This window comes from Nocardia sp. CA-129566 (assembly GCF_050956075.1).
Lineage (GTDB): Bacteria > Actinomycetota > Actinomycetes > Mycobacteriales > Mycobacteriaceae > Nocardia.
This window is the reverse complement of the sequence record NZ_CP192085.1, coordinates 8,601,449-8,716,108: the sequence shown is the minus strand read 5'-3', so window position 1 is coordinate 8,716,108 and position 114,660 is coordinate 8,601,449. Positions and strand designations below refer to the sequence as shown.

99 protein-coding genes, 4 tRNA genes and 1 pseudogene (2 of these 104 only partly in view) are annotated in these 114,660 nt (G+C 66.8%); 55 read left to right on the top strand and 49 right to left on the bottom strand.

All coding sequences use genetic code 11. The annotated features are described in order from the left end of the window. From ACQP0C_RS38730 to ACQP0C_RS38720, 3 genes are all read left to right on the top strand, one after another. Positions 1-1,675: the 3' portion of an ATP-binding cassette domain-containing protein gene (locus tag ACQP0C_RS38730; RefSeq protein WP_433734777.1), read on the top strand. 194 nt of this gene lie to the left of the window's left edge; the window shows 1,675 of its 1,869 coding nt (coding positions 195-1,869); the start codon falls outside the window, past its left edge; it ends in the stop codon at positions 1,673-1,675. Positions 1,676-2,020: 345 nt separating this feature from the next. Continuing rightward, the gene (locus ACQP0C_RS38725; RefSeq protein WP_433728355.1) at positions 2,021-2,401 is read left to right on the top strand and encodes a hypothetical protein; all 381 of its coding nucleotides are present in this window, start codon (positions 2,021-2,023) and stop codon (positions 2,399-2,401) included. Positions 2,402-2,618: 217 nt separating this feature from the next. Further along, on the top strand, positions 2,619-2,792 hold the full coding sequence (locus ACQP0C_RS38720; protein ID WP_433728352.1) for a hypothetical protein: 174 nt from the start codon (positions 2,619-2,621) through the stop codon (positions 2,790-2,792). On the opposite strand, the gene ACQP0C_RS38715 is transcribed toward ACQP0C_RS38720, so the two are convergent. From ACQP0C_RS38715 to ACQP0C_RS38690, 6 genes are all read right to left on the bottom strand, one after another. Continuing rightward, on the bottom strand, positions 2,789-3,496 hold the full coding sequence (locus tag ACQP0C_RS38715; RefSeq protein WP_433728350.1) for an FABP family protein: 708 nt from the start codon (positions 3,494-3,496) through the stop codon (positions 2,789-2,791). The two genes, ACQP0C_RS38720 and ACQP0C_RS38715, sit on opposite strands and share 4 nt — an antisense overlap. 184 nt (positions 3,497-3,680) lie before the next feature. Then, a complete protein-coding gene (locus ACQP0C_RS38710) occupies positions 3,681-3,986 on the bottom strand; it encodes a DUF1416 domain-containing protein (RefSeq protein ID WP_354959398.1) in 306 nt (101 codons plus the stop codon). A 4-nt stretch (positions 3,987-3,990) separates the two neighbouring features. Next, positions 3,991-4,824: a sulfurtransferase gene (locus tag ACQP0C_RS38705; protein WP_433728346.1), complete on the bottom strand. Its 834-nt coding sequence runs from the start codon at positions 4,822-4,824 to the stop codon at positions 3,991-3,993. 30 nt (positions 4,825-4,854) lie between these two features. Then, positions 4,855-5,415, bottom strand: coding sequence for a DUF4395 domain-containing protein (locus tag ACQP0C_RS38700; RefSeq protein ID WP_433728343.1), 561 nt, complete (start codon positions 5,413-5,415; stop codon positions 4,855-4,857). A gap of 320 nt (positions 5,416-5,735) precedes the next feature. Further along, on the bottom strand, positions 5,736-6,176 hold the full coding sequence (locus tag ACQP0C_RS38695) for a thioredoxin family protein (RefSeq protein WP_433728341.1): 441 nt from the start codon (positions 6,174-6,176) through the stop codon (positions 5,736-5,738). Beyond that, entirely contained in the window at positions 6,173-6,979 is an 807-nt protein-coding gene (locus ACQP0C_RS38690; protein ID WP_433728339.1) for an LmeA family phospholipid-binding protein, read from the bottom strand. Before ACQP0C_RS38690 ends, ACQP0C_RS38695 begins: the two co-directional genes overlap by 4 nt. Before the next feature lie 241 nt (positions 6,980-7,220). Here ACQP0C_RS38690 and ACQP0C_RS38685 point away from each other — a divergent pair, with 241 nt between their 5' ends. The 6 genes from ACQP0C_RS38685 (at position 7,221) to pstB (ending at position 13,125) form a co-directional block, all read left to right on the top strand. Further along, positions 7,221-7,988, top strand: a complete 768-nt coding sequence (locus ACQP0C_RS38685; RefSeq protein WP_433681227.1) for a winged helix-turn-helix transcriptional regulator — start codon at positions 7,221-7,223, stop codon at positions 7,986-7,988. 77 nt (positions 7,989-8,065) lie between these two features. After that, positions 8,066-8,977 (top strand): mycothiol synthase, encoded by a 912-nt coding sequence (gene mshD / locus ACQP0C_RS38680; protein ID WP_433728337.1) that lies wholly within the window; start codon positions 8,066-8,068, stop codon positions 8,975-8,977. Between the two features lie 247 nt (positions 8,978-9,224). Then, entirely contained in the window at positions 9,225-10,340 is a 1,116-nt protein-coding gene (gene pstS, locus ACQP0C_RS38675) for a phosphate ABC transporter substrate-binding protein PstS (protein WP_433728334.1), read from the top strand. Between the two features lie 91 nt (positions 10,341-10,431). Further along, complete coding sequence (pstC, locus tag ACQP0C_RS38670; RefSeq protein WP_433728331.1) at positions 10,432-11,424, top strand: phosphate ABC transporter permease subunit PstC; 993 nt, start codon at positions 10,432-10,434, stop codon at positions 11,422-11,424. Further along, the gene (pstA, locus tag ACQP0C_RS38665) at positions 11,424-12,329 is read left to right on the top strand and encodes a phosphate ABC transporter permease PstA (protein ID WP_433728329.1); all 906 of its coding nucleotides are present in this window, start codon (positions 11,424-11,426) and stop codon (positions 12,327-12,329) included. The genes pstC and pstA overlap by 1 nt, the downstream gene beginning before the upstream one ends. 19 nt (positions 12,330-12,348) lie before the next feature. Beyond that, the gene (gene pstB, locus ACQP0C_RS38660; protein ID WP_355181844.1) at positions 12,349-13,125 is read left to right on the top strand and encodes a phosphate ABC transporter ATP-binding protein PstB; all 777 of its coding nucleotides are present in this window, start codon (positions 12,349-12,351) and stop codon (positions 13,123-13,125) included. A gap of 349 nt (positions 13,126-13,474) precedes the next feature. Here the strand turns inward: pstB and phoU are convergent, their stop codons facing one another. Further along, entirely contained in the window at positions 13,475-14,137 is a 663-nt protein-coding gene (phoU, locus tag ACQP0C_RS38655; protein ID WP_433728326.1) for a phosphate signaling complex protein PhoU, read from the bottom strand. 101 nt (positions 14,138-14,238) lie between these two features. Then, on the bottom strand, positions 14,239-15,873 hold the full coding sequence (locus ACQP0C_RS38650; RefSeq protein WP_433728324.1) for an LCP family protein: 1,635 nt from the start codon (positions 15,871-15,873) through the stop codon (positions 14,239-14,241). Positions 15,874-15,877: 4 nt separating this feature from the next. On the opposite strand from ACQP0C_RS38650, the gene ACQP0C_RS38645 reads away from it, so the two are divergent. Beyond that, the gene (locus tag ACQP0C_RS38645; RefSeq protein ID WP_433728322.1) at positions 15,878-16,123 is read left to right on the top strand and encodes a hypothetical protein; all 246 of its coding nucleotides are present in this window, start codon (positions 15,878-15,880) and stop codon (positions 16,121-16,123) included. Positions 16,124-16,851: 728 nt separating this feature from the next. Here ACQP0C_RS38645 and dusB read toward each other — a convergent pair. Further along, positions 16,852-17,973: a tRNA dihydrouridine synthase DusB gene (dusB, locus tag ACQP0C_RS38640; RefSeq protein WP_433734776.1), complete on the bottom strand. Its 1,122-nt coding sequence runs from the start codon at positions 17,971-17,973 to the stop codon at positions 16,852-16,854. Between the two features lie 303 nt (positions 17,974-18,276). Then, the gene (locus tag ACQP0C_RS38635; RefSeq protein ID WP_433728320.1) at positions 18,277-19,143 is read right to left on the bottom strand and encodes an SDR family oxidoreductase; all 867 of its coding nucleotides are present in this window, start codon (positions 19,141-19,143) and stop codon (positions 18,277-18,279) included. 232 nt (positions 19,144-19,375) lie between these two features. Here ACQP0C_RS38635 and ACQP0C_RS38630 point away from each other — a divergent pair, with 232 nt between their 5' ends. Further along, a complete protein-coding gene (locus ACQP0C_RS38630) occupies positions 19,376-20,029 on the top strand; it encodes a hypothetical protein (protein WP_433728318.1) in 654 nt (217 codons plus the stop codon). Between the two features lie 123 nt (positions 20,030-20,152). On the opposite strand, the gene ACQP0C_RS38625 is transcribed toward ACQP0C_RS38630, so the two are convergent. The 4 genes and pseudogenes from ACQP0C_RS38625 to ACQP0C_RS38610 all read right to left on the bottom strand — a co-directional run bounded on the left by ACQP0C_RS38625 (position 20,153) and on the right by ACQP0C_RS38610 (position 22,204). Continuing rightward, entirely contained in the window at positions 20,153-21,115 is a 963-nt protein-coding gene (locus tag ACQP0C_RS38625; RefSeq protein ID WP_433728316.1) for an acyl-ACP desaturase, read from the bottom strand. A gap of 452 nt (positions 21,116-21,567) precedes the next feature. After that, positions 21,568-21,744 (bottom strand): hypothetical protein, encoded by a 177-nt coding sequence (locus ACQP0C_RS38620; protein ID WP_433734837.1) that lies wholly within the window; start codon positions 21,742-21,744, stop codon positions 21,568-21,570. Between the two features lie 40 nt (positions 21,745-21,784). Continuing rightward, positions 21,785-21,961: pseudogene (locus ACQP0C_RS38615) on the bottom strand (DUF937 domain-containing protein); the annotation flags it as partial. 167 nt (positions 21,962-22,128) lie between these two features. Beyond that, positions 22,129-22,204, bottom strand: a tRNA-Lys gene (locus tag ACQP0C_RS38610). An 850-nt stretch (positions 22,205-23,054) separates the two neighbouring features. On the opposite strand from ACQP0C_RS38610, the gene ACQP0C_RS38605 reads away from it, so the two are divergent. The 7 genes from ACQP0C_RS38605 (at position 23,055) to ACQP0C_RS38575 (ending at position 25,806) form a co-directional block, all read left to right on the top strand. Next, complete coding sequence (locus ACQP0C_RS38605) at positions 23,055-23,720, top strand: TetR family transcriptional regulator (protein WP_433728314.1); 666 nt, start codon at positions 23,055-23,057, stop codon at positions 23,718-23,720. Between the two features lie 93 nt (positions 23,721-23,813). Further along, positions 23,814-23,886: transfer RNA gene (locus ACQP0C_RS38600), tRNA-Glu, on the top strand. Between the two features lie 29 nt (positions 23,887-23,915). Further along, positions 23,916-23,989, top strand: a tRNA-Asp gene (locus ACQP0C_RS38595). Between the two features lie 58 nt (positions 23,990-24,047). Then, positions 24,048-24,121: transfer RNA gene (locus ACQP0C_RS38590), tRNA-Phe, on the top strand. Positions 24,122-24,383: 262 nt separating this feature from the next. After that, positions 24,384-24,566, top strand: coding sequence for a DUF6374 family protein (locus tag ACQP0C_RS38585; protein WP_433728312.1), 183 nt, complete (start codon positions 24,384-24,386; stop codon positions 24,564-24,566). An 84-nt stretch (positions 24,567-24,650) separates the two neighbouring features. Further along, on the top strand, positions 24,651-24,836 hold the full coding sequence (locus ACQP0C_RS38580) for a hypothetical protein (protein ID WP_433681195.1): 186 nt from the start codon (positions 24,651-24,653) through the stop codon (positions 24,834-24,836). Positions 24,837-25,086: 250 nt separating this feature from the next. Then, positions 25,087-25,806 carry a polyprenol monophosphomannose synthase gene (locus ACQP0C_RS38575; RefSeq protein ID WP_433728310.1) on the top strand — a complete coding sequence of 240 codons (720 nt, stop codon included), beginning with the start codon at positions 25,087-25,089 and terminating at the stop codon, positions 25,804-25,806. Here the strand turns inward: ACQP0C_RS38575 and ACQP0C_RS38570 are convergent. Beyond that, positions 25,803-27,269, bottom strand: coding sequence for an HAD-IB family hydrolase (locus ACQP0C_RS38570; RefSeq protein ID WP_433728308.1), 1,467 nt, complete (start codon positions 27,267-27,269; stop codon positions 25,803-25,805). The genes ACQP0C_RS38575 and ACQP0C_RS38570 overlap by 4 nt on opposite strands. Beyond that, positions 27,269-29,722 (bottom strand): glycerol-3-phosphate 1-O-acyltransferase, encoded by a 2,454-nt coding sequence (locus ACQP0C_RS38565; protein ID WP_433728306.1) that lies wholly within the window; start codon positions 29,720-29,722, stop codon positions 27,269-27,271. The genes ACQP0C_RS38570 and ACQP0C_RS38565 overlap by 1 nt, the downstream gene beginning before the upstream one ends. Before the next feature lie 155 nt (positions 29,723-29,877). Between ACQP0C_RS38565 and ACQP0C_RS38560 the strand changes: the two genes are divergently transcribed. Together ACQP0C_RS38560 and ACQP0C_RS38555 are read left to right on the top strand one after the other, a co-directional pair. After that, a complete protein-coding gene (locus ACQP0C_RS38560; RefSeq protein WP_433728303.1) occupies positions 29,878-30,642 on the top strand; it encodes a DUF2127 domain-containing protein in 765 nt (254 codons plus the stop codon). Positions 30,643-30,746: 104 nt separating this feature from the next. Beyond that, positions 30,747-32,060 (top strand): salicylate synthase, encoded by a 1,314-nt coding sequence (locus tag ACQP0C_RS38555; protein ID WP_433728301.1) that lies wholly within the window; start codon positions 30,747-30,749, stop codon positions 32,058-32,060. Between the two features lie 118 nt (positions 32,061-32,178). On the opposite strand, the gene ACQP0C_RS38550 is transcribed toward ACQP0C_RS38555, so the two are convergent. Then, complete coding sequence (locus ACQP0C_RS38550; RefSeq protein WP_433728298.1) at positions 32,179-33,798, bottom strand: (2,3-dihydroxybenzoyl)adenylate synthase; 1,620 nt, start codon at positions 33,796-33,798, stop codon at positions 32,179-32,181. A gap of 153 nt (positions 33,799-33,951) precedes the next feature. On the opposite strand from ACQP0C_RS38550, the gene ACQP0C_RS38545 reads away from it, so the two are divergent. The 4 genes from ACQP0C_RS38545 (at position 33,952) to ACQP0C_RS38530 (ending at position 40,401) form a co-directional block, all read left to right on the top strand. Then, on the top strand, positions 33,952-37,485 hold the full coding sequence (locus ACQP0C_RS38545) for an amino acid adenylation domain-containing protein (RefSeq protein WP_433728296.1): 3,534 nt from the start codon (positions 33,952-33,954) through the stop codon (positions 37,483-37,485). Between the two features lie 73 nt (positions 37,486-37,558). Beyond that, entirely contained in the window at positions 37,559-38,437 is an 879-nt protein-coding gene (locus ACQP0C_RS38540) for an oxidoreductase (RefSeq protein ID WP_433728294.1), read from the top strand. 123 nt (positions 38,438-38,560) lie between these two features. Then, positions 38,561-39,031 (top strand): carboxymuconolactone decarboxylase family protein, encoded by a 471-nt coding sequence (locus ACQP0C_RS38535; RefSeq protein ID WP_433728292.1) that lies wholly within the window; start codon positions 38,561-38,563, stop codon positions 39,029-39,031. A 278-nt stretch (positions 39,032-39,309) separates the two neighbouring features. After that, the gene (locus tag ACQP0C_RS38530) at positions 39,310-40,401 is read left to right on the top strand and encodes a 3-deoxy-7-phosphoheptulonate synthase (RefSeq protein WP_433728290.1); all 1,092 of its coding nucleotides are present in this window, start codon (positions 39,310-39,312) and stop codon (positions 40,399-40,401) included. 35 nt (positions 40,402-40,436) lie between these two features. Here the strand turns inward: ACQP0C_RS38530 and ACQP0C_RS38525 are convergent, their stop codons facing one another. Further along, positions 40,437-40,991: a class I SAM-dependent methyltransferase gene (locus ACQP0C_RS38525; RefSeq protein ID WP_433728287.1), complete on the bottom strand. Its 555-nt coding sequence runs from the start codon at positions 40,989-40,991 to the stop codon at positions 40,437-40,439. 44 nt (positions 40,992-41,035) lie between these two features. Next, positions 41,036-41,605: a GNAT family N-acetyltransferase gene (locus tag ACQP0C_RS38520; RefSeq protein ID WP_433728285.1), complete on the bottom strand. Its 570-nt coding sequence runs from the start codon at positions 41,603-41,605 to the stop codon at positions 41,036-41,038. 106 nt (positions 41,606-41,711) lie between these two features. On the opposite strand from ACQP0C_RS38520, the gene ACQP0C_RS38515 reads away from it, so the two are divergent. Next, entirely contained in the window at positions 41,712-42,632 is a 921-nt protein-coding gene (locus tag ACQP0C_RS38515) for a sigma-70 family RNA polymerase sigma factor (protein WP_433728282.1), read from the top strand. Between the two features lie 50 nt (positions 42,633-42,682). On the opposite strand, the gene ACQP0C_RS38510 is transcribed toward ACQP0C_RS38515, so the two are convergent. Beyond that, complete coding sequence (locus tag ACQP0C_RS38510; protein ID WP_433728280.1) at positions 42,683-42,886, bottom strand: hypothetical protein; 204 nt, start codon at positions 42,884-42,886, stop codon at positions 42,683-42,685. Positions 42,887-43,060: 174 nt separating this feature from the next. Here ACQP0C_RS38510 and ACQP0C_RS38505 point away from each other — a divergent pair, with 174 nt between their 5' ends. After that, positions 43,061-44,239: a pyridoxal phosphate-dependent aminotransferase gene (locus ACQP0C_RS38505; RefSeq protein ID WP_433728277.1), complete on the top strand. Its 1,179-nt coding sequence runs from the start codon at positions 43,061-43,063 to the stop codon at positions 44,237-44,239. Positions 44,240-44,245: 6 nt separating this feature from the next. On the opposite strand, the gene ACQP0C_RS38500 is transcribed toward ACQP0C_RS38505, so the two are convergent. Together ACQP0C_RS38500 and ACQP0C_RS38495 are read right to left on the bottom strand one after the other, a co-directional pair. Further along, positions 44,246-44,932, bottom strand: coding sequence for a trimeric intracellular cation channel family protein (locus ACQP0C_RS38500; protein ID WP_433728275.1), 687 nt, complete (start codon positions 44,930-44,932; stop codon positions 44,246-44,248). A gap of 111 nt (positions 44,933-45,043) precedes the next feature. After that, complete coding sequence (locus ACQP0C_RS38495) at positions 45,044-45,688, bottom strand: LysE family translocator (RefSeq protein WP_433728273.1); 645 nt, start codon at positions 45,686-45,688, stop codon at positions 45,044-45,046. A 391-nt stretch (positions 45,689-46,079) separates the two neighbouring features. Here ACQP0C_RS38495 and ACQP0C_RS38490 point away from each other — a divergent pair, with 391 nt between their 5' ends. The 4 genes from ACQP0C_RS38490 (at position 46,080) to ACQP0C_RS38475 (ending at position 50,653) form a co-directional block, all read left to right on the top strand. After that, the gene (locus tag ACQP0C_RS38490) at positions 46,080-47,738 is read left to right on the top strand and encodes a DNA repair helicase XPB (protein ID WP_433728271.1); all 1,659 of its coding nucleotides are present in this window, start codon (positions 46,080-46,082) and stop codon (positions 47,736-47,738) included. 107 nt (positions 47,739-47,845) lie between these two features. After that, positions 47,846-48,514, top strand: a complete 669-nt coding sequence (locus tag ACQP0C_RS38485) for a DUF3239 domain-containing protein (protein ID WP_433728269.1) — start codon at positions 47,846-47,848, stop codon at positions 48,512-48,514. A gap of 39 nt (positions 48,515-48,553) precedes the next feature. Then, the gene (locus ACQP0C_RS38480) at positions 48,554-49,189 is read left to right on the top strand and encodes a LysE family translocator (protein ID WP_433728267.1); all 636 of its coding nucleotides are present in this window, start codon (positions 48,554-48,556) and stop codon (positions 49,187-49,189) included. A gap of 51 nt (positions 49,190-49,240) precedes the next feature. Continuing rightward, positions 49,241-50,653 carry a M1 family metallopeptidase gene (locus ACQP0C_RS38475; protein ID WP_433728265.1) on the top strand — a complete coding sequence of 471 codons (1,413 nt, stop codon included), beginning with the start codon at positions 49,241-49,243 and terminating at the stop codon, positions 50,651-50,653. Positions 50,654-50,656: 3 nt separating this feature from the next. On the opposite strand, the gene ACQP0C_RS38470 is transcribed toward ACQP0C_RS38475, so the two are convergent. Next, the gene (locus ACQP0C_RS38470) at positions 50,657-51,478 is read right to left on the bottom strand and encodes a hypothetical protein (protein WP_433728263.1); all 822 of its coding nucleotides are present in this window, start codon (positions 51,476-51,478) and stop codon (positions 50,657-50,659) included. Positions 51,479-51,782: 304 nt separating this feature from the next. Here ACQP0C_RS38470 and ACQP0C_RS38465 point away from each other — a divergent pair, with 304 nt between their 5' ends. After that, on the top strand, positions 51,783-52,310 hold the full coding sequence (locus ACQP0C_RS38465; protein WP_433728261.1) for an LppU/SCO3897 family protein: 528 nt from the start codon (positions 51,783-51,785) through the stop codon (positions 52,308-52,310). 9 nt (positions 52,311-52,319) lie between these two features. Here the strand turns inward: ACQP0C_RS38465 and ACQP0C_RS38460 are convergent, their stop codons facing one another. Next, positions 52,320-54,593 (bottom strand): helicase-associated domain-containing protein, encoded by a 2,274-nt coding sequence (locus ACQP0C_RS38460; protein ID WP_433734775.1) that lies wholly within the window; start codon positions 54,591-54,593, stop codon positions 52,320-52,322. Positions 54,594-54,855: 262 nt separating this feature from the next. Here ACQP0C_RS38460 and ACQP0C_RS38455 point away from each other — a divergent pair, with 262 nt between their 5' ends. Further along, entirely contained in the window at positions 54,856-55,044 is a 189-nt protein-coding gene (locus ACQP0C_RS38455; RefSeq protein ID WP_433728258.1) for a hypothetical protein, read from the top strand. A 91-nt stretch (positions 55,045-55,135) separates the two neighbouring features. On the opposite strand, the gene ACQP0C_RS38450 is transcribed toward ACQP0C_RS38455, so the two are convergent. Together ACQP0C_RS38450 and ACQP0C_RS38445 are read right to left on the bottom strand one after the other, a co-directional pair. Continuing rightward, positions 55,136-55,756 carry a transglycosylase family protein gene (locus tag ACQP0C_RS38450; RefSeq protein ID WP_433728256.1) on the bottom strand — a complete coding sequence of 207 codons (621 nt, stop codon included), beginning with the start codon at positions 55,754-55,756 and terminating at the stop codon, positions 55,136-55,138. A gap of 366 nt (positions 55,757-56,122) precedes the next feature. Beyond that, on the bottom strand, positions 56,123-56,365 hold the full coding sequence (locus tag ACQP0C_RS38445; protein ID WP_433728254.1) for a hypothetical protein: 243 nt from the start codon (positions 56,363-56,365) through the stop codon (positions 56,123-56,125). A 197-nt stretch (positions 56,366-56,562) separates the two neighbouring features. On the opposite strand from ACQP0C_RS38445, the gene ACQP0C_RS38440 reads away from it, so the two are divergent. After that, on the top strand, positions 56,563-56,988 hold the full coding sequence (locus ACQP0C_RS38440; protein WP_433685912.1) for a cold-shock protein: 426 nt from the start codon (positions 56,563-56,565) through the stop codon (positions 56,986-56,988). Positions 56,989-57,081: 93 nt separating this feature from the next. Here ACQP0C_RS38440 and ACQP0C_RS38435 read toward each other — a convergent pair whose 3' ends face one another. The 3 genes from ACQP0C_RS38435 to ACQP0C_RS38425 all read right to left on the bottom strand — a co-directional run bounded on the left by ACQP0C_RS38435 (position 57,082) and on the right by ACQP0C_RS38425 (position 60,181). Further along, on the bottom strand, positions 57,082-57,591 hold the full coding sequence (locus tag ACQP0C_RS38435; RefSeq protein ID WP_433728252.1) for a DUF2771 domain-containing protein: 510 nt from the start codon (positions 57,589-57,591) through the stop codon (positions 57,082-57,084). Beyond that, positions 57,588-59,330 (bottom strand): MFS transporter, encoded by a 1,743-nt coding sequence (locus ACQP0C_RS38430; RefSeq protein WP_433728250.1) that lies wholly within the window; start codon positions 59,328-59,330, stop codon positions 57,588-57,590. Before ACQP0C_RS38430 ends, ACQP0C_RS38435 begins: the two co-directional genes overlap by 4 nt. A 77-nt stretch (positions 59,331-59,407) precedes the next feature. Continuing rightward, entirely contained in the window at positions 59,408-60,181 is a 774-nt protein-coding gene (locus tag ACQP0C_RS38425; protein WP_433728248.1) for a glutaminyl-peptide cyclotransferase, read from the bottom strand. 17 nt (positions 60,182-60,198) lie between these two features. Between ACQP0C_RS38425 and ACQP0C_RS38420 the strand changes: the two genes are divergently transcribed. Both ACQP0C_RS38420 and ACQP0C_RS38415 read left to right on the top strand, forming a co-directional pair. Then, a complete protein-coding gene (locus ACQP0C_RS38420) occupies positions 60,199-63,732 on the top strand; it encodes a DUF3027 domain-containing protein (RefSeq protein WP_433728246.1) in 3,534 nt (1,177 codons plus the stop codon). Next, positions 63,699-67,244 (top strand): sacsin N-terminal ATP-binding-like domain-containing protein, encoded by a 3,546-nt coding sequence (locus ACQP0C_RS38415; RefSeq protein WP_433728244.1) that lies wholly within the window; start codon positions 63,699-63,701, stop codon positions 67,242-67,244. The genes ACQP0C_RS38420 and ACQP0C_RS38415 overlap by 34 nt, the downstream gene beginning before the upstream one ends. A 33-nt stretch (positions 67,245-67,277) precedes the next feature. Here ACQP0C_RS38415 and ACQP0C_RS38410 read toward each other — a convergent pair whose 3' ends face one another. Continuing rightward, positions 67,278-67,892 carry a TetR/AcrR family transcriptional regulator gene (locus ACQP0C_RS38410; RefSeq protein ID WP_433728242.1) on the bottom strand — a complete coding sequence of 205 codons (615 nt, stop codon included), beginning with the start codon at positions 67,890-67,892 and terminating at the stop codon, positions 67,278-67,280. Between the two features lie 126 nt (positions 67,893-68,018). Between ACQP0C_RS38410 and ACQP0C_RS38405 the strand changes: the two genes are divergently transcribed. Continuing rightward, on the top strand, positions 68,019-70,076 hold the full coding sequence (locus ACQP0C_RS38405; RefSeq protein ID WP_433728240.1) for a neutral/alkaline ceramidase: 2,058 nt from the start codon (positions 68,019-68,021) through the stop codon (positions 70,074-70,076). Between the two features lie 16 nt (positions 70,077-70,092). On the opposite strand, the gene ACQP0C_RS38400 is transcribed toward ACQP0C_RS38405, so the two are convergent. After that, complete coding sequence (locus tag ACQP0C_RS38400; RefSeq protein WP_433728238.1) at positions 70,093-70,329, bottom strand: DUF2530 domain-containing protein; 237 nt, start codon at positions 70,327-70,329, stop codon at positions 70,093-70,095. Between the two features lie 63 nt (positions 70,330-70,392). Between ACQP0C_RS38400 and ACQP0C_RS38395 the strand changes: the two genes are divergently transcribed. Continuing rightward, positions 70,393-70,830 (top strand): MarR family winged helix-turn-helix transcriptional regulator, encoded by a 438-nt coding sequence (locus ACQP0C_RS38395; RefSeq protein WP_433728236.1) that lies wholly within the window; start codon positions 70,393-70,395, stop codon positions 70,828-70,830. Positions 70,831-70,872: 42 nt separating this feature from the next. Here the strand turns inward: ACQP0C_RS38395 and ACQP0C_RS38390 are convergent, their stop codons facing one another. Beyond that, positions 70,873-71,301: a YccF domain-containing protein gene (locus ACQP0C_RS38390; RefSeq protein ID WP_433728234.1), complete on the bottom strand. Its 429-nt coding sequence runs from the start codon at positions 71,299-71,301 to the stop codon at positions 70,873-70,875. Positions 71,302-72,024: 723 nt separating this feature from the next. Further along, on the bottom strand, positions 72,025-73,230 hold the full coding sequence (locus ACQP0C_RS38385) for a GNAT family N-acetyltransferase (protein WP_433728232.1): 1,206 nt from the start codon (positions 73,228-73,230) through the stop codon (positions 72,025-72,027). A gap of 394 nt (positions 73,231-73,624) precedes the next feature. On the opposite strand from ACQP0C_RS38385, the gene ACQP0C_RS38380 reads away from it, so the two are divergent. Beyond that, positions 73,625-74,428: a TrmH family RNA methyltransferase gene (locus tag ACQP0C_RS38380; protein WP_433734774.1), complete on the top strand. Its 804-nt coding sequence runs from the start codon at positions 73,625-73,627 to the stop codon at positions 74,426-74,428. A 90-nt stretch (positions 74,429-74,518) separates the two neighbouring features. Further along, positions 74,519-74,830, top strand: a complete 312-nt coding sequence (locus ACQP0C_RS38375) for a DUF2537 domain-containing protein (RefSeq protein WP_433728230.1) — start codon at positions 74,519-74,521, stop codon at positions 74,828-74,830. 3 nt (positions 74,831-74,833) lie between these two features. On the opposite strand, the gene ACQP0C_RS38370 is transcribed toward ACQP0C_RS38375, so the two are convergent. From ACQP0C_RS38370 to serC, 3 genes are all read right to left on the bottom strand, one after another. Further along, on the bottom strand, positions 74,834-75,580 hold the full coding sequence (locus ACQP0C_RS38370) for a DUF6928 family protein (protein ID WP_433728228.1): 747 nt from the start codon (positions 75,578-75,580) through the stop codon (positions 74,834-74,836). 369 nt (positions 75,581-75,949) lie between these two features. Beyond that, complete coding sequence (sepH, locus tag ACQP0C_RS38365; protein WP_433728226.1) at positions 75,950-77,086, bottom strand: septation protein SepH; 1,137 nt, start codon at positions 77,084-77,086, stop codon at positions 75,950-75,952. Positions 77,087-77,285: 199 nt separating this feature from the next. Further along, a complete protein-coding gene (gene serC / locus ACQP0C_RS38360) occupies positions 77,286-78,410 on the bottom strand; it encodes a phosphoserine transaminase (RefSeq protein ID WP_433728224.1) in 1,125 nt (374 codons plus the stop codon). Between the two features lie 142 nt (positions 78,411-78,552). On the opposite strand from serC, the gene ACQP0C_RS38355 reads away from it, so the two are divergent. Continuing rightward, a complete protein-coding gene (locus tag ACQP0C_RS38355) occupies positions 78,553-79,119 on the top strand; it encodes a hypothetical protein (protein ID WP_433728222.1) in 567 nt (188 codons plus the stop codon). A 47-nt stretch (positions 79,120-79,166) separates the two neighbouring features. Here the strand turns inward: ACQP0C_RS38355 and ACQP0C_RS38350 are convergent, their stop codons facing one another. The 4 genes from ACQP0C_RS38350 to ACQP0C_RS38335 all read right to left on the bottom strand — a co-directional run bounded on the left by ACQP0C_RS38350 (position 79,167) and on the right by ACQP0C_RS38335 (position 84,937). Further along, positions 79,167-79,754: a GTP-binding protein gene (locus tag ACQP0C_RS38350; protein WP_433681153.1), complete on the bottom strand. Its 588-nt coding sequence runs from the start codon at positions 79,752-79,754 to the stop codon at positions 79,167-79,169. Further along, on the bottom strand, positions 79,751-82,540 hold the full coding sequence (locus tag ACQP0C_RS38345; RefSeq protein WP_433728220.1) for a sensor histidine kinase: 2,790 nt from the start codon (positions 82,538-82,540) through the stop codon (positions 79,751-79,753). The genes ACQP0C_RS38350 and ACQP0C_RS38345 overlap by 4 nt, the downstream gene beginning before the upstream one ends. A gap of 258 nt (positions 82,541-82,798) precedes the next feature. Continuing rightward, positions 82,799-83,656 (bottom strand): polysaccharide deacetylase family protein, encoded by an 858-nt coding sequence (locus tag ACQP0C_RS38340; protein WP_433728218.1) that lies wholly within the window; start codon positions 83,654-83,656, stop codon positions 82,799-82,801. 132 nt (positions 83,657-83,788) lie between these two features. Then, a complete protein-coding gene (locus ACQP0C_RS38335) occupies positions 83,789-84,937 on the bottom strand; it encodes a citrate synthase 2 (RefSeq protein ID WP_433728216.1) in 1,149 nt (382 codons plus the stop codon). 190 nt (positions 84,938-85,127) lie between these two features. Between ACQP0C_RS38335 and pdxH the strand changes: the two genes are divergently transcribed. The 4 genes from pdxH (at position 85,128) to ACQP0C_RS38315 (ending at position 89,179) form a co-directional block, all read left to right on the top strand. Beyond that, positions 85,128-85,868: a pyridoxamine 5'-phosphate oxidase gene (pdxH, locus tag ACQP0C_RS38330; protein WP_433728214.1), complete on the top strand. Its 741-nt coding sequence runs from the start codon at positions 85,128-85,130 to the stop codon at positions 85,866-85,868. Between the two features lie 160 nt (positions 85,869-86,028). After that, positions 86,029-87,312 (top strand): MFS transporter, encoded by a 1,284-nt coding sequence (locus tag ACQP0C_RS38325; RefSeq protein ID WP_433728212.1) that lies wholly within the window; start codon positions 86,029-86,031, stop codon positions 87,310-87,312. A gap of 157 nt (positions 87,313-87,469) precedes the next feature. Beyond that, on the top strand, positions 87,470-88,774 hold the full coding sequence (locus ACQP0C_RS38320; RefSeq protein WP_433728210.1) for a citrate synthase: 1,305 nt from the start codon (positions 87,470-87,472) through the stop codon (positions 88,772-88,774). A 45-nt stretch (positions 88,775-88,819) separates the two neighbouring features. Then, positions 88,820-89,179, top strand: a complete 360-nt coding sequence (locus ACQP0C_RS38315; protein WP_433728208.1) for an FKBP-type peptidyl-prolyl cis-trans isomerase — start codon at positions 88,820-88,822, stop codon at positions 89,177-89,179. Positions 89,180-89,408: 229 nt separating this feature from the next. Here ACQP0C_RS38315 and ACQP0C_RS38310 read toward each other — a convergent pair whose 3' ends face one another. The 4 genes from ACQP0C_RS38310 to ACQP0C_RS38295 all read right to left on the bottom strand — a co-directional run bounded on the left by ACQP0C_RS38310 (position 89,409) and on the right by ACQP0C_RS38295 (position 95,387). Next, positions 89,409-90,581 carry a hypothetical protein gene (locus ACQP0C_RS38310; RefSeq protein ID WP_433728206.1) on the bottom strand — a complete coding sequence of 391 codons (1,173 nt, stop codon included), beginning with the start codon at positions 90,579-90,581 and terminating at the stop codon, positions 89,409-89,411. Between the two features lie 159 nt (positions 90,582-90,740). Beyond that, positions 90,741-92,618, bottom strand: a complete 1,878-nt coding sequence (locus tag ACQP0C_RS38305) for an ATP-binding cassette domain-containing protein (protein WP_433728204.1) — start codon at positions 92,616-92,618, stop codon at positions 90,741-90,743. 26 nt (positions 92,619-92,644) lie between these two features. Beyond that, entirely contained in the window at positions 92,645-93,754 is a 1,110-nt protein-coding gene (locus ACQP0C_RS38300) for a type III polyketide synthase (RefSeq protein ID WP_433734773.1), read from the bottom strand. A gap of 163 nt (positions 93,755-93,917) precedes the next feature. Continuing rightward, on the bottom strand, positions 93,918-95,387 hold the full coding sequence (locus tag ACQP0C_RS38295; RefSeq protein ID WP_433728202.1) for a cytochrome b5 domain-containing protein: 1,470 nt from the start codon (positions 95,385-95,387) through the stop codon (positions 93,918-93,920). A gap of 431 nt (positions 95,388-95,818) precedes the next feature. On the opposite strand from ACQP0C_RS38295, the gene ACQP0C_RS38290 reads away from it, so the two are divergent. Further along, positions 95,819-96,652, top strand: a complete 834-nt coding sequence (locus ACQP0C_RS38290) for an LppX_LprAFG lipoprotein (RefSeq protein WP_433728200.1) — start codon at positions 95,819-95,821, stop codon at positions 96,650-96,652. An 88-nt stretch (positions 96,653-96,740) separates the two neighbouring features. On the opposite strand, the gene ACQP0C_RS38285 is transcribed toward ACQP0C_RS38290, so the two are convergent. The 4 genes from ACQP0C_RS38285 to ACQP0C_RS38270 form a co-directional block, all read right to left on the bottom strand. Beyond that, the gene (locus ACQP0C_RS38285; protein WP_433728198.1) at positions 96,741-98,135 is read right to left on the bottom strand and encodes a sensor histidine kinase; all 1,395 of its coding nucleotides are present in this window, start codon (positions 98,133-98,135) and stop codon (positions 96,741-96,743) included. Between the two features lie 7 nt (positions 98,136-98,142). After that, entirely contained in the window at positions 98,143-98,853 is a 711-nt protein-coding gene (locus ACQP0C_RS38280; RefSeq protein WP_433728196.1) for a response regulator transcription factor, read from the bottom strand. A gap of 220 nt (positions 98,854-99,073) precedes the next feature. Next, positions 99,074-99,460: a hemophore-related protein gene (locus ACQP0C_RS38275; RefSeq protein WP_433728194.1), complete on the bottom strand. Its 387-nt coding sequence runs from the start codon at positions 99,458-99,460 to the stop codon at positions 99,074-99,076. Between the two features lie 139 nt (positions 99,461-99,599). Continuing rightward, positions 99,600-101,612, bottom strand: coding sequence for an AMP-binding protein (locus tag ACQP0C_RS38270; RefSeq protein ID WP_433734772.1), 2,013 nt, complete (start codon positions 101,610-101,612; stop codon positions 99,600-99,602). A gap of 445 nt (positions 101,613-102,057) precedes the next feature. Here ACQP0C_RS38270 and ACQP0C_RS38265 point away from each other — a divergent pair, with 445 nt between their 5' ends. From ACQP0C_RS38265 to ACQP0C_RS38240, 6 genes are all read left to right on the top strand, one after another. Further along, complete coding sequence (locus ACQP0C_RS38265) at positions 102,058-105,978, top strand: ATP-binding protein (RefSeq protein ID WP_433728192.1); 3,921 nt, start codon at positions 102,058-102,060, stop codon at positions 105,976-105,978. Then, a complete protein-coding gene (locus ACQP0C_RS38260) occupies positions 105,975-106,388 on the top strand; it encodes a roadblock/LC7 domain-containing protein (RefSeq protein ID WP_011207200.1) in 414 nt (137 codons plus the stop codon). Before ACQP0C_RS38265 ends, ACQP0C_RS38260 begins: the two co-directional genes overlap by 4 nt. A 7-nt stretch (positions 106,389-106,395) precedes the next feature. Next, on the top strand, positions 106,396-106,770 hold the full coding sequence (locus ACQP0C_RS38255; RefSeq protein WP_040686485.1) for a DUF742 domain-containing protein: 375 nt from the start codon (positions 106,396-106,398) through the stop codon (positions 106,768-106,770). After that, positions 106,751-107,353 (top strand): GTP-binding protein, encoded by a 603-nt coding sequence (locus ACQP0C_RS38250; protein WP_174414979.1) that lies wholly within the window; start codon positions 106,751-106,753, stop codon positions 107,351-107,353. The genes ACQP0C_RS38255 and ACQP0C_RS38250 overlap by 20 nt, the downstream gene beginning before the upstream one ends. A 31-nt stretch (positions 107,354-107,384) precedes the next feature. Further along, complete coding sequence (locus ACQP0C_RS38245) at positions 107,385-108,929, top strand: carboxyl transferase domain-containing protein (RefSeq protein ID WP_433728190.1); 1,545 nt, start codon at positions 107,385-107,387, stop codon at positions 108,927-108,929. 105 nt (positions 108,930-109,034) lie between these two features. Then, positions 109,035-109,886: an aldo/keto reductase gene (locus ACQP0C_RS38240; protein WP_433728188.1), complete on the top strand. Its 852-nt coding sequence runs from the start codon at positions 109,035-109,037 to the stop codon at positions 109,884-109,886. Positions 109,887-109,894: 8 nt separating this feature from the next. Here ACQP0C_RS38240 and ACQP0C_RS38235 read toward each other — a convergent pair whose 3' ends face one another. Next, entirely contained in the window at positions 109,895-111,022 is a 1,128-nt protein-coding gene (locus ACQP0C_RS38235; RefSeq protein ID WP_433728186.1) for an NAD(P)-binding domain-containing protein, read from the bottom strand. 90 nt (positions 111,023-111,112) lie between these two features. Between ACQP0C_RS38235 and ACQP0C_RS38230 the strand changes: the two genes are divergently transcribed. The 4 genes in view from ACQP0C_RS38230 to ACQP0C_RS38215 are tightly spaced (at most 49 nt apart) and all read left to right on the top strand, a layout consistent with a single transcriptional unit that may run on beyond the window. After that, positions 111,113-111,838: an enoyl-CoA hydratase gene (locus ACQP0C_RS38230; protein ID WP_433728184.1), complete on the top strand. Its 726-nt coding sequence runs from the start codon at positions 111,113-111,115 to the stop codon at positions 111,836-111,838. Beyond that, positions 111,838-112,980: an MBL fold metallo-hydrolase gene (locus ACQP0C_RS38225; RefSeq protein ID WP_433728182.1), complete on the top strand. Its 1,143-nt coding sequence runs from the start codon at positions 111,838-111,840 to the stop codon at positions 112,978-112,980. The genes ACQP0C_RS38230 and ACQP0C_RS38225 overlap by 1 nt, the downstream gene beginning before the upstream one ends. A gap of 37 nt (positions 112,981-113,017) precedes the next feature. Beyond that, positions 113,018-113,377 (top strand): antitoxin, encoded by a 360-nt coding sequence (locus ACQP0C_RS38220; protein ID WP_433728180.1) that lies wholly within the window; start codon positions 113,018-113,020, stop codon positions 113,375-113,377. Between the two features lie 49 nt (positions 113,378-113,426). Then, positions 113,427-114,660, top strand: partial view of an ATP-dependent DNA ligase gene (locus ACQP0C_RS38215; protein ID WP_433728178.1) — the 5' portion only. Its footprint extends 1,076 nt past the window's final position; only the first 1,234 of its 2,310 coding nucleotides appear in the window; its start codon is at positions 113,427-113,429; the stop codon falls past the right edge of the window.

The window sequence follows — 114,660 nt, the reverse complement described above, 5'->3', positions numbered from 1 at the left end:
GAGCGTTGCCGTCGTCGCCGTACGCGCACTCGGCATTTCCCGCGGTCTGTGCCGCTATCTGGAACGCCTCGCCACCCATGACGTCGCCCTCCGTGCGATGACAATGGCACGGACCACCGTCTACCGCACCCTCGCGCACTCCGACGTCTGGATGCGACGCGCCATGCTCGATGCGCGTTCGGACGGGCGGCGGGATCCGGAGGCGGACTCGGCGGGCGCCACCGCGTTGCGGCGTGGGGACCTCCTGGTTCGAATCGGTAGTGATATCGACGATCTCGGCGCGGTCGTGGTGCGCGTCTTCGTACCGATCGCGGTTGCGATCGTATTGTCATCGGCGGCAATCGGGCTGTTGGCCACCATTTCCATTGGTGCGGCGGCGATTCTGGCCGTATCGCTGGCTATTGCCGGGATCGTCGCGCCGTGGTTGTCGGGGTGGGCCGCACGCGCGGCCGAGCGTGCGGTGCGCGCCGACCGTGCCGAATTCACCGCCCAGGCCCTCACCGTCCTCGACCATGCGGCCGAACTCCGCGTCGCCGGCAAATTGGACGGCGCGCTGGCGGCCGCACAGCGGGCCGGGCAACGTGCGGTCGCCGCGGAAGATGCCGCGGCCGCACGCAGCGCTTGGGCCGCCGCCGCGACACCACTGTCGATCGGCGCGAGCGTCCTCGGTGCCCTGCTGATCGGCATCGCCATATACGGCCCGCACGGCGGCGATCCGGGCGCAATGACACCGATGGCACTCACCATCCTCGTGCTGCTCCCGCTCTCGGCCTTCGAAGCCGTCGCTGCGCTCCCGGCCGCGGCCCAATCCCTCACCACCGCCCGCGCCGCCCTGCACCGCCTCTCCGCCCTCACCCCCCGCATGTCGCATCCGTCCGGCGACGCCAGCCCCGATGACGAGGCGCGAGATCCCCTGTCGGGCGATCCGACCCGCGGTGTCATCGGCGGCGCGAGCGGAGACGGCGGCGGCGGTTCGAATGGACTGCCGGATCCATCCGATGGCGACGGTGCTCGCGCGGACCTCGGCAGTGCGCGAGAGGTGTTGCCGGAGAATCTGCCCGTACGTCCTGATGGGCGGCGGATAGCCGTTGTCGGGCCCAGCGGTGCCGGAAAGACGACATTGCTGATGGCTTGGGCCGGGTTGTTCGGTGTGCCAGAACCGGAGGTGACGTTCTTTGCCGAGGACGCACATATTTTCGGCACCACGGTGCTCGAGAACCTGCGGGTCGCGCGCGGGGATCTGACCGCGACGGAGGCCGAAAAGGCTTTGGGCGCGGTCGGTCTCGGGGAGTGGGTGGCTGCGCTGCCCGATGGTGTGCACACCGATCTCGTGGGCGGTGCGGCGGCGGTATCGGGCGGGCAGCGTCGTCGAATCCTGCTGGCGCGTGCGCTCATTTCGCCCGCGCGGGTGCTGCTGCTCGACGAGCCGACCGAACATCTCGAGGCGGCGGCGGGTGCTCGGCTGCTGTGCGATCTGCTCGATATCGATAGCGGGCTGGTCGAACCCGACCGAATCGTGATTGTCGTCACCCATCAGCTGCCGCCGGACCACCACGCCGACGCGGTGCTGCACGTCGACGCATCGGGCCAGGTCACGGCCGATTTTCCGGGCGCGGGACCGCGGCGGGCGGCCAGCGATTGCGCCACCCGAGAAATTCCGTTGCCGACCCACTGACTCGTGGCTAGATTCGTTCGTACACAAGGAAGGAGGTGGTTCGAAGAATGTATGTTCATAGGACTCGTGAGGTGGCTGTCCGCTAGCGCCACCGCTGCAACGGATCTCCGTTCGCGCGAGCGCTGAGCGAATCCCAGGCAGCCACCCGGCCCCCGAGCTACCGGTCTTGTCCGACCGGGACCCACGCAGGCTTCACCGCCAGCGGGGTATGGCTCGGGGGCCGTTCCTTTTTCGGGACGATCGCGCCAGGCGGTAGAGTCCGGCGACGGTTCGATACGAGGGGAGCCAATGCTATCGGAGGGACTCGCAGCAGTGGTCGGTCGCCGTATCAGTGCGATCCGCCGCATGTTCTACGTACACGGCACTGATATCGACCGCACCGAAGGCCCCATCGAATTGACCTTCGACGACGGTACGGTTCTACTGCTCGACGCCGGAACCGACGGCGAAGAGCTCCGCGTCGCATCGACCCCATGGCGCGACCCCTTCGCAGGCCTGACCGAACCCGAATACATCGACTACGTTGCCGAATCCGGCAAATACACCGCCTTCGACGTCGGCACGGAACCCCCGTACTCGGACCTGCTCGGCTGCCGAATCGCCGACGTCGCCGAATCCCGCCTGCACGACGACCGCCTACGCGCCGCCGTCCTCGAAGTGAACGGCTCGAAACTCGCCGTCGAAACCCTCGCCGACGAACTCCTGGTCACCTGGCACCCAAGCTGATTCGCCCGCATAGTTGTTGTCCCGGCTGTCCCTTTTTACGGTCAGGTTCCAGTCCGAACGGACACTACGCTGGGGCAATGACCGTTGAGCCGTTGCCCGACTGGGTGATCCCACCTGCTGGTGGATTCACGGTCGAGGATTTCTTGGAGCTACGCGGTCTGCCGAAGCGCACCGAGTTGATCGATGGGGGTCTGGTCTTCGTTGGTCCGCAGGAAAAGTGGCGCATTACTGGCGAATCGAGCGGCGGGATGCGGACGCTGTCGTCTATGCCTACGAACTCGACCCCGCCTCGCGGGCTTACGGCTTGGTCGGCATCTTCCACGACCGCCTGAAGATCAGCGTCCCGTTCCCGATCGATATCGACCTGACATCGATCGGGCAGCGCGGCTAACCGATGTAGCGGCGTAAACGGGCCGACAGGCGGGGCTCCAAGGGACCGTCGGCGACTACGCGCTCCTCGACGTAAGCCAGGTCACCACCCTCGACAATGCCGTACAGGCGCTTGGCGCCGCCGACGACAATGCCGGACTGGCTGCGGATGACGACATCGGTGGCCAATTCCCAGGAGGACTGGGTCAGTGCGGTGCCGTAGAAGAGTTCGACGATGCCCGTGCTGTGGGTCAGCAGCAGTTCGATGACTTCGTCATCGCCGTCGATGCCGACGCGCCAGAAGCCACTCTCGCGCAGATCCGGACCGCCGTAGGAACCGTCGGATTCGATGACCCACGAACGCGAGTCCCAGGACAGATAGTCACCACCGTCGTGGGAGACGATGATCTGCTGGCCGAAGCGGTAGTCGCCGCGATCGGGATCGTTGCCCTCGCCCTCACCGCGCCATACGCCGACCATGGGCAGCAGAGCGAGCATCGACGAACTCAGATCCGGGCCGAGTCGCAGATTCGCGGTGTCCTCGGGTAGCGGCAGATCCGGAAGCACCGGAATATTGCGCACACCGGTCGACTTCGCTCGTTCGGCCGCCTCGGCCACGGCCTCGTCGCCACTGCGGCGAGCCGACGGCTCGGCAGGACCGTTGCCGTTCATTTGTTCACTCGCTCGCTCGGCCGGGTTGGAACCTTCGCTCGCGAGTTCACTCATGATTCGGTGAACAACCGGTAGAAGACGTACAGGCCGAACCAGCCGATCAGAACGGCCACGGCCACCAGCAGAATTTCGAAGAAGAGGACCACATTTGGAGTCTAACGAGTTGCGTCCCGACCAGCACAACGGCCCCGTTGCTTCCTGGTGATCCAGGAAACAACGGGGCCGTTTGCGCTATTCGCTACTTGGCGACGGCCACGTCGACGGCGTGGATGCCCGCGCCCTCCGGACGGACCTCGGCCGAGCCATTGCCCGACGAGGACAGCGCCCGCACGGTCCACGCGCCCGGTGCCGCGAAGAACCGGAAATCGCCGGTACCCGAGGCGACGACCTCGGCGGTGAAGTCACCGTTGCCGTCGAGCAGGCGCACGAACGCGCCGCCGACGGGCTGACCGTCCGAGCTCAGCACACGGCCGGTGATGACCGTTTCCTTCTCGACATCGACTCCGGCCGGAATGGCCTGGCCCTGGGTAGGTGCTGCGCACATGTGATTACTCTCCCAACTCGATCGGTGCACCGACGAGCGAGCCGTATTCGGTCCAGCTGCCGTCGTAGTTCTTGACATTCTGGTGGCCCAGCAGTTCCTGCAGCACGAACCAGGTGTGCGAGGAACGCTCGCCGATGCGGCAGTAGGCGATGGTGTCCTTGGACCCGTCCAGCCCGGCCTCGCCGTAGATCTCGGTCAGCTCGGCATCGGACTTGAAGGTGCCGTCCTCGTTCGCGGCCTTGCTCCACGGCACGTTGATGGCGCCGGGGATGTGGCCGGGACGCTGGCTCTGCTCCTGCGGCAGGTGCGCCGGAGCCAGGATCTTGCCGGTGAACTCGTCAGGGGAGCGCACGTCGACCAGGTTCTTGGCGCCGATGGCGGCGATGACCTCATCGCGGAAGGCGCGGATGCTCAGGTCGGGGGCGGCGGCCTTGTACTGGGTGCCAGGGCGGTTCACCGCGTCGCGCGAGAGCGGACGACCGTCGAGCTCCCACTTCTTGCGGCCGCCGTCGAGCAGCTTGACATTGTTGTGGCCGTACAGCTTGAAGTACCAGTAGGCGTACGCGGCGAACCAGTTGTTGTTGCCGCCGTAGAGCACGACCTCGTCGTCGTTCGCGATGCCGCGGGCCGAGAGCAGATCGGAGAACTGCTCCTGGTTCACGAAGTCGCGACGAACCTGATCCTGCAGGTCCTTCTTCCAGTCGAGCCGGACGGCACCCTCGATGTGGCCGCCGTCGTAGGCGGAGGTGTCCTCATCGACCTCGACGAAGACGACGCCGGGGGCGTTGAGGTTCTCTTCGGCCCAGTCAACGGAGACCAGGACATCGGAGCGGGCCATGTTGTTCCTTTCGGATGGTGACTTGCAGGGTCAGATCGCCGGGGACCCGGCGGTGTCCGCGTTAGGCCCGGAGGCGGTAGCTTGCGTAACCACGGAGGGCCCGCGGACACCGCCCATCGGATCAGTCCGGCGGAGGCGGGCGACCAGCGGATAGATCTGGCAACCCAGGCAGATCCCGAACGCCGCATTCAAGAACGCCGCGAACAGGGCGAAGCCGACGAATACCGCGCCGACGACGGTGGAGCCGACCAGGAAACCCAGCAGGCCGACGGCACTGAAGACCAGGCCGAGTAATTGGGCGAACCGCAGCGGAGCCACGGGTTCGGTTTCGACGGTCGGACCGATGCGCGGCGCGATGAACGCCGCGAAGATCCGGCCGTAGGGGTGCCGTCGCGGCCCATAGGCCGCGCCGATCGCGAAGACCACCGCCTGCAGCCCGATGAGCACCGCGGCGACCGGCGTCGAGACGGCGGCGGCGAGCAGGACCAGGACCAGTACGCCGGTGGTGACCCAGGCGGCGAAGCGCGGCCCGCGGACATCTACGACGGAAATTCCGGTTTCATCGGCTGTGTTTCGAGAAATCGTGGACATTGTGCGTACTCCTGCGCTGAATAGTGCTGTTGGCGGGAAAAATGCCAGTTCGCCGGGGGATCGAGAGATCACTCGCACGACGGACGCAGGTCGGCATCAGGAATTCTGACGGAGCCGACCGCTCAGCCACACAGGCAGCAACAACCACCGAGGCGACACAGATCAACTGTGCGGCGTCGGGTGAGCATCAGCTCGTGGTTGGATTGCACGCAGAGCAGTTTACCTGGTTCCGACGGAGAATTGGACCCGGGGTTCGTCACAGTTGCTATGAACCCTTGTCACGCCCGGTTTTTCCGCCGTCAGCGGCTATCCGCCGATGTTTATCCGACGGTCAGCGGTGCCAGCGCGGTCCGCAGGTCGGCGGACTTGGGCACGCCGGAGATCCGGAACCGTTCCCGCCCTTCGATATCGAAGACGAAGGTGGTCGGCAGCGAGAGCACGTTGAGTTCCTTGGCCAGCGCGGGCTCGGCATCGATATCGATCTCGATATCCAGCGGCGGGCGCGGCGATCCGGCCAGATCCTCGGTCACCCCGGCGACCACCTTGCGCACGGCGGCGCACGGTCCGCACCAGTCGGCCGAGAAGTGCAGCACCGCCGGACCGGAACTGTCGACGCCGACCGCGGCCAGCAGTTCGGTACGCGCCGACTCGGTGCCGGTGTCGGTCTCGTTCGCGCGCAGCTTGCCGTCGCGCCGCCGCAGTGCAACGCCGACCGCGATCGCGGCCAACACCATTACCAGCAGAATTGTGATTTGAATCATGGTCGACGCAATCTGTCCAGATCGATGGTCACGTTCTCGGCCTTACTCTCGATGACGATCTGGCCACCCGTTGCGTAGACCTTGGTCGGCCGTAGCCCGAACGGCAGTTCGTTGGTATCGATGGTCCGGGTGAACTGCTCGAGTATCTTCGGGCGCTCGGCGTCGGTGACGACCGCGGTCGTCGTGACGTCACCCGTGCCGCGGTAGATACCGGTCGCGATGATCTTGATCTGATCGCCGTCGACCCGCAGGTCCGCCGTCACGCTCACATTGTCACCGCTCAGCGGTGCACCGGGCTTGCTCGGCGTCTTGCCGGGCATGGTGCCAGCGAGCAGGAGCTGACCCCCGGTGGTCATTCCGGATCCGCCCGATCCGCCCGTTCCGTCGGATTTGTCCCCCGGTGCCGAATGCACTTGCAGGTCGGGGATTTTGAACAGGCGACCGAGTTCGGTGGGCTCTAGCCGCATCGACCCCTCGACCCGATCCACCGGTACCGCGCGCACGTTGCCATCAGTGAGGTCGCCGACCGAAAGGTGTGCGCCGGTCAGCATCGCTCCGACCGAAATTTCACCCGGGATGTCGGGACGCATGACGTGCGCGCGGATCTCGACACTCTGGTATCGGCCGTCGAACGCCTGGGTAAGAAACGGGAACCCGTAAATGATCACGTCGGGATCCGCACTGAGATCGGCGCCAACGCGCAGCGCGCGCGACACGCGGTACTCCGAATAGGCGGCGACGCCGAAATCGATGACTACCGCCAGTCCCGCGAGGCACAGCAGCCCGATAATCAGCTTCCGCATGCAGGCAACAGTAATAGCAGGCCCGATCGCGGACCGTCGCCAGCCCGAGCCCGGAGGGGGCCGCGGTCTACTGAGCGGTACGTTTCGAGTATCGAATGTCGCACTCGAGGTGTCACACTGACCCCGGATGGCGAGGTCATCGGTGTTTACGCGCTAATCTTGCATCCGAATTACCTGTGATCAGCGACGTGGCCCCGGCGGTGTGGCTGTTGTCCGGAGCTATGAGATGGGAGGAGGGCTTGTGGAGCTGCTCCTGCTGACCTCCGACCCCAACCCCGAGTCGGTGCTGCCCGCTCTGTCGCTGCTGGCGCACAATGTGCGACCGGCGCCGACGGAGGTGGCGTCCCTGCTGGAGGCGGGGACCGCGGACGTCGCGCTTGTCGACGCGCGTACCGACCTGGCCGCGGCCCGCGGCCTGTGCCGACTGCTCGGCAGCACCGGTTCCTCGGTGCCGGTGGTTGCCGTGCTCACCGAGGGCGGGCTGGTCGCCGTCAATGCCGACTGGGGCCTGGACGACATCCTGCTGCCCGGCACCGGACCAGCCGAATTGGACGCCCGGCTGCGGCTGCTGGTCGGCCGCAACGGCGGCGTGGCGAGCCCGGAGAACACCGGCAAGATCACCCTCGGTGAACTGGTGATCGATGAGGGCACCTACACCGCGCGGCTGCGCGGTCGCCCGCTCGACCTCACCTATAAGGAATTCGAACTCCTCAAATACCTCGCGCAGCACGCGGGCCGGGTCTTCACCCGGGCCCAGCTGCTGCAGGAGGTCTGGGGCTATGACTTCTTCGGTGGCACCCGCACGGTCGATGTGCACGTGCGACGCCTGCGCGCCAAACTCGGCAGCGAATACGAATCGCTGATCGGCACCGTCCGCAATGTCGGCTACAAGGCCGTCCGCCCGTCCCGCACCGCCGCCAAGGGCGAGCCCGTCACCTTCCCCGACGACGAAGCCGCCGAGGGCACCGATGACTCCCAGTCGGTGACGGTCAACGGCTCCGTTCAATAGGGGCGATCGGAATTACGTACCGGGCTCGCGCGTTCGCTGCGGTGACGAGGGTCGGTACGACGAGGGAGACGTGACTCATGGGTGAGACGACACTGCGGTGGAGTGAGCGGCTCGACGCCGAAGCAGCGCACGCGGTGCGCGACCTGCTCGCGCGGGCGGCCACGGCCGACGGTGTCGAGCCGGTCTCCGAACAGGCCGTGCTCTCGCTGGCCGCGACCGATTCCGGGGCCGCGCACCTGGTCGCGGAGCGTGACGATGTCATCGCCGGTTACGCGAATCTCGTTGCGGCACATGGTGAACACCCCGCAATGGCGGAGGTCGCCGTCGATCCCGCCGCCCGCGGCGCTGGCATCGGGGCCGAATTGGTCGGCGCCGCATTGGAAAAGGGCGGACCCGGAGCTCGCGTGTGGGCGCACGGTGATCGGCCCGCGGCCAAGGCGCTCGCGACCCGGCTCGGCCTGCGCACCGCACGCGAGCTGTGGCAGATGCGGCGCACATTAGCAACACCGGAGCTACCCGAGTTGGTGGTACCGGAAGGCATCGTGCTGCGGACCTACGAAGGCCCGGCCGACGACGCCGAACTGTTGCGCGTCAATAGCGCGGCCTTCGCCTGGCATCCGGAACAGGGTGGCTGGACCGAACGCGATATCGAGGTGCGTCGCGAGGAGTCCTGGTTCGACCCGAAAGGGCTGTTCATCGCGGTGGATCCGGCCGATCCGGACCGCATCCTCGGATTCCATTGGACCAAGGTGCATTACGAACAGCGCCCGCCGGTCGGCGAGGTTTACGTGGTCGGTATCGATCCGGTCGCGCAGGGTAGGGGGCTCGGCCGTCTGCTCACCCTCGCCGGCCTGCGCTACCTGCGGGAACGGGATCTCGCGGAGGTGCTGCTCTACACCGAGGCGGATAACGCGGCGGCAGTGCGCACCTACACGCGACTCGGCTTCGCCCCCGCCCACGTCGACGTCGCGTATTCGGCCCGTGACTGAATAACAAGCGGCCCGCCGGGGTTACTCGAGTAACACTGGGGCAAATGTCACACAAAACGTGCCCAATCGCGCCGGGCTGTTCACTCTGTGTTCACTCAGCTTGGTCCAACTGTCAACCGAGCGACCCTACGTTACATACGGGCGGCGCAGTTGCCGCCTGGTGCGCAAGTTCCCCGCGAACGGCACCACGAAACCCGCCCGGGCCGGTGAGGGACCGGGCGTGTCGAACGCGATTCCCGGAGGAATAGTGAACTTCAAGCGCAGCAGCGCCATGATCGGTGTGCTGGCGGCCGTCGCCATGCCCCTGGCCGCCTGTGGCAGTGATAACAACTCGACCGGCGGTGACAGCAGCAACGTCGCCAAGGTCGACGTCGCCTGCGGTGGCAAGAAGGCCCTCAAGGCCAGCGGCTCCTCGGCGCAGAAGAACGCCATGGAGCGCTTCATCGCCGCCTACGAGGGCAACTGCAGCGGCCAGACCCTGAACTACACCTCCAGCGGTTCGGGCGCCGGTGTCAATGAATTCCTCGGTGGCCAGACCGATTTCGCCGGTTCCGACTCGCCGCTGAGCGACAAGAAGGGTGAGCCCGCCAAGGCGCAGGAGCGCTGCGGTGCCCCGGCTTGGAACCTGCCGACCGTCTTCGGCCCCATCGCGGTCACCTACAACATCGACGGCGTGAGCGACCTCGTGCTCGACGGCCCGACCCTGGCCAAGGTCTTCACCGGCGCCATCACCTCTTGGGATGCCCCCGAGGTCAAGGCGCTGAACCCGAAGGCCACCCTGCCGTCCGGCCCCATCGCGGTGATCTTCCGTTCCGACGAGTCGGGCACCACCGACAACTTCCAGCTCTACCTCGACGCCGCCTCCGACGGCGCGTGGGGCAAGGGTGCCGGCAAGACCTTCAACGGCGGTGTCGGTGAGGGTGCCAAGGGCAACGAGGGCACCTCGGCCGCCATCAAGAGCACCAAGAACTCGATCACCTACAACGAGTGGTCCTTCGCCAAGGCGCAGAACCTGCCGATCGCGCAGATCGTCACCTCGGCGTCCAAGGACCCGGTCAAGCTGACCCCGGAGTCCGCGGCCAAGGCCGTCGACAGCGTGAAGATCAAGGGTGAGGGCAACGACCTGGTGCTCGACACCTCGTCGTTCTACAAGCCGACCGCGGCCGGTGCCTACCCGATCATCCTGCCGACCTACGAGATCGTCTGCTCGAAGTACGCCGACGCCGACACCTCCAAGGCGGTCAAGGCATTCCTGACCTCGGCCGTCAACAACGGCCAGAAGGGTCTGGACACCGCGGGTTACGTCTCGATCCCGGACAAGTTCAAGACCAAGCTGACCACCGCCATCGCCGCCATCAACTGATAGCCGCCACGCCATGACCGTGCACCCTGAGGTGACCGCCGCGGGCCAGTCGGACTCGACTGGCCCGCGGGCGGCTGGAGATACTGCCCCTATGTCGAGTGAACCGAGCACCGAACCGGCCTCACCGAAGGATCCGGCTGCCGCCAAGGCCAGGCAAGGCCACAGCCAAGGGGCCGAGGTCGTCTTCCGGTCGCTAGCCACCGCGGCGGGTGCGACGGTCGTGGCGGCCATCGCGCTGATCGCCCTGTTCCTGTTGATCCGGGCCTGGCCCTCGATCATGGCGAACGAGGCGAACTTCTTCACCAGTACCGAGTTCAGCACCACCAATGCCGACCATCTGCGGTTCGGCATCCGAGACCTGCTCATGGTCACGGTGCTGAGCTCGATACTGGCGCTGGCGATCGCGGTGCCGATCGGTGTCGGCATCGCGCTGTTCCTGACCCACTATTCGCCGAAGCCGATGGCGCGTCCGTTCGCGATGCTCGTCGATCTGCTGGCGGCGGTGCCGTCGATCGTGTTCGGTCTGTGGGGCTTCCTGGTGCTCGCGCCGCGGATGGAACCCGTCGAGACCTTCCTCAACGACAAGCTCGGCTGGTTCTTCCTGTTCTCCGACGGCAATGTGTCGATCTCCGGTGGCGGCACCATCTTCACCGCGGGCGTGGTGCTCGCGGTAATGATCCTGCCGATCATCACCTCGGTCTCCCGTGAGGTCTTCAACCTGACGCCCGTCTCGCATATCGAGGCCGCGCAGGCGCTCGGCGCGACCAAATGGGAGATGGTCCGGATGACGGTGCTGCCCTACGGCCGCAGCGGTGTGATCGCCGGATCCATGCTCGGCCTCGGCCGCGCGCTCGGTGAGACGATCGCGGTGCTGGTCATTCTGCGCACCTCGGCGCAGGCCGGACACTGGTCGCTGTTCGACGGCGGCTACACCTTCGCCTCCAAAATCGCCGCCGCCGCTTCGGAATTCAGTCAGCCGCTGCCGACCGGCGCCTATATCGCGGCCGGCTTCGTGCTCTTCGCGCTGACCTTCATCGTCAATGCGCTGGCGCGGCTCGTGTCCGGTGGAAGGGTGAACGGGTAATGACCACCACGACGACTCTCGACAAGCCGGTCAAGGCGCCCACCTTCCGGCATGTCAGCACGGCCCGCCGGGTCAAGAACAACATCGCGACCGCGGTGGTCTGGATCTGCTTCGCCATCGCGCTCGTGCCGCTGGTCTGGGTGCTGTTCATGGTGGTGTCCAAGGGCCTGGAATCGGTGGTCTCGCCGGACTGGTGGCAGAAATCGCAGAAGGGCATCCTGCCGGATCAGACCGGCGGCGGTGTGTACCACGCGATCTACGGCACCATCGTGCAGACCGTCGTCGCCGCGATCATCGCGGTGCCGCTCGGCATCATGGCCGCCGTGTACCTGGTCGAATACGGCCGTGGTGTGCTGGCCAGGGTGACCACCTTCATGGTGGACATCCTCGCGGGTGTGCCGTCCATCGTCGCGGCCCTGTTCATCTTCGCGCTGTGGATCGCGACATTCGGCTTCCCACAGAGTTCGTTCGCGGTATCGCTGGCCCTGGTGCTGCTGATGCTGCCGGTGGTGATCCGCAGCACCGAGGAAATGCTCAAGCTGGTTCCCGACGAATTGCGCGAGGCGTCCTACGCGCTCGGAATTCCGAAGTGGAAGACCATCGTTCGGATCGTCGTGCCGACCGCGGCGCCCGGCATGATCAGCGGCATCCTGCTCTCATTGGCCCGCGTGATGGGTGAGACCGCGCCGGTGCTGGTGCTGGTCGGCTACAGCAAGTCGATCAACACCAACCTCTTCGACGGCAATATGGCCTCGCTGCCGCTGTTGATCTACCAAGAGTTGGCGAATCCGGAGCCTGCGGGCCGGGCGCGGGTGTGGGGTGCGGCGCTGACGCTCATCCTGCTGATCGCCCTGCTGTACGCGGCGGCCGCGGTCGTCAACAAGCTGCTCACGCGGAACCGATAGAAGCGAAACGGATATTCAGATGGCCAAGCGGATCGACGTCAAAGACCTGAACATCTACTACGGCAAATTCCACGCGGTTGCCGATGTCAAGCTGTCGGTGTTGCCGCGCAGCGTGACCGCCTTCATCGGCCCGTCCGGTTGCGGTAAGTCCACGGTGCTGCGTTCGCTCAATCGGATGCACGAGGTGACCCCGAACGCCCGCGTCGAGGGCGCGGTGCTGCTCGACGGCGAGGACATCTACGGCTCGCAGGTGGACCCGGTCGGCGTGCGCCGCACCATCGGCATGGTGTTCCAGCGCCCGAACCCGTTCCCCACCATGTCGATTCGCGACAATGTGGTGGCCGGGCTGAAGCTGCAGGGTGTGCGCAACAAGAAGGAGCTCGACGAGGTCGCCGAGCGCTCGCTGCGGGGCGCCAACCTCTGGAACGAGGTCAAGGACCGCCTCGACAAGCCGGGCGGCGGTCTCTCCGGTGGTCAGCAGCAGCGTCTGTGCATCGCGCGCGCGATCGCGGTATCGCCCGATGTGCTGCTGATGGACGAGCCGTGTTCGGCGCTGGACCCGATCTCCACCCTGGCGATCGAGGACCTGATCACCGAGCTGAAGAAGGAATTCACCATCGTCATCGTCACCCACAACATGCAGCAGGCCGCGCGGGTGAGTGACCAGACCGGCTTCTTCAACCTGGAGGCGCAGGGCAAGCCGGGCAAGCTGATCGAAATCGACGATACCGAGAAGATCTTCTCCAACCCGGGCCAGAAGGCGACAGAGGATTACATCTCCGGTCGCTTCGGATAAAGGCTCTCCCGCCTCCCCGCACCTTCAGGCGCCGGACTCAGGTGCCTGAAGGTGACGTTCGCGGCTGGCGGAGCACCTGAGCCCGTACCCGGCGAGTTACCCATGTGCTCGCGAAATCAGCGGAACCGGCTGAAATGTGAAGGCCCGCGCTACGGCGCGGGCCTTTTCGCTCTGTAGGCAAATGTAATTCGTTCGAGCCGCATGAACGTTCGCGCCGTCGTCCCGGTTTGCGCCGGGATCCAGTGGATTCCGGCTAGCGGAGCGACGGCGCGGCGCGTGCCTTGTCCCGTTGCGGGGATGTTCGCGTGCGTGCCCTGGTTTCCTTGTCCGGCAGGCGGATTCGCCGGTATCAGGACTCGGCGTCGGGATCCGGCGGTAGCACGCCGGTGACCAGGAAGATCACCCGACGGCCGATCTCCACCGCGTGGTCGGCGAAGCGCTCGTAGTAGCGGCCGAGCAGGGTCACGTCGACTGCTGCGGCGACGCCGTACTTCCAGTCGCGGTCCATCAGGAGGGTGAACAGGTGACGGTGCAGATCGTCCATCGCCTCGTCGTCCTCGTTGAGCTGGGCGGCGCGCTCGGGATCGCGGGTCTCCAGCACCTCCTTGGCGCTCTCACCCATATTGACCGCGATGCGGCCCATTTCGGCGAAGTAGCCGTTCACCGACTCGGGGAGCGCGTGATTGGGATGGCGCCGGCGGGTCACCTTGGCGACGTGCAGTGCCAGCGCTCCCATCCGGTTCACATCCTGGACGATCTGGATCGCGCTCACTACCTGCCGCAGATCGCCCGCCACTGGTGCCTGCAGCGCAAGCAGGGCAAACGCCCTCTCCTCGGCGTCGGTGATCAGTTCGGCGATCCGGTCGTACTCGCTGATCACCGACTCAGCCAGAGTGAGGTCGGCCTGGAGCAGAGACTGGGTGGCCCGGTCCATCGCCGAACCCGCCAGACCAGCCATCTCGCCCAGCAGGTGGGCGAGGTCGGCCATTTGCTCGTTGTAGATGACACGCATGAAAACAGACACTAGTGCCCAGTGCTGACCTAGTCACCAACACTGGGTTAATGAGTGGTGCCGAACATTAGCGACGGTGTTGCCCCAGTTCGGGGCCATACCTACTTGCAGGTGTCGTCGGCGGCGTTGACGTGCTCCAGATCCGAGGGCAGTGTGACCGGCGCCGCACTCGATACCGTAACCGATACATTCGAGATCGGATCACCGACCGGCGTCGGCGTCCGCACCGTGCCCGCGAAGTCGGCGCCGATCACGACCTCGACGATGCCGCCGAGATCCTTCGCCTCCTCCATGGTCGCTCCCGGCAGGGAGCTGGCCACGGTGGCTGCCTCGGCCTCGTGGCCGGAGCCGAACCGGACCTTGGTGGCGACCTCGGAATTCCCGCCGGAGTAATTGCCCGTGTTGTAGATCTGGAAGCCCTGGTTGCCGAGTTTGGTCGCCGCCTTATTGGCTACGCCCGGCGTCCCCGAACCATTGGAGACCAGCAGCGACACCGTGCCCGGGTCGACCGCGAACAGCTTCGGCGGCGCCGGTTGGGCCGACGGGATCGATCCGGGGGCCGGAGTCGACTTCTTCTCGCCCGGCAGCGGCTGGTCGTCGATGACGGCGCGGAAGATCGCCTTGATATCGGACTCGCGGGGGATCTCGTTGCCGTAGGAGGTGGTGCCCGCGGTCGGGATGGTCAGGAAGGTGACCGCGCCCGCGTCGACCTTCTGCAGCGAGCGGCCCAGGGTCAGCAGGTCGGTGGGCTGGACCTTGTCCACGAAGGTGTGGCTGGTGAACGCGGAGATGAAGCCGTTCAACTTGCCGGGATCGAAGAGCACCCGGCTCGACAGCGCACCGCGCAGCAGCGAGGCCAGGAACCGCTGCTGACGGTTGATCCGGTCGTAGTCGCTGCGTTCCTCGCCGTAGACGTGCCTGGCGCGCACGTAGCTGAGTGCGGTCGCGCCGTTGATGCGCTGTCGGCCCGGATTTTCCAGCACGGTGCCGAGGATGCCGTCGGTGATCGGCTTCGGGGTACAGACATCGACGCCGCCGACCTGGTCGACCATTGCCTCGAAACCGGCGAAGTCGATGCCGATGAAATGTCCGATGTTCAGGCCTGTCATCTTGCGGATCACATTGACCAGGCACTTCGGTCCGCCGAGCGCGTATACGGCGTTGAGCTTGTCACCCATGGCCGAGGGGAAGACCTCGCTGGTGTACTCGGCCTTGTCGTTGTCCCAGCCGTTGCACTGCGGCCGGGTGACGTCCAGGTCGCGGGGAAACGAGACGACCACGACGCGCGAGCGGTTCTTGGGAATGTTCACCAGCATGACGGTGTCGGCGCGGGCGCCCTCGGCGTCGTCGAGCGTGCCGGCGCCCACCTGTCCGTTGACGCCGGCGCGGGTGTCGGTGCCGACGAGCAGGTAGTTCTCATCGCCGAGCTGGGCGCCCGAGTCGACGACATCCTCGGGATGGTCGTCGAGCGCGGAGACCTGGGTGAAGCCGTTGGCGGTCGAACGTAGATAGCTCCAGCCGCCGCCGGTGACCAGCAGCGCGATCACCGCGAAGATCGTCATGGTGGCCCGGCCCGCCAGCTGCAGCCGCTTATTGCGGCGCTGCCGACTCGCGGCGAGCCGGGACAAGCCGACGCGGGTCGATGCCGCGGCCGTCTTCGGTGCGTCCGAATCGGTGGTCGGCCAGCCGTTGGCGCGCTTCTTGGCGGACGGGGTCTCCTCGACCGGCGGAATCACATCGGTGACGACCTCGGGCGGTTCGTTCCCGCCGGAGGCCGCGGCGGTACGGCGCTTCGCGGCGCCGGCGGCCGTCGAGGTGCCCGCGATGTCGTCGACGACCGCGGAGGACCCGGTGCGGCGCGTGGGGCCCGACGTACGGGGCGGTGCGTCGGCCTTGCTGGCGGCCGGGGTACTCGAGGTGCGGGGTGGTGCGTCGGCTTTGCGTCCGGCGGGGATGCCTGACGTGCGTGGTGGTGCGTCGGCCTGACGTCCGGCTGGGGGGCTCGAGGTGCGGGGTGGTGCGTCGGCCTGACGTCCGGCTGGGGAGCTCGATGTGCGGGGCGGTGCGTCGGCTTTGCGTCCGGCTGGGATGCCTGACGTGCGCGGTGGTGCGTCGGCCTGACGTCCGGCCGGGGGGCTCGATGTGCGGGGCGGTGCGTCGGCTTTGCGTCCGGCTGGGATGCCTGACGTGCGCGGTGGTGCGTCGGCTGGACGTCCGGCCGGGGGACTCGATTTGCGCGGCGGGATATCGGACTGGCGCGCGGAGTCCGCGGACCGGGACGGGGCGGATTCCGGGGGTTTCGGAGCGGCGGTCTCGGATCGCCGCCTGCGTCCGGAGCGTTCGTTGTCGACTTTCTGGACCAGGTCCTGAACCGTCAGCGGGGCCGAGCCGGATTCGGAATCGTTATGTCGGGCTCGGCGGGACGACCGTGCGCCGTCCCGGTCGGTGTAATCCGCCGTGGGATAGCGCTCCCACGGGGCGCGACCTCCGGGCCGTGGCGACTGCCCGTGCCGATCGTCACCCACTAACGAACCTCGCTTTTCGTCTCTGCTGCCGTTTCGGCCGCTTTCGACCGGCATGACCGATTCCGCCAATGATAACGATTCCGCCACGGCGAGCCAGCCCAGTGCGAAATCAACGGGACGCAGAGGTGTGTCGGGACTGCGTGCGCGCTGGTGGGAGGATTCTTGACGATCGGATGTCGCTCGACAGGATCAGCCGCCACTGTGCATCAGATCGGCGCCCGCGGGGACGGCCGGATCGTCCGGATCATCGAGCCAGCCGTGTGGCAGCGCCACCTTGCCCGGTGACCCCTGGCGGCCGCGCGGACCTTCGGCATCGCGGGGAAACGGCGCGGTCGGGTCGAGTTCGCCGATGAGATCCTGCAATTGGGTGAGACTCGACACAGTGGCGAAGCTGCGGCGCAGCTCGGCACCGACCGGAAAGCCCATCAGATACCAGGCCATATGCTTGCGCAGATCGCGCATGGCCTTGTCTTCACCGAGGTGTTCGGCGAGCAGTGCGCCGTGCCGGTACAGCACCTCGCCGACCCGGCCGAGATTCGGCGCCTCGGGCAGTGCTTCGCCGCGCAGTGCCGCCTGCAGTTCGGCGAACAGCCACGGGCGCCCTAGGCAGCCGCGCCCGACAACGACTCCGTCGCAACCGGTTTCGTCCATCATTCGTACTGCGTCGGCGGCGGAGAAGATATCGCCGTTGCCGAGCACCGGGATCGTGGTGACGGCTTCCTTGAGTCGGGCGATCGCGGTCCAGTCGGCCTGGCCCGAATATCGCTGTGCGGCGGTGCGGGCGTGCAGCGCGACGGCCTTGGCGCCCTCGGCCTCGGCGATGCGGCCCGCGTCCAGATAGGTGAGGTGGTCGTCATCGATGCCGATGCGAAACTTCACCGTGACCGGGACGCCGGCCGGTTCGGCACCCGAGACCATCGCCTTGACGATCTTGCTGAACAGCGTGCGCTTGTACGGCAGCGCCGCGCCGCCACCCAGCCGGGTGACCTTCGGCACCGGGCAGCCGAGATTGAGATCGATGTGATCGGCCCAGCCCTCGCCGACAATGATCCGCACGGCCTCGCCGAGGGTGGCCGGATCCACGCCGTACAGCTGCATCGAACGCGGATGCTCGTCCTCGTCGAAGGACATCATGTGCAGCGTCTTCTCATTGCGCTCCACCACCGCGCGCGCGGTGATCATCTCGCACACATAGATCGATGTGGAGCTGCCGAACTCCCGGCACAGCTTCCGGAACGCCAGATTCGTGATGCCCGCCATCGGCGCGAGCACCACCGCCGGATCGACCGGATACGGCCCGATCCGCAGCATGCGCTTGGCCTCAGCGGTAATCGTCACGCCCACCAGTGTCGCATTCGCTGCCGGGGCGGCCCCAAGCCGTACGGACTGACGTGCGTCGATTCACCCTTCTAGGTGGTGGAGCGATCTATCTGTGTGGATCCGAGCCACTGAAGATTCGCTGGCGAGGAGCTCAGCCGAGGTCCGTTAGTACCGCAACGGCCATGTTGTCGTCGCCAGCGTGATCAGGCCCAGATGTGGTCGGCGGTATGGGTCGGGGTGAGGACGAACGATATGAGCAGGCGGCGGATCTCGGGGGGCGTGGCCGGAAGTGGCCTATTGGTCGCGGAGTCTGCGGTGGTAGATCTCGCGTACGGCGGGGTCTGGTTGGGCATATGCCGTTGTCGCGCCGGTGAATTCGGCGACGAGCAGCTGGGCGCGGTAGGGCAGCAGCTGGGCCGACTTGATAATGGCCGCGAGTCTGCGGGGGACGGTGGTCAGCGGCTTGTTCGTCCGTACCGATTGCACGATCGCCTGCGCGACATCCTCCGGATCGACCGTGGTCAGCGGCGTGATCCAGTTCGGCATATTGGCACCGGCCGATAGTTCGGTGCGGACGATGCCGGGCAGCACCGCGCCGACGTGCACACCGTGCTCCTTCATCTCCAGGTGCAGCGCCGAGGTGAAGCCGACCACGGCGTGTTTGGTCGCACAGTAGGTGGCCAGGCCCGGAAAGCCCTGTGTCCCGGCCAAAGACGCGATATTGATCAGATGTCCGGTGCCGCGGTCCTTGAACCGTTGGACGGCGAGCCGGGAACCATGGATCACTCCGTTGAGGTTGATATCGATGATCCGGTCGGTCATTGCCTCGTCCTCATCAGCGAACAGGCCGGTCGGCATGATTCCGGCATTGTTGACGAGTACGTCCAATGGCCCGAGCTCGCTGTCCACGGTGTCGAGGAAGGCGGCGAACGCGGCGCGATCGGTCACATTCAGCGGCAGACCGACGATCTTGGCTTCGGGATCCGCACCCAATTCCGCCGCCGTCTTGGCCACCAGTTCGACATCGATATCGCCGATCGCGACCGCGGCGCCCGCCGCGAGAAATGCCTCGGCGGTGGCGCGTCCGATACCGCGCGCCCCGCCGGTGATCGCGACAACCTTGCCGGTGAGCGGTCCGTCGCCCTTCGATGTGCTGGACATGTCCTCGGCCTCCTACGGTCTATGAGCCATGGCCGGTCGGCGCAGCGCGCCGTGCGCGGCAATACCTTCAGTGTCGAGGTTTACGGCCGGATCGTCGACGGATTCGGAAGTCGGGCTCGAGATGCCCGGCCCGCCCCTCGTGTCGAGGGCGCTACGGCCTTCTCAGACGCCCTCAGTAGCCTGTTACTCGCGGGTATCCCGTGGACCACCACAGACTCATCGGAGAGGGCGAATGACGGAACGGATCGAGGGCACCGCATCAGGCGGGGACGGCGACTCCGGCGTGGAGTCGGATAAGACTGCAGAGACGAGGGCGTCCGATACGAAGGCCGATACGTCCGGGCAGCGGTCGGACCGGCAGTCGGGAACCGTATCGATCCGCGTCTCCACCGTGGTCACCGGCGCGGTAATCGGCGCATTGGTGATCGCGGTCGGTGTATTGACCGGACTTCTGTGGTCGGCGCGCAGCGATCTCGCCGAGCAAAAGGATCGGGCTGCCGCGGATAAGAAGGCTGAGCAGGTGGCCAGCGAATACGCGGTCGGCGCGGCCACCGTCAATTACCAGGACATCCCGTCCTGGGTGGCCAAGCTGAAGGCGAATACCGTTCCGCAGCTGGCGAATAAGTTCGATGCGACCGCGCCCAAGCTCGAACAGATTCTGGTTCCGTTGAAGTGGACCTCCACCGCCGCACCGATTACCGCAAAGGTGATGTCGGAACAAGGCGGTGTCTACAAAGTCGACGTATTCGTAAATGTGAGTTCGACGAATGCGCAGAGCCCGGAAGGCGCGCAGACAACGGTGACCTACAACGTCACACTGGATAAGAACTCGGACTGGAAGATCACCGATGTCGGTGGTGTCGACGGCGCACTGCCGATGAAGTAGCGCCGCGCCGAGTTTCGGCGGTTGAACCTATGAGCTCGCCGATCAGATGGGCGTTGCCGAACATAAACGCGCCGCCGCCGGAGAAATCCGGCGGCGGCGCGTTTATGTTTGCGGGGTCGGAGATCAGCTGGCGACCCCGGCCAGCTCCCGCTTCTTCGCCTCACGGGCGAGCATGCGGTCGCGCTGCTCTTCGAACTTGATGACGTCCTGGCCCAGCTTCTCCAGGAACAGGCCGAGCCGCTCGCGCACGGCCTCACCGCGCGCGGTGAAGTCGGTGCGCTCGAAGATGTTCCACTTCTTGAGCACCGGCGCCACCACCTCTTCGAGGTGCTGGCGCAGGTCGTAGATGCCGTGCTTGGCCATCAGCACGCCGTTGCGGCGGAAATTGGGCATACCGGCGCCGGGCATCTGGAAGTTCTCCAGGATCAGGGTGATCGCCTCGATCGCCTGGTCGGGGGACAGGTCGAGGGCCGCGCCGCACATGTTGCGGTAGAAGATCATGTGCAGGTTCTCGTCGGCGGCGACGCGCTGCAGCATGCGGTCGGCGATCGGGTCGTCGCAGACCTTGCCGGTATTGCGGTGGCTGACCCGGGTGGCCAGCTCCTGGAAGGTCACGTACGCGACCGAATGCAGGAAGCCCGCATCGGCCTCGGTGGGGGAGGCGAAGCCGTTGGTCATGTGGACCATGCGTGCTTCCTCGAGCGCCACGGGATCGACGCCACGGGTGACAACGAGGTAGTCGCGCATGACGATGCCGTGGCGGTTCTCCTCGGCCGTCCAGCGGCCCACCCAGGTGCCCCAGGCGCCGTCCTGGGAGAAGTTCTCGGCGATCTCGCGGTGGTAGGAGGGCAGGTTGTCTTCGGTCAGCAGATTCGTGATCATGGCCGCCTTCGCGAGCTCACTCAGTCGGGACTGCTCCGGGTCCCAGTCCACGCCGCCGAGTGCCGCGAAGTTGCGGCCTTCGTCCCACGGGACATAGTCGTGCGGATGCCATTCCTTTGCCAGGGAGAGGTGCCGGTTGACGTTTTCTTCGGCAACCGGCTCCAACTCCGTGAGCAGCTCGAGTTGAGTCAGATCCCTTGCCATATACAAGCCCTTCATGTGTGCGTGCACTCTTGCAGGTCAGTCCCCGAGTAGACCGTGTCGATGCGGCCATACCTTACGGCACCGTAGGTGTGATGCGAAACGCATCTGGCTGTCAAAAGACACGTCGTGATAGACGTCATACGCCAACGTCGGCGTACGACAACCATCCCGAGTGTAGGGGGTACGCCCGCGCGAAGGGTCTATCGCTATGGGCCGACAGTCGTTAGCCCAGCGTGAGGCATTGCACGGAGTCGGGAGTGTCGGCGCGGGCGTGGTTCGGTGTTCGCCCTTGAAGAAACCGCCCGGCATGTTTCCGAGCGCGCCACCTGCGTTCTCGGCCAGCGCTTCTCCGATCGCGCCCCCTGATGCCGCCGCTCTTGCCGCTGCCGCCGAGCAGACCATCGAGTATGCAGCCGATGCCGCCGGACCGGGTCCGTGGTGCCGCCGTGCTGTCACCGCCGCTGGCGAGCTGTTCGGCCGGATAGGGCCATCGCGATCCGCGCCAGCATCGGCGGCTGCCGGGCGACCAAGTCGTTGCCGCCGGTGCCCTCGGTCGCGCTGATCACCGTGTGCGCGCCGAAGACCTTGCCGACGATCTTCGACCGTCGGCGATACGACCTTGTCGACATTCACCGCGCCCTCGCCTTCGACGAGTTCGCCGTGCTGGTCCAGCGCGCCGATCAGAGCGGCCGCGCCCGCTGGTTCGGTGGCGTTGGCCGGTAATCCGCCGAGCAGGGTCGGCAATGCCGCCTTTACCGCGTTCGTCGCGGTGGCCTGGTCGACACTCAACTTGTCGGCGAGCTGTGCGATGGGGACTTCGGAGAGCGGATCATCGAAAGACGTCATCGGCTCCACCTGTTGTCGAGGGGATGCCCCCGGTGTGCGGGGACGCGCCCTCAGTATGGGAAAGCCCGCCCGAAAATGTGTCGATTTGCGGTCGGTACCGGTGCGCGTCACGCGCGCAGACGGACCGAAAAGACTCAGGCGTCCGGTATGAAACCGGACGCCTGATGTGGTGCCCCCAGTAGGGCTCGAACCTACGACCTGCGGATTAAAAGTCCGTAGCTCTACCAACTGAGCTATAGGGGCGCGGAGGGACAGTGTAGTTGGCTCGGCGCGGATCGGGTAACCGGGGGCGGGGCCCGGTGAGTGGGCCGCGGTTCGGTTCGCTCGGGGTTGCCGGGGAGCAGGGTCGAGTCATGCTGGCGCAGCGGGTAACACGGCGCATGCGCGCGCCGATGCTGCGGGTAAACGTTTGGTGCCCAGCTTTGTTCATTCCGCCTGTGCCGGGCTACCATCCAATCATGTTGCGTACCAATGTCTTTGGATTTGCGGGGGGTGTAGGGTCAGCGCACGGGGGGACGCAGCGAGGCGGCTGGCCGGTGTCGCGCGGTCGGCGCCGCCGCGATCGGTCCGCTGGTCGACTCGGGTGAACGGTGCTGCGTCGCTGCCGAATTCGGAAATCCGAGCGGCTCGATTGCGCGATTGCGCGATGTTAGCTGTAACAGATATCCGGATGTTTCGTCCACTCGAGTCTCCGGTTTGCCGCGTGTCGGATGCCCTTTCCGGGTACGGTGACGACTTGGTGAATTACGGAGGAATCGCCGACTTGCCCGGTGATCCGGAATTCGGCTTATCGTTGTTGTGCCCGAACGTGTCGCGACCGGTACGGCCGATCGTGACTTCCTACGAGTCGACGCCGGGGGAGGCAGATCCGAGACGAAGTAATGCCCAGGTGCGCACCCCCTGCGGCGCACCTGGGCAGGAAAACTATACCAGCTGGTGTGTTTCAGGAATTTCGCAAGTTTTCGTACCGAAAGTTTGAAACTGGGCGAAATCCCGGTTTGAAGTATTGATAAAACTCATAACTTCGCGCCAAGGGTCCGTTCCTTTGGGGGGCACCGTTTGGCGGCGAGTAGGCTTCGGAGGCGTTTCGAGCATGGCACGGCAGCAAGAGCGGGCCCGCCGGACACGCGCGGCGATAATCAGGTCCGCCGCCGTTGAGTTCGGGAAGAGCGGCTATGCCGCTGCATCGCTCAACCGCATATTGGAAGGTTCACGCGCCACCAAGGGCGCCATGTACTTTCATTTCGATTCCAAGGAAGATCTGGCACGCGCCGTACTCGACACCGCGGTCGAACGATATCGGGCATCGGCCGAACGTTGGCTTGCCAGAACCGATCTCGGTCCGCTCGACGTGTTGCACGGCATGATCGACGAGATGGCGTTGCGGCTCGAGCACGACATCATCGTGCAGGCCGAATTCCGGCTGATCATCGAACCGGACTTCTATCGCGATGTGCAGACCGGCGGCGGCCGGATCCTCGGCCGCGCGACCAGGGCGCTCGCGATCCGCGCCATCGATCAGGGGCAGCTGCGCTCCGACGCCGACCCGGACCGCTTCACCCGCACCCTGTCCGCCGCACTGGCTGGCCAGCGCTACCTGGTGGACATCCTCGGCAGCGGGGTCGATCTGCGTGCCCGGTTCCAGGAGGCGCTCGAGGTCGTGGTCGAGGCGATGGCCACCCGGGAGTGGGGGGAGAGGTTCCGCAATGACGGCTGGCGTACCCAGGCTCGGCTGGAAGAGCTCGGTTTGGGAGCCTGAACAGCCGATTTGGGAAACGTGGCCGGTCTGTCATAAGCTATCCCAGCTCCCAACGGACAGCCGTTGAAGCCGATCCGGAGAAATCCGGGGCGAGCCCCCTTCGTCTAGCGGCCTAGGACGCCGCCCTTTCAAGGCGGTAGCGCGGGTTCGAATCCCGTAGGGGGTACGGTCTTCGGATCGTTGGAAGTAACGCAAGGCCCTGTGGCGCAGTTGGTTAGCGCGCCGCCCTGTCACGGCGGAGGTCGCGGGTTCGAGTCCCGTCAGGGTCGCAAGTGAGCGCCGGAGCAATCCGGCGTTTCGCGTATGGCATTCACCACGGGTGCCTGCGGCCAGGTAGCTCAGTTGGTACGAGCGTCCGCCTGAAAAGCGGAAGGTCGCCGGTTCGATCCCGGCCCTGGCCACTCGGAAACGAGGGAACTCTGCGCGCAAAGAGCGCGCGCGGGAGTTCCCTCGTCTTTTTGGTTTTGGGGGTGCAACCCCCAAACCCCGCTCGGCGGGGCTCTCGCCCCCCGAACCCCCAGTCCTTCCGGGGTGCCGCTCCTTGGTTAGCACTCCGCCTTGGTCGGTTCGCTCATCGATAGCCTCTGCTGTTCGCCGCATCTCCTGCCTGCATCTTCCGCGTTCGCTATCGAAACTTTGTTCGATTCGCGGTAGTCTGCGGTCATGCCGGACAGTTCTCGCCTCGACCGGGCACGGACGAACCTCGAACAGGTTCGCGGGCAACTCCTCGACGCTGCGGCATTCGGCAAGCAGCTGAGTCCTGAGCAGCTGGAGAATGCGGCCGGAAAGATCGGTGAGGGGATGCGGATCTTCGTCGAGGCGACGCAGGGACGTGCTTGCGGATAGATCGCTGGTCCACGGCGGCCGGTGTGGAGCCGGGATGGCTGGAAATCTCGGGTGTGGTGATCATGGTGGTGGAATGCTGGGGGCATGGCGGAGAAGTGGTACTACTGCTTGAAGCATCAGCGGGCCGAGAACGGGAAGCAGTGCTGGTTCCGGGACCGGATGGGGCCCTACCCGGATCGGCAGACGGCCGAGCGGGCCTTGGAGATCGTGCATGCGCGCAATGCCCGTGAGGATGCCCGGGATCGGGATTGGCGTGGCGGGGGGAAGTGAGGGCCCGTCAGGGGTGGTGTGGGGCAACTGATTTCGTCCCTGGTTTGCGGCGACGGGCCGGGCGCTCGGGCGGTGGGCGGCGCGATCTGCGAGGTAGTCGGCACATCGCCGGAAAACGGGCGGTCGCGGGAGCCCGTATGCGCTCAGGAGCTCTTTAGGTCGATCAAGTACGGTTCTTGGCAATCAGACGAATGCTCGGGGTCCTGTCGTGGGTCAGCGGGCGCGAACAGGTGAGCAGGGAGGGCGACCCTTGAGGGTTACCGTTGTTGTGCCGACCTACAACGAGCGGGAAAATCTGCCGGTTGCGGTGGAGCGGCTGACGGCGCTGCCGGTGCCCGACCTGCATGTGCTCGTGGTGGATGACAATTCGCCGGACGGCACCGGTGAGGTCGCCGACAAGTTGGCGGCGGAGCTGCCGAACGTGGTCGGCGTGCTGCACCGAACCGAGAAGAACGGATTGGGTCGCGCCTATGTGGCCGGGATCACCCGTGCGCTGGACGAGGGCGCCGATGTGGTGATCCAGATGGACGCCGACCTGTCGCATCCGGCCGAGGTCATTCCGGCGATGCTGGAGAAGCTGGACACCACCGATGCCGGTGTCGTACTGGGTTCGCGCTATGTGCCCGGTGGGTCGACCGCCGAGGAATGGAAGTGGTACCGCAAGGCGCTCTCGGCGTGGGCCAACTTCTACGTGAACCTGATCCTGCGGCTCGGCGTGAAGGACGCGACCGCAGGATTCAAGGCATGGCAGGCCGACACCCTGCGCGCCATCGATGTGGCCTCGATTCGCAGCAACGGGTATTCGTTCCAGGTCGAGATGAACTACCGGACCGCCAAGAAGGGCATCGCGATCGCGGAGGTCCCGATCCGGTTCGAGGAGCGCACCCTCGGCGCCTCCAAGATGAGCCTCAAGGTGCAGCTGGAATCGGCGCTGATGCCGTGGAAGCTGCTGTTCGGCCGCGCGGTCTAGTCCGGCGCCGGCCAGTTCAGCAAGGTGTCGAGGTAGCGCTGACGGACCGCTTCGACCTGGTCGTCCATATCGTTCGGATCCCAGCCGCTGACGTCGATCGGGTCGAGGATGGCGACATCCACGGTGCCCTGGCGCGCGACCATCGAATTGCGCCAGTTGACTTCGCCCGCATTGCGGATCACCACCGGGATCACCGGCACCCCGGCCTGGATCGCGATGTGGAAGGCGCCCTTCTTGAACGGGCCGATACCCGGCGTATACGACCGGGTCCCTTCGGGCGCGACCGCGATCGACAAGCCATCGCGCAACGTCCCCACCACCGGGGCGAGGGCCGCCTTGGCCTGGGCGGTGTTGGCACGGTCGATAAAGGTGACACCGACGAACCGCATCAGCGGACCGAACAGCGGATTCTTGGTCAGCTCCTTCTTGCCTATTCCCGTCACACCACCCGCGAGCACCTTGGGCAGGATGATGACGTCGAATTGGCTCTGATGGTTGAACAGGAAGACGGCGGGCCGCGGCGCACGGGCGTTCTGCGCACCCGTGACCCGCAGCCGGATCCCGGTCGCCCCCAGCGTCGCACCGGTCCCATAGGCCATCAGCGCATCGGCCATCTGCCGACGCTGACGGGTGTACGACTTGGTCAGCACGCCGAATAGCGCCCCGCTCAGCAGTCCGGCGAATCCGGCGACGGTGCGCAGATAGTCACTCGGGCGCGGCGATTGCCGAGGATGGAAGGTAACGATCGGCCAATGCTGTTCGGCGGCGGCGATACCGAGCTTGTGATCGGGATTCACCGCGACCGGATATCCGACCACCGATAGCAACGCCAGATCGGCAATGCTGTCGGCGTAGGCGTAGCTGCGGGTGATATCCAGGGCGTGTGCCGCGGCGAATTCGCGGACCGCATCGGCTTTGCCACTGCGCCACAGCGTTCTTCCCTCGGCATATCCGGTCAGTACGCCCTCGGTCGTCGCCATTCGGGTGTACAGCACATGGTCGATACCGAGTGCTGCCGCGGCGGGCTCGACCTGGAATCGGGTCAGCGCGGTGACCAGCACCACGGTATGTCCGGCGGCCTCGTGCGTGCGGACGAGCTGCCATGCTTCGGGATACAGGTGTCCGTAGATGGTGTGCCGGAACAGCCGCTGGCCCAATTGCTCCAGTTCGGCCTCTGGATGGTCGGCCAGTGTGAGCACGGCCTGCTGTAGGAACCGACCGTATTCGCCGTCGGTGAGCCCGTCGCGGATACTGCCCAGCAGTGTGTTCGCGGGGGCTCTGTCGCGCCGCGATATCCGCCGCCACCAGGACGGTCGGGCAAAACCGTCCACCACGGTGCCACCGAAATCGAAGACCGCGGCGATCTGTGGTCCCTGCGGTCCGGATCGGATCGCGGCGATCGCCGTCGCCAGATCCGCTGGGGTCGCTCGGTGCTGCGACTCCGCGGTATTCGCTGACTCCATCAGGCCCCCAGTCCGGGCCGATTCGACGGATCGAGTGCGGCGGCCTGCGAGATCAGGGCGGCGATGGTGCGCAGTTGGTCGGCGAACTCGATTCTGCGCCGGGTCAATTCGGCCCTGCGCTTGGCCGAATCACGACTCACCGGAGCCAGCAGGCCGCGATTGTCCGCGAGTTTCAGTGCGCTGGTGAACAGTTCGGTGGAGACCGACTCCGGACTGTGCAGCCGCTGCTGCAACAGCATCTGCTTGCCGACCGCGACGCATTCGTCGATGAATTCCTTGCGATCGATCTCCTCGGCGTTATCGCGTGTCGCGAGCCGCTCGGCCACCACCAGCTGCGCGTCGACGAACGGGCGCAGCGCACGGTGGGCCATCATGAATCCGGAGGCAGTGAGCTCGTGCAGAATGTCCACCCCGAGGGTGTCCTCGGTGGTGTGGTCATACCAATCCGGATCGACCAGCAGCATCTCCGCGGTCATCTGCGCCGAGAATTCCGCTCGCTCCGGGAAGAAGAATTCGAACTTCAGCAGATCGCGCAGCTCGAAGGCCTCGTCCCAACCGGCACGCAGCTGATCCGGCGCCTGCTTCTCCAGCCCCGCCAGGATGGACAACTCGAGGATGGCGCGATTGATGAACCAGTGCACCGCGCTGTTGCGATAGAACGCGGCCTCCAGATGCGCACCCGCTTCGATCGAGTACACCGGTTCCAGCCCACCGCGATACACCGTCACGACCTTGGCCAGCGACAGCTGCTCGAGCACGACCGCGAGGCTCTGTTCATCGCGCAATGCCGCCAGCTCACCGCGCGGCAGATCGCGCTCCTCGATATAGCGCAGCACCGGGGCCAGCACGGTGCGCACCTCGCCGAGGGTGAGCGCGCGCTCGTGCACACCGAGCAGCGCCAGCGTGACCAGCGCGTTGACGGTGATCGGCGTGACCTCGTTGATGCCAACGGCGATCTCGAAGGCCAGCCGCTGCACTGCCTTTCGCTCCAGCTCCGCGACATGCGCGGACTCCGCCGTCGCGGTCGGCCGGGTCACGGAATGCTCGACGCGGTGCAGCGGAATCGTGACCGGCGGCGGGGTGAGCGGATCACCGTATGCCGCAAGGCGATCGCGTGCCGACAGCGGCGCTCCGAAGCGCACGTAGACGTGTCCGGCCGAATGCTGTTGGCTGCGTACATAACGCGCCAGCCAGGCCAGTCCCTCCGGCTTCTTGGTCCCGCCCGCCTGTTCGGTCGCGATGGCGCCGAGTTCGTTGAGCCGCTCATAGGTGATCGAGACCGGGACGAGCAGGACATCGTCGATCCGATTCGAACGGACTGCGGCGGCAAGGTAATTCAGCAGTCCGTAGCGTGGCGGCCGCAGCTTCCCGGTGCGCGTGCGGCCGCCCTCGAAGTACCACTCCATATTGAATCGCTTGGCCAGCAGATAGGCGAAGTACTCCTCGACCACCGCCTTGTAGACCTCGTCGTCACCGAAGCTGCGGCGAATGAAGACGGTGCCGGTGCGCCGGGCGATCGGTCCCATCGGCCAGAAGCTCAGATTCGCGCCGCCGATCACATGATTCGGCGGGAAGTCATTGCGGGCCAGCACATCACCGAGCACGAACGCATCGACGTAGGACCGGTGCGAAGGCAGGAAGACCAGCGGATAGCTCCGGTTGAGCGCGCGCAGTCCGTCCAGACCGGTGTCGTCGGAGTCCACCTTCCAGGTCGAGGCGTGGACCGGGCGCATCGCCTGGGTGAACAGATCCGAGACCAATCTGCTCTGCGCGGCGACGAGTTCGCGCAGCGCCTTCTCCGCCCGCCGGTACACCTCGTGCGGACTGGCGCCGAGCTGATCGGCGATGAATTCGAGACGGCGCAGGACTTCCGGGGAGTCCAGGATCTCCTCGGCCACCAGCCGGGGCACCTTGTACCGGTCACCGATGACGGAGCGTTCGGCGCGTTCCAGCGCGACCACCGCCGCGCGCACAATGGCGCGGGCGAACGGCTCGGCGGAGCCCTTGACCAGCAGTGCCGCCGCCTCCGGATTATTGGCGCGCAGTTCGCTGAGCAGGGCGGGCTGACCGGTGAGCACCACGTGCCGGTCCGACGCGCCGACCAACCGGCGTTGCGCGAGGCGGTTCGGCTTGCGCGGATTGGTCAGCAGGGCCAGGTCGGCGAAGGTGATGCGCCGGACCCCGTCGCGCTCGGGCGGTAGCCACAGCACCCGGATCGGCACCACGAGTGGATCGTCGCGCCGCCCGACCAGCCGAGCGCCGATCGCGCCCGCGTCCAGATCCAACTGGGTGATGGGTGCGTCGATGCCCAGTTCATGCTCGAGCCCGCCGTCGGCGAGCCAGGAGCCGACGAGTTCGCGTTCCACTCCGGAGCCCGCGTCGATGAGCGCCACCACCGATCCGGGTGCTGTCGCTCGAGCCGGAGCGGGCGAATCCCCGCGGTGATCGATCATGCTTGTCCTCCGCAACTGCCGATCCCCCTATTGAAGCCCGCCAGGAGATTCCGCGCAGGAACTCCGGCGGGCGAGTCGGCCGCGAGCCCGGTGGGCGGCGGCGGACACGATGGTTTCGATCGCTGCCCATGGTGATCTCGAACTAGGCTGCGCGCATGGATTGGGCGTTACGCGCGTGTGGCTGGCACGGCCATTACACCTACGCGCCGGACGAGCAGGATTTGGCGGAGCGTCTGCGCGTGCAGACCGTGGCGGGGGTCGCGTGGCGGTGTCTGCGCTGCGGCACCTTCGTACCGGGCGAACCGGTCGGCTCCGGACCCGCCGATCACGCACCGGAGGTGCCGCGCGGGCGACTGCTGCGTGACCGCTGGCTGATGCGGGCGCTGGCGATCGAGCGGTTGGTGCGCGGATTGCTGTTGGTGGTGGCCGCGCTCGCCGTCTTCAAGTTCCGTTCCTCGCGCGAGACGATGCGGGCCGACTTCGAGCGGGAGCTGCCGTTGCTGCGGCCGCTGGCCGATCAGATCGGGTGGGATATCGACCGATCCAAGATCGTGCATCTGATCGATCAAGCGTTCTCGCTGTCGAATACGACATTGCTGTGGGTGGGCGTCGGCATCCTGTGCTATGCGGCGCTGCAGGCCATCGAGGCGGTCGGGCTGTGGTTGGTCAAGCGCTGGGGCGAATATTTCGCGGTCGTCGCGACCAGCATCTTCCTGCCGTTGGAGATCTACGAATTGACCGAGAAGATCACCGTGCTGCGCGTCGGCGCGCTGCTGATCAATATCGCCGCGGTGGTCTGGCTGCTCTACAGCAAGCGCCTGTTCGGGCTGCGCGGCGGTGGGGCCGCGTACCACGCGGAGCACAGCACCGAGAGTCTGTTGAGCGTCGAGCGTTCCGCGCTCGCGGTGCCTGCGGAGTAACGGGTTTCGCGGTCGCCGCTGTGGGCGCCGACACCCCTGGCGGCCTAGGCAGGTAATGCTAACCTTACTTCTCAAAGTTAGGTCAGCATAACCTTGGAGGATCGTTGTCGACCACGGAGCGCTTGCGCGTTGAGTATGTGACCGATCCGGCGGCAGCGATGTCCCGGCTGGCGGCGGCCGAGCGCTTCGGCGAATACGTGATGTACGAGCGGCCCGGCGAATGGGTATTCGCAGCCGACCCCCTCGGCGGCGTTGAACTCGATGCGAACGAATTGCGCGTGAGTTGGGACGGGCGCGTCACGGCCGGTGCGTGGGAGGGCAGTCCGGCCAGCGTCATCGACCGGGCGCTCGACACGCTGCCGCTGGGTGGGCGACGGGCCTACGGCTGGGTCGGATTCGAATTCTGCGCATGGACATTGGACGCGACCGCACATGTGCCTGCGCGAACCGCACTGGCGCATTTGATGATTCCGCGCATCGAGGTGCGGGTCGGCGCGTTCGGCGTCCGTATCGCCGGTGCCACCCCCGCCGAGGCCGATGACATTCATGATCTCATCGCCGCCTCGCAGGACACCGAATTGCCGCGGGCCCAGCCGGTCGACGTGCGCCTCGATCCGACCGGTTATCGCGATCGGGTCACCGAAGCGGTCGCGGAGATCCGTTCCGGCCGTTACCAGAAGGTCATCCTGTCCAGGAAGGTCGATCTGCCCTTCGCGGTCGACGTGCCGGCCACCTACCGGCTCGGCCGCGCCAATAACACTCCGGCACGGTCGTTCCTGCTGCGCCTCGGTGGGCTGGAGGCGGCGGGATTCAGTCCGGAACTGGTCGCCGCCGTCGATGAGGACCGGGTGGTCACCACCGAGCCGCTCGCCGGAACCCGCGCCTTCGGCCTCGGTGCGGCGATCGATATGGCGGCTCGTGCCGACCTCGTCACCGATCCCAAAGAGATCGTGGAGCACGCGATTTCGGTCCAGACCTCCTTTGCCGAGATCACCGAGGTGGCCGATCCCGGCACGCCCGCGGTCTCGGATTTCATGGCGGTCCGCGAACGCGGCAGCGTGCAGCATCTGGCCTCCACCGTGCGGGGGCGTCTCGCGGCGGACCGCACCAGTTGGGATGCGCTGGAGGTGCTCTTCCCGTCGGTCACCGCTTCCGGCATTCCCAAGCGCGAGGGCGTGGATTCGGTATTCCGACTCGACGGCGCGCCGCGCGGCCTGTACTCCGGTGCCGTTGTGACGATCTCGCCGTCCGGCGCGATGGAGGCCACGCTGGTGCTGCGCGCGGTCTATCAGACCACCGAGGGCGCCTGGCTGCGTGCGGGCGCCGGCATCGTCGGGCAGTCGCGGCCGGACCGGGAATTCGAGGAGACCTGCGAAAAGCTGGGCAGTATCGCCCCCTATGTCGTCAAGGCGTCATAGCGGACCCATCAACTTCGGGGTGGGCTCCGAATATCTGCCGGGGCAACCCGGTTATCGGCGACATCCGGGTAGATCGGGGGCGGCGTAGGTCGGACTCACGCCGCCCTCGATCGTCCGATCAGCTGTGATCGGCGCGCAGGGCCTTCTTATCGATCTTGCCGACGGCGGTGATCGGGAGCCGGTCGGCCCGGCGAACCAGGTCCGGGAGCTTGTAGGTGGCCAGACCGCGATCGGTCAGGAAGGTCTTCAGTTGGGCCAAGGTCGGCATTTCGCCGTCGGTGACCAGGACGGCGCATACCTTTTCGCCGAGCGCGGCATCGGGGAGGCCGACGGCGGCCGCATGGCGGACCGACGGATAGGCGAGCAGATGTTCCTCGAGTTCGTCGCAGGAGATGTTCTCACCGCCGCGGTTGATGACGTCCTTGATGCGGCCCGAGACGATCAGATGTCCGCTGGGGAGGCGGCGCACGAGGTCGCCGGAGCGGTAATAACCGTCGGTGGTGAAGGCGCGGGCGTTGTGCTCGGGGGCGCGGTAGTAGCCGCGGATCGTATAGGGGCCCTTGGTGAGTAGTTCGCCCTCCGCGCCCGCGGCGACTTCATTGCCGTCGGCATCCACGACGCGGACTTCATCGGCCGGGGACAGCGGGCGGCCCTGGGTGGTGCAGACGAGTTCGGCGCTGTCGTCGAGCCGGGTGTAGTTGAGCAGGCCCTCGGCCATGCCGAATACCTGTTGCAGTTGTACGCCCAGCGCCGGTGCCACCTCGCGCGCATTCACCTCGGCCAGTCGGGCGCCGCCGACCTGGAGTAGTCGCAGTGAGCCGAGATCGGCATCCTCCCATTCGGTTGCCGCACACCAGAGTTGGGCCAGCGGCGGCACCACCGCGGTGACCGTGACCCGATGGCGGGCGATCGCGGCGAAGGCGCTCTCCGGACTCGGATCGGTGGTGAACGCGACGGCCGCGCCGACCGCCACGGAGCCGAGGATGCCGGGACAGGCGAGCGGAAAGTTGTGTGCGGCGGGCAATGTCGCGAGGTAGACGTCGTCCTGGGTGAGTCCGCAGATCTCGGCGCTCGCGGTGGCGTTGTAGACGTAGTCGTCATGGGTGCGTGCGATCAGTTTCGGTAGGCCGGTGGTGCCGCCGGAGACCAGCATCAGCGCGATATCGCTCGGGTCGATAGTCGGGAGTGAACCGCCGTCGCGGGGAATCGAATTCAGCTCGGTGCCGCTGCCGGGATCGCCGAGTACCAGAATGTGGCGCAGGGTGGGCACCGCCGTGCGGACGGTTTCGGCCAGTTCGCGGTAGTCGAAGTCGCCGAACCGGTCGGCGATGATGTAGGCGACCGCCTCGGAAAGTCCGGCCAGATGCTCGATTTCGGCGCGGCGGTGGGCGGGCAGGGTCAGTACCGGAATGATTCCGGCGCGCAGCAATCCGAACAGGACGGTTGGGAACTGCGCGACATTCGGCAGTTGCACGACCACGCGGTCGCCCGGCGCGATCCCGAGCGCGAGTAGACCGTGCGCCATCCGGTCGGCCTCGGCATCGACCCACGCGTAGCTGCGCGGGCCGTCCGCATCGAGCACTGCGGTTCGGTTCGGGTACTGGGTCGCGCTCGCGCGCAACAGGTCGCCGAGCGGTCGGCCGGTCCAGTAACCGGCCGCTCGATATGCCTCGGCGTCGACAGTCGGAAAGGGGACGAAGCCGTCGCGATGGGTGGGCGAGGTGGATGTCGAAGTCACGGTCTGCCTCACAGATGCCTGGTACTTGATCTACTGCGTGATGATCGGGGTCTCATAAGATAGGTTAGGCAACCCTATCTCGATGCGATAGGCTACCGCCGAGCAGTCTCGATCCGCCCGGATGCGGCGGCGATCAAGGAGTGACAGCGCCAGATGGAGCCAGCACAGCGACCGGGGAACGGGGCGGGGACGACGATCGGCCGGGAGGAAATCCGCGCCGCGATTGCGAAGCAACTCGACGTCGCCGTCGAGGCGATCGGGTTCGGCGACGATCTGATCCAGTTGGGACTGGACTCCATCCGCACCATGAAACTGGCGGGGAGTTGGCGTAAGCGCGGTATCGATATCAACTTCGCGCTTTTGGCCGCGAACCCGACGGTCGACGGGTGGCACGAACTGCTCGGCGGATCCGCCGGAGATGATGCTCAGCCGGACCCGGGGATGTCGGATGCCGATGCGGTAGCCGATCGCGACGACGACGAAACTCCCTTCGCGCTCGCACCGATGCAGCACGCGTACTGGATCGGGCGCTCCGAATCCCAGGAACTCGGCGGCGTCGCGGCGCATCTGTACGTCGAATTCGACGGTGCGGGAGTCGATCCGGTCCGGCTCGAGCGGGCCGTCGACGCGCTGGTGCTGCGGCATCCGATGCTGCGCACGCGATTCCTGCCCGATGGCACGCAGCAGACCATGGCGCGGCCAGGGCGCTCGGTGCGGACGTGCACCGATCTGCGTGAGCTGCCGTCGGATGCGGCCGAGCGCAGGCTGGAGTCGCTGCGGGAGGAAAGAACTCATCAGCGGATGGCGGTCGAGGACGGTCAGGTCATCGATATCGCGCTGACGCTCTTGGCGGACGGCCGGACCCGGCTGCACCTCGATGTCGATATGCTCGCCGCCGATGCGATGAGCTACCGCATTCTGATCAGCGATCTGGCTCGGCTCTACCACGGCGAATCGCTACCGCCGCAGACCTATACATTCCGTCGCTACCTCGCGGAGCATCCCAGCGGTGCCGGCGCCGAACACGAGCGGGATCGACAGTGGTGGCAGCAGCGGCTGCCCGAACTGCCCGGCGCGCCGGAACTGCCGCAGGCGTCGGGAGTTTCGGGGGCCAGCCGTACCGTGCGGCACCACCGCTGGCTCGCGCCCGCGGCGAAGGCGCGGATATTCGATGCCGCGCACGCCCGCGGCATCACCCCGGCCATGGCGCTCGCATCGGTATTCGCCGAGACCATCGGCGGCTGGTCGGCGCAGCGTCGGTTCCTGCTGAATCTGCCGCTGTTCCATCGGGAACCGGTGCATCCGGAGGTCGACGGCGTGGTCGGCGACTTCACCTCGTCGGTATTGCTCGAGGTCGATGTGACCGGACCGGCGACCGTCACCGAACGGGCGCGGGCGCTACAGGCGAATCTGCATGCGGCGGGCGCGCATACGGCGTACTCGGGACTGGAGGTGCTACGCGACCTCGGGCGTCAGCGCGGTGAGCCGGTGCTCGCGCCGATCGTCTACACCAGTGCGCTCAATCTCGGTGAACTGTTCGCCGATACCGTGACCGAGACCTTCGGCGATCCGGTGTGGATCATCTCGCAGGGCCCGCAGGTGCTGCTGGACGCGCAGATCACCGAGGTGCGCGGTGGGCTGCTGCTGAACTGGGATGTGCGCGAATCCGCCTTCCCCGCGGGCGTCATCGAGGCCATGTTCGCACGCTATAACGATGCCATCGTGCGGTTGGCCGGAGATCTCGGCTCCGGTGAAATATCGTCGCCGGCCGGTTGGGATGCCGATGCGGCGCTGCGGATTCCGCTGGAACAGGCCGAAACCCGAGCCCGGGTCAATGCCACCGCCGGACCGGTCAGCGCACGACTGCTGCACACCGGCTTCTTCGCGAAGGCCGCGACGAATCCCGATGCGCCCGCGCTGCTCTGGGAACCCGGCGGTGTCGTCTCCTACGGCAAACTCGCCGCCGAGGCCCTGGCGGTCGCCGGTGCGCTGCGCGATGCCGGTGTGCTGCCGGGTGATTCGGTCGCGGTTCAGCTGCCGAAGGGGCCGGATCAGGTGGTGGCGACCCTCGGCGTACTGGCCGCGGGTGCGGTCTATGTACCGATCGGCTTCGACCAGCCCGCCGCACGGCGCGCGGAGATTCTGCGCATCGGCAATGCCGTCGCCGCCGTGACGGTCGGCGACGAGCAGATCCCGGAGGTCGGCACCGTCGCCTTGGCCGCGGCCCGCGCCTATTCGAAGCCATTGGCGCGCCCCATCTTCGGTGATCCGGAAACCATCGCCTACATCCTGTTCACCTCCGGTTCGACCGGTCGGCCCAAGGGCGTGCAGGTACCGCATCGCGCGGCCATGAACACCATCGACGACCTGAACGAACGCTTCGAGGTCGGCGCCGCGGATCGCGCGCTCGCCCTCTCGGCGCTGGAGTTCGATCTGTCGGTGTACGACATCTTCGGCCTGTTCAGCGCGGGCGGCGCGGTGGTCGCGGTGGACGACGCGCAGCGCGGCGAACCGGCCGACTGGGTGGAACTGATTCGCCGCCACCAGGTTTCGGTGCTCAACTGCGTGCCGAGCCTGCTCGATATGCTGCTCACCGCCGCCGCGGGGGCGCAGCTCGGCTCGCTGCGTACCGTCATTCTCGGTGGCGACTGGGTCGATATCGCCCTGCCCGGTCGGCTCGATGCGGTGGCACCCGCGGCCCGCTTCGCCGGGCTCGGTGGCGCCACCGAAACCGCCATCCACTCGACCATCTGCGAGGTCGTCGACGGTGCGGTGCCCGCGGAATGGGCCGCCGTGCCCTACGGCACTCCGCTGCGCAATGTGCAGTGCCGCGTCGTCGGCCCGACCGGCCATGACTGCCCCGATTGGGTGACCGGTGAACTGTGGATCGGTGGCGACGGCGTCGCGGCGGGCTATCGCGGCGATCCGGAACGCAGCGCCGAACGCTTCGTGGTGCACGAGGGCCTGCGCTGGTACCGCACCGGCGATCTGGCCCGCTATCTGCCCGATGGCACACTGGAATTCCTCGGCCGCGCCGATCACCAGGTCAAGATCCGCGGCTACCGGGTGGAACTCGGTGAAGTCGAGAGCGCCCTGCGCCAGGTTCCCGGCGTCCATCACGCCATTGCCGCGGTCGTTGGCTCGGCCGCGCCGAAACTCGTTGCCGCCCTGGTCCCCGAGGTAAATGCCGAATTGGTGACGGAGTCCGTACTCGCGGCGGCGGCGGAGCTCTTGCCCGCCTACATGATTCCGACGCGACTGGAAATTCTCGCGAAGTTGCCGCTGACCTCGAATGCCAAACCGGATCGCAAGGCCGTGCTCGCCGTGCTCGAACGCGCCGATGACACAGTCGAATTCGTCGCGGCGCGCACCGATCTGGAACGTGCGCTGGCAGATATCGTCGGCACGGTCCTCGACGCGGCCCCGGTCGGGGCCACCGACGACTTCTTCGCCCTCGGCGGTGACTCCGTCCTGGCCACGGCGGTGATCGCCCGCGTGCGCGAGTGGCTGGACACACCGGAGGCCATCGTCGCCGACCTCTTCACCGCCCGCACCGTGGCGGGGCTGGCCGCGCGCCTGCTCGACCGCGAAGCCGACCGGGGCGCGACCGGAAGGCTGGAGACGGTGGCCGGGCTGTATCTGGAGGTGGCGGCGATGAGCGACGATGAGGTGCTCGCCCAGGTTTGACGGTTGTCATACGCTGCGGCAGGGTGGGTCGCAGCGGATGAGACTCATCCCACACCGGACTAGACTCTCCCGTATGAGCAGGTGGGATCTGTCGAATATGCCCGATCAGAGCGGCCGGAAGATCATCGTCACCGGCGCGAACAGCGGGTTGGGGGCGGTGGCCGCGCGTGCGCTCGCGGGGGGCGGTGCGCAGGTGATCTTGGCCTGTCGGAATGTGGCCAAGGGTGAGCACGTGGCCGGGGAGATCGGGCCGCTGGCCTCGGTGCGCAAACTCGATCTCGCGGATCTGGCCTCGGTCCGGGAGTTCGCCGATGGGGTGGACCAGGTCGATGTGCTGATCAATAACGCCGGGGTGATGGCGCTGCCGGAGCAGCGCACCGCCGACGGATTCGAAATGCAGATCGGCACAAATCATCTCGGACACTTCGCGTTGACCGGCCTACTGCTGGACAAGATTTCGGACCGGGTGGTCACGGTGTCCAGCGGCGCGCACCGCCTCGGAAAGATCGACCTCGAGGACCTGAACTGGGACCGCCGCACGTACCAGCGCTGGCCCGCCTATGGCCAGGCCAAGCTGGCCAACCTGATGTTCGCCTACGAGCTGCAGCGCCGGCTCACCGCGGCGGGTTCGCCGAAGATCTCGGTGGCCGCGCATCCCGGTTATGCCGCAACGGAACTGCAGTCGCACACCGAGTCCGTCCAGGACACGGTGATGGAATGGGGGAACCGGCTGTTGGCGCAGAGCGCCGAAATGGGCGCGCTGCCAGAGATTTACGCGGCCACCGAATCGGTCGAGCCGGGGGCGTTCTATGGTCCGCACGGCTGGGGTGGAATGCGCGGTTATCCGGAGCGCTGCGGTTCGAGTGCGGCATCCAAGGATGAGCAGGTTGCGCGCGAACTCTGGGAGTTGTCGGAGAAGCTCACGGGAGTCACCTACGCCTTCGGCGAATGACCTCATCTCAGTAGGTCGATTCGAGGTCGAGGCCGTATGACCCACATCACACGCGGTGATGTCACACCGCGCTGCGCCGCGCCGTCCTCTCTGTGAACCCATCCGAATGGAAAGGCACAGATCATGGAACAGCGCTTCAACTTCCACGCCAACCCGGTTGCCGGCAGCTTCGTCAAGCGCCTCACCACTGCCGGCAAGGTCATCGACGGAACCGAGTTGCCCAAGGCCACCTACGAATTGGTCAAGATCCGCGCCAGCCAGATCAATGGCTGCGGCTACTGCACCGATATGCACACCAAGGACGCCGCCCACGCGGGCGAAACCTCAGTGCGGCTCAACCTGGTCGCCGCCTGGCACGAGGCCACTGTCTTCACCGACGCCGAGCGCGCCGCCCTCGCCCTCACCGAGGAGGCGACCCGCATCGGTGACGGCCGCAGCGTCAGCGATGAGACCTGGGCACAGGTGCGCAAGCACTACGACGACGATCAGACCGCCGCTCTCATCGCCGCCATCGCGATGATCAATGCCTGGAACCGGATGAACGTGATCGTTCGCACTCCGGCGGGCGACTACCAGCCCGGCCAGTGGGGGTGAGCCGGCCGGGATATGCCGCGATGCGGCTCGACGCGCGGCGGGGCCGCGAACGGCTGAGTGGCGGTGCCGAGAATTGGCCCCAGCGTCACTGGGAAGTTGCGCCTGGTACTGTCGGCGTCGTGCAGCGCGTGTATTTCTGGTTTAGCAACCCGGCCCTGGGTGGGCCGGTCTGCGGCAACCACACGCGCTGACTGCACCTCCACCCCGAGCCGGATGAAGACCGGCTCGACGGGTTCGATATCCGTGGGTCGGCCTTGAAGTAAAGGAACCCACAAACAATGACTACCGCAGCCGACGTCGATGCGCGGCACTCCGATCTCGACGACCAACGCACCCTCAGCGTGAGCCCATTGCGCTCACCGGCCGAGGTGCGCATGGTCCACCCGATCACCGATCCGCTGGCGGACGTGGTGCGTGCCGGTCGCAAGGCCACCGTCGATGTGCTCAATGGCGACGACGACCGCCTGATGGTGATCGTCGGACCGTGTTCGGTACACGACCCCGCCGCCGCGCTGGACTACGCCCGCCGCCTGGCCGCCAAGGCCGCCGAGCTCGACGATCGGCTGCACGTGGTGATGCGGGTGTACTTCGAGAAGCCGCGCACCACCCTCGGCTGGAAGGGGCTGATCAACGATCCGCACCTGGACGGTTCCTTCGACGTCAATACCGGTCTCGGCATCGGCCGCAAGGTGCTGGTCGATATCACCGCACTCGGCCTGCCGGTGGCCTGTGAATTCCTCGACCCGATCACCCCGCAGTACATCGCGGATCTGGTCTCCTACGGAGCCATCGGCGCGCGCACCGCGGCCAGCCAGGTGCACCGCCAGCTGAGCAGCGCGCTGTCCATGCCGGTCGGCATCAAGAACGGCACCGACGGCGATGTGCAGGTGGCTGTCGACGGTGTCCGCGCCGCCGCTGCCAGCCACGTTTTCCCGGGCACCGATCTGGACGGGCGCTCGGCGCTGATCCGCACCACGGGCAATCCGGACTGTCACGTGATCCTGCGCGGCGGCAGCACCGGTCCGAACTACGGCGCCGCCTCGGTCGCCGAGGCCTGCATCCGGTTGGAGAAGGCTGCGCTGCCGCAGCGGATCGTGGTCGATGCCAGCCACGGCAATAGCAATAAGGATCACAACAAGCAGGTGGATGTGGTCACCGATATCGCGGGCCGGTTGGCTGCGGGTGAACCGGGCGTGGTCGGGGTGATGCTGGAGAGCTTCCTCGTCGCGGGCCGCCAGGATCTGACCCTCGGTCACGCCGACGCGCTGACCTACGGCCAGTCCATCACCGACGCCTGCATCGATTGGGAGACCACGGCCGCCCAGCTCGACCGGCTCGCCGAGGCGGTACAGCAGCGCCGCAACCGCTGAACTCGGAGCCCGCCCCGGTGAAAGCCGGGGCGTGGCTACGACTTTCGGCGTGGTCTGGCGACCACGCCGAGGATATCCCCGGAGCAGACGGTGTCACCGTCGAAGCCCGCGGTCACCAGATAGTCGATGAGGTGTCCCGGCGCCGGTTTTGGACTGGTGCGGGTGTGCCCGTCCGGTTGTCCGTAGCCGTAGAACAGGTACAGCGTGCCGTCGGGCGCGAGCACCTGCCGGATCAGGGCCAACTCGGTGGTGGGGCGTTTGGTCCAGAACAGATTCACGTTGACCGCGACAACCTTGTCGAATCCGCGGGTGCCCGGCTCGATCTCGGCTAGCACCCGGGTGCGGTCCAGTTTTTCCAACCCGGCATGCAGCAGATGCACCTTGCCGCAATCGATCAGCGCGGCATGGCGTTTCGCGGCGCGGGCGATCGCCGTGACCGAGCGCTCGACGCCGACGATGCGGCCGCCGTCCAAGCGCGCGGCCAGATATGCGATCGAATCACTGGAGCCGGGGCCGATTTCGAGGATCCGGTCGTTCGGTTGCAAGTGCATGGTTTCGGCGATCCAGTCGAATCGGGTATCAGCCGCCATATTCGCAATCTACGACTGTTGCGGTGTGCGGGTCGGCGGTTCGGTCAGATTCCGGGCGGCCAATCCGCGGCCGGGCCGGGCGGGTCCGTCGCCAGCCGCCCGGCCAGCCAGATATCGCGGCGGACGCCACGCTGGACGCCGCCGAGCCGGGCCATGCCCTCGTAATGAAAGCCGTTGCGGCGCACCGCGGCGGCCGAGGCGTGGTTGCCGACGAAGGCGCGCCAGCTGATCCGGACCAGCGCCAATCCGTCGGGGTGGAAGCCGAATTCGCAGACCAGCGCGATCGCGCGCGACATCACCCCGCGACCGCGCTGTGCGGTCGCGAGCCAGAAGCCGACCTCCGAGGTCGACGCATCACGTTGGCCGAGGTTGATCATGCCGACGACCGGACCGTCGGCGCGCAGCCGGATCGCCCAGATCGGGCTGCGGGCGGCCCAGCCCGGCGCGACCATCTCGTTGAGGAAGGCCTCGGCATTCGCCCGGTGATACGGCACCGGAATCGTCACCCATTCGGCGATGGTGGGCTCCTGACAGCATTCGACGATGTCGTCGATGTCGGCCTCGGTCGGCCGCGACAGCCACACGGCGCCATCGGTGAGCGGGTGATCCTCCATTCGATCATGGTGTCACGCGACCCCCTGTCGAATCATGTGGATTTCGCATGACCGCCGGTCCGTACCGCGATCGGGGGACGATCATGCGGACCGTAGAATCAGACCGATGGTTTCCGCTCTGCTCGCCGATCTGTTCGAATCGCATCGGGCGCATCTGCTCTCGGTCGCATACCGGCTGACGGGCAGCGCGCGCGACGCCGAGGACGCGGTGCAGGAGAGTTGGCTGCGGCTGGCCGGTGCGCATCAATCCGAGATCGAGGATCTGCGGGCCTGGCTGACCACGGTGGTCGGGCGAATCTGCCTGGACCACTTGCGCAGTGCCGCGGTGCGCAGGGAAAGCTATGTGGGGCAGTGGCTTCCGGAGCCCGTGGTAACCGGCATCGTGCCGTCGAGCACGCCCGATCCGCTGGAGGCGGTGGTGCGCAAGCAGGAATGCAGCCTCGCCGCCATGGTGGTGCTGGAAAGTCTGACGCCGCCGCAGCGCGTGGCATTCGTACTGCACGACGGGCTTTCGGTGCCCTTCGGCGAGATCGCGGAAATCCTCGGCGTTTCGACGGAAGTGGCACGCCAGCTGGCCGTGCGGGCGCGCAAATCCGTCGCGCAGGCCCCGCCGCCCACGCCGAATGCCGAGCATGCGGCCGCGGTGCGGAAGTTCTTGGATGCGCTGTCCGCCGGTGATATCGGCGCGGTAACCGCGGCGCTGCACCCGGATTCGGTGGTGATCGGCGATGCCAACGGCACCACCTCTACCGCGGTCAATGTCATCGGCGGCGCGGACAAGGTCGCCCGCTTCTTCCTCGGACTGGTGCGCAAGTACGGGTTGGACGGTTCGGCGGAGCCGACGCTCGAATACGAATTCGCCTCGGTCAATGGGCAATTGGGTTTGGTCGTGCATCGGGTCGCCCCGGGCTACGGGCGCCTCGAAGGTCCGGCCAGGGTCCTCGGATTTGCCGTTCGCGACGGATTGGTCTGCGGTGCCTACGATCTCGCGAATCCGGAAAAACTGTCTCGGGTGCGCCTGGGTTGAGGCGGTGCCAGGCCGTGCCCTCATCGCCGGGCCTGACACCGCCGATCGGGCTACGGCGTGGACGAGCCCAGGAACCAGTTCCCGGTGGACGAGCCGGTGCCGCTATTGCCGGTCGATGAGCCGCTGAACCAGTCGCCGGTGGAGGAGCCGAATCCGGAGATCAGCTCGTGTACGACATTTCGAATGAAACCCAGTGCGGTTCCGGCGACCTCCGACGCGGCCGGATTCGTTACCAGGTCCAGATACGAGGCCATTAGCGCCCCTTTCGAGATACCGCCTTGTGAGCGATTTGTGAGGTAGAACACGGCGAGGCTAGCCGCCGTTGGGAAAACGCACAACCATGCAGGTAGGAGCGGCAATTCAAAAGTGAAACATAGCCTTTCGCTATCTAAGGGCAACAATAGCGACCATTGAGCTACGCTCCGGATATGCCCTCGCAACCCGCGACCGTCGCTCGCCTGCGCCCCTTCGCCTCCACGATCTTCGCGGAGATGACCGAATTAGCCGTCCGCCACGAGGCGGTCAATCTGGGGCAGGGCTTTCCGGACACCGACGGACCCGCTGGCATGCTCGAGGTCGCGCGCCAGGCCATCGCCGACGGGCTCAACCAGTACCCGCCGGGGCGCGGCATGCCGATCCTGCGCCGCGCCATCGCGGCCGACCGGGCCCGTCGCTACGGCACTCGATACGACCCGGACACCGAGGTGCTGGTCACCGTCGGGGCGACGGAGGCGATCAGTGCCGCCGTACTGGGTCTGGTGGAACCCGGCCGAGAGGTCGTGCTGATCGAGCCCTACTACGACTCCTACGCCGCCGCGATCGCACTGGCCGGGGCCCGGCGGCGCACGGCTCACCTCGTCGCCGACGGGGACCGCTTCGTCCTCGACCTGGACAGCCTGCGCGCGGCGATCACACCCGCGACCAAGATGCTGATCGTCAATTCACCGCACAATCCGACCGGCACCGTGCTCGACCGCGCCGATCTCACCGCAATCGCCGAAATCGCCTGCGAACACGACCTACTGGTGCTCACCGACGAGGTTTACGAACATCTCGTCTACGACGGCAATGAGCACATCAGCCTCGCCACCCTGCCCGGTATGGCCGATCGCACCGTCGTGGTGTCCAGCGCGGCAAAGACTTTCAGCGTCACCGGTTGGAAGACCGGCTGGGCCTGCGGCCCGGCGGACCTCATCGACGGTGTGCTCGCGGCCAAACAGTTCATGACCTTCGTGGCGGGCGGGCCGTTCCAGCCCGCGGTCGCGCACGCGCTCAATAACGAACTCGGCTGGGTCGCGGGACTGCGAGATACGCTGTCGGACAAGCGACTGCGCTTGGCCGCCGCGCTATCGGACACCGGTTTCGGGGTCAAGCAGAGCGCTGGCGGCTACTTCATCTGCGCCGATATCACGCCGCTCGGCGGCACCGACGGTCTGGCATTCTGCCGGGAGCTTCCGGGCCGGCTCGGCGTCGCGGCCGTGCCCATCAGCGTATTCGCAGACCACCCCGAGGCATGGAAGCACCTGGTGCGCTTCACCTTCTGCAAACGTGACGAAACTCTGGACGAGGGTGTGCGGCGACTGCGCGCGGGTGTGCGCGTCGGCTGAGCTGCCTCAGTCGGTGGTTTCGTCGGGATAGGTGGTGTGCCTGGCCTGGGGCGCGCGCCATTGGAAACGGCGTGCGAGGAGCCGAACCACAATCGCGACGAGCGCCGCGAGAAACCCGGTCCAGGCGCGATAAGCGCCGAAGTGTAAAAGCACGGCGGTGGTTATCGAGCCGAATAGGGCGGGCACCGCGTACAACTCCTGATCCGGACGCAGCACGCTCGGCACCTGTCCGCTGAGCACGTCCCGGATCACACCGCCGCCGATGGCGGTAACCATGCCGAGCAGTGCGGCGGTCGGGGCGCCGGTGCCGTGGGTGTAGGCGACCACGGTTCCCGTCACACAGAACAGGCCGAGGCCCACTGTATCGGCGATCTCGAGCGGGCCCCTGGTCAGCTTGCTTGTCGGATGCCGGAAGAAGATGACCAGCGTGGTCAGAAGGGATGCGCACAGGAACGTCAGGTCAGTGAACGCGGCGGGCGGCGTGCGGCCGATGAGCAGATCGCGGATGACGCCGCCACCGAGCGCGGTACTGCATGCCAGCACCGCCATCCCGAAAATATCGAGGTTCTTGCGGACCGCGAGCAGCGCACCGGAGGTCGCGAACGCGACGACTCCCAGCAGCTCTCCGATCTGCTGCGCGGCGTTCACCGCCGAGTCGAGCTGCGTCGCCATGACATCCAGTCCGGCACCCATCCATACGCTCCCTTCCGCGTGCACTCCTGCTGGAGCAGGGTTGCACGACAGGGCGCTATGAACTCCGCCACACCCTTGACCGCCGCCGCGACGCCCTCAGGATCACATATCTCAGGCGGGCATCGGCCGGGCGCGATCGGTCGCGACCAGTAGCGCGATCCCGCCGAGCATCGTGCCCATGAAATAGCGCTGGATCCGCAACCACAGCGGCCGACCGGTCAGGAAGGCGGCGATCCCGCCGGCACCGAGCACGATCAACCCGTTCACCGTCAACGCCACCGCGATCTGCACCGACCCCAGGCACAGACTCTGCAGCCACACCCGCCCGTGCTCGGGCACCACGAACTGTGGGATCAGCGCCATGTACATGATCGCGATCTTCGGATTCAGCAGATTGGTGACCAGTCCCATGGTGAACAGCCGCCGGGTCGGATCCGCGGGCAACTCGGTGGGCGCGAACACCGAGGTCCCGCCCGGCCGCACCGCATTCCAGGCCAGCCACAGCAGATATCCCGCCCCGGCCAACTTCATCGCCATATACAGCCCGGGAACCACGGCGAACACCGCCGTGATGCCAGCCGCGGCCGCCGCCAGATACACCCCGAATCCGGCCGCCACACCTCCGAGTGACACCAACCCGGCCCGCCGACCTTGGGAAACGCTGCGTGAAACCAGATACATCATGTTCGGTCCCGGCGTCAGCACCATCCCCAGTGCCGCCGCCGCCACTCCGAGAACCGCCGCAGTTTCGATCATGGCCCCGATCTTGACCCACATCTGCCGCACCCGTCTCGGTCCAGTCGAGCACCGGTGGCCTGGCCTCCCGGAACAAAACAGCCGCCTCGCACGCTGTATGTGCGAGGCCGACGCGAGCTACGCCCGTCGGCATGTGCCCCGCACCCGCCGGGTTGTTGTCGGTGGTGTCGGGAAGAATGGGCCGAAGTCGCACGCGCGATCGGACACGCATGCCGACGCCGGATACGAGGAGAGATTGTGACCGAGCGCAGCGAGGGAACCGTAGACACAGCACCTGCGGTCGCAGCGGAGCCGAGCGCTAGCGAGGCGCAGCTGTGACCGAGCGCAGCGAGGGAACCGTGGACACAGCACCTGCGGTCGCGGCGGAGCCGAGCGTTAGCGAGGCGCGGCTGTGACCGACGGTCCGCTGATCGTTCAGAGTGACAAGACGCTGCTGCTCGAGGTCGACCATGAGTTGGCCGGGGTGGCGCGGCAGGCCATCGCGCCGTTCGCGGAATTGGAGCGGGCGCCCGAGCATGTGCACACCTATCGGGTGACGCCGTTGGCGCTCTGGAATGCGCGGGCGGCGGGGCACGATGCCGAGCAGGTAGTGGACGCGCTGGTCAGTTACTCGCGATATGCGGTGCCGCAGCCACTGCTCGTCGACATCGTGGACACCATGGCCAGGTACGGCCGGTTGCAGCTGGTGAAGAATCCGGCGCACGGGTTGACGCTGGTCAGCCTGGATCGGGCGGTGCTCGAGGAGGTGCTGCGGCACAAGAAGATCACCCCGATGCTCGGTGCCCGCGTCGATGAGGACACCGTCGTCGTGCATCCGTCCGAGCGCGGCCGGATCAAGCAGATGCTGCTGAAGATCGGCTGGCCCGCCGAGGATCTCGCGGGTTACGTCGACGGCGAGGCGCATCCGATCGAGCTGGATTACACCGGCGGCCACTGGCATCTGCGCGACTATCAGGAGATGGCCGCGGAATCGTTCTGGGCCGGTGGTTCCGGTGTGGTCGTGCTGCCGTGTGGCGCTGGCAAGACCATGGTCGGCGCGGCGGCGATGGCCATGGCAAAGGCGACGACGCTGATCCTGGTCACCAATACCGTGGCCGGACGGCAGTGGCGGCGCGAACTGCTGGCGCGAACCTCGTTGACCGAGGAGGAGATCGGCGAATACTCCGGTGAGCGCAAGGAGATCCGTCCGGTCACCATCGCCACCTATCAGGTGATCACCCGCCGCACCAAGGGCGAGTACAAACACCTCGAACTCTTCGACAGCCGCGACTGGGGCCTGGTCATCTATGACGAGGTGCATCTGCTGCCCGCACCGGTTTTCCGCATGACCGCGGATCTGCAATCGCGGCGCAGGCTCGGTCTCACCGCGACCCTGGTGCGCGAGGACGGCCGCGAGGGCGATGTCTTCTCGCTGATCGGACCGAAGCGCTACGACGCCCCGTGGAAGGATATCGAGGCCCAGGGCTGGATCGCCCCGGCCGACTGCATCGAGGTCCGGGTCACCCTCACCGATGCCGAGCGAATGGCCTACGCCACCGCCGAACCGGAGGAGCGTTATAAGCTCTGCTCGACCGCGCGCACGAAAATCCCTGTGGTGGAATCGATTCTGGCCCAGCACAAGGATGCGCAGACCTTGGTCATCGGCGCATATCTCGAGCAATTGGATGAACTCGGCGCCGATCTCAACGCCCCGGTCATTCAGGGTTCGACGAAAACCAAAGTGCGCGAGGAACTTTTCGATGCCTTCCGGCGCGGTGAGATTCCGGTGCTGGTGGTGAGCAAGGTCGCGAATTTTTCCATCGATTTACCCGAAGCGTCTGTCGCGGTACAGGTTTCGGGAACCTTCGGTTCGCGTCAGGAGGAAGCGCAACGCCTCGGTCGGTTGTTGCGGCCGAAACACGATGGCGGCCAAGCCCACTTCTATTCGGTTGTCGCGCGTGACACCTTGGACGCCGAATATGCCGCGCACCGACAGCGTTTCCTCGCCGAGCAGGGGTACGCCTATCGCATAACGGATGCCGATGACTTGCTGGGACCGGCCATCGGATAAGCGGTGCCTTCGCCTGCGCTCGTGCGAGCGCGGGCTGTCGACGGGCTTCGCCCGGCAGCGCCATTATCCGGAGGTGTCGGCTCCGATACGTATGCTAGGAATGAGACGTGCGACGCTTCGAATTCGCGGTGGACCGGCACCACGCCCATGCGGTCAACGAAGTCTTCGCCGACCTGCGTCGACTGCGGGTCATGGCGATCGCGGCCGCCGTCAGCACCGCGACTGGCACCGCATATCTGATCTGGCTGAACCATCCGTGGGCCTATCTGCTGGCGATCGCGTTCGCGCTCGGCGCGGTGGTCGCGGTGTGGGTGGCGTTCTGGACGCCGCACCGTTCCAGCATCGATAAGCTCTACGCCGACGGCGAGCTGGTCCCCGCGGTCGTCTCGGAGACCCATCCGAGCGGGGTGGTGCTGCTGGCCCTGGTCGATGTTTCGAAACCGGATACTCCCGACCCGCGCTATGCCCTGGTGATCAGGAAGGTGCGTGACCTGCCCGGACATGAGAGGCGGGCGGGCGAGCGGGTGCCGTCGGTCGCGGTGCGCACCGATCGCGCGCCGCGCCAGGTCGGCGAGCGCTGGCAGTCGGTCAGCGCGATGCCGATCGCCTGGGGCACCCGGGACGGGGCCGTCATCGAGCGGGCCCGCGCGGCCATCAGCGAGGTCGAATGGCAGCTGCTCACCGATAATCTCGCACTCGCCGACAAGGTACGGCGCACCTCCGCCAAACGTTTGCTGCTCGACCCGCATCAGCTGCCCGGCGACCTGGGTTCCTGATCATCCGAATTCCCTTGCGCCGCCCAATAGACTCGGTAGATGGTTCCGGCGTCAAATCTGCTGGCTTTTACCGCCGCATCGATTGTCATCATCGTCATCCCTGGACCGGGTGTGCTGTTCACCATCGGTCGCGCGCTCGCGCTCGGCCGCCGCGCCGCCCTGGTCTCGGTGCTGGGCCACTCGGTAGGCGTTTTCGCCGCGCTGCTGCTGGTCTCGATCGGGCTCGGCACGCTGCTCGCGGCATCGGCGCTCGCGCTGACCGTGGTGAAGTTCGCGGGTGCGCTGTATCTGATGTACCTCGGTGTCCAGGCGATCCGCGAGCGCAAGACCCTGCGCGAGGCGCTGAACGCCAAGGTCGATCCGGCCGATTCCAGGGTGCTCCGGCAGAGTATTTTCGTCGGGCTGACCAACCCCAAGGCGATCGTCTTCTTCTCGGCGGTGCTGCCGCATTTCGCCGATCCGGCGGCGGGTTCGCTGCCATTGCAGTTCCTGATACTCGGCACCATCTTCCTAGCGATCGCGCTGGTCTCCGATAGTGCGTGGGGCCTGCTTGCCGCATCGGCGCGCACCTGGTTCGCCCGTTCACCGCAGCGGCTGGAGGCGGTCGGCGGTGCGGGCGGTGCGATGATCTTCGGCCTCGGCGCATCGGTGGCACTCAGCGGTAGCGCCGACTGAGGCGGTTACCATCCACCCAGGTCGGGTGGGCCGGAAAGGGGTGGTGATCGAATGAGGTTGTCCGGTTTGTGGCGCGCGGCGGTGGTCGGCATGCTGGTCGCGGTTCCCATGCCCGCGAATGCCGATCCGGTGCCTCCGAACACCGATCCGCTGGTCGGCGCGCCCGGACTGAATGACCCGTACTACCCGCTCGACGGTAATGGCGGTTACGACGCCGACCACTACGAGGTCAGCATCGACTACGACCCGCCGAGCCACCAGCTCACCGGCTCCACCCGGATCGACGCCACCGCCACCCAGGCGCTGCGGATGTTCAACCTCGACTTCAACGGCCCGGACGTGCGCATGGTCTCGGTGAACTATCTGCCCGCCGCTTTCGATCGCAACGGCGAGCACGAACTCACCGTGACGCCACTGCTGCCGCTATTGCCCGGCCTGCCGTTCACCGTGACCGTCGAATACGCGGGCCAGGTCGCGGATACCGAGGGTGCGGGCTGGACCTATACACCCAGCGGCGGCGCCTTCGCCGCGGGCGAGCCGCGTTCGGCGACCACCTGGTACCCGCTCAACGACACCCTGCTGGACAAGGCCACCTTCACCCTGCACGCATCGGTACCCGAGGAGTGGGAGGTGGTCTCCAATGGGGTGCGGACGCAGAACACGGTCACCGGTGCGCGGCGCAATGTCACCTGGGAGGCGCACCAACCGGTGCTCGGCTACCTGACCACCGTCGCGATCGATCACTACAGCTACCTCGAGCAGCGCCGCGCCAATGGCGCCCCGCTGATCAGCGCCTTCGCCCCTGATACCGAGGGCAGTCGGGAAACCGAACAGCGCCTGCCCGAAGTCCTCGACTTCGCGGAGGCGCTCTACGGGCCCTATCCGTTCGACACCGCGGGCGGCATCTACGTCGACTCGGACCTGAAGTTCTCGCTGGAGACCCAGACCCGCCCGATCTACGCGCCGTGGACCGATCTGCCGACCATGGTGCACGAAATCGCGCACCAATGGTGGGGCGATTCGGTATCGGTGCGGCAATGGTCCGATATCTGCCTCAACGAATGCTTCGCCAGCTACACCGCGGACTATTTGTGGCCGGAGCGAATGGAAGGCAAAGACGTCGACGCCGACTATCGCGACACCATTCGGAAAAATCGTGATGAGCCGAAGTTCTGGGATATTCCCCTGGAGAACCCGGGCGTCGGAAATGAATTCACCTCCGTCTACTATCGCGGCCCGCTGTTCCTGCACGCGCTGCGCAAACAACTGGGCGACGATATATTCTTCGCCGCCGTCCGGCAATTCAATGCCGCACACGCCTACGGCAATGCCTCGATGCGGGAATTCCGCACCTTCATGCAGTCGAAATCCCCCACCGATCTGACCGGGTTCTTCGACGCTTGGCTGAACCGCACCACGCCGCCCTCGGACGAGTACCTCTTTCCCGGCACCCTGCGCGATTGAGAATTACTCGCCGTCGACGCGCTCGCGGGCCCGCTGCACCCAGCGCTCGGCCCGATCGAGTTGCTTGCGCGCCGAACGCACCCCGTCCTGCGCGCCACGATCGGCCGTGCGGGCGAACTGCTTCTGCTGTTCGGCGTGCGCCAGTTCCGTGCGCAGCGTCGCGATGCGAGATTCGCTCTCGGCCAACCGGTTCGCCGCCTGCTCGGCCTCATCGCGTGCCGTTTCCATTGCGGCGCGGGCAGATTCGAGGGCGGCGAGCGCATCGTCGAGGTCCTGATGCGTGTCCTCCTGAGCTGGTTTCGCCGCGGATTCCGTTGTGTCCGTTGTGTCAACGGCCCGCAGCTCGGCCCCGCCCGGTCCGAAGCCTTCGTAACTCGCCGCGGTCGCCAGCGTTCCGGTGCGCACCTGCTCGGCCACCGTGTCATCGGCCAGCGCCGCCGTCAGCGTCTGTCCCACCTCGCGCAATACCCCCTCGCCGACCGAATGTCCGCGGTCGGCGGCCAGCGCACCGGCACGTCTGGCAAGGGCATTGACCACCTGCTGTCGCTGCGCGGTCAGCGCGCGCAGTTGATCGCCCGACAGTTCGCGCTGTGCCGCGCGCAAGGCCGCGCCCAGCCGCAGCAGTGCCTCGACATCGTCGGGTGCCGCGCGGGCCAGCAGATTCACCGTCCACGCGACCACCGTCGGCTTGCGCAATTTGCCGATGGCGGCGGCGAGTTCCTTATCGCCCGCATCTTTGGCCGCGGCGACGCGTGCCGCCCTGGCGGCGATGAACTCACCAGGGTCGAGTTCGTACAGGTCGACGGCGACCTCTTCGAGCCTCATACTTTCCAAGCGTAACGACCGGGTCTCCGGAAGCGACAGAGTGCATGTACTGGACAGACGTCCATATGTTTGAAATGCGAAAGGCATTGCCAGTGAACTATTTAGGCATCATGGTCCTCGCCAACCTGATCCCGAAATTCCTCAGCCTCGGGTTGTCGGGGCTGACCGGGCTGTACGCGTCGTACTGAGCCGCGCCCCGGGTTGGTCGGTCGTCCGAACTGCTGATGCGGTTCGGACGACCGTGACGGTATCCTCACCGCGTTCACGACTACCGTGAACGCGTTCGGTGAGAGAGGGTTTCACGTTGAAGTTCCCAGGAACGAGGCTGCTGGCACGTCTTGTGCTCGCCCTCCTGGCGGTGGGTGCATTGGTGGCCGCGGTGACCGGTTGTTCGGCGCTCGACAATGCAAGTAAGTCCGACACCGCCAAGGCGAAGGTCGGTGACTGCATCAATGTCACCGACAGCTCGTCGACGGCCACCAAATCCGAGCCGGTCGACTGCTCCTCGGCCAAGGCGGTCTACAGGGTATTCCAGACCGCGGACAAAAAGCTCGACTGCGCGGCCGAATACACCACCTACACCGAGGACCTGGTCAGCGGTGGTAAGGCCTACATGTGCCTGGCGCCGAACTTCAAGCAGGGCAGCTGCTATGCCGATGTCGGCACCAACCCGTACAAGTACGTGGACTGCTCCTCATCGGAGGCCACCTTCAAGGTGGTCAAGCGCATCGACGGCCAGGCCGACGAACTGCTGTGTGGTGCCGATGCGACCAGCTTCGTGACCGTCCCGGATCCGAAGGTCACCTTCTGCCTCGGCGCGGCCAAGGGCTGATTACTCGAGTTACTCGAGTAACGCGACCGACGCGATCCGGTGCAGGGTGAAATGCCGGATCGCGCCGGTCACCGGGTCCAGCGCGTCGAGCTGGCCGTTGCCGACCTTCAGCGGTTCGACCACGCGCTGCGACGCGACGCCCTGGGCGTCGACATAACCGATAGTGACCGACCGCCGCACCCGCGCCGCCAATTGCAGCAGCGCCAGGGTTGCGGCGGTACTGGTTCGGGTGCCATCGGTGCGCACCGCCTCGCCCTTGCGCGCGCTGGCGGCCCGCTCGCTCGCGCGCAGTTCCGCGACGAGCAGTGCCAGCTGCTCGCTGCTCGGCGGCGTCGGGCGATACGGCTGCCTGGCATGCGGACGGACCGCGATCCGCGCGCCGCGCGGGCGCAGATCCACAATGGTGCCCGCCGAATCCTCACCGGCCGGGGCGAATCCGGCCGCACGCAGCCGTTCGAGCAGTTCGCCGAGCGGGGCCTGCGCGATGGCGACGGTCGGCGCGATGCCCCGCAGCGCCAGTTCGCCCGCCACCGGCGAGGCCAGCACCTGGGCCAGTAGCGCGGGATCGTCGCTGCGCACGAATGCCTGCGCCATTCCCGCCCGTAGCTGGCCGTGCCTGCGGGCCACGTCATCGATCAGATAGGTCAGTGACTGGGGGATCGGTGTGCGGGAGTGGGTGGTGAACAGGGTATGCAGTTCGGCCGCCGTCATCCCGGCATCCAGCGCGCGCCGCACCGACGTATCGCTGATCCGATAAACCGTTGCCGCACCAGCGGATTCGACATCGGCGACGAGCGCGACCCGGCTCTGCAATTCAGGGGTCAGCGGTCCGGGCGCGATGACCGTCAGATCCGCCTGGACCAGCACATGATCGACCGGTTCCGGTAGGGCCGATTCCATCGCGGCTTCGGCATCGGCCGCGCTGGTCGGCACACCGTGCAGCAGCGCCCTGGCCGGTGAGCCGAGCGCGCCGCGTCCGATGAATCCCAGCGCCGCGGCCTCCTGCAGCGTGTGCTCGACCGCCTCGGAGCGAAAGTGCCTGCGCCACCGCGGTTGTCGCCAGGCCAGGATCCGGCCGATATCAGCGGAAGGCAATGCCGTGCCGGTGGGATATTCGGCGAGCAGATTCAGTATGGTGCGCCGGTCGCGCGGTGCGTGCGGGGTGCGCAGTTCGATCGACAGTGCCGCGATCGGCTTGTCGTTGGCATCGCGCATGCCGATCATCCACGGCATGCGGTCCAGGTCCAGCCAGGCCAGTGCCAGCGCCACCCAGCGGCGGGCGGGCGGGGCGTCGCGCCAGCCGTCCGCGGCGGGGGTCGGCGCCCAGAAATCGTCGGTGGAGTCGAATTCCGGTGGCGGGTCCGGCATACCCTTCTCGACGAGTTTGGCCGCCGCGAGCAGTTCGACGAGCAGCCCGGCGCGCGGTTCGTCGATACCGGTCTGTTTGGCGATGCGGCGCAATTCCCGCACCCCGAGCCCACCCGCCCGCAAGGCTGGTGCGGGCGCCTGGCCGAGGGCGTCGAGAATGTCGGCGCAGTGCCGGAGCAGTTCGCCCACCTCGCCCGCCGCGACCGCGTTCACCTCGGCGGGGGTGTGCTTCGTCGGCGCCGGTTCCGGCGGTTTCAGTGCGTGCGGATGGGTCACCGGCTCGCGGCGCAGCACCTGCCCGACGGTGACCGGGAGTTCGACCGTCTCCTCGTCGATCCAGTGCAGCAGTCGGCGAGCGAGCAGTTGCTGGATCGGGCGGTCGTCGGGCGTGCCCGGTGCGGCGTCCCGGGTGCGTCCGCGCGGGCCGGTGGCGGCCAGTTTGTCCAGCAGCGTGCGTTCGGCCGCGGAGGCCGCCGCGAGCGCGGCCACCACCTCGGGCTCGGTCAGTGCGTCCGGAATCTCGGTGGTGGCGCCGATCGGCCATGGCAGCGCCTCGGCGGCGGCCGGGATCAGGTGCAGATCGTCACCGTCGTTCCATACCAGCGCACGATCGGATAGGCGGGTGAGTGCGGCATCGATCGCCGCGACCCGAACGCGATCCTTCAACTGCGAGCGCAGCGCCTTGCGGCTCATCGGCGTCCCGCCGGAGCCCGTCGACCGGTGCACCGCAAGGGTTTCCACGATCGCGAACTCCAGCGTGTCGAGATCGTCGGTGGCGCGCAGCACCGACGCGCGCTGCTCGGCGCGTGCCGCGAGCACGGCCATCGAGGAGGGCAGTGGTACGGCCAGATCGGGCCGGAGTTCGAGCAGGGTCACCAGCCGCGCATCGCTACGGGCCGCGAGCCAGCCCGTCAGTGAATCGGTCGCAGGCTCCCCCGCCTCCCCGGGCCTTCTGCCGGTCGTGAGTGCCGCGTGACCTACGTCGCGGGCTTGCGGTCGTGCGCCTGGCACTGCTTTGGGTGTCCCCGACGAGTTACCCATGTGCTCTCGAGATCAGTTGTTGCGTCACAGTCCGAATGTTGCCGATTTTGTCAGCCTAGTGGATGTGGACTATCCGTCGCCGGGCGACAGCGGAGGGCAGAGTGCTCGCGGGTCGCTCGCATGCCACAATGTGGTCGTGGTGAACAAATCGAAGAAACCCTATGTCGACAATGGCTGGCCCTCGCTGGAGGAAGGTGGCCACGCGGTCACCGAACTGTCGTCGACTCGTTCCGGTGGGCTTTCGCCGTTCGGCGAGGACACCGAGTTTCCGGTCCCGGCCGACCAGCTGCCGTACATGCACCCGAACACGGTGATCAACCGCTGAGAACCCAAACGGAAAACCCGCGGATACGACGAAGGTCCCCGCATCACCATTGATGCGGGGACCTTCGTCGTAAGGTCTGCTTTGTGGCGACTCAGGAGGGCAGCAGGCCCTTGTTCGCCTCGTAGAAGTTCACAACCGCCGGGTCGAGCTGAGTGCCCTTGGTGGCGTTGAAGAAATCGAGGGCTTCCTGCGGGATCTGTACTCCCTGGCCCTGTACGACGGCGACGGCGCGGTCGATCGCGTCGAAGATCTGCTGGCTCGGGTCGGCGGCGGCCTGCTGCGGGGCGGCCGGTGCCGGGTTCCAGCGCGGGGTGTCGGAGGCAGGGGCGGTGCGCGGGGTGGATCCGCTGCTCAGGCCGAGCGAGGCCGAGCAACCTGGCCAAGCGCCCCAGCCCTGGCTGGCGAGGACCTTCTCGGCGACCGCGATCTGCTGCTCGCGGCTGGCCTGGTTGGCGGTCGCGGCGTATTCGCCGCCGCCGTGTGCGTTCCAGGTGCTCGGGGAGAACTGCAGTCCACCTTGGAAACCGTTGCCGGTGTTGATGCCCCAGTTGCCGCCGGCCTCGCACTGCGCGAGTCGATCCCAGTCCTGATCGGGTGCCGCGCTGGCATTTCCAGCGAATGCAACACCTGCGGTGCCGATGATCGCGCCGGTGACGGCGACCTTGGCTACGGTGCGCCCGGTGGAGGTTGGCTTGCGATGGCGTCCACTCATTGCGGGTTCGTCTGCCTCTCGTACGCATCTGCAAGTGGTCCGGACTGAGAGGTCGTCCGTCCCGCCCTCACCCCTGCTTCCGTTGGGGTCCGGTACCCGCGGGGCGAGGTTCGATGCGGCGGGCCGGTGGTTGCCGGTTGTCCCGGCTGGGTAAGACCGTACGACGATCCGCGCGAAAAATCACTATTTGGTAACCGGCGGGTCCGCGCGGGTCTCGGACCGGTATCGGTTGCGGCGGTGCCGCTTCCGTGCAGCTGAGGCATGGTGCGGCCGGGCCGGTGACCGGCGGCCACGGCTCCGTGACCGCTCCGTTATGTGACGAGGATCACATCGATGATTCGGTAACGATTAGCAGGGGTAACCGGTTCACCGCGACCGTCGGCCCGACCACAGTGCGAAGCCGACCGCGCACAGAAAACCGAGCGGCGCCAACATCGCGGTCAGATACAGCCACAGAGCCGGGTCCGAATCGCTGAAAATCGGCGTCAGGAATATGGCAACGATCGCGAGCAATCCGATCGCGAACAGGCCGAGTGCCACATACAGCAACCAATCGCTTGCACGGCGTGGTGAGCGGCTCGGGGGCGGTGGCACGGAAGGGTTCGTCACTGCTCGACCGTAAAACTGATGTGCTTGCGTTATTCGCACCGGGGTAGACTCGGTGTCTATCGCGTCCTGCATAGCTGTGGGGCGCGTTCTTTTCGCAAACTGACAGGATCCGTTCGCGTTTCATCGGACGGATCCCGGGCAGACGGATGTGCTCGGGCCGATGGGGCCCGAGTTTCGATGATGAACGGGTGAGCGCAGTGCCGACCGGCAGGGTGAAGTGGTACGACGTCGAAAAGGGCTTCGGCTTCCTTTCCCAGGACGAGGGTGAGGACGTCTACGTCCGTTCGTCCGCGCTGCCGGATGGCGTGGAGGGCCTCAAGCCCGGTCAGCGCGTCGAATTCGGGATGGCCGCGGGACGCCGTGGGCCGCAGGCGCTGAGCCTCAAGGTGCTCGAATCGCCGCCCTCGGTCCGGCAGGGCCAGGACCGCGATCGCGGGGCGCACAAGGAACCGGCAGCGCGCAAGCACACGCCGGACGAACTGCACGGGATGGTCGAGGACATGATCACCCTGCTGGAGGCCAAGGTGCAGCCGGATCTGCGCAAGGGCAAGTATCCGGATCGCAAGACCGCACAGCGCATTTCGGAAGTGGTGCGGGCGGTCGCGCGCGAACTCGATCACTGACGTTCGCGGATAACGAATTTCGCGCGCTGCCCGGACCTCCGGGCAGCGCGCGAAGCGTTTCAGCGGACTTTTCGAGCGACCGGCAAGCAGTCGCTAGGGCGCGGTGCTGATCGACCAGGCCGCGTGCGGGACGTAGAACTCCCGGCCGGTCTCGTCGCGCGCAAGGATCGGCAGCTGCAATTCGACACCGACGAGCCGAAGTTCGGGCTCCGGCTTCGAGTCGATGGTGACCGCGAGCGCGCCCTCGGGAAAGTCGTTGCGGCTCACCACCCGATCCACCTTTTCACCGGAGGGCAGGGTGTAGACCAGTTGGGCCAGCCAGGGCGCATCGGCGATCTTCTTCGGCAGCGACAGCTGTAGCGGATACCCGGCGGGGACATCGAGGACGACGGTCTCGCCGTACTTGCACTGCTCCAGCTTCACCGTGCAGTACAGGAACGGCTCGACGGTGACGGTCTTGCCGTGGGCATATGCGGTAACGGTCGGATCGGGGTGTGCGGCCCTGCGGACGAGCACCGTCAGCACGCCGACGAAGGCGACAGTGAACACCAATAGAGCCGCCACGGCTAGCGCGACGACGGTGCGGGTACTTGGCTTGTTCACCAGATCGGGTCTCCTGTGCCTCGTTGCATGTGCTTAGTGTCGCCACCGCGCTCCCGGCCGCGTTGCGCGGCTCGGTCGGCGTCGGCGTGTCGGGTTGTCGCGACTTCCTGCTCCGCGTGCTCGGGGCGGTGGCCGCCGAGGCCGGGCAGCAAGGAGTGGCCGCGGTCGCTTATGAAGGTCTGGAGCAGGCCGAACAGCAGGATCGCGGAGATGAACGCGAAACCCTGCCAATAGGTGGTCGGCAGCAGCACGCCCGCCGCACCGCCGATGACCCAGCTGAGCTGCAGTACGGTTTCGGACCGGCCGAAGCCCGAGGCGATCGATTCGGGCGGCAGATCGTCCTGGATGGAGGCATCCAGCGATACCTTCGCCAGCGCGCTCGCCGCCGCCGCGACCAGGGTCGCCAAGGCGGCGCCGAGCAGGTTGTTCAGGAAGACCGCGAGCAGGGCCACCGCGCAGCAGGCCGCGGTGCAGCCGAGCACGATCAGCGACGGTTTGCCCAGTCTGATCCGGGCGCCGGTCGCGTTGCCGACGAAATTGCCGACGGCCGCGGCGACGCCGACCACGCCGAGCATGGCCGCCTGCTGCCAGCCGCCGTGCTCGGTGGACTTGGCGACGAAGGCCACATAGAAGGTCAGGAAGCCGGTCAGTACGCGGATGGCGCTATTGCCCCACAGCCCGGTGACGACCGCGCGGCCCAGTGGCTGCCTGCGCTTGCGCGCCGGAACCGTGGCTTCGGTCGTCGGATCGAGCACCTCGGTATTGGCGTGATAGCTCAGGGTCGCCGGGACCTCGCCCTCGGTGACCTCGACCCAGCGCGGGATGCGCAGGCTCAGCCAGGTGCCCGCGATCGCGATCGCGGTGGCGAAGACCAGTGCGCCATTGGAACCCGCGATGGCGGCGGCCAGTGCGGCGACCGCGCCCGCGCCGATGGTGCCGCCGACCAGACCGAAGACGGTGAGGCGAGAGTTGGTGCGCACCAAGTCGATTTCGGGTGGCAGCACGCGGGGCGTCACCGCGCTCTTGAGCACCGAGAACGATTTACTGCCGATCATCATGCACAGCGCGAGCGGGTAGAGCGCCCAGCTGTCGAAGGCCATGATCAGCACCACCGCGACCACCGCGCGCAGGGCGAAGGAGGTGGCCAGCGCGAGTCGGCGGCCGCGCTGCAGACGGTCGAGCATCGGGCCGATGAGCGGGGCGATCACCGCGAACGGGGCGATGGTGATCAACAGGTACAGCGCGACCTTCGTCTTGCTCTCCGCGGTGGCGCTGGCGAAGAACAGCGTATTGGCCAGGGCCACCGCGATCGCGGCGTCGAGCGCGAAATTCGCCATGGTGGCGTAGGTGAGTGCGGTGAGGCCGGATTTGTCGGCACCGTCGGCCTTGGCGGCCCGCTGGAAGGAGGCGACCCCGCGGGAGGTGAGTTCACGGCCGCGCATCGCGGCGACGCGGGTGACGGTCAGCTTGCGTGGAGTGCGCTGGGGCTCGGCATCGCCGGATGCGGTTTCGGGTTCCGGCTGCGGGGCCGAGGGTTTCGCGGATGCGTCGGGTAGTGGCTTGGTGGCGGGTGGTTCGCGGCGTTGCGGCTCGGGTGGCAGCGGCGGTAGTGGTGACCGGCGGGGCGGCGTATGGGGTGGCGGGTAGTGGTCGTAGCCGGGGTGACGCTGGATCGGTGGGGACTCCTCGCCATCCCACGGACCACGGTCGGAACCGGAGGGATCGCGGGGAGTAGTCACGTCCTCAATTCTGTCGTACATCGGCGACTTGGGTTCACTTGCCGCTCCAAGCCGTCCGGAAAGGTGACTCGGCTCGCTCAGTCCGGTACGAATCTGACCTCGAATACCGTCGGCCAGTATTTGCCGGTGATCAGGAAGTGGTCGGTGCCGGGGAGTTGCGCGATGCCGTTGAGCACGTCGGTCCCCGCTCGGACGGTGGCAGGGAGCAGGCCGCTGGCGTCGATGACCGCGAGGACGTCCCCGGTTTCCGGATCGATGCGCAGGATCTCGTCGGTGGGGTAGGAATTGGCGTAGACCGAACCGTCTGCGGCGCAATCGAGTTCGTTCAGTTTTACGTTGTTGTGGTTCGTGAGTGTGACCGTGCCGGTGGGGGCGAAGGTGAGGGGATCGCGGAAGGTGAGGGTGTCCGAGCCGTTGCTCATCACCAGCCTGCCCGCACGGGTGCACAGACCCCAGCCCTCGCCGTCGTAGGACACTCGGGAACGTTCGGCCAGCGTCGCCGGATCGCGGGCGATCGCCACCCGATCCAGCCAGGTGAGCTGCCATAGGGTGTCGCCCGACTTGGTGACCCCTTCGCCGAAGTAGGGTGCGGGCAGTTCGGCGCTGGCCAGTTCGTCGCCGGTGGTCAGATCGGTGGCGCGCACGCGCGACGCGCCCGGCATGCCGGTGCTCTCGTACAGCACGGTGCCGTCGACCTCCAGACCCTCGGTAAAGGCCCCTGGATCGTGCGGGCGGGTGCCGATCACCTCGATGCGTAGCCGTGGCGGATCGCCGCCCGAGTCGCCGCACCCGGTTATTCCGAGCAGGCTGACCAGGACAACGACGGCCAACGAACGCCGATTGCGCTCCATACGGCAAAATGTAGGCCGTGAGCGCAGTATCTGTTTCGCAGTCCGGCGTGCGGCCGATCCTTGCCGATGCCGTCGACGTGGCCCGCCGTGCGCTCCTGGAGCTGGAACCCACCGGCGTCGGCGCGCATCTCGGCGTGACCGCGGAGGACGAGACCGCCGCGACCCATCGATTCGAGGCCACCCTGTCCGGCTATCGCGGCTGGCAGTGGGCCGTCGTGGTGGCGGCCCCGCCCGGCGCGACCTACGCGACGGTGAGCGAGTCGGCGCTACTGCCCGGCCCGGACGCGCTGGTCGCACCCGATTTCATCCCGTGGGAGCAGCGGATCCGCCCCGGCGATCTGGCGCCCGGCGATCTGCTCGCCCCGCCCGTCGACGATCCGCGCCTGGTGCCCGGCTATGTCGCCAGCGGCGATCCGGCCGTCGACGAGGTCGCCACGGAGATCGGCCTCGGTCGCACCAAGGTGCTCAGCCGCGAGGGCCGCGAAGAAGCCGCCGAACGCTGGTACGCCGAATTCGGCCCCGAAACCGATATGGCCAAGGCCGCCCCATCCACCTGCGGCCGCTGCGGCTTCTACCTCCCGCTGGCGGGTTCGTTGCGCGCCGCCTTCGGCGTCTGCGGCAATGCCATGGGCGCCGACGGCCGAGTGGTCCACGCCGAATACGGCTGCGGGGCCCACTCCGACGTGGAAGTACCCACCGGCGGCGGTTCACCGCTGTACGAGGCATACGACGACGCCGCCTTCGACGTGATCCCGGCGGAGGCGGTGCGCGAGCCGGACAGTGGTGCGGAAAGCGCCGACGCGTCGGCGGAAGCCGGGCTCGCCACTGGCCCTGCCGTTGAAACCGAAGGTGCGCAGACGGCAGCCAGCCATGCTGTGGCCGATTCGGATGCGACTGCTGAGCAGGGCGTCGAGGCGCCGAATGGAGAAAGTGCCGTTGCGCCGAGTGAGTCCGTTGCCGAGGCTGCCACGGACCTGACCGAGTCGGCCTTGGCTGCGCCCGGCCCTGGTTCGAGTGATGTTGTCGCCGAGTCGAGTGCTGGGGGCGAGTCCGGTGTCCAGATCGCGCCGGGTCATGCTGCGGAGTCGTTCGTTGTGGGCGAGTCTGGTGTTGCGGGTGCGTCGGGTGATGCTGCGGAGTCGTTTGTTGTGGGCGAGTCTGGTGTTGCGGGTGCGTCGGGTGATGCTGCGGAGTCGTTTGTTGTGGGCGAGTCTGGTGTTGCGGGTGCGTCGGGTGATGCTGCGGAGTCGTTTGTTGTGGGCGAGTCTGGTGTCGCGGGTGCGTCGGGTGATGCTGCGGAGTCGTTTGTTGTGGAGTCCGGTGTCGGCGTCGTGCGAGATGATGCTGCGGCTCAGGCACCCAACGTGCTCGAGCGCGACGTCGAAGCCGTACCTGGCGAGGTAGCGGCTGAGTCGCGCGATGCGCTCGCATCCGGTGTCGACAGCGCGCCAGGTGATGCAGGGGTGGAGTCGAATACCGCAGTTGAGCAGAGCTTCACGCAGCCGGACGACCAGCAGGTGGTCGAGGCCGGCGAGTCTGCCTCGGATCAGACCGTGTCCACCACGATCGAGCCCGACGAAGCCTCCGCCTCGGCCGATGTTGTTGCCGAACCGAGCATTGGGGCCGAGCCCAACACCGATATCGCATCGAGCGCAGTTACGACCGAGTCGAATACGGCAGTCGAGCAGAATCTTTCCGCGCCGACCACAACCAGCGCCGAGGCTGTCGTGGATCCGACCCCGGCCCCCACGGCCGAGCCGACCACCATCGCGCCGGATGACCGGTCGGCGTCGGGTGATGTTGTCGCAATAGCGACTTCGATTGAGCCGGATGACCACGCGGCGGGTCCTGCGGCGACCGAGGTGACCTCGGTCGAACCGAGCGCAACGGTGGCCGGTGATGTGACCGAGTCGGGTACGCCGGTCGAGGCCGGTGCCGACTCCGCATCGGGCGAGGTCGCGGCCCAGTCGACTACGGCAGTCGAGCAGAGTCCTTCCGCGTCGGCCACGACCAGCGCCGAGGTCGTCGCGGGTGGTCCGACACCTGCGGCTGAGCCGATAGCCGTCGAGCCGGATGATCGGGCGTCGAGTCCTGTTGTGGCCGAGGTGACCTCGGTCGCACCGAGCACAGTGGCCGCATCCGGTGACGTGGCCGAGTCACGCACTCCGGTCGAGTCCGGCGACGCTCTGTCGGGTGATGCTGGGCCGAGCACCTCGGTTGAGCCGAATGTCGTTGCGCCAGAGTCGGACACCGTCTCCGATGTTGCACCCACATCTCAGGTGACCCCGGAGTCGAACACTGCGCTCGCCCCGACTGCCTCGCCCAGCGATGTCGTCGCCGAGCCGATTGCGGCGGTTGAGCCCGTCGTATCCGACGCAGGCAATGAGCCGATCGCGGAGGCGGCATCCGGTCCGTCTGCGGTCGACGATTCTTCGACAGCCGCCGCTGTCGAAGAGAGTTCTCCCGCAGGTGCCGAGGCCGAGTCGAACGATGCGACGGCCCTGAATGCCGCCGCTGGCGATGCCGCAGCGACGATCGGCACGGCAGGTGATGCCGCTCCGATCGAGCGCAGTGCCGAGTTCGTGTCGGAGCCTGGTTCAGATGCCGGCGCGACGTCGAGCGACCGCGATGCGGTCGAGTCGGCCGCCGATGCTGCGGTGTCGCAGCCGGGATCGGATCTCGGCGCCGTCGCCGATGCTGAGAGCGTTGTGTCGCAGCCGGATTCGGTTGCCCAGCAGGCCCGCGGTGCTGCGGATGACGGGATCGACTCGGACGGTGCGGCTGTCGTCGCTGACACTGCGGGCGAGGCTGCTACGACGGTGAGTGGTGTGGATGTCGTTGCTGATGCTGCGGGCGAGGCGGCCCCCGAGGCTGTGGCGATGGTGAGTGGTGTGGATGTCGTTGCTGATGCTGGAGGCGAGGCGGCCCCCGAGGCTGTGGCGACGGTGAGCGGTGTGGATGTCGTTGCTGTTGAGCGCAGTGCCGAAGCTGTTGTATCGGAGCCGGGTGCTGGTGCGGTGTCGGCTGATCAGGATGTGGTCGAGTCGGGCACTGGTGCTGCGGTGTCGCAGCCGGATTCGGGTGCCCAGGAGGCCCGCGGTGCTGCGGATGACGGGATCGACTCGGACGGTGCGGCTGTCATCAGTGATGCTGCGGGCGAGGCGGCCTCCGAGGCTGTGGCGACAGTGAGCGGTGTGGATGTCGTTCCTGATGCTGCGGGCGAGGCGGCCCCCGAGGCTGTGGATGTCGCCGCTGTTGAGCGCGGTGGCGAAGCTGTTGTATCGGAGCCGGGTGCTGGCGCGGTGTCGGCTGATCAGGATGTGGTCGATTCGGGGACTGGTGGTGCCGATTCGGGGACTGGTGGTGCCGATTCGGGGACTGGTGCTGCCGATTCGGGGACTGATGCTGGGGTATCGCAGTCGGACCTCGGCGCTGTCGGCGATGCTGAGGGCGTTGTGTCGGAGTCGGGTGCGGACGAGGGCGTCGGTGACGCGGGTGGGGGTTCGGGGGATGCGGGATGGCCGGGGTTCGGGTCAGCGCTGCGGGGGTGAGCGGCGGGGCGTTCGATCCGTTCGGTACGGCGGGGCTGCGGGCCGGGGTGCTCGCGGCGTGGCGGGATTCGCCTACTCGGTTGCGGGAGGATGCGGCGACCGAGGCGGATCTGGTGCGGGCGGGCTATCGGGATCGGCTGCTGACCGAGCTGGCACAGAATGCCGCGGATGCGGCGGCCAAGGCCGGGGTGCCGGGGCGGCTGGTGGTGCGGCTCGTCGATGACGTCGTGCACATCTCGAATACCGGTGCGCCGCTCGATATTTCCGGTGTGCATGCGCTCACGGCGTTGCGCGCCTCCGGGAAAGCCGATCCGGCGACGAGCGTGGGCCGATTCGGTGTCGGCTTCACGGCGGTGCGCACGGTAAGCGATGAGATCGAGGTGCGATCGACCACCGGCTCTCTCCGCTTCTCCCGAGACCTCACCTGGAAGGCCCTGCGCGACAACGCGATCACCGTCCCGGATGACACCTTCACCCCACCGGTGCTGCGCCTGGCCTGGCCGATCGAAGCCGCCCCAGCACCGGGCGCGGATACCGAGATCGTGCTGACCCTGCGTCCCGACGTCGATCCGCAAGGCCTCCTTGCCGCCATGCGCGCCGAAGCCGCCGACCTTCTCCTGGAACTCCCAGCCCTGCAGTACATCCGAATCGGCGACGACGAACTGACCAGCACCGTCACCGATCTGCACAATCCGTACCAGCCCGAGCACGGCGGCCCCGGCAGCCATCGGGCAGCCGGGATCCGGGCAGTGCGCATCGACGGGCCCGGAGCGGAACGGCGGACTTGGTGGGAGTTCCGCACGGCCAGGGCGCGCTGGCTGCTGCCGGTGCGCGATGGCAGGCCGGTGCCCGCCGCGCACGATGTGCTGCGCGCACCCACCCGATCCGATGAGGAGCTGTCGCTACCGGCCCTCCTGATCGCCGATATCCCCATGCAGCCGGACCGCCGACGGGTGCTGCCCGGTGCGCGCCTCGCCGAATTGGCCGGGGGCTATGCCGATTTCGCCCGCGCACTCCCGCCCCGCGATCGCCTCGTCCTGGTCCCCGTCCCGGGGTTCGCCCGCAGCGAGGTCGATGGCCTGCTGCGCGAGGCCCTGGTCCGCGAACTCCAGATCCACTCCTGGCTCCCGGTCGTAACCGCGCGCCCGAACCCCGTCGACGGACCCCGCACGGGCTCCGATGCGGCGGAGTCGGAAGGCTGGGCATTTCCGGATGACGCACCCACTGCCACCGTCGGCAGTCCGCTCACCTCATCGCCAACGGATATCGCAGCGGCACAGAGCATTACGGCGCCTCACGAGCGCACTGCGGTCAGCATCGGTAAGGACACCGGCCCGCTCGATGCCGAGCCGGAGGCCCTGGCCACGAGCGCTCCGGTCATCGCGGAATCGCCTGATGGCCTGGGAGTGACGGCGGTGCCGACGCGTGCGAGCGTCACGGAGTCTGGTGCGCCCATTGCGATCGATGGGATCGGCATTGCAAACGACACCGGTCCGCTCGATGCCGAGCCCGAGGACTTGGCTGCGGCCTCTCCCATCGTTGCGGAATCGCCTGATGGCCCGGGAATGACTGCGGTCCCGACGCGTGCGAGCGTCACGGAGTCTGGTGCGCCCATTGCGATCGATGGGATCGGCATCGCAAACGACACCGGTCCGCTCGATGCCGAGCCCGAGGACTTGGCTGTGGCCTCTCCCATCGTCGCGGAATCGCCTGATGGGCGGGGAGTGACGGCGGTCCCGACGCGTGCGAGCGTCACGGAGTCTGGTGAGCCCATTGCGGTCGCCGGGATCGGCAAGATCGCCGCTCCGCTCGATGCCGAGTCCGGGGTCTCGGCTGCGGGCCCGCCCGTTATCGCGCCCCCAGCAACGATGGCGGTCCCGACGCGCGCGAGCGTATTCACCGGTCTGAGTCGGGAATTGGCCGAATTGCTCGACGATGTGGTCGGGCCGTTGGTGATTCCCGAACTGTCGGGGCGGGCGCATACCGAGGCACTGGGTGTGCTGGATGTGCACCGGATCGGATTGGCGCGGCTGGCGGAGCTTTCGGGTGGCCTGGAGCGGTCGCCCAAGTGGTGGCAGTCGTTGTATGCGGCATTGGAGCCGTATGTTGTCGATCCATTGGCGGCCGAGGAGTTGGGTGCGCTCGCCGTGCCGCTGGCCGACGGTCGGCTGGTAACCGGCCCGCGCACAGTCGTTTTGGATGACCAGCTCGAGGTCGCGATACCCGTGCACTGGGCCCGGCTGGTGCATCCCGAGGCGGTCCATCCGCTGCTCGCGCGCCTCGGCGCACGTTCGGCCACCGCCGAGGATCTGCTGACCGATCCCGGTTTGCGCGCCGAGTTGGACGATCAGCCGGATGATCCGGATACCGTCGATGCCGTATTGCGATTGGCCGCGCACGCCGATCCTTCGGCGCTCCCGTCCTGGCTCGGCCTGCTCGAATTGCCGGACAGCGCCGGGGACCTGCTGCCCGCCGACGAATTGCTGCTCCCCGATGCCCCATTGCGCGCATTGTTGGTGGCCGATTCGCCGTTCGGCACCGTCGCAGCGGACCTGGTGGACCGCTATGGCGCGGATGCGCTGCGAGCGGTTGGCGTCGGATGGGATTTCAGCATTGTCGTCGAGTCCGATCCCACCGGCCCGGACCATCACCTGGACGACGAGGAGCGCTGGTGGACGGGCCTGTCCGAGGACCCGCCGGAGCTGGCCGCCGTCCGCGACCTGGACCTGGTGGCCGAGTCGTGCTGGCCAGCCGCGTTGCGGCAGTTGGCATCCGCCCCGCGCACCCACCGGCTACTGACCGACCCCGAGGGGTATACGGCTTGGTGGCTGCGCAGCCATGCGCGCATAGACGGCACGCCGCTCGGGCTGCTCCGCCATCCCGCGGATACCGAATTCGCCGACCTGCTCCCCGCATTCGAACTCTCCGGTCTGGATTCCGCTGCCATGCGCGCGGTCCTGGCGAATCCGAATGCCATCACCCATGAACTGGCCGCCGCCCTACTCGACGCCCTCGCCGATCCGGCGAAAACCCCAACGCCCGAGGTGGTTTCCCGAACCCACGCCCGCTTGGCCGCCGCCGTGGCCGCGGACCAGCTGGACCTGACCGACCTCGAGCTGCCCGACCGGGTACGCGCCCTGTCCGCGGTGGTCGTCGACCCCGACGACGTCTGGGTGCTCGACCAACCCTGGTTCGGCCTCGCTCTACCCCCGGACCGCCTGGTAGCGGGCGATATCGCCACCGCACCCGCGCTCGCGACCCTGCTCGATCTGCCCCTGGTCTCCGAGTCGATCACCGCCGAGGTGATCAGCGCGGGCCGCCGCACCACATGGTCCGCCGAACCACTGGGAATCGTGCTGCGCCAACTGTTCACGCTGCCCGAGGAAGGCGATCTGGTGCTGCACGACGCCCTCCGGATCCGCCTGCACGGCGCATTGGACGCCACGGTCGCCGTCCCCTGGTGGCGCGACGGCGCCACCACTCACATCCAAACCTCGTACCCCTCGGCCTGACGCTGACTACCCCCATCCCGAGGGGGAACCAACCTACTCTGCGTACCCGGCGACCATCTCGCTGAGCAGATCCAGCTGCCCGCGCACCTTTTCGCTGTCGTTGTCGACCAGCCAGCGCAGCACGACCCCATCGATCACATTGAGGGTGAACCGGCTCAGCGTCTGCACCGGTACCGACCAACGGCAACCGGTCGCATCGCGCGCGTGGTCGAGGATGTCGGCGACGGTGGTGTCGTTGAATGCGTACTGTTCGCGTGCGATGGCGAGTTTCGCCGGGGTCGATTCCCCTTCGCGTAGCGCATATGTGGTGGTTTCGTAGGTGAGTAGTTGTCGTTCCGGTGTTGCTTCAATGTTGAGCCACATCAGTTCGAGTCCGGCACGCACCAATTTTTGAAGCGCTTCTTTTCCACTTCCGACGTCTTGCCAAACTGTTTCATTGGCGTCAACGGAATCGCGTAATTCCATCGACAACGCTTTGACCAGCTCGGTCATCAGCGCGTCCTTGTTTTCGAAACAGTAATGCACCACACCGAGCGAAACACCGGCTGCCTGAGCGACATCGCGCGTGGTCACGCCCGCGACGCCCTTTTTCTCGGCAAGGCCGATGGCTGCCTCGATAAGGTGGGCCCGTCGTTCTTCGACGCTCAATCGGGAGGACACCTCAGCGAGTTAAGTCTCCAACTTCGCCGCAGTCAATTCGCAGGGCCGAAAATCTCGACTGGACGAGCGTCCAGTTGTGTGGTTCGCTTCACCATGGACCGAAGGGAGACGCGAATGCCGGTGTCACGCAGAACGGTGCTGACCCGAACCGCGGCGGGTTCGGCCGCGCTCGCGACAGCCGTCACCGTGCCGGGAATGACGGCGGCACTCGGTACGCGGGCCGCAGCGGTCCCCAGTGCGGGCGGCTATCTCATCGGACTCGGACTCTCCGACATCACCGGTCCCGCCGCCGAATGCGGAATGATGGGCTATTCGCAGTTCGAGCAGCAGACCGCGGGTATTCATCTGCGCCCGCGCGCCCGCGCATTCATCATCGACAGCGGTGCGCGCCGGATCGTGTTCGCGGTCGCGGAGAACGGCATGATTTTCCAGTCCGTACACCGCGGCGTCATGCTCGAACTCGCCCGCCGCTTCGGTGATCTCTACACCGAACAGAACGTCCTGCTCACCTCGACGCATTCGCATGCGACCTGTGGCGGCTCCAGCAACGATTACGCGTACAACCTGTCCATCCTCGGATTTCAGCAGCAGGTCTACGACGCCGAGGTGCACGGCATTGTGGAGGCGATCGCCGCGGCACATGCCGATCTCGGACCGGGCACGGTCGCGCTCGGCCGCGCCGAACTGCACGATGCCAGCGTCAATCGATCGCGAGTTGCCTTCGAGCGCAATCCGGATGCGGATAAACAGCACTTCCCGAATGCCGTCGACCCGGCGGTCACCGCGCTGTCATTCGTCAAGGGCGGCAAACAGGTCGGCGCCATCACCTGGTTCGCCACCCACAACACCTCGATGACCAACCAGAACCGGCTGATCAGCGCGGATAACAAGGGCTACGCCTCGTTCTCCTATGAGCACACCGAGCACGGCGTCCGATATCTGGACGGCCCAGCCGATTTCGTGGCGGCCTTCGCGCAGACCAATGCCGGGGATATGTCCCCGAACCTGAATCTGCGACCCGGCTCCGGCCCGACCGAGGACGAGTTCGACAACACCCGCATCATCGGCGAGCGGCAGTATCTGGCCTCGAAATCCGCACTGGCGGGCGCGCAGTCGATCGGCGGCCCGGTCGACTCGATGCTCTGCTATATCGACCTGGCCGATACCGCCGTCGACGGCAGGTTCACCCCGGACGGTCAGCCGCGCCACACCGCACCCGCCGCCGCGGGAGTCTCGCTCATCGCGGGCAGCGTCGAGGATGGTCCCGGTCTACCCGGCCTCCCGATCCCGGAGGGCGTGCGCAACCCGTTCATCGATGCCCTCGGCGATCCGCGCCAGCCCGCACCGTCCTGGCTCGCGGATGCCCAGGCGCCCAAGGCGATCGTGGCGCCGCTGGGGTTGCTGCCGCCGGTGCCGTGGGTGCCGAATGTGGTACCCATTCAGATCGTTCGGATCGGTGAGCTCTATTTGGCCTGCGGCGGTGGCGAATTCACGATTGTGTCCGGACTGCGTATCCGCCGCGCCGTGGCCGCCGCACTCGGTGTCGGGCTGGAGCAGGTGCTCATGCAGGGGTATGCGAACGCCTATCACGAATATGTCACCACCCCGCAGGAGTACGACTCCCAGCAGTACGAGGGCGGCTCGACCCTGTTCGGCCGCTACACATTGCCCGCCTACCAGCAGGAGTTCACCCGGCTGGCGACGGCTTTCGCCGCCCGCCAGCAGGTGCCGCGCGGTCCCGCACCCCGCGATGTATCCAACCTGCAGCCGAACTTCGAGCCCGCGCCGGGCCCGGATGCCACACCCGCGGGCCGCGGTTTCGGTGATGTCCTGACCCAACCCGCCGCCGCCTACCAGCCGGGCACCCAGGTCGCCGCCGAATTCGTCTCCGCGCATCCCAAACACAACCCCCGCCGCAATGGCACCTTCCTGGAAGTGCAGCGCCGCAACGCATCCGGCGATTGGGAGCGGATCGCCAACGAGGGGGAATGGGCGGTGCGCTTCTACTGGAGCAAACGCGGCACCGCCGAATCCGTTGCCCGCTTCACCTGGGACATCCCCGCCGACGCCAGCTCGGGCCGCTATCGCATGCGACACTTCGCCGACAGCCTGGGCGTCGACGGCGTGCTGCGGCCCTTCACCGGCACCACCGATGAGTTCGACGTGGGGTGACGTGAGAACGCGCGGCTCATAGCCCGGTCTGCGCGCCCTTGTCCCCGCGTCGGGCACCGCGGCGCTGGATAGCGAAGATCGTGTAACCGAGCAACCCCACCGCCAGACCCATCAGACACACCGGACGCGCCGATTCCCAGCGGTCGCTGGTCCACACCACGATGGTGGCGATCAGCCAGAGGGTGCTGCCGACCGCGAGGACCGGCCGTGGATCGGTGAAGCGCGGCGGTATCTGCGGGACATTCTGGGTCACAGTCCTAGCGTAGCTGCGGGAACAGGCGTCCACCGGCCAGCGTGTCCCGTATCGTTCTGCTCTGTGACAACGCCATCGGATGTTCGAGCTCTCGCTGGTGAGCTGTCGCTCGCGGTGGTGCGCTTGACGCGACATCTGCGAGGACGGCGCGCCGACGCGCAGATTTCGCTGACCCAGCTCTCCGCACTCGCCACCCTGCATCGGGAAGGTGCGATGACGCCGGGCGCCTTGGCCGCCAAGGAACGCGTGCAGCCGCCGTCGATGACGCGCGTGATCGCCTCGCTGACCGATCTGGAACTGGTTGAGCGCAAACCGCACCCGACCGACGGCCGTCAGATCATCGTTTCGCTCTCGGATGCGGGCCGCGCCTTGATCGCCGATGAGGCCAGTGCCCGCGAGGCCTGGATGACCGAGCAGCTGTCCACCCTGACCGACGATCAGCTGGTCGTGCTGACCCGCGCCGTCGGCATCATGAAGCAGCTGGTCGACGACTCGGAGTAAGCCGAGTGCCCCGGTGAATCGGACCGCGTCGGCGCGGGGTCATCAGCGAGTTACGTACCCACCGCGGCTGTACTGCGACCCGAACGGCTGATCGCTGGCGACGATCTCACGCCCGAGCGGGAACAGCGAGATCGGGATGAGCTTGAGGTTTGCCCAGCCGAAGGGGATGCCGATGATCGAGATGAACAGCGGGATGCTGGTGAGCAGGTGCCCGAGCGCCAGCCACCAACCGGCCACCAGGAACCAGATGATATTGCCGATCATCGACCCCACACCTGCGGAAGGCTTTTCGACCGTGGTCCGCCCGAACGGCCACAGCACATAGACCGCGATCCGGAACGACGCGATACCCCACGGGATGGTAATGATCAGGACGCAGCAGATGATGCCCGCCAGAATGTAGCCGAGCGCCATCCAGAACCCGACGAACACGAGCCACAGGATATTGAGCACCAGCTGAATCGGCTTCATAAGTCCAGCATGCCAGCCCACCGCCGATCCGGACATCACCCCGGAGTACGAGCTGAACTCAGGGACAACCCCGATCCACAGCACCGGCCCAGCTCAGCGGAACCGACCTGTCCGAGCACGACCGGCCCGGCTCAACGGAACCGACTCGGCTGAGCGGAACCAGCCCGGCTCAACGGAACCAGCCCGGCTGAGCGGAACCAGCCTGGCTCAACGGAACCGACCCGGCTCAACGGAACCGACCCGGCTGAGCGGAACCAGCCCGGCTCAACGGAACCAGCCCGGCTGAGCGAAACCAGCCCGGCTCAACGAAACCAGCCCGGCTGAGCGAAACCAGCCCGGCTGAACGGAACCGACCCGGCTGAGCGGAACCAGCCTGGCTCAATGGAACCATCCTTGCTCAATGGAATCAGCCCGACTGAGCGGAACCAGCCCGGCTGAGTGGAACTGACCCGGCTGAGTGGAACCGACCCGGCTCAACGAAACCACCCCGGCTCAACGAAACCACCCCGGCTCAACGAAACCAGCCCGGCTCAGCGGGATCGGCCCTGCTCAGGGGAACTGGCCCGGTTCAGCGGGACCAGGCTCAGCGGGATCGGCCCGGTTCAGCGGGACCAGGCTCAGCGGAACCGGCCCGGCTCAACGGGACCAGGCTCAGCGGAACCGGCCCGGCTCAACGGGACCAGGCTCAGCGGAACCGACCCGGCTCAACGGGACCAACCCGACTCAGAAGAACCAACCCAGCACCGCGTCCCGCTCCGCGCCGAACGCCTCGTCGAGTGCGCGCAGCTGCCCGGCATCCTTGGCCTGTAGCCGGTTGGCCCCCGCGAAGACGCGCGCCGGATACGCGCCGAGGTACATGCTGGCGAGCACGTCGATGCCGAGTTCGAAATCGGGCGTCCGGCTGGTCGGCACGCATTCGGCGACGCCGTCGCGCACCGTGAGTTCGAAGCTGCCGCCCGCATTCCGGAACGGATCCTGTACCGCGAGTACGACATTCAGATCGCGCAGATACGAACGTGCCGTCAACGCGGCGGGAACGTCCATGAGCCGCAACCACAATGCGTCGTAGCGTGCCTGCGTGCGTACCAGCCGGAGATCGGTGAGCAGATGCGGGAGCGGATCGTTATCGGTGAGCGCCGCCTCGATGTGGCTGCACAGCTCCAACCCGAATAGCGCCCGCCACAACGCGATATGCGCCTCCGGGGTCACCGCGCGCATCTCCTCGACGACCGCGGTCATGCTGCGGTCGCGACGGTTGTACCGATACAGCACGTACCCGTCCGGGTGCAGGAATGCGAAAAGCTCGCTGCTGCCATTGCGGAAGGCGGGTGAGTCGGCGAGGTCCATTTTCCAGCGGGCCTCGGGACGCCGCTGCGCGCCTGGTACCAGGCGACGCCACCGGTCGTAGATCGCGCGGATCGGCTCGCCCGCGTCGGCCATGGTGCTGAGCGTCACGCCGCCCGGATCGGGGGCCGACGGTAGGAACTCGACGAACCGCCGATCGATCGAGACCGCGTTCTCGCGAATCGTCGGGCCGTAGCCGAACCGGCCGTAGATGGCGCCCTGACTCGCGGTGAAAATGGTCAGCGCGAGCCCGGCCGCTTCGGTGCGCCGATGCTGTTCGGTATAGATGGCCCGCAGAATCCCGCGCCGCCGGTGCATCGGCGCGACACCGACCCCGGCGATGCCACAGACCTCGACCGTGCGCTCGCCCGGCACCGTCAGTGTCATCCGGGTGGACCTGGCATGTCCGACGACGCGACCGTCGTCGACGGCGACGATCGCCTCCCCGGTCGGAAAGACCTGCGCCCGCAGCTGCGCGTACTCCGGTTCGCTACGCACGCCGAACGAAGTATCGCCGAGCAACTCGATGGCCGCCACATCCTCGTCGGTGGCCGACCGAATGGTGATGCCGGGTATCAGCGTCATCCCTCGACCATCGCACGCCGCCCCACCCGCCCGCACTCGAATTACCGCGCTAGCAAAGCTGCGCCGGAGGTTCCCGCAGAGGTTCCGAATACCCCGCAGACCGACATGCCGCGCGACTCACCGACAGCTTGGCCCGAAGTTATGCGGCATGGGGCGTCGGGCGGAACGGGCCGGTTGTGGACTCCGAAGGTGGGTGCGAGTTGGAAGAGAAGTGTCCCGTGGTGCGGTCGAGTGGTGCTTCGGCGGCATCGATGTCGGTGGGGTGGTGGCCGGGAGGCTGTGTGGTGCCTAGGCCATAGGTTCGGGTGCGGTGTCGAGTGGGGATCGGGGAGGTTCGAGATCGGTGATCGGCACCGGTGTTGGGCGGGGTGGTGGTGCCCGGCAGGATGTAGCGGTGGTCGAGGTGATCGATATTGGTGATGCCGCTGATGCGCGGGTCGATGACTTTCGCGACTTGAAGTCGGCGGATCGGCGGCCTGATCTGCCGGGGCGCAAGGGGTTGGTGATCGCGGAGGGGGTGGTGGTCGTGCAGCGGATGCTGGGTTCGCGGTTTCGGCCGAACGCGCTGCTCGGCGTGGAGAAGCGGCGCGCCGAACTCGCGGCGGATCTGTCGGGCATCGATGTGCCGTACTACCGGGCGACCGCCGAGGTGATGGCGGAGGTGGTCGGGTTCCATCTCAATCGCGGGGTACTCGCGGTGGCGCGCCGACCCGCGGAGTTGAGTGTGGACGAGGTCATCGAGCGGGCCAGGACGGTGGCGGTGCTGGAGGGGGTGAACGATCACGAGAACCTCGGCTCGATGTTCCGGAATGCGGCGGGACTCGGCGTCGAGGCCATCCTGTTCGGAGACCGGTGCGCCGATCCGCTGTACCGGCGGGCGGTGCGGGTGTCGATGGGACATGTGCTGCGGGTGCCGTTCGCGCAGCTGCCGCAATGGCCGGGCGGGTTGGATATGTTGCGGAACAAGGGATTCCAGATCATCGCGCTCACCCCGAACCCGGCGGCGGTGAACCTGGCCACGGCGATGACGGGGGAGCGGGTGGCATTGCTGCTGGGTGCGGAGGGGCCCGGTTTGACCGAGGAGGCCATGCGAGCCACCGATATTCGGGCGCGCATTCCGATGTCGCCGGGGACCGATTCGCTCAATGTGGCGACCGCGGCCGCGATGGCGTTCTATGAACGGGTGAGGACGTCATGAGGGGGATGCCGTGAGCGAGCGGCAGCGAGTGAACCGAAAGCACAGCGCGCCGTGGCGCACGACGGAGCCGAGCGCCACGGAGGCGCGGTCGTGAGCTATTTCCCCAATGGGGCGTACCGCCCCTACCAGCCCTACCAGGACCCGACCCCGTGGTCTGCCGGGCTCACCGTCGCGACCATGGTGGCATTGCTGACGGCCGTCGCGGTATATGCCTTCGGCTCGGCACTGGCACAGGTGCATCCGATCCTCGCGATCCTGGTCAACCTCGTCGCGGTCGGCGGCGCGGCGCCCACCGCCTGGCGCTGGCGGCAGGCGCCGGTGACCCGCTGGGTCATCGGCGGCGGCGCGGCCGGTGTTCTGCTCGGCTGGCTGGTCCTGGTCATCGGCGGACTGTCGGCCTAGACCTCAGCAGACACGATCCTTGCCGCGCAGCCAGTCGAGCAGGCCGCGTCGGGGTCTCGAATCGCCGTTGCGCTGCGCGTCGGATGGCATCAGGTCGGCTGGGGCGGGTGCCTGCCCCTTCGGATAGAGGGTGAAGCCGCAGACCGCGATATCGCCCGGTATCAGCGCGCCGTCGGCGGCGGGGGAGCGGTAGTGGAAGCCGAGCCACTCGTTGTTGGCGGCGTCGGCGAAATCGGGTGGATCGAAGGGGAGGGTCTGCGGGTCCGGCAGTTCCCCGGCCTGCCAGCGCACCGGATGATCACCCGCCCAATACGAGCGTTCCCACACCAGTGGCAGGCCGTCGTCTTCCAGGATGTTCACCCGCGTCGAACTGAACGAGCGCCGGAATTCACCACGCTCCCAATGTGCGAACGCGCCCCAGCCATTGTGGGCGTCGAACGAGACCAGATAGGTGTGCTCCGAGGCGAGCGGGCGGACCAGCAATTCCGGCAGTGCCGTCGGATGTGCCCGCGCCGCCTGCGACGAGCAGACCACGGTGACCCCGGGATAGCAGCCGATGTACACCTCGTCGGCATCCGGCCCCGCGCAACCGCCGAGCGTGCCGACCATGATGGGCAGGACGTCGCGGTCCTCGTGCAACTGTTTCGCCAGTGCCAGCGCGGCTTCCGGATCCGGATCGTGGTTCGCACGGAGTACCGCCAACGGATCCTGTGCGTCGACGTACCAGAGAGACGAAGCCTTGGACAGCATTTCCGGCACCTCCCGATGGTTGCACCAAACAGCTCCGCTAACTTCGAGCAACCCAAGGCGTCCTCGCGTAACTTCCGACTACCGTGACCCGCCCGACGTCGACAAACCGAGTCGACGACACACGAAAAATCTACCCGTTCTCCCGCTTCGGCGATGGACCTTCCGCCTCCGAACACGCCAGCGGGCCTCAGAAATTCGCAGCAAACAGTTAGCTGGCGATCAGGCAATCAAGATCGAGCAGAACTCGTGGCGGGGTTCTCTGAATCGATGTCGAGACGAGTGCCACCTGATCTCGAGCGCCGCGCGAGGTGGAGGCTGCATGTTGCCGGGCTGGACCCGGACCTGAAACCCGGTCCGGGCTAACTCGACTCAGTGCCCCGAGCTGCGGACCCCGAGCAGCACGTCTTCCCACGACGGCATGGGCGCCTTGCCCCGTTTGTTGCGCGCCGCCTTCGCGGGCGCGGCCTTGGTCTTCGGTGCTTCCTCCGCGGCCGGCTTCGCCGAGGCGGCGGGCTTGGCCGCAGCGGTGGGCGCGGACGGGGCGGTGCCCGTACCGGATGCCGGGGCGGTCGGTGCAGCACCGGCGGCCGGGGCGGTGCTCGTCGCCGCGGCGGCGGCAGCGGAACCACCCGCGGCCGGAATGGCATTCGTGCTCGCGGCGGCCGGAATCGCGGCAGCCGCACCGCCGGCGCTGACCGGCGTACCGCTACCACCGGCCGCGACGGAACGCTGCTCGTAGTACTCGTCCAGGGTCGGCTGACTGCGCGCCGACGTCCGTGCCGGTGCCGCCGCGGTCTCGCGCGCCGGACGCGCCTCGGTCGGGCGGGTTTCCACGGGCCGAGGCTCTACCGGCGGTTCGGGCGCGACGGGCGCCTCGATTTCGGCCTGCGGCGGGAGGATGGTCGCGAGCCCGCGCAGGGCGCGGCCGAAGTCGGGATCGATGAGATCCGAGGCCGGATCATCGAGCGGGGAGACCGAGCCGCCGTGCGCGTCGGGCTGGTAGCGCCAATGCGCGGCGATTTCGGAACGGCCGTTCTGCCACTGCAATTGGGCGACCCAGAAGCCCTTCTCGTCCTTCCAGGCATCCCATTCGGCGTTCTCCAGGGTGTGCCCGCGTTCGGTGAAGGCGGCGGTGACGATGTCGATCAGGGTTTCCACGGCCGGACCGTCGGCGCGCACCGGATGGGCCTTCTGCGCTAGTTCGGCGGCGCGGGCCCGTTCCAGCAGCACGGGATAGGCGAACCGTTCGACCCGGCTCAGCGGCATCCCGGATTCCTCGGTGACCTGTTCTACGGATGCCCCGGCGCGGATACGAGCTTGAATATCGCGGGGACGCATAGTTGCTTCCATCTCGATCTCAATCTGGCCGAATCGGGCAAGGTCTCCGCGTGCTGCGGCTCGAAGCTTGTCGTCAGCGGGCAGCCGGTACTTGTTGCCGGTCTCGGTGTCGATGCACACAATGTGCGTGGAGTCGGGCGTCACCCCGATCACTCGAAGTTCACGCACCGTTACCTCCTTATCGCGTCGGCTCGCGACACCGCCCACTTTCCGAAACAGTAGTGCACTACTGATGATCTCGAGGCGGGACACGCGGGGCGGAAATCTGCGAAAGAGCTTCCGCGCCCCGCTAGTCTGCTCTGATCGATTCGCCGCACCCTAATGCGCGGCGTGTCGAAAGTGGGCGTGTCGCAGTGGCCGAGCTGATTTACCCCAGTTTCTCGACGACCCAGTCGATGCTACGCGTCAGCTGCGAGACATCCTCGGGGTCGATAGCCGGGAACATGCCGACGCGCAGTTGGTTGCGGCCGAGCTTGCGGTAGGGCTCGGTGTCCACGATTCCATTGGCGCGCAGCACCTTCGCCACCGCGGCCGCATCGACCGAATCGGCGAAGTCGATGGTGCCGACCACCTGCGAGCGGTGCGCCGGATCCGCGACGTACGGGGTGGCGTAGGAACTCGACTCGGCCCAGGAGTACAGCCGCGACGAGGAATCCAGCGTCCGCTTGACGGCCCAGTCCAGCCCGCCGTTGCCATTGAGCCATTCGATCTGGTCGGCGAAAAGCAGCAGGGTGCCCAGTGCCGGGGTGTTGTAGGTCTGGTCCTTGGTGCTGTTGTCGATCGCGATCGGCAGCGAAAGGAATTCGGGAGTCCAGCGGCCCGAGGCCTTGATCTCCTCGACCCGGGCCAGTGCGGCCGGGCTCATCAGCGCGACCCACAGGCCGCCGTCGGAGGCGAAGCACTTCTGCGGTGCGAAGTAGTAGACGTCGGCGTCGGTGATGTTCACCGGCAGACCGCCCGCGCCGGAGGTGGCGTCGATGGCGATCAGCGCGTTCTCCGAACCCGCCGGGCGCTGCACCGGGATCGAGACGCCGGTGGAGGTTTCATTGTGCGCCCAGCCGATCAGGTCGGCCGAGGGATCGGCAACCGGCTCGGGCGCACTGCCCGGCTCGGCGGAGACCACGATCGGATCGCCGATGAACGGGTTGCCCTTGGCCACCGCGGCGAACTTCGAGCTGAACTCACCGTTGGTCAGGTGCAGCGAGCGCTCGCGGATCAGGCCGAATGCGGCGGCATCCCAGAACGCCGTGGTGCCACCGTTGCCGAGCACCACCTCGTAGCCGTCGGGCAGGGTGAAGAATTCGCGCAGGCCCTTGCGCACGCGGGCGACCACGTCCTTGACCGGCTTCTGCCGGTGGCTGGTCCCGAATACCGAGGCGCCGACGGAGACCAGAGACTGCAACTGCTCCGGGCGCACCTTGGAGGGGCCACAGCCGAACCGTCCGTCGGCGGGCTTGAGATCGTCGGGAATGGTCGGGAACTCAGCGGTCATGGCCAACAGGGTAGACGGTGGTATTGCTGTGACTCTGACCACACTCCAGCTAACGTTGAAGCCCATGAACCTGGCGTCGGTTGGTACGGGGTGGCTACTGCGCAGTCGGGGGTCACGGAACTTTGGGCTCCGTGCTGGTGCTTTGTCGGATGGGCAGCGGCGCGAGTTGCTGATGCGCGGCGTCGCGGGGTCGGCGACGATCCTCGGCGTGCGGCCCCGGCGCAGCGAACCAGGACACGTTTTCTGGGTCCGCGTGCAGGTGGAAGGCACGCTGCCGTACGAAACACGGGTGCCGCAGCGGATGCGCCCCGAAGACCTGGAGTGGATGCAGCCCGGGGATGTGATCAGCTGCCGGGTCGATCCGGGCGACCGCGACCGGCTGGTGTTCTATGTGCCCGATATCGAGGACAGCGGCCGGGCCAGCATTGCCAAGATCCTCGCCGGCGGCCGCCGCGCCGACGCCACCGTACTGGCCGCCGCGCCGGTGGCGGCCGATTACGCCGGTCGCGACGATCCGGTGCTGCGCCTGGACCTGGAACTGCGCGCCTGGGATGAGGAGAAGCCGTGGCGCGTGCGCCTGATCCAGCCGGTCCCACTGGCCGCCATCGGTCTCGTCGATCTGGGCCAGCACCTCGAGGTCGCCTTCTTCACCGTCGACCGCGGCGAATCCGTCGCGGTCGACTGGCTCGCCTCCCTCGGCGAGGACTAGCGCTCGAATGGGCGGCTCGGTGCAGGTGCGCAGCCGCCCTTCGATCACTAGCTGTTGGCTTTCACCCGGGCCAGGGCGTGGCCGGTGAGTGCGATCAGGGCGGTTTTGGCGGACTCCCGGTCTCTGGCGTCGATCATCATGACCGGGACGTCGTCGGACAGCGACAGCGCGTCGCGAATGGCCTCTTCGGGAAATTTCGGGGCGCCCTCGAATTCGTTCACCGCGACCAGGAACGGTAGACCGAGTTCCTCGAAATAGTCGACCGCGGCGAAGCTTTCGTCCACGCGACGGGTATCGACCAGCAGGATCGCGCCGATCGCGCCGAGGCTGAGGTCGTCCCACATGAACCAGAACCGATGCTGGCCCGGGGTGCCGAACAGATAGAGCACCAGATCGTCGGACAGGGTGATCCGGCCGAAATCCATGGCCACCGTGGTGGTCTGCTTATCCGGGACCGCGGAGGTGTCGTCGATCTCGGAGGCGAGATCGGTCATCAGCGCCTCGGTCTTCAGCGGCACGATATCCGATACCGCGCCCACCAGGGTCGTCTTGCCGACACCCATTTCTCCGGCTATCACGATCTTCGCCGAGACAGCGCGGGACGCGGCGGGGGCTTCTTGCTCAGGTGCGGTCATCGAACATCCTCGGCTGCAAAGGGTTTCAACTTACCAGTGGCTCTTCCGTCACGTACCCCCCGCTGATAGCTATTCAATCCTGCGCGGATCGATTCCGGGTTCCGTCGCGGGCCCGCCTCCGAATCCGTTGTCCCCGCCCCCGATTCGGCCCCGCCGGGCACCAACTGATTCCCAGGGTCTCGTTTCGGTAGTCCGGAGGTCGTCCTTTCTGTGATCTGCGCATCCGCCGCCCGTTGTGCGGCGGACCAGCCTTCATCCGCCGCCGAATGCCAATTCGTCAAGACCGGTAACTCCCCTGTAATCGGATCCGCCAACCACTTCGACATCATCCCGGCGAATATCGGCGTCGATTCACCACCGCCATCCTGCGCCGACTCTCCGTTGGATGTGGATCGGATGGACTCTGCCGTATCCCCATTCGCCCCAGATGGTGTGGATTCGGTAGGCGCGGTCTGGAAGAACGATGATGCCTTGACCACGCGCTCCTGGGGCCCGGTCGGTGGACCCGAATCGGGCACACTCGCGGATGACGGCGTAGCGGCGGGCGGTGTCGGGCTGGCCGGTGTCGATGTGGTCGTTGCGGCTGCGCCGGACGTCTTGGCGGCAGCAGCGGCTGCGCCCGCTTTGCGACGCCCCTTGCGATTGACACCCGGAACCCGTTTCGGCAGGCCATAACTGGTGATCACCGGCGGTGCGGCGGGTGCGTCGGCCGCGGGCTCCACTGGCTTGGGCAGCGCCGCCGGCGGCGCGCCGATCCGCCGGGCCGCGGGTGTGGCCTTGGCCGCGGGGGTGATCGCCTTCGCGGGCGTAATGGCCGCGACCGCGGGTGTGGCCTTGGCAGCCGACTCGGCCGTAGCCGCCGCCGCGGTGCTCAGCGCATCACGATGTATCGGAATCACCGGCTTCAGAGTCGCCGGATCATCCGGATCCTGGGACGGCACGTCGATGAGCGCGGGCGGAATGTGCAGGCTCGCGGTGATTCCCGGACTCAGCGCGCGATCGTGGCTGCGCCGTAGTCGAACCGTGATGCCGTGCCGCTCGGCGAGTTTGCCGACCACGAACATGCCCATCTGCCGGGTCGTCGCGACAGTGGCCGCGGCCGGTGCCGCCAACCGCTCGTTGATCTCGTTCAGTTCGGCCGACGTGATGCCGATGCCCTCGTCGATGACCTCGATCAGCAGGCCGCCCTCGGAGGTCCGGCTGTAGGAGAACGTGACATCGCTATCGGGCGGTGAGGCCCGCAGCGCGTTCTCCAGTATCTCGGCGATCAGGTGCACCACATCGGTGGCCGCGATGCCAGCGACCCAACCATCGGGTGTGGCACCGGATTTGACCCGCTGATAGTCCTCGACCTCGGAGACCGCGGCGCGCAGGATATCGCGCACCTCGACCGGTCCGGACCGATCGTGGCGCGACCGCGTCCCGGCCAGCACCAGCAGGTTGGCGCTATTGCGCCGCATGCGTGCGGCCAGGTGGTCGAGTCGGAACAGCTGGCCGAGCCGTTCGGGATCCTTCTCCTCGAATTCCAGCGCCTCGATCATGCTGAGCTGGCGATCCACCAGTGTCTGGCTGCGCCGCGCCATGGTCTCGAACATGTCGTTGACCTGATCGCGCAGCAGTTGCTGCTGGGCGGCGAGTTTGAGTGCCTGCGCGTGCAAACCATCGACGGTGCGGGCGATTTCGCCGATCTCCTCACCGGTGTGCACCGGCACCGGTTTGACCGTGATGTCCTCGAGCTGGGCGCCGAGCATGATCCGCTCGACCTCGCTCGGCAGATCCTGTTCGGCGAGTTCGGTCGCGCCCGCCCGCAGCCTGCGCAGCGGCCGCAGCAGCGAGTGCGCGACCAGCAGCGCCAAACCGAGCGCCGCGATCACCGTGACGAGCACCACCAGTGACGCCTGTAGGGCCGCGGACTGGGCCGCCGTCACCTTATTGTCCACATCGCTGATGACGCTCTGCACGATCTGGCGGGTGAGTCCGGTGAAGATATCGCGGGATTCGATGGCGAGCCGCCGCAATTCGACCAGGTCCACGATGTGGGTGTGGATCCCCGCCTCGATCATGTCCTTGAGCACGGCGTTGTTGGGGCGCACCACCCGATCGATGTCGGCCTTGGCCTCGGGCATGGCCTGCTCGATCGCATCGGTGGTGGCCAGGAATCGGCCCTGCGCGGTATGGAAACCCTCGGCCTGGGTCGGCTGCTGGATTGCCTGCATCGCCGCCATCAGCCAGTTGAAGCCCTCGACCTTGCCGACCAGCACATCGGAAAGCTGTGCCTTCGCGACCACGACCGACCCGACGCGGATCGGCGTGAGCAACTTGTCCACGGTGCCGATCGCGTCGACGACGATCGCGTTGTTCAATTCGACGGCCTTGACCGGATCGCCGCCACCCTTACCGCCCGAGCGGATGACCTCGCTGGTCGTGGTCATCTGCTTCAGCGCCCTGGCGACGGACGCATCGAGGCCCTTGCGTTTGGCGCGCAGGGTGGCCTCGGTAATAGCCGTTGACAATTCGACCAGGTCTTGGTCGGTGGTGGTGCCGTAAATCTGCCCGGCCGCGACGGTCGAGGCGGCGGATTCGAGTGCGGTGATCGCCGGAATATCGGAGATCCGATCGGCGGCATCGGCGTATTCGGAGTAGTCGTTGAAAAAGACCGTCAGACGCAGGCCGCCGAGCAGAATGGCCGCGGCCAGCGGAAGCGCAACGGCCGCGCCGACTTTCCAGCGCACCCGCCATTGCTCCAGGTGCCGCCACCGAGTGTGCGCGAATATTCCCTGCGCCACCCTACTTACCGCCTTCCGCTCGGATCGGCCCGATCAGGTCACCCCGCGCTCGGCGAAATGCCCAGTGAGCAGCCGCGATCCGTCTCACCATCGTGCTGCGCCCGAACTTGTCGGGCAGGTTTGTCCATGAGCGACCGGCAGGCGGTCGGCTGACCTCGGGATAGCAGTCAGCATCGGTACCATACTGGCTCGCCGCCGAGGGTTGCGCGTTATTGGCGCGATCCCTGGGGCGTCCAGTCCATTCCGTAATATTCGTGTTCACAGATGGACAAAAGTGAACCCCGCCGCACGCAGTGCGGGCAGCGCCGCGGTCATCCCGGCCGCGGTCCCGGAGTTCGGCCGGTGCATATGCGCCAGCGAGATCGCACCCGGCTGAGCGGCTTTCATCGCGTTCTGAACCTGTGCCGCGCTCGCGGTGGCGCCGTAGTCGGCGTTGATGCTGAAGCCGACGGGCCGTTCGCCCAGCTCGTTCACGATCGACACCGCGACATCGTCATAGTGCGCGGTACCCGCGCGGAAGAAGCGCGGCGGTTTGCCGAGCAGGGTGGTGAGCCGTTCGTGATTGGCCCAGACCTCGTCGGCAGCCTCCTGCGGCGATCCGGTGCCCGCGATGTCATAGGCGGCCCGGCCGGTCACCGAGAGCGGCTTATGGGCCACCCCATGATTAGCCAGCTCGAACAGCGGATTTGCCGCCAACTGCGCGGCCCGACCCGGATTCGCATCGATCCAGCGTTTATTGAGGAACAGCGTGGCCGGAATCTGCTGGGAGATCAGCAGGTTCAGCAGGACCTCGTCGATATCGTTATTGCCCGGCCCGCCGCACGCGTCGAAGGTCACCGCCATTTGCTTGCCGGTTGCCGCGAAAGTGCTGGTGATGCCGTCCATCTCCATGCCCCACTGCTGCGGCTGCACACCCGCGTGCCGGGCGGCCACCGCCGCGGGCGAGTTGGCGGCGGGCGCCTGCTGCGGGGCCTTCGGAATGGCCTGCACATCAACGGCGGTCGCGGCGGTCGTGGTTCTCGGTTGTGCGACGGTGGCCTTGCCATTGTCGGTACCGCACCCGGCGACGAATGCCGCGGCCGCAGTACCGAACCCGATCAGCCGCCGCCGCGACATATTCCTATCCAGCATTCCCCGTTAGCTCTCTCTCACAACCGTCCACAGGATGCTACCGGCGCAAATGGCCGGACACCGTGGCGGGCAATAGATCCCACCACGGTGTCCGATTACTACCCGTTGGGCGGCGTACTACACGTGCGCGATGCTGGTCCAGCCGGCGACTTCCTGCGGCTGGCGCGGGCTGGGGCCGGTGTAGATGGCGGCCGGGCGGACCAGCTTGCCCAACTGCTTCTGCTCGAGGATGTGGGCACACCAACCGGCGGTGCGGCCACAGGTGAACATCGCGGGCATCATATGCGCGGGGACCTCGGCGAAGTCCAGGATGACCGCGGCCCAGAACTCGACATTGGTCTCGATGGCGCGGTCCGGGCGACGCTCGCGCAGTTCGGCCAGTGCGGCCTGCTCGAGCGCGGCGGCGACCTCGAAGCGCGGGGCGCCGAGGCGCTTGGCGGTGGCGCGCAGCACGCGGGCGCGCGGATCCTCGGCCCGGTAGACCCGGTGGCCGAAGCCCATCAGCTTTTCCTTGCGGTCCAGGATGCCCTTGACCAAAGCGCGTGCGTCACCGGACTTTTCGACGGCCTCGATCATCGGCAGCACCCGCGCCGGTGCGCCGCCGTGCAGCGGGCCGGACATCGCGCCGATCGCACCGGACAACGATGCGGCGACATCGGCGCCGGTGGAGGCGATGACCCGGGCGGTGAAGGTGGAGGCGTTCATGCCGTGTTCGGCGGCGGAGACCCAGTAGGCGTCGATGGCCTCGGTGTGCCGCGGGTCCGGATCGCCCTTCCAGCGGGTCATGAACCGCTCGGTCACCGTGGTGCACTCGTCGATCTTCTTCTGCGGCACCGCGGGCTGGTAGATGCCGCGCGCGGACTGCGCGACGTAGGACAGCGCCATCACCGAGGCGCGCGCCAAATTCTCCCGCGCGGTCTCGTCGTCGATATCGAGCAGCGGCTGATAGCCCCAGATCGGGGCGAGCATGGCCAGTCCGGCCTGCACGTCGACGCGCACGTCACCGGTGTGCACCGGCAGCGGGAACGGCTCGGCTGGTGGTAGCCCGCGACCGAATTCGCCGTCCACCAGTAGCGCCCACACGTCGCCGAAGGTCACCTGCGAGCCGACCAGGTCCTCGATATCGACGCCGCGGTAGCGCAGCGCGCCGCCGTCCTTGTCGGGTTCGGCGATATCGGTGGTGAAGGCAACCACGCCTTCCAGGCCGCTGATGAAGTCGGGGGGTACGGCGGTGTGCCCGCTGGGCACCGCGGGGCTGGTAGTCATGTTGTGACTCTCCTTGCACTTCGGTTTCGCATTCCGTAGCGACTGCTTGCCGGTCGCTCGGAAAGGTCACGAGCGACGGCATGCCGACCGCTCGAAAGGGCCTGTTCTCGTCGATGAGGGTGTGGCTCGCCGAGCACATGCCGATCAACAAAACCTTAGCTCCTTGCTACCGCGGAGTAACGTCTGCCCCATGCGTGACCTGGACAATTCATCCGTCGGACAGGAGACGACCGTGACCGATCCGGCCCTGTTCCGTGCGTCCGATCTGGCCGCCATGCGAGTCGACTACGGCGGCATGCCTTTCGGTAGCGGCGAGGACACCGATCTGGACGAAACCTGGCTGGCCGGGGGCTGGGAGCCGCTGTTGCGGCATTGGATCGAACAGGCCACCGCCGTCGGCATCCCCGAGCCCAATGCCATGGTCGTCGCCACCGTCGCGCTGACCGATGCCGGTCCGCGCCCGGTCGCCAGGACGGTGCTGTGTAAAGGTCTCTCGCCCGAGGGTGTGACTTTTTACACGAATTACGACTCGGCCAAGGGCAACCAGCTGGCAGGTGTTCCGTTCGCCGCCGCGACCTTCGTCTGGCCCGCGCTCGGCCGTCAGGTCCATGTGCGCGGGCCGGTCGAGTTGGTCTCGCCGGAAACGACCGCCGTCTACTGGCGCTCCCGGCCGCGCGATTCACAGTTGAGCGCCTGGGCCTCGCGGCAGTCCCGGCCGATCGCCTCGCGCGCCGAACTCGATCGCACGCTGGCCGAGACCACCGCCCGCTTCGCCGATGTCGACGAGATCCCGGTGCCGCCGCATTGGGGCGGCTACCTGATCCGCCCCGATGAAGTGGAGTTCTGGCAGGGCCGCCGGGGTCGGCTGCACAACCGGATCCGGGTGCGCATCAGCGGTGACCTCATGATCGTCGACCGACTACAACCCTGACCAGGACCACCCGTCGTCCGGCCACCACCCCTGAGCGAATCGCTGCGCGATACGCCCACCCGCCACCCGGCCACCACCCCTCATCGAATCGCTGCGCGATACTGCAACATCGAGCCCCCAACCTTGTTGGGCCGCTGACCGACTCATTACGCTGCGATCGGTGAAACTGCTCGCCGACACCACCCCGCTGCGCTATCCCGATTTTCGACGGTTGTGGACCAGCAATATCGTCACCGTGATCGGTTCGCAGCTGTCGGTGGTGGCGGTGCCGCAGCAGATCTTCCAGATCACCGGCAGCTCGGGCTATGTCGGTCTGGCCGGGCTGTTCGGCCTGATACCGCTGATCGTGTTCGGCCTGTGGGGCGGTGCGCTCGCCGATGTGATGGACCGGCGCAAGCTGATGCTCATCACCAACTGCGGCACCGGCGCGACCGCACTGGCCTTCTGGGCCCAAGCCGCGGCCGGACTCGACAATGTGTGGATCGTGCTGGGGCTTTTCGCCGCGCAGCAGGCGCTGTTCGCGGTGAATCAGCCGACCCGCAGCGCCGCCATCCCGCGGCTGCTCCCCATCGAACACCTGGCCGCCGCCAGCGCGCTCAGCATGACCGTGCAGCAGATCGGTGCCATTGCCGGTCCGGTGCTCGCGGGTGTGCTGATCCCGGTGGTCGGGCTGTCCACGCTCTATCTGATCGACGCCGTCGCGCTGCTGGCCACCGTCTGGGCAGTATGGAAGCTGCCGGCCATCGCGCCGACCGGAACCGCGCGCAAGGCCGGATTCCGTACGGTTCTGGACGGTTTCGCCTATCTGGCGACGCAGCGCATCCTGCTCGCCTCCTTCATCGTCGATGTGATCGCCATGGTTTTCGGCATGCCGCGCGCGCTGTTCCCGCAGATCGCGCGCGAGACCTTCGGTGACCCGGCCACCGGCGGCGTCGCGCTCGGCCTGCTGTTCGCGTCCATGTCGGTCGGCGCGGTATTGGGCGGGGTGTTCTCCGGCTGGATCGCGCATGTGCGCCGCCAGGGCCTGGCGGTGGTGGTCTGCATCGCACTCTGGGGTCTGGCCATGGTCGGCTTCGGACTCGCCGTCGGACTGACCGGCCATGGCCTCGGTATCGGGCCGGGTCTGTGGATCGCGCTGGCCTGCTCGGCCTTCGGCGGCGCGGTCGATATGGTCTCGGCCGCGCTGCGCGTCGCCATGCTGCAGGCCGTCACCACCGATGAGATGCGCGGGCGCTTGCAGGGTGTGTTCATCGTGATCGTCGCCGGCGGTCCGCGCATCGGTGATGTTGCCCACGGTTTTGCTGCGGCAAGCCTGGGTACCGCGGTCGCCGCGGCGGGTGGCGGTGCGCTGGTGGTTATCGGTGTGGTGCTGGCGGCCCTGGCATTTCCGGCATTCGTGCGATATCGGATCGCCAGGTCGACCTCGGTGCCGGTGTCGAGTTAGCGCGATAAACCTCACGTGACGCGAACGTGTTTGTGAGGCCGGTCGGTGGGCACCCTCGTTCTCGGGCCGTGCGAGCAACGACTAGCGTCTAGGTGAGAGCACCGCCGTGCCGACCGCACCCCGATGCCGACGGTCCTAGCCTGAGAGGGATCCTTCCGTGCCCGAAAAAGACCACATCAACGACGCCAAGCCGGTTTTGAGCTACCCCGGCGGCGAATACGCCATGACGATCGCCGAAGCCGAAGAAGGCAATGACGGCATCGATCTCGGCAAAATGCTGGCCAGCACCGGGTATGTGACCTACGACCCCGGATTCATGAACACCGCGCCGACCAAGTCGGCGATCACCTACATCGACGGCGAAGCGGGCATCCTGCGCTACCGCGGCTATCCGATCGACCAGCTCGCGGAGTCCTCGACCTTCATCGAGGTCAGCTACCTGCTGATCTACGGCGAGCTGCCGACCCAGGCGCAGCTGGACGAGTTCACCGACCGGATCCGCCGGCACACCCTGCTGCACGAGGATCTCAAGCGGTTCTTCGACGGCTTCCCGCGCAACGCGCACCCGATGCCGGTGCTGTCCTCCGCGGTGAACGCGCTCTCGGCGTACTACCAGGATTCGCTGGACCCGCGCGATCCCGAACAGGTCGAACTGTCGACCATCCGCCTACTGGCCAAGCTGCCCACCATCGCGGCCTACTCGTACAAGAAGTCGGTCGGTCAGCCCTTCCTCTACCCGGACAACTCGCTGAGCCTGGTGGAGAACTTCCTGCGGATGACCTTCGGGTTCCCGGCCGAACCCTACGAGGTCGATCCGGAGATCGCCGCCGCGCTCGACATGCTGCTCATCCTGCACGCCGATCACGAGCAGAACTGCTCCACCTCGACGGTGCGCCTGGTCGGCTCCTCGGACGCCAACCTGTTCACCTCCGTCTCCGGCGGTATCAACGCGCTGTGGGGCCCGCTGCACGGCGGCGCCAACCAGGCCGTGCTGGAGATGCTGGACGGCATCAAGGCCGAGGGCGGCAACGTCAAGGAATTCATCCGCAAGGTCAAGAACAAGGAAGACGGCGTGAAGCTCATGGGCTTCGGGCACCGCGTCTACCGCAACTACGACCCGCGGGCCTCGATCGCCAAGAAGCACGCCGACGCGATCCTGTCCAAGCTCGGCGGCGATGACGAATTGTTCGATATCGCAAAGTCTCTCGAAGAGGCCGCGCTCACCGACGAGTACTTCATCTCGCGTCAGCTGTACCCGAACGTCGACTTCTACACCGGCGTCATCTACAAGGCCATGGGCTTCCCGACCCGCATGTTCACCGTGCTGTTCGCGATGGGCCGACTGCCGGGCTGGATCGCGCACTGGCGCGAAATGCACAGCGAGCCTTTGAAGATCGGCCGCCCGCGTCAGATCTACACCGGTTACGGTCACCGTGACTACCACGAGATCAGCGGGCGATAGTTTTTCCGTCCAATTTCACCGTCACCTATCAGAGGGGATAGCCGAATGACCAAGCCGGAGATCGAATTCCAGGAGGGCCCCGCGCCCGCCGAGCTGGTGATCAAGGATCTCACCGTCGGTGAGGGTAAGGAAGCGGTGCCGGGCGGCATCGTCGAGGTGCACTACGTAGGTGTGGAATTCGACAGTGGCGAGGAGTTCGACTCGTCCTGGAAGCGCGGCGAGTCCATCAGCTTCCCGCTGCGTGGCCTGATCCAGGGCTGGCAGGACGGCATTCCGGGCATGAAGGTCGGCGGCCGCCGCCAGCTGACCATTCCGCCGGAGCTGGCCTACGGCCCGGCCGGTGCCGGCCATCAACTCTCGGGCAAGACCCTGGTCTTCGTGATCGACCTGCTGGACGTGAAGTAGGCCCTGTCTGATTGCAGCGCCTGCGGCGCTGCGTGTTCGCGGCCCCCTTGGTCTCGCGTCCGAGCCGTCGAGACTCGCGACTTCGTCGCATGCGCTTCGACGACTCGGACGCGAGACGGGCCGCGAACGGGTCGCTCGTAAGACTCGCTCCGTGGTGGCTCGCTATGTGGCTCGTGTTCCGGCTGACGGAGCACGAGCCACCATCGTTTCTCGGGCGAACCCTGATGCATCAGTTGCGGACGATTTCGACCGGATCGGTGAGTGCCAAGGCGAGGGCGGACTGCTGGCTGGTGCTGCGCTGGGGCAGGGTCGCGACGGCCTTATCGGTCTGGGTGCTGAGGTTGGTCACGATCTGCTGGAGTTGGGTGACGCCGCCGGTGAGTTGGCCGATGGCGCTGACCAATTGAGCCCCGCCCTGATCGGCGAGTTGCGGCAGGCCCTCGGCGAGTTTGGCGCCCTCGGCCAATTGCGCACTGGCACCGGTCAACCGGTCGACCACGGTGCGCAGCAGGGTGCCGAGATCGGTGCTCGGATCGACGGCGCTGCCGACCAGTTCGCCGAGACCGCTCAGCTGGGATCCGGCCTGACCCGAAACATTGCGTAGCCCTTCGAGTTTCCCGATGATGTCGACCACCTGCGGATCACCGGCGAAGGGGAGTGCGCGCAGCAGGGGCAGGATCTGATCGAGTCCGCCGCTCACCGTATTCGCGGTCTGCTGCACCTGCCCGATCGTGACACCGGTCGAATCCAGTGCCGAGGCAAGCTGATTCGCCTGCGCGGCCGCGCCGGAGACCGTCGAATTCAGCAGTGCGATGGCCGAGGTCAGCTGTGCCGAACCCGCCTTGGCGAAACTCAGGAAGCCGAGCAGCTGATCCGCGCCCGAGCTGAACTGATCGGCCCCCGCCGCGGCGGCGTTCACCCCGGCATTGAGCAACTGGGTGGTGAACTGCACCGAGGTCATCTGCGTGCGCGCCTGCGCGACCGCGGCGAGGGCGGCGTCGACTCCGGCCGCGCCGACCCGGTGCGTGACGGTATTCACCGCACCGTTCACCAGGTTCGTATCGGCGCCCTTATGGGTATCCACCGTGACCTTGGCCCGTTTCGGCTGTGCGCTCGCCAGTGTGCCCATGGATTCGGTCAGATCGGCGGGCAGGGTGATCACCGCCGCGTAGTCGTCGGCATTGATTTCACCGGGCTTACCGACGGTCCACTCGTAACCGCCGCCCTCCTGCTGCAGCGCCTGTGCGATGCGGGCACCCGTCGGTCCGGTATCGGCGTTCACCAAGGCGATACCGCTCGGTGCGCTGGACGATCGTGTGCATGCGGTGATGGCGCCTCCGAGCGCGCCGGCGGTGAGAACGGCAACGGCGAACAGTGCCCAGCGGGCGCGATTTCCGATCACAACTGCGCCTCGCTAGCGCTCGGCTCCGCCGTGATCGGCGATGCTGTGTCCTTGGTTGCTTCGCTACGCTCAGTCACATCCCCAGACCCTAGAGGTCCGCAATGGCCTCAACGTTGGCCGAACTCTGAGAGTTCGGTAAGGGCAGCAGGAGAATTCGGGTCAGGAATGCTCGAGCCCGGCGCGCTCCTCGACCGGCTTCGCATCGACCATGCGACCGAAATCGAGCTTGACCAACTGGTCGGCGCAATCGAAGTACCGGTCGTCGTGGGTGATCACGATGACGGTCTTTCCGCGCTTCTTGAGGTCGACGAGGATCTCCCGGTAGAAGACTTCGCGGAACTTCGGCTCCTGATCGGCGGCCCACTCGTCGAAGACATAGATCTGCCGGTCCTCGAGCAGGGCGGTCAACAGCGCGAGCCGTTTGCGTTGGCCCTGTGACAGATCGATGGTGGACAACCGCCCGTCCTGCACCGTCACCTTGTGCGCGATCTGCAATTCCTCGAGATGGCGGCGCACTGCACTGTCGAGTCCCGGCCGATCGAAGCCGAGGTACTCCTCGAACAGATGGAAGTCGGTGAAGATCGCCGAGGAGTTCTGCCGGAACCATTCGATGTTCTCGTGGTCGATCGGCTCGTCATTGAGCGACAGCGTCCCCGACTGCGGCACGTACAGGCCCGTGATCAGCTTGGCCAGCGTGGATTTGCCGCTGCCGTTACCGCCGACGATGAAGGTGATCTGCCCGGGTTCGAAGACCAGGTCGAGCGGGCCGAGCCGGAATCCGGACTCGCCGGTGCCCGTTTCCGGCGGCGGTCCGAGCGGTACCGGCCGATTGTCGTGCCCGCTGTGGTCGACGAACCGATGGCCGTTGACATCCGGTCGCGGTCCGCCAGGGCGTGGACCACGGCCGGGCGGATGCGCGCCGCGACCGGGTACGCCGGGACCGGGCGGCGGTGTGCCCGGACCAAGCGGTGGCGCGCCGGGCGCGGGTGCACCCGGACCGGGCGGAAACGGCGGCGGGGGCTCCATCCGGTAGCTGTAGCTCACATTCGTCAGCACCAGCCGCGCCTCGTCGACGGCGGGACGCTCCGTGAACGGCAATTGTTCCTCGTTGTGCATGGTCTGCATGGACAGGTTCATGGCGCGGATCTTCGCCAGCGCCACATCACCGCGCAGCAGGTCGGGGATGCGGTGCATGAAGTTCTGCATCGGCATGGCCAGGAAGGTCGTCACCAGCACATAGCCGACCATGACATCGCGCGACAGATCCAGCGGTGCCACCAGTACGAACAGGATCAGCGCCATGGTGCCGAGTTGCAGCGCCTGCCCGAATCCCTGTGCCACCGAGAATTTGGATCCGGCGTCGACATTCTGCGCGCGCAGCGTCGCGGCCGAACCGAGCAGTTGCCGATCCATGAAGTCCCGGCGCCGCCCCCGATGCAGCTTCAACTCTTTGATGCCCAGCGTCACGGCCTGGTACGACCGCAGCAGCGCGTCCTCGTTCTCGCGCGCCTCGCGATAGATATTGCGCACCCGCTTCAGAATCAGCTCGACACAGGCGATTCCGAGCAGCGTGCCCGCCACCGTGACCGCGAAGAGCGGACCCGAAACCACCAGCAGGAAGACGAAGCAGCCGATGATGGTGGCCACATCGATGCAGATGCTCGGGATGGCGGTCACCGCCTGCGAGAGCGAGCGCACATCCTCGGTCAGCGTCGCCATCAGGCGATGCATGCCGAGCCGTTCCAAATGCTCGAGCGGAGCCGCGACGATCCCCGAACTCAGATCCGCGCGCAGCCGGTAGATCGCGTCCTGGGCCAGGCGGATCAGCAGCACCTGCGATGCGACGCCACTGACCAGAATGACCAGGCCGGTCAGGGCGAAGTTCTGCAGGTTGACATTCGGATGCGGTTCCGGTGACACGACACCCCGGATAAGTGTGACCAGATAGGTATTGGCCGCACCGCAGATCAGACCCGCGGCGATGACGGAGGCGATCCGCATCCAGGAGATCGAGATGAGGAATCGGATGAGTTGCATGTTGCTGCGCTCCTTGCGGCCGGTCGCTACCGGCGAATGATGTCGAAGATCATGCCTTCGAGGGTGACCCCCGGGGCGAAGGAGAACGCCACACCGGTCGAGATCGGCTTCGCCGCCTCCCGCTGAATCATTTGTTCCAGCACGAAGATCAGCGACACGCTCAGCATATTCCCGAACTTCGCCAGCACATCCCAGCTCAGGGCCGCCCGCTCGGGTGCGATCCCCAGCGAATGCACGGACTCCTCGATGATCTTGGGCCCACCCGGATGGATCGCCCACAGATCGATATCGGACTTCTGCAAACCATTGCGGCGCAGGACATCGGTGACCACGGGATCGACCCCGGAATAGATGTACTCGGGCAGATTCTCCGACAACTCGCAGGTGATGCCATTGTGGTTGACGCCGAGCACGATGCCGTCCTCCGCGCCGTCGAAGAGCTGGCTGAAGCTGTCCCGGATCACCACTTTGCCGGGCGCCAGCGGCTGCTGGACCCGACCCGCGCCGATGACGACCGCTCCACATCCGTCCCCGAACAGGCTGTGGATGATCACATCGTTGACATTGTCGTCGAAGACCGCGTTCACCGAGCTGAGCTCGAGGCACACCACCATGGCCTTCTTATCCGGATGCGCCCGAACATAATCCACGGCGGTGCGAATGCCGTTCATGGCGGCCGCACACCCCATGAAGTTCACCACGACCCGGCCCACCGACGGCGAAAGCCCGAGCTGTTTCACCACGGCGACGTCGACGCCGGGGGCGATGAAACCGGTGCTGGTCACGAAGACGAGCAATCCGATCTCCGCCGCCGCGTCCTCGATTCCGGCCAGCGCCCGCCCGGCGACATCGACGGCCAGCGGTACCGCGTGCCGGTAGTACCGGTTCATCCGGTCCCGGATCGTGCCGGGATCCCTACTGAACGGCAGGAATTCGGGATCGAGCGGATCGACGACCAGGCGCCGGGTGTCGATCTTGGTCTTCTGGTAGATCCGCGAGATCCGCCTGCGCTGCTGCGGATCGGTGAACAGCTCGGCGACCCGCTCGGCGGCATCGTCCTGAGCGACGTGCCGACTCGGCGCGCCGGTCGCGATGCTCTCGATCACGCCGACCGTGGTCGGCGGCGCCGGTGGCAGCCCGTGTTCGGCGAGGTTGTGGCCGAACTCGTTCCCCTGGCGAGCCGCCGACGTTCCCTCATCGATGGTGATAGACACGAAATTCTCCCCGTTCTTGTGAAAATGGTGATCGGCGCCGCCGTCGGAGGGTGGCTCGATCGATCGGTCGGTCAGCGGAATCGGTTCAGACCGTGCCGATTCCGGTGAACCCCTGAACCGTGTAGACCGCGCATGTCTTCAGTGCCCCCGGCGCGAAATGCTCGCGGATGAAGCCCCAATTCCGTTCCTCCGCCTCGCGCGAGGGCGACAGGAGGTAGGTGCGGCAGAGTTTCGGGAACCGATCGGAGAAGAAGCTCTTCGCCGGCAGCCACTCGATCCCGAATTTCGCTGCCTCCTCACGCAATACGTCCTCAGTGGCGATATTGGCGAATCCACTGCGCTGGAACGGCAGCACGTGATGTACGCGATGTGAACTCAGCCCGGCCGCGAGAAAGCAGTCGATATAACGGTTTCCGATCACCTTGAGGTCATAGGCCTGCTCCACTTGGTTGACGGCCCAGTCTTCGGTATCGGATGCGGGGAGTTCCTCGGTCTCCACTTCGAAATCATGGCTCGCCACGACCAGGAAGGTACTGATCCACAGCGTCACCACGAATTGCAGTGCCCAGGCCCAGAAATCGCCCGCGATCGTGAATACCACCAACTCGCCGAGCAGAAGTGCGCGCACCCCGAACGATCCGATGAAGTGTGGCAGCGCTCCGCCCCACGTTCCGTACATGTCCTTGATGCCGACTTTTCGGGTGAGCCGGCAGACATCGAGCAGTCGAATCGTCATGCCGGTCACCGTGTGACCGAATTTGTGGAGGGTGTGAATAGGCACTCGGTACAACCGCGGCACCCGCATCATCATGGTGAAGACGTTCTTCTTGATATCGACTTCACTCTGGGTGTGCGGGTGGTGCAGCAGTGCGTGCCCGTCCGCGGTGACGAAAGCCAGTGCCACGTAATTGAAATCGAAGGTGTTCGTATAGATCTTGTTGAGGCCCTTTTGCGCCCGGTGGATCGCGTAGTGGCCGAATCCGGCCAGCGAACTGCGCAGCAGCACCATCGCGATCACGAAGACCGGCAACGGCATCCAACTGCGCTCGAACAGGCGCAACCCCTGGACCGCGAAGTACGCGACGGCCAGCACCGCCACCACGATGTCGAAGATCGTGTCCATGCGCCGCAGGCGCGCGGCCAGCTGCGGCTCTTTCAACCGCGCCTTCACCTGGTGGAGCAGATCATCCTTGTTGTCGAATCGGTACTTTGGGGTGTCCTGCCAGCTGTCGAAGCCTTCTTTGAACAAGAAATCGGGTGCGTTGTTCTTCGGATGGATGTCCTCGGGCAATGCGTCGCGGCCGAGCGCATACCGCTCGAGCATTCGTCCGATGCGCTCCGGATCGCGATGGTAGGAACCGATGATGGAAGTGATGTCGCGATTTTTCGTTCGCCCGATGAAGAACTCGCCGCCCGGATGCTTGGAGATCCAGTCGCTCAGATCGTAGGCTTTTCCGTTGTATACCCACACATTTGAGATTTGCGGGCCACCAGGAGGCGGGCCGGGCGGTCTACGGAAGTTCCGCTCCTCCGCTTCTGGCTGGCTGTTCGTCATCGCATTCCTCCGTGTCTGATCCGCGGTTCGGTAGCCGTTGTCGGCCCCGGGGTTATGGCGTGTATCGCGGACAGGCGCGGGGGTGCATCATCCGGTGAACCGGATGTCCCTCCAAAGTCGCACGCACTGCCTGAGCGTTCATGACAGCATTGTGCTTCCAGTGCCTTACATCTCACCAAACAATCCCTTAACCCGGTAACTTTCGCGTCGGATTCCCCCCGATCTCTGCGAGAAGACCGAACCAAGGGTAACGTCGGCATCCGCGGCATGTGCGGTTCGCCTGGACTTCGCCTTGCGAACCAGGTCGAGTTGGCCTGCGGGACAGGCTAATCTGGCGGGGCAAAATGCTGCACTACACCGGGCGGCAGCACCAGCTGTCCCCGTCAAACCACCCGGTCGTATCGACCTCGCACTCTTCTGGGGGCAGAACATTGAGTGATCTGACAGCGCGAGCACGCACCTCGCACCGAATCCGGCTTCGCCGACCGGGACTCGTGCCCGCCGTGGTCGCGGCGTCGATGTTCGCGGCGCTGGTGACGGGTTGCAGCTCCAGCTCCGACTCGAAGTCCACCACTTCGTCCGCGCCGCCTTCGGGCCAACTGCCCGATGCGGCGCAGATCGTGCAGGAGTCCGCCAGGACCACCCAAACTCTGCAGGCCGTGCACCTGAATCTGAAGGTGGACAACATCACCAACCTCCCGGTCGAGACCGTCTCGGCGGATGTGACCAACCAGCCGCAGGGCGCCGGTCAGGCGATCGGTGAGGCGAAGGTTCGGACCAAGCCCGAGGCCGACTTCATCCAGGCCAAGTTCCTGGTCGTCGACAAGGTGATGTACGCGCAGACCGGTGGTTCCTCCGCATACGCCAAAGTCGGTCCGGCCGAACAGATCTACGACCCGGGCGTAATCCTCGACAGGGACAAGGGTCTGGCCAACCTCATCGCCCAGGTGAAGAACCCGAAGGTGGAGGGTCGCGAAAAGCTCGACGGCACCGACACCGTGAAGGTGTCCGGCACCATCGACTCCTCGGTGATCGATCCCATCGTGCCCAAGTCGGGTGACCCGGCCGGTACGTTCCCGATCACCCTGTGGATCGCGGATGTCGCGCCGCCGTCGGGTTCGGCATCGGCGCTGCCGTCGCAGGCGGCCTCGCCCGGCACCGGCCCGAATCTGGTTCAGGCAGTGGTCAAGCGGGATCCGGGCACCATCAAGGTGACGCTGTCGGCGTGGGGTAAGCCGGTCAAGGTCACCGCGCCTCCGAAGTAGGACTTCCGACTCGGCGCACCGGCCCGGGAAGCGCGACGGCGGCACTTGTCGTCGGCGCATCCCGGGCCGGTTCGTGTTTTCGGCTGGGTCAGGGCTCGGTACTGCGTTCCGGCAGCTCGAGCACCAACCGTGCGCCGCCGAGTGGGCCGTCGTCGAAGTAGGCTCGGCCGCCGTGCAATTGGGCCTGTTGGGCGACGAGGGCGAGGCCCAGTCCGGAGCCGCCCTTACTGGCCTGACTGCCGCGGAAGAATCGTTCGAAGACGGCGGTGCGCTCCTCGACCGGAATGCCGCGGCCATTGTCGTCGATGGTGATCAGTATGTGGCCATTGGGGATTCGGTGCGCGGACACCACGGCCTCGGTGGCACTGCCGTGTTTGACCGAGTTGGCCAGCGCATTGTCCACCGCCAGCCGCAGTCCGGCGGGCAGGCCGCGAGTGATCAGTTCGGCATCGGTATCGATGCGCACACTCAGTCCGGGGAAGTGCCGCATGGCATCGTGGGCGGCTTGATCGCACAGGTCGCCGACATCGGTTGCCACGTGATCGCGCTCGTGCGTGAGATCGCCGGACGCCAGACGTTCCAGTGCGGCCAAGGTGGTTTCGACGCGGCCCTGGCTGCGCTGCAGGTCGGCGAGGATTTCGGCGCGCTGGGCCTCGTCCAGGTCGAGGGTGCGCAGCACCTCGAGGTCGGTGCGCATCGCGGTGAGCGGCGTGCGCAGTTCATGTGCGGAGACGGCCGCGAAATCCCGTGCGGTTTCCAGTGCGGCGGCGGTTTCGCTCTGCGCCTGATCCACCCGCTGCAACAGGGTGTTCACGGCTTCGGCGAGTTTCTCCGCCTCCTTGACCCCGGATCCGTCGACCGGCGCCTGCGGATTGTCCGGATCGCGATATCCGCTGCGCGCGCCGACCTGTCGGGTGAGATCGACGATCGGGCGCACCGCGCGGCCCGCGAGCAGCCAGCCGAGTGCGGCCGCGGTGGCGATCGCCAATCCGGCTCCGGCCAGCACCAAGCGCTGTTGCTCGGCGGTTGCCCGCGCCGCGTCGGTGGCCGGAATGCCCAGGGAGACAACCCGTCCCGCTGGTTGGTTCTCGGTGGTGGTGAGCACGCGGAACGGGGTGCCGTTCACGGTGACCGAATGCGATCCGATCGGCTGTTCGGGCAGGCGGATGGGTGTGCTCGCCACGATCGTGTTGTTATCGCGGACCGTCACCGCCATGTCATAGGTCGGACCGACCAGTCCGAGCACGCCGACGGCGAGCACCGAATCGATGAGCACCAGTCGCGATGCGATCGTCAGCTGCCGATCGGTCTGGGCCAGATTATTGCGCTCGATGGCCTGTGAGGAGAGCACGCCGATGATCGTGACAATGATGATCGCCCCGACCGCTGCCGCTCCGGCCACCCGGGTACGCAGCGAGAATGTGCGCCGCCGCCGTTTCGCGGGAGTCGCTGGGCCGGCGGGCAGTAGGGGCTGCGGTGTCATCGCGCACTCACTTGGGTGCTCGCAGTACGAACCCGACGCCGCGGACGGTGTGCAGGAGCCGGGGCGTGCGCTCCACCTCGAGCTTGCGCCGCAGGTATCCGACGAAGACATCGACGACATTGGTATCGGCGGCGAAGTCATAGCCCCACACCAATTCCAGGAGCCGCTCGCGGCTCAGCACCACGCCCGCATTGCGCGCCAGGGTGGACAGCAATTCGAATTCGCGCTTGGTGAGCTCGATTTCGCGCCCGTTCAGCAGTGCGCGGTATCCGGCGACATCGACCTCGAGCGGTCCGACCGTGATCGCGCCGGGGGTAGCCGGGGCCGGGGCATCCGAGCGGCGGCGCAGCAAAGCCTTGATCCGCGCCACCAATTCGGCGAGGACGAACGGCTTGGTCAGATAATCGTCGGCACCGGATTCCAGGCCGGAGATCCGGTCGTCGACGGAGGCGCGGGCGCTGAGCACACAGATCGGGACGTCATTGCCGAGTGCGCGCAAAGCCGTCACCACGCCCGCGCCGTCGAGCACCGGCATATTCATATCGAGCACCACCGCGTCGGGCGCCTGCTCGGTCACGCTGCGCAGCGCCTCGGCGCCGTCCCTGGCGACGCGTACCTGGAAGCCGGACAGGCGCAGCCCGCGCTCGACCGATGCGAGGACGTCCTCGTCATCGTCGACGACAAGGACGGTCGGGTTGGCGCTGCGTTCGGTGGTCACATCGTTCATTCTGCTCCGCCGCCTCCCCGGATCTGTCGGCCATACCAGCAGGTGCTCCCCGCCTCTCCGAATCTTTTGCCGGTCGTCGGGCATGCGGCCGGCTTACGTCGCGGGCCGACGGTTGCGATCGTGGCGGGGTTCTGGGCGTGCCCGACGAGTTACCCGTGTTCTTACGAAATCAGTCGGCCGGTCGGGGTAGGACATTCGAGGAGGCGGGTGCTCAGTAGTTGTGGCAGGTTTCGGCCACCGTGCGGATGGTCTCCGCCAGCCCGTTGGCGCGCGGATCGTTCTCCGCATCCTTCGCGGCGTCCGGGTTCTCGTTGATCATTGCCTGCAGTTCCGCGCGGCGCTGCTCGACCGGTTGGTCGAACTTGCGCTGTAATTCGGCCTTCTGGGTCGGGTTCGCGTCGAGCATCGCCGCCAGTTGCGGGGCCTTGGCGTGCAGTGCCGCGTCGACCTGCGCGAAGCTGCAGTCGGAACTCAGCAGCGGCCCGGCCAGTGTCATCGGATCCGCGGCCGCGATGGCCGGGGAGAGCAACACGGCCACACTGGCCGCTGCGCCTGCGGCGAGAGCTGCGACGGCCGGGCGACTGCGGAAGAGCTTCATCTGTGCCTCCAGATCTACGGGTCTACGTCTTCGATCAATGCTGTGGTCCAGCGCCTCAGACGCTATTGCTCAGCGCTGGCACAGGTGTGAGCTATCCCTGAGGATTCCCTAAGGGGTGAAACGCCGCGGTGCCGCAAAGTTATGACGGCACAATGGGATCGCCGTTCGGAGCGACGACCTCGGGTCCCGACTCCTGCGGACGGCTGGCACGGATCTGCACTTCCAGTGCGGCCAGTACCGAGGGATCCTCGATGGTGGACGGCACCTCGTAGGTATCGCCCGCGGTGATCTGGCGGATGGTTTTGCGCAGGATCTTGCCCGACCTGGTCTTGGGCAGTGCGGAGACGATGACGGCGTCATGCAGCGTGGCGATCGCGCCGATCTGCTCGCGCACCCGGGCGACCAGCTCCTCGCGTAGCCGCTCCGGATCGATGTCGACGCCGGATTTGAGCACCACGTATGCGATGGGCCGCTGGCCCTTGAGTTCATCTGGCAGCCCGATCACCGCGCATTCGGCGACCGCCGCATGTCCGGCGATGGCGGCCTCGATGCTGCCGGCGGAGAGCCGGTGCCCGGCCATATTGATCACGTCGTCGCTGCGACCGAGTACGTAGAGGTAGCCGTCCTCGTCGAAGTATCCGGAGTCCCCGGTGAGGTAATGGCCGGGAAATGCCGACATATAGGAACGCTGGAAACGCTCTTCGTCGCGCCATAGCCCGGTGAGCGTGCCGGGCGGCAGCGGTAGCCCGATGACGATATTGCCCTCGGTACCCGCCGCGACCGGATTGCCCTCGGCGTCGAGCACCCGCAGCCGGTAGCCGGGGACCGGCACCGACGCCGAACCCGCCTTGATCGGAAGCTGCTGGAGGCCGAGCAGATTCGCGCAGATCGGCCAGCCGGTCTCGGTCTGCCACCAGTGGTCGACCACCGGGCAGTCCGGCCGGTCGGCGAGCAATACCTCGCTGGCCCACTCGTAGGTGGCCGGATCGAGGCGTTCCCCGGCGCAGAACAGCGCGCGCAGGCAGGACAGGTCGTAGCGGTGTGCCAGTTCGGCATCGGGATCGGCCTTGCGGATGGCGCGCAGCGCGGTCGGCGCGGTGAACAGCACCCGGACGTTGTGCTCGGCGACCACCCGCCAGTACGCGCCCGCGTCCGGAGTACCGACCGGCTTGCCTTCGTAGAGCAGCGTTGTCGCGCCGACCAGCAGCGGCGCGTAGACGATGTAGGAGTGGCCGACCACCCAGCCCACATCGGAGGCGGCCCACAACACCTGGCCGGGACCGACGTCATAGATATTGCGCATGGACCAGGCCAGGGCGACCGCATGTCCGCCGTTGTCCCGGACCACGCCCTTCGGCTTCCCGGTGGTGCCCGAGGTGTAGAGGATGTAGAGCGGGTCGGTGGCGGCGACCGGCACCGGATCGGCGGGTGGCGCATCTAGGACAGCGTCGTCCCAATCGAGCCATTGCGCCGCGACGGTCTGGGTGGAGCTCGGCAGTGATTCGGTGGCGGGCTGCGGGGCGGGGAAGTGGATCGTCGGGAACTGCGGGCGCTGTTTCACGATCACGTGGCGCGGCGCACTGGTCTCGGCTAGGTCCAGCGCCTGCAGCACGATCGGCGGATAGTCGACCGCCCGGCCCGGCTCCAAGCCGCCCGAAGCAGTGACAATGAGCACAGGCTCGGCATCGTCGATGCGGGCGGCGAGCTCCGGTGCGGCGAAGCCGCCGAAGACCACCGAATGCACCGCGCCGATGCGGGCGCAGGCCAGCATGGCGATCACGGCCTCGGGGATCATGGGCAGGTAGATGACCACGCGGTCACCCGCCGAGACGCCCAAACGGACCATCGCACCGGCGAATTCGGCGACCGCCGCGAGCAGTTCGGCATAGGTGAAAACGCCACTGGTGCCGGTCATAGCGGAGTCGTATATTAGGGCGGGCTGATCGGCCCGGCTCACCTCGTTCGGCGCGGCACCACCGTGCACATGTCGGTCGAGGGCGTTGAAGGAGGTATTGAGGCGAGCGTCCGGAAACCACCTGGCCATCGCGCGAGCCGTGGTGTCGACGATCTGGGTTGGCGGGATCTCCCAGTCGATCGCCTCGGCCGCCTCGGCCCAGAACTCGGCGGGATCGACCAGGGAGGTCTGATACACCGGCCGGTAGTCGTGCCGCCCGCCCGTCTCTCGACCACCACCCCCCGTGGAATCGCTGCGCGATGCAGTGCGCCCGCCCGTCTCCCGACCACCACCCCCCGTGGAATCGCTGCGCGATGCAGTGCTCAACCCGTGCTCCCTAGCCTCGCTCGATGCCCGCCTCGATAGATGAGCACGATTGTGGCAGACTTCACGCGACGCCCGGGTGGGTGCCGCGACCTTTGGTTTTGCCAATTATTGGCAGGTCAAGGCCCGTAGCCATACTCAACGTCACCCAAGCTGTTATTGATCCGTTAGAATCTGATGTCACTTATTTGGGCCGTCGTAGACGCAATTTCTCGGCCAGCCGCAGTTCCTCGGCCAGCTCTGCCTGTCGAGCCAGCATGCGATTGTCTAGGTTCGCTGATGGCACGTGGTTGGGGCCAGTTTGGAAAGTGAGTGGGAGATGCGTGACGCCGCAAGGTCCGGCAGCAAACGCTGGGCGCTCGGCAACTGGGACTTGCGCTGGAAGGTTACGGCGGTCTTGGCCGTTCCGCTGGCAGTCGCGGTTGGGCTCGGCGTGTCCAGGATTACCACCGAGTTCGCCGACGCGAACCGACTGGACGCCGCAGCTGGGAACATCGAGGCGATTCCGGCCGTCACCGCGCTGAGTGCGCAGACGGCGACGACGGCGGGTTCGCAGATGATTTCGATCATGCCGAACGTGTCGATCGTGTCCGATAAGAACCTCGCGGACCTCGACAAGGTCATCGCCGATGCCGAGCAGTCGGTCGGCAAAGTCGACGGTGTCGCGGGTGCTCGCGCGTCGCTGGACAGCATGATCAATCAGGCCAAGGCGGTGCGCGCCCAGGGCAAGAACGTCACGACGCAGACCCCGGCCGAAGTCATCGGCATGATCGACCGGGTCCGCAACGACAGTGTGCATATCGTCGAGACCACGGTCGGCCAGGTCAGCGACCAGGCCATCGAACAGGCGAAGCTGCGGCTGGTCGACTCGCTGAACACCCGTGCCGCGCTGGTCGGTGAGGTCGCCGCCTTCCCCGAGGTGCTGCGCGGCTCGGCGAGCGGTATTCAGAGCGCCCTCACCGCGGCCAATACCGAGCGGGCGATGCTCAATGTGCTCGCCCACCGCTTCCCGGACGCCGACTCCTCGATCGCCGACCTGCGCGCGGGTATCGATAACCGGATCTCGCTGCTGACCAGCCCGGAGGCACAGTCGGGCAAGATCCCGGTCGGTGATCTGAAGAACTCGCTGACCGGCAGCCTCGATGTCTACGAGCGCGTGGTCAACAAGTCGACCAAGGACATCGACTCGGCGATGAATTCGCTGGTGTCCACGGCCAACACCGATGCGTGGACCTACACCGCGGTCGTCATCGCGACGATTCTCGCCGCGCTGTTGCTCGCGGTCTTCGTCGCGCGCTCGATGATCGTGCCCCTACACCGGCTGCGCCTCGCGGCGCTGCGAGTCGCCGAGAGCGATCTGCCGCACGAGGTCGCCCAGCTGCGCAACGGCGCGTCCCCGGAGGACGTGCCGCTGGAGCCGATGCCGATCCGCAGCAGCGAGGAAATCGGTCAGCTGGCCCGCGCCGTCGACGACATCCACGGCCAGGCCCTGCGTCTGGCCAGTGACCAGGCGCAGATGCGTGCCCAGGTCAACGACATGTTCGAAACCCTGGCCCGGCGGTCCAAGTCGCTCGTCGACCACCAGCTGAGCTTGATCGAGGCGATGGAGTACGACGAGAAGGATCCCCGCCTGCTGGAAAACCTGTTCCGGCTGGACCATCTCGCGGCTCGTATGCGCCGTAACGGCGACAACCTGCTGATTCTCGCGGGTACCAGGCAGCGGCGCAGCAAGTCCGCGCCGGTCGAGATCGCGGACGTGCTGCGTGCGGCGATCTCCGAGGTCGAGGACTACGAACGGGTGAAGCTGGGTGCGACGCCGCGCGGTTCGCTGGTCGAGCCCGCCGCCTCGGATATGGCGCACCTGTTCGCCGAGCTGCTGGACAACGCGCTCCGCGCCTCGCCGCCGGAGACCGACGTGAAGTTTACCTTCGCGCAGGGGCACGACCAGGGCATGCTCATCGAGGTCGCGGACCGCGGCATCGGTATGCCGCCCGCCGAGATGGCCGATATCAACCGGCGGCTCGAGCAGACCGCCGAACCCGGTCCGGACACCGCCCGACACATGGGTCTTTTCGTGGTCGGCCGACTGGCCGAGCGGCACGGACTCACGGTGCGGCTGCGTCCGACCTTCGATACCGCGCGGGATCCCGGTGTCACGGTTACCGTGCATGTACCGATGAAGCTCATTGTGCTCGGACAGGGACAGACCACCGCGATGCCGCAGGCGGCGACGCCGCAGGTCGCCGCCCCTGCTCCACAGCGGCCGTCGGCTCCGTCGTCGATGCAGATGCGGGCGATCACCAGGACGCCGGGCGGCAATGTCATGGTTACCGTCGATCCCGGTGTGAGCGGCCCGATTCCGGTCAGCAGTCCGGCGCCGTCCGCGACGAGCGGGCCGATTCCGGCGGCGGCGGGTGGTGGTCTGCCACAGCGTTCGCCCGGCTCGACCATGGGCTCTGGAGCTTCCGGACTGCGTCAGGATTCGGCACAGTCGGGCGCTTCCCTGCGCCCAACGCCGGGACAGGCGCCAAGTGGTCCGCAGCGCGGCAAGCTCGCCGCGGCGAGCTTGCCCAAACGCAATGTCACTCCCGGCGGTCCGCCGCCGAACCGGCCCGGCGCCGAGCCGACCATCTCCGGTGGCGGTCTGCCGCCGCGGAATCTGAGTACCGGTGGTCTGCCGCAGCGTCAGCCCGGTACGAGTGGGGTGCCGCAGCCCGAGGGCGGTCCGGCCGGTGGCGGTCTGCCGCAGCGTCAGCCGGGCACCAACGGTGTGCCGCCGCGCGATGGTGCCGGTGGCCTGCCGCCGCGTTCGTCGGGTTCGACCGGTCTGCCGCAGCGTGAGCCCGGTACGACCGGTCTGCCGCCGCGCGATACGGGTTCGGGTCTGCCGCAGCGGGAATCGGCTTCGGGTGGTCTGCCGCAGCGTGAGCCGGGTGCGACCGGTCTGCCGCAGCGTCAGTCGCCCGCGGCGAATCTGCCGCAGCGCGAGACGCCGAACGGCTTGCCGCAGCGCGAAGCCGGGTCGCATGGTCTGCCGCAGCGGGAGTCGGCCTCCGGTGGTCTACCGCAGCGTGATTCGGCCTCCGGTGGTCTACCGCAGCGTGATTCGGGTCTGAGCGGTCTCCCGTCGCGGGATACCGGTTCGGGTCTGCCGCAGCGCGATGCCGCCTCCGGTGGTTTGCCGCAGCGTGATTCGGCTTTGGGTGGCGGTTTGCCGCAGCGTGAGCCGGGTTCGACCGGTCTGCCGCAGCGGGAGTCGGCCTCCGGTGGTCTACCGCAGCGTGATTCGGGTCTGAGCGGTCTCCCGTCGCGGGATACCGGTTCGGGTCTGCCGCAGCGCGATGCCGCCTCCGGTGGTTTGCCGCAGCGTGATTCGGCTTTGGGTGGCGGTTTGCCGCAGCGTGGGCCGGGTTCGACCGGTCTGCCGCAGCGGGAGTCGGCCTCCGGTGGTCTGCCGCAGCGGCAGTCGCCCGCGGCGAATCTGCCGCAGCGCGAGGCGCCGAACGGTTTGCCGCAGCGGCCGTCGGGTTCCCAGCCGCCGAGCGGTCTGCCCCAGCGTGACGGCCTGCTGTCCCGCGATAGCCTGCCGTCTCGCGATGGCTTGCCGTCTCGCGACGCGCTCCCGCAGCGGGAGCCGGGTATACCTGGTCTGCCCCAGCGTGAGCCGGGTGCGACCGCACTGCCGCGCCAGGAAGTCCCACCGGGTATCGCGCTGCCGCGGCGTGATCGCGGTCTGACTCAGCCCGCGGCCAGCGGTGAGTCGCCCGCGATCTCGGAGAACGGAACCTCGACCGCACCGCGCGATCCGGGGCGGCACAGCTTCAAGCCGGATCCGGAGAAGGCGGCGTCTTTCTTCCAGACCAGGTTGCAGCCAGCGGTCGATTCTGATTCGGTAATGGGCGGCACCCCGATCTTCGCCGAGATGATGTCGGCGTGGCTCTCGGATCCGAATACGGACCGGTCCCAGGTGGCGGCATCCTTCGAATCGCCGGGTGACGAAGGATGGCAGGCCGCACGCCGCGCGAGCGAGGCCCAGTCCGAAACAAAGACGGCTGCCGGGTTGCCGCAACGCAATCCGGGCGGGAGGCTGGTCCCCGGTGGTGTCAACGGCAACGCCGATCGCGCGCCGCGCCGCGATCCAGAAACGATCAGGTCCAGCTTGAGTCGTCACCAGCAGGGCGTCCGGGATGGCCGCGCAATGAAGGCAATGAACCTAACCGGAGATAAAGGAGACCGATGAACCCCGATCTAGGTGGTACGAATCGTCAGCTGGATTGGCTGGTTTCGAACTTCGCCAACGAGGTTCCTGGCGTAGCTCATGCCGTCCTGGTCTCGGCTGACGGCCTACTCATGGCGGCGAGCGCGCAGCTGCCGGTGGACCGCGCCGAACAGCTCTCGGCTGTCACCGCCGGACTTGCCAGCCTCTCGGTGGGCGTCTCGAACCTATTCGAAGGCGGCACCGTGCTGCAGTCGGTGGTCGAGATGGAGCATGGCTACCTGCTACTCATGGCAGTCGGCGATGGTTCCTATCTCGCGGTGCTGACCAATACTTCTTGCGATATCGGCCAGGTCGGTTACGAAATGGCCCTGTTGGTCGAACGTGTGGGTCAGACGGTGCAGGCCACGCCACGCGTCACGATGGGTTCCTGATGGTGGGATGGACATAGACGATCACCGCATGGGGAGCGCCGAGCCCAGCCTCGTTCGCCCATACTCCTTGACTGCGGGCCGTACTCGGCCCGCGGTCGAGTTGGCGTTGGAGGCACTCGTCGCATCGCATCCGGTCGCCTTGGAGCGGCAGTTCGAACTGACCAACATCGAGACGTCCATCGTGGAGTTGTGCAGAGAATCGCCGTCCGTTGCCGAAGTGGCAGCGCGTTTGGGTATCCCCATTGGGGTGGCCCGCGTGCTGGTGGCCGACCTCATCGAGGCCGGGCATGTGCGAGTGTCGGCGACTTTGAAAGACGATTCCAGCGACGATGAGCGTCGCGAGCTGATCGAAAGGGTTCTCAGTGGACTCCGGCGTATTTGATTCGACGGCGCAGGTCGATACCCGTACCAGTAAGCCAACTTCGGCGAAGATTGTCGTCGCGGGCGGCTTCGGTGTTGGCAAGACCACGTTGGTTGGTGCAGTTTCGGAGATCGTTCCGCTGCGCACCGAGGCTTTGGTGACCAATGCCAGCACCGGAATCGACAATCTGACCGGCATTCCGATGAAGTCGACCACCACGGTGGCGATGGACTTCGGCCGGATCAGCCTCGCCGACGATCTGGTGTTGTACCTGTTCGGCACGCCGGGCCAGTACCGATTCTGGTTCATGTGGGACGACCTGATCCGCGGCGCCATCGGCGCGGTGGTGCTGGTCGACACCCGCAGACTCGAGGACAGCTTCGCCGCTGTCGACTACTTCGAGGCGCGCAACCTGCCGTTCCTGGTTGCGCTCAACGAATTCGACGACGCGCCGAGGTATCCGATCGAGGACATCCGTCAGGCCCTCGCGGTGCCTGCGGATGTGCCGATCCTGTCCATCGACGCCCGCCGTCGCGAGCCCGCCAAGCAGGCGTTGGTTTCGCTCACCGAATACGCCCTACGCAAGGTCATGCAGGGTTACTGAGCCCTGCGGAGCGAGTGGCTAAGCTCGCTCGGTGAGTATTTCCGCGCGGGAGCTGCTCGGGCAATTGCTCGATTCGGGCTCGTATATCAGCTGGGACCGGCCACCGGTGACGGTGGCCGCGTCCCCGCGATATCGCGCGGATTTGCGTAAGGCCGTGCTGGCGGCCGGGACCGATGAGTCCGTGCTCACCGGTGAAGGTCTGCTGCGTGGCCGTCGTGTGGCCGTAATCGCCTGCGAGTTCGGCTTTTTGGCGGGTTCGATCGGTGTGGCCGCGGCGGAGCGGATCGTTGCCGCGGTCGAGCGCGCGACCGAGCTCGGTTTGCCCCTGGTCGCCTCGCCGACTTCCGGTGGCACGCGAATGCAGGAGGGCACAGTCGCTTTCGTGCAGATGGTGAAGATCGCGGGTGCGGTCGCGGCGCACAAGGCGGCCGGACATCCGTATCTGGTCTATCTGCGCAGTCCCACCATGGGTGGCGTCTTCGCGTCCTGGGGTTCGCTCGGGCATATCACCTTCGCCGAACCCGGTGCGCTGATCGGGTTTCTCGGCCCGCGCGTCTATAAGGCGTTGTACGGCCGGGATTTTCCGGAGGGCGTACAGGTCGCGGAGAATCTCTACCACAGTGGTGTGATCGATGGGGTGCTGCCGGTGCCGGTATTCCGCCGGATCGCGCACCGCGCCTTGAGCGTGCTGAGCGGCGTGCCGGATCCCGTTGCGGCCGAATCCGGTTGGGCGGCGCCGGTGCGCGGGCTCACCCGCGCGTCATCGGATCGCGTCGCCGGGGGTGATGCGGAGGCGAATGACGCTGTCCCGGCTTGGGATTCGGTGCGGATCTCGCGCCGTCCCGGTAGGCCGGGTATTCGTGACCTATTGCGCCACGTGACGCAACGGGTGCCGCTCAGCGGCACCGGCCAGGGTGAATCCGATCGCACGATCGTGCACGCGCTGGCCCGTTTCCGCGGCCAGCCGTGTGTGGTCTTCGGCCACGACCGCTCCGGGCAGCAGGGCGAACACACTATGGGACCGGCCGCGCTGCGGGAGGCGCGGCGCAGTATGGCGATTGCCGAGGAGTTGCGGATACCGCTGGTGCTGGTGATCGATACGGTTGGCGCGGCGCTGTCGAAGGAGGCCGAGGAGCGCGGGCTCGCACCGGAAATCGCCCGCTGCATTGCGGATCTGGTGACCTTGGACACCCCGACCATCTCGATCCTGCTCGGTCAGGGCACCGGCGGTGGCGCACTGGCGTTGCTCCCGGCCGACCGCGTTCTGGCCGCCACCCACGGCTGGCTCGCGCCGCTGCCCCCGGAGGGAGCCAGCGCGATCGTCTACCGAGACATTGCCCATGCCCCGGAGTTGGCCGCGGCGCAGGGCATTCGGGCCGCGGATCTGCTGGCCGACGGTGTGGTCGATCGCATCGTCCCGGAGTTTCCCGACGCCGCCGACGAACCGGTCGACTTCGCCCGACGCATGGTTGCCGCCATCGCCGGGGAGCTGACCGCTCTGCGCGCCCGACCACTGGAGGAACTGCGCACGTCGCGGCACACCCGATACCGCCGCCTCGGTCTGCCCGAATCCTGAGTGACCCCGATTGCCAAGGCACATCGCGTGTCAGCCAGCAAACCGGTGGTCAACACGCGGTGGGTTTTCGTTGACGACTCGCCACGGCACTTCTACGGTCGGACTGTGACCTTCAGAAGCGAGACCTGCACCATCCCCTCGATCGTGCTGAATGACGGGAACGTGATCCCGCAGCTCGGCTTCGGTGTGTTCCAAGTGCCGCCCGATGACGTCTACTCGGTCGTCACCGCCGCGTTGGAGGCGGGCTATCGCAGCATCGACACCGCCGCGATATACGGCAATGAGGAGGGCACCGGCCGTGCCATCCGGGAATCCGGGCTGCCGCGCGATGAGATCTATGTCACCACCAAACTGTGGAATTCCGAACAGGGCTACGACTCCACGCTGCGCGCCTTCGACGTCAGCATGGCCCGGCTCGGTCTGGACTACCTCGATCTCTACCTCATCCACTGGCCGATGGCGCAGGCCGATCGCTACGTCGAGACCTTCAAGGCGTTCCAGACGTTGAAGGCGCATGGCCGGGTCCGCTCGATCGGCGTCTCGAACTTCACCGTCGGCGACCTGGAGCGCGTCATCGGCGAGACCGGCGAGATTCCGGTGGTCAACCAGATCGAACTGCATCCCCGGCTGGCCCAGCGCGAGCTCCGCGCCTTCCACGATGCGAACGCCATTGCCACCGAGGCGTGGAGTCCGCTCGGCCAGGGCACGCTGCTCGACGATCACACCATCGTCGCCATTGCCAACCAGGTCGGCTGCACCCCCGCCCAGGTGATCATCCGCTGGCATCTGCAGTTGGGCATCATCGTCATCCCGAAGTCGGTCACCCCGTCGCGCATTGCCGCCAATTTCGATGTCTTCGGTTTCGAACTGACCCGCGAACAGATGCAGGCCATCAACGCGCTGGACAGCGGAGCCCGGATCGGTCCCGATCCGGCCACTTTCACCGCGGGGATGTAGCGCTGTCGCTATCGCAATCCCAGGTACTCGGTGAGTTCCTGGGCGGCCGCGCGTCCGGCCCGATTGGCGCCGATGGTGCTGGCGGACGGGCCGTAGCCGATCAGATGAATCCGCGGGTCGACCGCTACCTGTGTGGCGAGGCGGCCGGTCATGGTGATGCCACCGCCGGGGCCGCGCAGGCGCAGCGGGGCCAAATGATCCAGGGAGCTGCGGAATCCGGTCGCCCACAGGATCACATCGGCCTGCTGGAACGAGCCGTCGGCCCAGCGCACCCCATGCGGTTCGATGCTCGCGAACATGGGCCGTCGCGTCAGCGCACCGCGGGTCTGCGCGGCGCGCAGCCGATCGTCGAGCCGCAGTCCGGTGACCGAGACCACCGAACCTGGCGGCAGCCCGCGCCGCACCCGGTCCTCCACGATGGCGACGGCGGCCCGGCCCTGTGCCTCGGCGAACGGCCCGTCACGGAATACCGGTTCCCGCCGTGTCACCCAGGTGGTCGCGGTGGCCTGCGAGATCTCATCGAGCAGCTGGACTGCCGACACCCCGCCGCCGACCACGACGACATGCTTACCCGCGAATTCGTCGGCGGTGCGGTAGTCGCGGGTGTGTAGCTGCCGTCCGGTGAAGGTCTCCGCGCCCGGATAGTGCGGTATGAAGGGACGTTCCCAGGTGCCGGTGCCATTGATCAGGCCGCGCACCCGGATGGTGCCCGCGGCATCGGTCTCGACATTCAGCGTCGTGCCCCGCCCGGCCGCCGGGTCCGGTCCCGCGGCACAGGGGGATCCGTCCGCATTGCGGTCGCAGACCACGGTCACCGAAACCGGTCGGTGGACCCGCAGATCGAAGCGCTTCTCGTAGAGCTCGTAATAGTGCGGCACCGCGGTCGCCGCGGGTACGGCGTCGGAATCGGGCGGCAATGTCTCGGCGAACGACATCCCCGGCAGGTCGTGTACCCGATTCACGGTGGTCAGGGTCAGCGATGGCCAGCGAAATTGCCAGGCTCCGCCGGGTCCCGGCGCGTGATCGACGATGAGGAAGTCCTGTTCGGGGCGCAATCCGAGACGTTGCAGGTGGTAACCGGCCGACAGTCCGGCCTGACCAGCACCGATCACCAGGATGGAGAAGTCTGTCGGCACAAGCCGAGATCGTATCGGCAAGGTCGGTGTGTTCCGCTACCTGTGGCAGAGTTGATGTAACCACTCGAACCGGTCAGTTGCGGAGAATGCATGCTCGGAGTTAGTCGCGATGGTGGCGTTGTCACCATCGAGCTACAGCGCGAGGCGCGGCGTAACGCGCTCAACATCGAACTCGTCTCGCGGTTGCGAGATGCGGTGTCGACCGCGGCCGAGGATGCCCGGGTGATCGTGCTCACGGGCCAGGGACCGATCTTCAGTGCGGGCGCGGACCTGTCCGGTGTCCATTCCGACGACTTCCTCGGCGCCCTGCTCGACATGCTGCACACCATCGAATCGGCACCGGTTCCGGTGATCGCGGCGATCAATGGCGCCGCCCTCGGCGCGGGCGTGCAGATCGCGCTGGCCGCGGACCTGCGGGTCATCGAACCCGACGCCTATATCGCCATCCCGGCCGCCAAACTCGGCATTACCGTCGACCGCTGGACCGTGCGGCGGCTGGTATCGCTGATCGGCGGCGGTCCGGCCCGGACCATGCTGCTCGGCGCGGAATCGATACCGGCCGCCGACGCCTATTCCTTCGGTTTCGCGAACCGGCTCGGCACCCTGGCCGATGCGCAGGGCTGGGCCACATCGATTGCCGAACTAGCACCGCTATCGCTACGTCATATGAAGCTGGTACTCAACGACGACGGCACCCGCGACCCGGACAACGCGCAGCAGCGCGCGGCGCTGGAGGCGGCGTGGACGAGTCAGGACGCCCAGGAGGGACGATTGGCCAGGCAAGAGAAGCGTGCGGCGAAATTCGTGGGGCGATAATGAAACTGGGAAAACTTCTCGGGGCCGCGGCGGGTGCGGTCGGCATCACCTGGGTGGTGCGCGCGGTCTGGGATATTCCCTCCGCGATCGGCGCGTCGATCAATGCCATCCAGCCCTATGCCACCGGCGCGGTGAGCTACCGCAATCGGCAGTTCCACAACACCGAGCCGAGCACCCAGTTCGTCTCGGGTGCGGCTCCGTCCCTGCTGTTTTCGGTGCTGACCCGGCGCAACGCCGGTCGTCCGCGCGCCGCGGTTCCGCTGGCGACCCCCGAGGTGCCGACCGAGGCCGCCGATCTCGCGGTCACCTGGTACGGGCACGCGTCGGCCCTGATCGAGGTGGACGGGTACCGGATTCTCGCCGATCCGGTCTGGAGCGAACGGGTTTCGCCGTCCGCGCTGGTCGGTCCGGCCCGGCTGCATCCGGTGCCGACGCCGCTATCGGAGCTGCCGCCGGTGGACGCGGTGCTCATCTCGCACGATCACTACGACCATCTGGACAAGGCCACCATTCGCCAGCTGGTACTCGGCCAGGCCGCGCCCTTTCTGGTGCCGATCGGCATCGGCGCGCATCTGCGGCACTGGGGTGTGCCGGAGCATCGGATCGTCGAATTGGATTGGGGCGGTTCGATTTCCCTCGCATCCCTGGGACGCGAGCGCGATGGCACCGATCTGGTGCTCACCTGTACCGAGGCGCGGCACTTCTCCGGTCGCGGACTGGTGCGCAACACCACGCTGTGGGCGTCCTGGTCCATTGTCGGCCCGACCCGCCGGGTGTATTTCGGCGGTGACACCGGATATACCAAGGCTTTCGCCGAGGCCGGTGCCGCGCTGGGCCCATTCGATCTGACGCTCTTGCCGATCGGGGCCTACGACGAGGCATGGCCGGATGTGCATATGAATCCCGAGGAGGCGGTGCGGGCGCACGCCGATCTGTGTGTCGGCGATCCCGGGCACGGGCTGCTGGTGCCCATCCACTGGGCGACCTTCAATCTGGCCTTCCACGGCTGGTCGGAGCCGGTACGCCGGATGGTCGAGGCCGCCAGGGCGGCCGGTACCGCGGTCGCGGTGCCCATGCCGGGACAGCGCGTCGATCCCGATGGTCTGCCCACCGGTGATTCCTGGTGGGAGGATATGGGGTGAACACCTCTGCGGTTCGTCGACAGGAAGGAATGCAGGAATGAGTCTCGTGGACACCCTGAAAGACCTGGTCGGCAAGGGTAAGGATGCGGCGGCCAAGAACGCCGACAAGATCAACGAAGCGGTCGACAAGGCCGGTAGCTTCATCGACGAGAAGACCGGCCACAAATACACCGACAAGATCGGCAAGGTGTCCGAGGCCGCCAAGAAGGCGGTTCCGTCCGAACAAGCTGCGCCGCCCGCTGCCGCGCCGAAGGAGCCGTCCGCCGCTGCGCCGAAGGAGCCGCCAGTCGCTGCGCCGAAGGAGCCGTCCGCCGCTGCGCCGAAGGAGCCACCCGTCGCAGCGCCGAAGGAGCCGCCCGCCGCCGCGCCCGAGGAACCGGGGCAACCACCGGCCTGATCTGTGGCGGGGACCGGTTTCTGTCGGTCCCCGCCCCTAAACTTCAGTTATGGTGACCCGCCGGGAATTCGGTGGCGGCCCGGGCCGGTCGGGCATAGAGGTTGAATTGAGCAACCTCGACAAGGTGCTGTATCCGGCGACCGGAACCACCAAGGGCGAGGTCATCGCGTACTACACGGCCATCGCGGCCGCCATGCTGCCGCATATCGCGGGGCGGCCGGTCACCCGCAAGCGCTGGCCCAATGGGGTCGACGAACCGTCCTTCTTCGAAAAGAATCTCGCCGAACACGCACCGTCGTGGCTCGAGCGCCACGGCATCGAGCATTCCGGTCGTAAGGTCGTCTATCCGGTCATCGATTCCGAGGCCGGACTGGCCTGGATCGGACAGCAGGCGGCGTTGGAAGTCCATGTGCCGCAATGGCGTTTCGACGGCGACCGGGTCGGCCCGGCTACTCGGCTGGTCTTCGACCTCGATCCAGGGCCCGGCGCCGGACTCGCCGAATGCGCGCGGGTCGCGCTTGCGGTGCGCGATATGGTCGAGGGCATAGGGCTGCACGCGTTCCCGGTTACCAGTGGTAGCAAGGGAATTCATATCTATGTCCCCTTGGACCGGGAGTTGAGTCCGGGTGGCGCGTCCACCGTGGCCAAGCAGGTGGCGACGAATCTGGAAAAGCTGCATCCGGATCTGGTGACCGCGACGATGGCGAAATCGGCGCGCGGCGGAAAGGTCTTCCTGGACTGGAGTCAGAACAATCCGTCCAAGACCACCATCGCACCGTATTCGCTGCGCGGGCGGGCCGAACCGAATGCGGCCGCACCGCGCGCCTGGTCCGAGATCGAGAACCGGAAGAAGCTGCGGCAGTTGCGGTTCGACGAGGTGCTCGTCCGCTGGCGCGACGGCGGCGATCTGCTCGCCCAACTGGATCCGCCGATGGCCGACGCGCTGACGAAGTACCGCTCGATGCGCGATGCGGCGGCGACGCCCGAACCGGTGCCGTCCGCAGCGCCGACGCCCGGTGCCGACAATCGCTTCGTCGTCCAGGAGCATCACGCACGGCGGCTGCACTGGGATGTGCGGCTGGAACGTGACGGCGTACTGGTGTCATGGGCCGTGCCGAAGGGGCCGCCGACCTCCCCGAAGCAGAACCGGCTCGCCGTGCACACCGAGGATCATCCGCTGGAGTACCTGGACTTTCACGGTGCGATCCCGAAGGGACAATACGGCGCGGGGGAGATGACCATCTGGGATTGCGGCACGTACGAGACCGAGAAGTGGCGCACGG

What these genes read in the sequence shown, in the direction of transcription:
- ACQP0C_RS38225 (WP_433728182.1), top strand. Translation starts at nt 111,838, where the DNA reads ATGAAACTGGGAAAACTTCTCGGGGCCGCGGCGGGTGCGGTCGGCATC.
- ACQP0C_RS38220 (WP_433728180.1), top strand. Translation starts at nt 113,018, where the DNA reads ATGAGTCTCGTGGACACCCTGAAAGACCTGGTCGGCAAGGGTAAGGAT.
- ACQP0C_RS38510 (WP_433728280.1), bottom strand. Translation starts at nt 42,886, where the DNA reads ATGGCCTCGTATCTGGACCTGGTAACGAATCCGGCCGCGTCGGAGGTC.
- ACQP0C_RS38470 (WP_433728263.1), bottom strand. Translation starts at nt 51,478, where the DNA reads ATGAGGCTCGAAGAGGTCGCCGTCGACCTGTACGAACTCGACCCTGGT.
- ACQP0C_RS38415 (WP_433728244.1), top strand. Translation starts at nt 63,699, where the DNA reads ATGGCCGGGGTTCGGGTCAGCGCTGCGGGGGTGAGCGGCGGGGCGTTC.
- ACQP0C_RS38260 (WP_011207200.1), top strand. Translation starts at nt 105,975, where the DNA reads ATGAACCCCGATCTAGGTGGTACGAATCGTCAGCTGGATTGGCTGGTT.
- ACQP0C_RS38620 (WP_433734837.1), bottom strand. Translation starts at nt 21,744, where the DNA reads ATGTCGACAAGGTCGTATCGCCGACGGTCGAAGATCGTCGGCAAGGTC.
- mshD (WP_433728337.1), top strand. Translation starts at nt 8,066, where the DNA reads ATGGGTGAGACGACACTGCGGTGGAGTGAGCGGCTCGACGCCGAAGCA.
- ACQP0C_RS38715 (WP_433728350.1), bottom strand. Translation starts at nt 3,496, where the DNA reads ATGAGTGAACTCGCGAGCGAAGGTTCCAACCCGGCCGAGCGAGCGAGT.
- ACQP0C_RS38315 (WP_433728208.1), top strand. Translation starts at nt 88,820, where the DNA reads ATGACCAAGCCGGAGATCGAATTCCAGGAGGGCCCCGCGCCCGCCGAG.
- ACQP0C_RS38560 (WP_433728303.1), top strand. Translation starts at nt 29,878, where the DNA reads ATGGATTGGGCGTTACGCGCGTGTGGCTGGCACGGCCATTACACCTAC.
- ACQP0C_RS38285 (WP_433728198.1), bottom strand. Translation starts at nt 98,135, where the DNA reads ATGACACCGCAGCCCCTACTGCCCGCCGGCCCAGCGACTCCCGCGAAA.
- ACQP0C_RS38500 (WP_433728275.1), bottom strand. Translation starts at nt 44,932, where the DNA reads ATGGGTGCCGGACTGGATGTCATGGCGACGCAGCTCGACTCGGCGGTG.
- ACQP0C_RS38700 (WP_433728343.1), bottom strand. Translation starts at nt 5,415, where the DNA reads ATGTCCACGATTTCTCGAAACACAGCCGATGAAACCGGAATTTCCGTC.
- pstB (WP_355181844.1), top strand. Translation starts at nt 12,349, where the DNA reads ATGGCCAAGCGGATCGACGTCAAAGACCTGAACATCTACTACGGCAAA.
- ACQP0C_RS38515 (WP_433728282.1), top strand. Translation starts at nt 41,712, where the DNA reads ATGGTTTCCGCTCTGCTCGCCGATCTGTTCGAATCGCATCGGGCGCAT.
- ACQP0C_RS38635 (WP_433728320.1), bottom strand. Translation starts at nt 19,143, where the DNA reads ATGTCCAGCACATCGAAGGGCGACGGACCGCTCACCGGCAAGGTTGTC.
- ACQP0C_RS38585 (WP_433728312.1), top strand. Translation starts at nt 24,384, where the DNA reads ATGCCGGACAGTTCTCGCCTCGACCGGGCACGGACGAACCTCGAACAG.
- ACQP0C_RS38425 (WP_433728248.1), bottom strand. Translation starts at nt 60,181, where the DNA reads ATGGAGCGCAATCGGCGTTCGTTGGCCGTCGTTGTCCTGGTCAGCCTG.
- ACQP0C_RS38580 (WP_433681195.1), top strand. Translation starts at nt 24,651, where the DNA reads ATGGCGGAGAAGTGGTACTACTGCTTGAAGCATCAGCGGGCCGAGAAC.
- ACQP0C_RS38350 (WP_433681153.1), bottom strand. Translation starts at nt 79,754, where the DNA reads ATGACCGCACCTGAGCAAGAAGCCCCCGCCGCGTCCCGCGCTGTCTCG.
- ACQP0C_RS38570 (WP_433728308.1), bottom strand. Translation starts at nt 27,269, where the DNA reads ATGGAGTCAGCGAATACCGCGGAGTCGCAGCACCGAGCGACCCCAGCG.
- ACQP0C_RS38385 (WP_433728232.1), bottom strand. Translation starts at nt 73,230, where the DNA reads ATGACGCTGATACCCGGCATCACCATTCGGTCGGCCACCGACGAGGAT.
- ACQP0C_RS38255 (WP_040686485.1), top strand. Translation starts at nt 106,396, where the DNA reads ATGGACATAGACGATCACCGCATGGGGAGCGCCGAGCCCAGCCTCGTT.
- pstC (WP_433728331.1), top strand. Translation starts at nt 10,432, where the DNA reads ATGTCGAGTGAACCGAGCACCGAACCGGCCTCACCGAAGGATCCGGCT.
- ACQP0C_RS38520 (WP_433728285.1), bottom strand. Translation starts at nt 41,605, where the DNA reads ATGGAGGATCACCCGCTCACCGATGGCGCCGTGTGGCTGTCGCGGCCG.
- ACQP0C_RS38450 (WP_433728256.1), bottom strand. Translation starts at nt 55,756, where the DNA reads ATGAGTGGACGCCATCGCAAGCCAACCTCCACCGGGCGCACCGTAGCC.
- ACQP0C_RS38480 (WP_433728267.1), top strand. Translation starts at nt 48,554, where the DNA reads ATGGTTCCGGCGTCAAATCTGCTGGCTTTTACCGCCGCATCGATTGTC.
- ACQP0C_RS38625 (WP_433728316.1), bottom strand. Translation starts at nt 21,115, where the DNA reads ATGGCAAGGGATCTGACTCAACTCGAGCTGCTCACGGAGTTGGAGCCG.
- ACQP0C_RS38295 (WP_433728202.1), bottom strand. Translation starts at nt 95,387, where the DNA reads ATGACGAACAGCCAGCCAGAAGCGGAGGAGCGGAACTTCCGTAGACCG.
- pstA (WP_433728329.1), top strand. Translation starts at nt 11,424, where the DNA reads ATGACCACCACGACGACTCTCGACAAGCCGGTCAAGGCGCCCACCTTC.
- dusB (WP_433734776.1), bottom strand. Translation starts at nt 17,973, where the DNA reads ATGCTGCGGATCGGGCCGTATCCGGTCGATCCGGCGGTGGTGCTCGCG.
- serC (WP_433728224.1), bottom strand. Translation starts at nt 78,410, where the DNA reads ATGACCGCTGAGTTCCCGACCATTCCCGACGATCTCAAGCCCGCCGAC.
- ACQP0C_RS38390 (WP_433728234.1), bottom strand. Translation starts at nt 71,301, where the DNA reads ATGAAGCCGATTCAGCTGGTGCTCAATATCCTGTGGCTCGTGTTCGTC.
- ACQP0C_RS38370 (WP_433728228.1), bottom strand. Translation starts at nt 75,580, where the DNA reads ATGCTGTCCAAGGCTTCGTCTCTCTGGTACGTCGACGCACAGGATCCG.
- ACQP0C_RS38305 (WP_433728204.1), bottom strand. Translation starts at nt 92,618, where the DNA reads ATGCAACTCATCCGATTCCTCATCTCGATCTCCTGGATGCGGATCGCC.
- ACQP0C_RS38265 (WP_433728192.1), top strand. Translation starts at nt 102,058, where the DNA reads ATGCGTGACGCCGCAAGGTCCGGCAGCAAACGCTGGGCGCTCGGCAAC.
- ACQP0C_RS38690 (WP_433728339.1), bottom strand. Translation starts at nt 6,979, where the DNA reads ATGCGGAAGCTGATTATCGGGCTGCTGTGCCTCGCGGGACTGGCGGTA.
- pdxH (WP_433728214.1), top strand. Translation starts at nt 85,128, where the DNA reads ATGCGTGACCTGGACAATTCATCCGTCGGACAGGAGACGACCGTGACC.
- ACQP0C_RS38535 (WP_433728292.1), top strand. Translation starts at nt 38,561, where the DNA reads ATGGAACAGCGCTTCAACTTCCACGCCAACCCGGTTGCCGGCAGCTTC.
- ACQP0C_RS38495 (WP_433728273.1), bottom strand. Translation starts at nt 45,688, where the DNA reads ATGATCGAAACTGCGGCGGTTCTCGGAGTGGCGGCGGCGGCACTGGGG.
- ACQP0C_RS38540 (WP_433728294.1), top strand. Translation starts at nt 37,559, where the DNA reads ATGAGCAGGTGGGATCTGTCGAATATGCCCGATCAGAGCGGCCGGAAG.
- ACQP0C_RS38275 (WP_433728194.1), bottom strand. Translation starts at nt 99,460, where the DNA reads ATGAAGCTCTTCCGCAGTCGCCCGGCCGTCGCAGCTCTCGCCGCAGGC.
- ACQP0C_RS38705 (WP_433728346.1), bottom strand. Translation starts at nt 4,824, where the DNA reads ATGGCCCGCTCCGATGTCCTGGTCTCCGTTGACTGGGCCGAAGAGAAC.
- ACQP0C_RS38545 (WP_433728296.1), top strand. Translation starts at nt 33,952, where the DNA reads ATGGAGCCAGCACAGCGACCGGGGAACGGGGCGGGGACGACGATCGGC.
- ACQP0C_RS38725 (WP_433728355.1), top strand. Translation starts at nt 2,021, where the DNA reads ATGTTCTACGTACACGGCACTGATATCGACCGCACCGAAGGCCCCATC.
- ACQP0C_RS38605 (WP_433728314.1), top strand. Translation starts at nt 23,055, where the DNA reads ATGGCACGGCAGCAAGAGCGGGCCCGCCGGACACGCGCGGCGATAATC.
- ACQP0C_RS38340 (WP_433728218.1), bottom strand. Translation starts at nt 83,656, where the DNA reads ATGTCGCGGCGGCGGCTGATCGGGTTCGGTACTGCGGCCGCGGCATTC.
- ACQP0C_RS38405 (WP_433728240.1), top strand. Translation starts at nt 68,019, where the DNA reads ATGCCGGTGTCACGCAGAACGGTGCTGACCCGAACCGCGGCGGGTTCG.
- ACQP0C_RS38230 (WP_433728184.1), top strand. Translation starts at nt 111,113, where the DNA reads ATGCTCGGAGTTAGTCGCGATGGTGGCGTTGTCACCATCGAGCTACAG.
- ACQP0C_RS38505 (WP_433728277.1), top strand. Translation starts at nt 43,061, where the DNA reads ATGCCCTCGCAACCCGCGACCGTCGCTCGCCTGCGCCCCTTCGCCTCC.
- ACQP0C_RS38630 (WP_433728318.1), top strand. Translation starts at nt 19,376, where the DNA reads ATGACGGAACGGATCGAGGGCACCGCATCAGGCGGGGACGGCGACTCC.
- ACQP0C_RS38710 (WP_354959398.1), bottom strand. Translation starts at nt 3,986, where the DNA reads ATGTGCGCAGCACCTACCCAGGGCCAGGCCATTCCGGCCGGAGTCGAT.
- ACQP0C_RS38525 (WP_433728287.1), bottom strand. Translation starts at nt 40,991, where the DNA reads ATGGCGGCTGATACCCGATTCGACTGGATCGCCGAAACCATGCACTTG.
- ACQP0C_RS38335 (WP_433728216.1), bottom strand. Translation starts at nt 84,937, where the DNA reads ATGACTACCAGCCCCGCGGTGCCCAGCGGGCACACCGCCGTACCCCCC.
- ACQP0C_RS38530 (WP_433728290.1), top strand. Translation starts at nt 39,310, where the DNA reads ATGACTACCGCAGCCGACGTCGATGCGCGGCACTCCGATCTCGACGAC.
- ACQP0C_RS38475 (WP_433728265.1), top strand. Translation starts at nt 49,241, where the DNA reads ATGAGGTTGTCCGGTTTGTGGCGCGCGGCGGTGGTCGGCATGCTGGTC.
- ACQP0C_RS38695 (WP_433728341.1), bottom strand. Translation starts at nt 6,176, where the DNA reads ATGATTCAAATCACAATTCTGCTGGTAATGGTGTTGGCCGCGATCGCG.
- ACQP0C_RS38565 (WP_433728306.1), bottom strand. Translation starts at nt 29,722, where the DNA reads ATGATCGATCACCGCGGGGATTCGCCCGCTCCGGCTCGAGCGACAGCA.
- phoU (WP_433728326.1), bottom strand. Translation starts at nt 14,137, where the DNA reads ATGCGTGTCATCTACAACGAGCAAATGGCCGACCTCGCCCACCTGCTG.